Source organism: Pantoea sp. SJZ147 (assembly GCF_007828605.1).
Taxonomy (GTDB): Bacteria; Pseudomonadota; Gammaproteobacteria; order Enterobacterales; family Enterobacteriaceae; genus Pantoea; species Pantoea allii.
Window position 1 is genome coordinate 276,653 of record NZ_VIVB01000002.1, and the last position, 115,343, is coordinate 391,995.

95 protein-coding genes, 3 tRNA genes, 1 pseudogene and 1 other annotated feature (1 of these 100 cut by a window edge) are annotated in these 115,343 nt (G+C 54.3%); of the genes and pseudogenes, 62 read left to right on the plus strand and 37 right to left on the minus strand.

All coding sequences use genetic code 11. From position 1 onward, the window contains the following. Positions 1-1,344, plus strand: a pseudogene (locus FBY13_RS23645) (Ice nucleation protein); the annotation flags it as partial. A 238-nt stretch (positions 1,345-1,582) separates the two neighbouring features. On the opposite strand, the gene FBY13_RS04025 reads toward FBY13_RS23645, so the two are convergent. Then, positions 1,583-2,836, minus strand: a complete 1,254-nt coding sequence (locus tag FBY13_RS04025) for an enolase C-terminal domain-like protein (RefSeq protein WP_063878287.1) — start codon at positions 2,834-2,836, stop codon at positions 1,583-1,585. Positions 2,837-3,161: 325 nt separating this feature from the next. Between FBY13_RS04025 and FBY13_RS04030 the strand changes: the two genes are divergently transcribed. From FBY13_RS04030 to FBY13_RS04045, 4 genes are all read left to right on the plus strand, one after another. Beyond that, on the plus strand, positions 3,162-3,929 hold the full coding sequence (locus FBY13_RS04030) for an SDR family oxidoreductase (RefSeq protein WP_063878288.1): 768 nt from the start codon (positions 3,162-3,164) through the stop codon (positions 3,927-3,929). 30 nt (positions 3,930-3,959) lie between these two features. Further along, positions 3,960-5,003, plus strand: coding sequence for an L-idonate 5-dehydrogenase (gene idnD / locus FBY13_RS04035; RefSeq protein ID WP_145393558.1), 1,044 nt, complete (start codon positions 3,960-3,962; stop codon positions 5,001-5,003). Between the two features lie 142 nt (positions 5,004-5,145). Continuing rightward, the gene (locus FBY13_RS04040; protein ID WP_145393559.1) at positions 5,146-6,543 is read left to right on the plus strand and encodes an MFS transporter; all 1,398 of its coding nucleotides are present in this window, start codon (positions 5,146-5,148) and stop codon (positions 6,541-6,543) included. A gap of 86 nt (positions 6,544-6,629) precedes the next feature. Continuing rightward, entirely contained in the window at positions 6,630-7,340 is a 711-nt protein-coding gene (locus tag FBY13_RS04045; protein WP_063878291.1) for a FadR/GntR family transcriptional regulator, read from the plus strand. Positions 7,341-7,577: 237 nt separating this feature from the next. Here the strand turns inward: FBY13_RS04045 and FBY13_RS04050 are convergent, their stop codons facing one another. Beyond that, positions 7,578-8,246 carry a YecA family protein gene (locus FBY13_RS04050; RefSeq protein WP_145393560.1) on the minus strand — a complete coding sequence of 223 codons (669 nt, stop codon included), beginning with the start codon at positions 8,244-8,246 and terminating at the stop codon, positions 7,578-7,580. 468 nt (positions 8,247-8,714) lie between these two features. On the opposite strand from FBY13_RS04050, the gene FBY13_RS04055 reads away from it, so the two are divergent. The 3 genes from FBY13_RS04055 (at position 8,715) to FBY13_RS04065 (ending at position 11,369) form a co-directional block, all read left to right on the plus strand. Next, positions 8,715-9,857 carry a serine hydrolase domain-containing protein gene (locus FBY13_RS04055; protein ID WP_145393667.1) on the plus strand — a complete coding sequence of 381 codons (1,143 nt, stop codon included), beginning with the start codon at positions 8,715-8,717 and terminating at the stop codon, positions 9,855-9,857. A 131-nt stretch (positions 9,858-9,988) separates the two neighbouring features. Continuing rightward, complete coding sequence (locus tag FBY13_RS04060; protein WP_063878293.1) at positions 9,989-10,513, plus strand: RcnB family protein; 525 nt, start codon at positions 9,989-9,991, stop codon at positions 10,511-10,513. A 148-nt stretch (positions 10,514-10,661) separates the two neighbouring features. Then, positions 10,662-11,369, plus strand: coding sequence for a GNAT family N-acetyltransferase (locus FBY13_RS04065; protein ID WP_145393561.1), 708 nt, complete (start codon positions 10,662-10,664; stop codon positions 11,367-11,369). A 21-nt stretch (positions 11,370-11,390) separates the two neighbouring features. Here FBY13_RS04065 and FBY13_RS23650 read toward each other — a convergent pair whose 3' ends face one another. From FBY13_RS23650 to FBY13_RS04080, 3 genes are all read right to left on the minus strand, one after another. Next, the gene (locus FBY13_RS23650; RefSeq protein ID WP_145393562.1) at positions 11,391-12,257 is read right to left on the minus strand and encodes a DUF1640 domain-containing protein; all 867 of its coding nucleotides are present in this window, start codon (positions 12,255-12,257) and stop codon (positions 11,391-11,393) included. Between the two features lie 251 nt (positions 12,258-12,508). Beyond that, a complete protein-coding gene (gene opgB, locus FBY13_RS04075; RefSeq protein ID WP_145393563.1) occupies positions 12,509-14,800 on the minus strand; it encodes a phosphatidylglycerol--membrane-oligosaccharide glycerophosphotransferase in 2,292 nt (763 codons plus the stop codon). A 204-nt stretch (positions 14,801-15,004) separates the two neighbouring features. After that, positions 15,005-16,018 (minus strand): glycosyltransferase family 32 protein, encoded by a 1,014-nt coding sequence (locus tag FBY13_RS04080; RefSeq protein ID WP_109716601.1) that lies wholly within the window; start codon positions 16,016-16,018, stop codon positions 15,005-15,007. 503 nt (positions 16,019-16,521) lie between these two features. Between FBY13_RS04080 and FBY13_RS04085 the strand changes: the two genes are divergently transcribed. Further along, positions 16,522-17,472: a hypothetical protein gene (locus FBY13_RS04085; RefSeq protein ID WP_096011368.1), complete on the plus strand. Its 951-nt coding sequence runs from the start codon at positions 16,522-16,524 to the stop codon at positions 17,470-17,472. On the opposite strand, the gene FBY13_RS04090 is transcribed toward FBY13_RS04085, so the two are convergent. Next, positions 17,469-18,023 carry a histidine phosphatase family protein gene (locus FBY13_RS04090; protein ID WP_096011369.1) on the minus strand — a complete coding sequence of 185 codons (555 nt, stop codon included), beginning with the start codon at positions 18,021-18,023 and terminating at the stop codon, positions 17,469-17,471. The two genes, FBY13_RS04085 and FBY13_RS04090, sit on opposite strands and share 4 nt — an antisense overlap. 585 nt (positions 18,024-18,608) lie before the next feature. On the opposite strand from FBY13_RS04090, the gene FBY13_RS04095 reads away from it, so the two are divergent. The 4 genes from FBY13_RS04095 to FBY13_RS04110 all read left to right on the plus strand — a co-directional run bounded on the left by FBY13_RS04095 (position 18,609) and on the right by FBY13_RS04110 (position 23,516). Continuing rightward, positions 18,609-20,003 carry an MFS transporter gene (locus tag FBY13_RS04095; protein WP_145393564.1) on the plus strand — a complete coding sequence of 465 codons (1,395 nt, stop codon included), beginning with the start codon at positions 18,609-18,611 and terminating at the stop codon, positions 20,001-20,003. A 46-nt stretch (positions 20,004-20,049) separates the two neighbouring features. Beyond that, positions 20,050-21,075, plus strand: a complete 1,026-nt coding sequence (locus tag FBY13_RS04100; protein WP_063878300.1) for a LacI family DNA-binding transcriptional regulator — start codon at positions 20,050-20,052, stop codon at positions 21,073-21,075. Positions 21,076-21,083: 8 nt separating this feature from the next. After that, positions 21,084-22,070 carry a nucleoside hydrolase gene (locus FBY13_RS04105; RefSeq protein WP_145393565.1) on the plus strand — a complete coding sequence of 329 codons (987 nt, stop codon included), beginning with the start codon at positions 21,084-21,086 and terminating at the stop codon, positions 22,068-22,070. A 225-nt stretch (positions 22,071-22,295) separates the two neighbouring features. After that, a complete protein-coding gene (locus tag FBY13_RS04110; RefSeq protein WP_063878302.1) occupies positions 22,296-23,516 on the plus strand; it encodes an MFS transporter in 1,221 nt (406 codons plus the stop codon). Here FBY13_RS04110 and FBY13_RS04115 read toward each other — a convergent pair. After that, entirely contained in the window at positions 23,513-23,977 is a 465-nt protein-coding gene (locus FBY13_RS04115) for a YbaK/EbsC family protein (RefSeq protein ID WP_063878303.1), read from the minus strand. The genes FBY13_RS04110 and FBY13_RS04115 overlap by 4 nt on opposite strands. A gap of 213 nt (positions 23,978-24,190) precedes the next feature. Further along, a complete protein-coding gene (locus tag FBY13_RS04120) occupies positions 24,191-25,288 on the minus strand; it encodes a diguanylate cyclase (RefSeq protein WP_145393566.1) in 1,098 nt (365 codons plus the stop codon). A gap of 255 nt (positions 25,289-25,543) precedes the next feature. Between FBY13_RS04120 and FBY13_RS04125 the strand changes: the two genes are divergently transcribed. Further along, positions 25,544-25,780: a DUF1435 family protein gene (locus tag FBY13_RS04125; protein WP_063878305.1), complete on the plus strand. Its 237-nt coding sequence runs from the start codon at positions 25,544-25,546 to the stop codon at positions 25,778-25,780. 67 nt (positions 25,781-25,847) lie between these two features. On the opposite strand, the gene FBY13_RS04130 is transcribed toward FBY13_RS04125, so the two are convergent. The 4 genes from FBY13_RS04130 to rsmC all read right to left on the minus strand — a co-directional run bounded on the left by FBY13_RS04130 (position 25,848) and on the right by rsmC (position 27,359). After that, positions 25,848-25,934: transfer RNA gene (locus tag FBY13_RS04130), tRNA-Leu, on the minus strand. A 28-nt stretch (positions 25,935-25,962) separates the two neighbouring features. Continuing rightward, a tRNA-Leu gene (locus tag FBY13_RS04135) sits at positions 25,963-26,049 on the minus strand. Between the two features lie 30 nt (positions 26,050-26,079). Further along, positions 26,080-26,166 (minus strand) — tRNA-Leu (locus FBY13_RS04140). A 161-nt stretch (positions 26,167-26,327) separates the two neighbouring features. Next, the gene (gene rsmC, locus FBY13_RS04145) at positions 26,328-27,359 is read right to left on the minus strand and encodes a 16S rRNA (guanine(1207)-N(2))-methyltransferase RsmC (protein ID WP_145393567.1); all 1,032 of its coding nucleotides are present in this window, start codon (positions 27,357-27,359) and stop codon (positions 26,328-26,330) included. Between the two features lie 105 nt (positions 27,360-27,464). On the opposite strand from rsmC, the gene FBY13_RS04150 reads away from it, so the two are divergent. The 3 genes from FBY13_RS04150 to yjjG are packed head-to-tail and all read left to right on the plus strand — an operon-like array spanning position 27,465 to position 28,987. Further along, complete coding sequence (locus tag FBY13_RS04150) at positions 27,465-27,875, plus strand: DNA polymerase III subunit psi (protein WP_109716596.1); 411 nt, start codon at positions 27,465-27,467, stop codon at positions 27,873-27,875. Beyond that, positions 27,847-28,287 carry a ribosomal protein S18-alanine N-acetyltransferase gene (gene rimI, locus FBY13_RS04155; protein ID WP_063878308.1) on the plus strand — a complete coding sequence of 147 codons (441 nt, stop codon included), beginning with the start codon at positions 27,847-27,849 and terminating at the stop codon, positions 28,285-28,287. Before FBY13_RS04150 ends, rimI begins: the two co-directional genes overlap by 29 nt. Before the next feature lie 19 nt (positions 28,288-28,306). Then, entirely contained in the window at positions 28,307-28,987 is a 681-nt protein-coding gene (gene yjjG, locus FBY13_RS04160; protein WP_145393568.1) for a pyrimidine 5'-nucleotidase, read from the plus strand. A 77-nt stretch (positions 28,988-29,064) separates the two neighbouring features. On the opposite strand, the gene FBY13_RS04165 is transcribed toward yjjG, so the two are convergent. Then, positions 29,065-29,733, minus strand: coding sequence for a YtjB family periplasmic protein (locus FBY13_RS04165; protein ID WP_145393569.1), 669 nt, complete (start codon positions 29,731-29,733; stop codon positions 29,065-29,067). 107 nt (positions 29,734-29,840) lie between these two features. Between FBY13_RS04165 and serB the strand changes: the two genes are divergently transcribed. From serB to FBY13_RS04215, 10 genes are all read left to right on the plus strand, one after another. Then, the gene (serB, locus tag FBY13_RS04170) at positions 29,841-30,818 is read left to right on the plus strand and encodes a phosphoserine phosphatase (RefSeq protein WP_063878311.1); all 978 of its coding nucleotides are present in this window, start codon (positions 29,841-29,843) and stop codon (positions 30,816-30,818) included. A 13-nt stretch (positions 30,819-30,831) separates the two neighbouring features. After that, positions 30,832-32,214 (plus strand): DNA repair protein RadA, encoded by a 1,383-nt coding sequence (gene radA, locus FBY13_RS04175; RefSeq protein WP_145393570.1) that lies wholly within the window; start codon positions 30,832-30,834, stop codon positions 32,212-32,214. Positions 32,215-32,306: 92 nt separating this feature from the next. Further along, on the plus strand, positions 32,307-33,545 hold the full coding sequence (gene nadR, locus FBY13_RS04180) for a multifunctional transcriptional regulator/nicotinamide-nucleotide adenylyltransferase/ribosylnicotinamide kinase NadR (RefSeq protein ID WP_063878313.1): 1,239 nt from the start codon (positions 32,307-32,309) through the stop codon (positions 33,543-33,545). 332 nt (positions 33,546-33,877) lie between these two features. Further along, a complete protein-coding gene (locus FBY13_RS04185; RefSeq protein WP_145393571.1) occupies positions 33,878-34,819 on the plus strand; it encodes a winged helix-turn-helix domain-containing protein in 942 nt (313 codons plus the stop codon). Further along, the gene (locus FBY13_RS04190) at positions 34,816-35,265 is read left to right on the plus strand and encodes a hypothetical protein (RefSeq protein ID WP_186440783.1); all 450 of its coding nucleotides are present in this window, start codon (positions 34,816-34,818) and stop codon (positions 35,263-35,265) included. Before FBY13_RS04185 ends, FBY13_RS04190 begins: the two co-directional genes overlap by 4 nt. A gap of 243 nt (positions 35,266-35,508) precedes the next feature. After that, positions 35,509-36,063: a fimbrial protein gene (locus FBY13_RS04195; protein WP_145393573.1), complete on the plus strand. Its 555-nt coding sequence runs from the start codon at positions 35,509-35,511 to the stop codon at positions 36,061-36,063. Between the two features lie 39 nt (positions 36,064-36,102). After that, positions 36,103-36,792, plus strand: coding sequence for a molecular chaperone (locus FBY13_RS04200; protein WP_063878317.1), 690 nt, complete (start codon positions 36,103-36,105; stop codon positions 36,790-36,792). Between the two features lie 5 nt (positions 36,793-36,797). Continuing rightward, complete coding sequence (locus tag FBY13_RS04205) at positions 36,798-39,320, plus strand: fimbria/pilus outer membrane usher protein (RefSeq protein ID WP_145393574.1); 2,523 nt, start codon at positions 36,798-36,800, stop codon at positions 39,318-39,320. A gap of 17 nt (positions 39,321-39,337) precedes the next feature. After that, positions 39,338-40,618: a fimbrial protein gene (locus FBY13_RS04210; RefSeq protein WP_145393575.1), complete on the plus strand. Its 1,281-nt coding sequence runs from the start codon at positions 39,338-39,340 to the stop codon at positions 40,616-40,618. Between the two features lies 1 nt (position 40,619). Continuing rightward, a complete protein-coding gene (locus tag FBY13_RS04215) occupies positions 40,620-41,375 on the plus strand; it encodes a molecular chaperone (protein ID WP_254354065.1) in 756 nt (251 codons plus the stop codon). A gap of 47 nt (positions 41,376-41,422) precedes the next feature. Here FBY13_RS04215 and FBY13_RS04220 read toward each other — a convergent pair whose 3' ends face one another. Next, positions 41,423-42,424: a zinc-binding alcohol dehydrogenase family protein gene (locus FBY13_RS04220; RefSeq protein ID WP_145393577.1), complete on the minus strand. Its 1,002-nt coding sequence runs from the start codon at positions 42,422-42,424 to the stop codon at positions 41,423-41,425. Between the two features lie 95 nt (positions 42,425-42,519). Here FBY13_RS04220 and FBY13_RS04225 point away from each other — a divergent pair, with 95 nt between their 5' ends. Then, positions 42,520-43,416 carry a LysR family transcriptional regulator gene (locus FBY13_RS04225; RefSeq protein WP_063878321.1) on the plus strand — a complete coding sequence of 299 codons (897 nt, stop codon included), beginning with the start codon at positions 42,520-42,522 and terminating at the stop codon, positions 43,414-43,416. A 36-nt stretch (positions 43,417-43,452) separates the two neighbouring features. Here the strand turns inward: FBY13_RS04225 and ettA are convergent, their stop codons facing one another. Together ettA and deoR are read right to left on the minus strand one after the other, a co-directional pair. After that, a complete protein-coding gene (ettA, locus tag FBY13_RS04230) occupies positions 43,453-45,120 on the minus strand; it encodes an energy-dependent translational throttle protein EttA (RefSeq protein ID WP_063878322.1) in 1,668 nt (555 codons plus the stop codon). Between the two features lie 251 nt (positions 45,121-45,371). Further along, positions 45,372-46,136 (minus strand): DNA-binding transcriptional repressor DeoR, encoded by a 765-nt coding sequence (deoR, locus tag FBY13_RS04235; protein ID WP_109716586.1) that lies wholly within the window; start codon positions 46,134-46,136, stop codon positions 45,372-45,374. 384 nt (positions 46,137-46,520) lie between these two features. On the opposite strand from deoR, the gene rbsK reads away from it, so the two are divergent. From rbsK to FBY13_RS04275, 8 genes are all read left to right on the plus strand, one after another. Further along, positions 46,521-47,438 (plus strand): ribokinase, encoded by a 918-nt coding sequence (gene rbsK / locus FBY13_RS04240; RefSeq protein WP_145393578.1) that lies wholly within the window; start codon positions 46,521-46,523, stop codon positions 47,436-47,438. Between the two features lie 9 nt (positions 47,439-47,447). Beyond that, positions 47,448-48,773: an L-fucose:H+ symporter permease gene (fucP, locus tag FBY13_RS04245; RefSeq protein WP_145393579.1), complete on the plus strand. Its 1,326-nt coding sequence runs from the start codon at positions 47,448-47,450 to the stop codon at positions 48,771-48,773. Then, positions 48,770-49,783 carry an aldose 1-epimerase family protein gene (locus tag FBY13_RS04250; RefSeq protein ID WP_145393580.1) on the plus strand — a complete coding sequence of 338 codons (1,014 nt, stop codon included), beginning with the start codon at positions 48,770-48,772 and terminating at the stop codon, positions 49,781-49,783. Before fucP ends, FBY13_RS04250 begins: the two co-directional genes overlap by 4 nt. A 123-nt stretch (positions 49,784-49,906) precedes the next feature. Next, positions 49,907-50,137: a hypothetical protein gene (locus FBY13_RS04255; protein WP_145393581.1), complete on the plus strand. Its 231-nt coding sequence runs from the start codon at positions 49,907-49,909 to the stop codon at positions 50,135-50,137. Positions 50,138-50,486: 349 nt separating this feature from the next. Beyond that, positions 50,487-52,040 (plus strand): aspartate aminotransferase family protein, encoded by a 1,554-nt coding sequence (locus FBY13_RS04260; RefSeq protein WP_145393582.1) that lies wholly within the window; start codon positions 50,487-50,489, stop codon positions 52,038-52,040. A gap of 10 nt (positions 52,041-52,050) precedes the next feature. Then, complete coding sequence (locus FBY13_RS04265) at positions 52,051-53,343, plus strand: lysine N(6)-hydroxylase/L-ornithine N(5)-oxygenase family protein (RefSeq protein WP_063878329.1); 1,293 nt, start codon at positions 52,051-52,053, stop codon at positions 53,341-53,343. A gap of 1 nt (position 53,344) precedes the next feature. Continuing rightward, on the plus strand, positions 53,345-55,696 hold the full coding sequence (locus FBY13_RS04270) for a GNAT family N-acetyltransferase (RefSeq protein ID WP_145393583.1): 2,352 nt from the start codon (positions 53,345-53,347) through the stop codon (positions 55,694-55,696). 88 nt (positions 55,697-55,784) lie between these two features. Beyond that, a complete protein-coding gene (locus FBY13_RS04275; RefSeq protein ID WP_145393584.1) occupies positions 55,785-57,017 on the plus strand; it encodes an MFS transporter in 1,233 nt (410 codons plus the stop codon). Positions 57,018-57,058: 41 nt separating this feature from the next. Here the strand turns inward: FBY13_RS04275 and FBY13_RS04280 are convergent, their stop codons facing one another. The 9 genes from FBY13_RS04280 to atzF form a co-directional block, all read right to left on the minus strand. Further along, on the minus strand, positions 57,059-59,176 hold the full coding sequence (locus FBY13_RS04280) for a TonB-dependent siderophore receptor (protein WP_145393585.1): 2,118 nt from the start codon (positions 59,174-59,176) through the stop codon (positions 57,059-57,061). 302 nt (positions 59,177-59,478) lie between these two features. Further along, positions 59,479-60,177, minus strand: a complete 699-nt coding sequence (gene urtE / locus FBY13_RS04285) for an urea ABC transporter ATP-binding subunit UrtE (protein ID WP_063878333.1) — start codon at positions 60,175-60,177, stop codon at positions 59,479-59,481. Beyond that, on the minus strand, positions 60,178-60,969 hold the full coding sequence (gene urtD / locus FBY13_RS04290; protein WP_063878334.1) for an urea ABC transporter ATP-binding protein UrtD: 792 nt from the start codon (positions 60,967-60,969) through the stop codon (positions 60,178-60,180). Beyond that, the gene (urtC, locus tag FBY13_RS04295) at positions 60,962-62,038 is read right to left on the minus strand and encodes an urea ABC transporter permease subunit UrtC (RefSeq protein ID WP_145393586.1); all 1,077 of its coding nucleotides are present in this window, start codon (positions 62,036-62,038) and stop codon (positions 60,962-60,964) included. Before urtC ends, urtD begins: the two co-directional genes overlap by 8 nt. Next, positions 62,038-63,603, minus strand: coding sequence for an urea ABC transporter permease subunit UrtB (gene urtB, locus FBY13_RS04300; RefSeq protein WP_145393587.1), 1,566 nt, complete (start codon positions 63,601-63,603; stop codon positions 62,038-62,040). The genes urtC and urtB overlap by 1 nt, the downstream gene beginning before the upstream one ends. 77 nt (positions 63,604-63,680) lie before the next feature. Continuing rightward, positions 63,681-64,949: an urea ABC transporter substrate-binding protein gene (gene urtA, locus FBY13_RS04305; RefSeq protein WP_063878337.1), complete on the minus strand. Its 1,269-nt coding sequence runs from the start codon at positions 64,947-64,949 to the stop codon at positions 63,681-63,683. 30 nt (positions 64,950-64,979) lie between these two features. Then, positions 64,980-65,681, minus strand: coding sequence for a GntR family transcriptional regulator (locus FBY13_RS04310; RefSeq protein WP_063878338.1), 702 nt, complete (start codon positions 65,679-65,681; stop codon positions 64,980-64,982). 9 nt (positions 65,682-65,690) lie between these two features. Next, complete coding sequence (gene uca / locus FBY13_RS04315) at positions 65,691-69,308, minus strand: urea carboxylase (RefSeq protein WP_145393588.1); 3,618 nt, start codon at positions 69,306-69,308, stop codon at positions 65,691-65,693. 3 nt (positions 69,309-69,311) lie between these two features. Beyond that, a complete protein-coding gene (gene atzF / locus FBY13_RS04320) occupies positions 69,312-71,108 on the minus strand; it encodes an allophanate hydrolase (RefSeq protein ID WP_145393589.1) in 1,797 nt (598 codons plus the stop codon). A 270-nt stretch (positions 71,109-71,378) separates the two neighbouring features. On the opposite strand from atzF, the gene sltY reads away from it, so the two are divergent. Together sltY and trpR are read left to right on the plus strand one after the other, a co-directional pair. Further along, complete coding sequence (gene sltY / locus FBY13_RS04325; protein ID WP_145393590.1) at positions 71,379-73,298, plus strand: murein transglycosylase; 1,920 nt, start codon at positions 71,379-71,381, stop codon at positions 73,296-73,298. A 44-nt stretch (positions 73,299-73,342) separates the two neighbouring features. Then, positions 73,343-73,663 (plus strand): trp operon repressor, encoded by a 321-nt coding sequence (gene trpR, locus FBY13_RS04330; protein ID WP_063878342.1) that lies wholly within the window; start codon positions 73,343-73,345, stop codon positions 73,661-73,663. Here the strand turns inward: trpR and yjjX are convergent, their stop codons facing one another. Then, the gene (gene yjjX / locus FBY13_RS04335) at positions 73,664-74,182 is read right to left on the minus strand and encodes an inosine/xanthosine triphosphatase (RefSeq protein ID WP_145393591.1); all 519 of its coding nucleotides are present in this window, start codon (positions 74,180-74,182) and stop codon (positions 73,664-73,666) included. A gap of 60 nt (positions 74,183-74,242) precedes the next feature. Between yjjX and gpmB the strand changes: the two genes are divergently transcribed. Next, the gene (gene gpmB, locus FBY13_RS04340; protein ID WP_063878344.1) at positions 74,243-74,890 is read left to right on the plus strand and encodes a 2,3-diphosphoglycerate-dependent phosphoglycerate mutase GpmB; all 648 of its coding nucleotides are present in this window, start codon (positions 74,243-74,245) and stop codon (positions 74,888-74,890) included. 39 nt (positions 74,891-74,929) lie between these two features. Here the strand turns inward: gpmB and robA are convergent, their stop codons facing one another. Continuing rightward, positions 74,930-75,796 (minus strand): MDR efflux pump AcrAB transcriptional activator RobA, encoded by an 867-nt coding sequence (gene robA / locus FBY13_RS04345; protein ID WP_109716572.1) that lies wholly within the window; start codon positions 75,794-75,796, stop codon positions 74,930-74,932. Between the two features lie 195 nt (positions 75,797-75,991). Between robA and creA the strand changes: the two genes are divergently transcribed. Further along, on the plus strand, positions 75,992-76,465 hold the full coding sequence (gene creA / locus FBY13_RS04350; protein WP_063878346.1) for a protein CreA: 474 nt from the start codon (positions 75,992-75,994) through the stop codon (positions 76,463-76,465). A gap of 47 nt (positions 76,466-76,512) precedes the next feature. Here the strand turns inward: creA and arcA are convergent, their stop codons facing one another. Continuing rightward, positions 76,513-77,229 (minus strand): two-component system response regulator ArcA, encoded by a 717-nt coding sequence (gene arcA, locus FBY13_RS04355; protein WP_013024548.1) that lies wholly within the window; start codon positions 77,227-77,229, stop codon positions 76,513-76,515. 606 nt (positions 77,230-77,835) lie between these two features. On the opposite strand from arcA, the gene FBY13_RS04360 reads away from it, so the two are divergent. The 5 genes from FBY13_RS04360 (at position 77,836) to thrC (ending at position 83,568) form a co-directional block, all read left to right on the plus strand. Continuing rightward, positions 77,836-78,534 carry a tRNA/rRNA methyltransferase gene (locus tag FBY13_RS04360; protein ID WP_096010952.1) on the plus strand — a complete coding sequence of 233 codons (699 nt, stop codon included), beginning with the start codon at positions 77,836-77,838 and terminating at the stop codon, positions 78,532-78,534. Positions 78,535-78,729: 195 nt separating this feature from the next. Further along, a complete protein-coding gene (thrL, locus tag FBY13_RS23875; RefSeq protein WP_109707012.1) occupies positions 78,730-78,804 on the plus strand; it encodes a thr operon leader peptide in 75 nt (24 codons plus the stop codon). Further along, positions 78,737-78,861 (plus strand) — a sequence feature (Thr leader region). (Overlaps the previous gene by 68 nt.) A 25-nt stretch (positions 78,862-78,886) precedes the next feature. Further along, a complete protein-coding gene (gene thrA, locus FBY13_RS04370) occupies positions 78,887-81,349 on the plus strand; it encodes a bifunctional aspartate kinase/homoserine dehydrogenase I (protein ID WP_109716571.1) in 2,463 nt (820 codons plus the stop codon). A 2-nt stretch (positions 81,350-81,351) separates the two neighbouring features. Continuing rightward, positions 81,352-82,281 carry a homoserine kinase gene (thrB, locus tag FBY13_RS04375; protein WP_145393668.1) on the plus strand — a complete coding sequence of 310 codons (930 nt, stop codon included), beginning with the start codon at positions 81,352-81,354 and terminating at the stop codon, positions 82,279-82,281. Between the two features lie 3 nt (positions 82,282-82,284). Beyond that, positions 82,285-83,568: a threonine synthase gene (gene thrC, locus FBY13_RS04380; protein WP_063878350.1), complete on the plus strand. Its 1,284-nt coding sequence runs from the start codon at positions 82,285-82,287 to the stop codon at positions 83,566-83,568. Between the two features lie 68 nt (positions 83,569-83,636). Here the strand turns inward: thrC and yaaA are convergent, their stop codons facing one another. Beyond that, entirely contained in the window at positions 83,637-84,410 is a 774-nt protein-coding gene (yaaA, locus tag FBY13_RS04385; RefSeq protein WP_096010954.1) for a peroxide stress protein YaaA, read from the minus strand. A 206-nt stretch (positions 84,411-84,616) separates the two neighbouring features. On the opposite strand from yaaA, the gene tal reads away from it, so the two are divergent. The 6 genes from tal (at position 84,617) to nhaA (ending at position 92,742) form a co-directional block, all read left to right on the plus strand. After that, entirely contained in the window at positions 84,617-85,570 is a 954-nt protein-coding gene (gene tal / locus FBY13_RS04390) for a transaldolase (protein ID WP_145393592.1), read from the plus strand. A gap of 118 nt (positions 85,571-85,688) precedes the next feature. Beyond that, positions 85,689-86,276 carry a molybdopterin adenylyltransferase gene (mog, locus tag FBY13_RS04395; protein ID WP_063878353.1) on the plus strand — a complete coding sequence of 196 codons (588 nt, stop codon included), beginning with the start codon at positions 85,689-85,691 and terminating at the stop codon, positions 86,274-86,276. 104 nt (positions 86,277-86,380) lie between these two features. Beyond that, positions 86,381-87,688 carry an MFS transporter gene (locus FBY13_RS04400; RefSeq protein ID WP_145393593.1) on the plus strand — a complete coding sequence of 436 codons (1,308 nt, stop codon included), beginning with the start codon at positions 86,381-86,383 and terminating at the stop codon, positions 87,686-87,688. A gap of 457 nt (positions 87,689-88,145) precedes the next feature. After that, complete coding sequence (dnaK, locus tag FBY13_RS04405) at positions 88,146-90,056, plus strand: molecular chaperone DnaK (RefSeq protein WP_145393594.1); 1,911 nt, start codon at positions 88,146-88,148, stop codon at positions 90,054-90,056. Between the two features lie 102 nt (positions 90,057-90,158). Beyond that, on the plus strand, positions 90,159-91,304 hold the full coding sequence (gene dnaJ, locus FBY13_RS04410; protein ID WP_063878356.1) for a molecular chaperone DnaJ: 1,146 nt from the start codon (positions 90,159-90,161) through the stop codon (positions 91,302-91,304). A 259-nt stretch (positions 91,305-91,563) separates the two neighbouring features. Next, a complete protein-coding gene (nhaA, locus tag FBY13_RS04415; protein WP_145393595.1) occupies positions 91,564-92,742 on the plus strand; it encodes a Na+/H+ antiporter NhaA in 1,179 nt (392 codons plus the stop codon). A gap of 496 nt (positions 92,743-93,238) precedes the next feature. Here nhaA and rpsT read toward each other — a convergent pair whose 3' ends face one another. After that, the gene (rpsT, locus tag FBY13_RS04420) at positions 93,239-93,502 is read right to left on the minus strand and encodes a 30S ribosomal protein S20 (protein ID WP_006117633.1); all 264 of its coding nucleotides are present in this window, start codon (positions 93,500-93,502) and stop codon (positions 93,239-93,241) included. Positions 93,503-93,818: 316 nt separating this feature from the next. On the opposite strand from rpsT, the gene ribF reads away from it, so the two are divergent. The 8 genes from ribF (at position 93,819) to carB (ending at position 105,387) form a co-directional block, all read left to right on the plus strand. Beyond that, on the plus strand, positions 93,819-94,745 hold the full coding sequence (gene ribF / locus FBY13_RS04425) for a bifunctional riboflavin kinase/FAD synthetase (RefSeq protein WP_063878358.1): 927 nt from the start codon (positions 93,819-93,821) through the stop codon (positions 94,743-94,745). Positions 94,746-94,774: 29 nt separating this feature from the next. Then, positions 94,775-97,594 carry an isoleucine--tRNA ligase gene (ileS, locus tag FBY13_RS04430; RefSeq protein WP_063878359.1) on the plus strand — a complete coding sequence of 940 codons (2,820 nt, stop codon included), beginning with the start codon at positions 94,775-94,777 and terminating at the stop codon, positions 97,592-97,594. Continuing rightward, positions 97,594-98,097 carry a signal peptidase II gene (lspA, locus tag FBY13_RS04435; RefSeq protein WP_063878360.1) on the plus strand — a complete coding sequence of 168 codons (504 nt, stop codon included), beginning with the start codon at positions 97,594-97,596 and terminating at the stop codon, positions 98,095-98,097. The genes ileS and lspA overlap by 1 nt, the downstream gene beginning before the upstream one ends. A gap of 3 nt (positions 98,098-98,100) precedes the next feature. Continuing rightward, entirely contained in the window at positions 98,101-98,571 is a 471-nt protein-coding gene (gene fkpB / locus FBY13_RS04440; RefSeq protein WP_096010957.1) for an FKBP-type peptidyl-prolyl cis-trans isomerase, read from the plus strand. Beyond that, the gene (gene ispH / locus FBY13_RS04445; RefSeq protein ID WP_063878362.1) at positions 98,552-99,502 is read left to right on the plus strand and encodes a 4-hydroxy-3-methylbut-2-enyl diphosphate reductase; all 951 of its coding nucleotides are present in this window, start codon (positions 98,552-98,554) and stop codon (positions 99,500-99,502) included. The genes fkpB and ispH overlap by 20 nt, the downstream gene beginning before the upstream one ends. 210 nt (positions 99,503-99,712) lie before the next feature. Beyond that, positions 99,713-100,528: a 4-hydroxy-tetrahydrodipicolinate reductase gene (dapB, locus tag FBY13_RS04450; protein WP_145393596.1), complete on the plus strand. Its 816-nt coding sequence runs from the start codon at positions 99,713-99,715 to the stop codon at positions 100,526-100,528. 466 nt (positions 100,529-100,994) lie between these two features. Continuing rightward, positions 100,995-102,143 (plus strand): glutamine-hydrolyzing carbamoyl-phosphate synthase small subunit, encoded by a 1,149-nt coding sequence (carA, locus tag FBY13_RS04455; RefSeq protein ID WP_063878364.1) that lies wholly within the window; start codon positions 100,995-100,997, stop codon positions 102,141-102,143. Positions 102,144-102,156: 13 nt separating this feature from the next. Next, positions 102,157-105,387 (plus strand): carbamoyl-phosphate synthase large subunit, encoded by a 3,231-nt coding sequence (gene carB, locus FBY13_RS04460; RefSeq protein ID WP_096010959.1) that lies wholly within the window; start codon positions 102,157-102,159, stop codon positions 105,385-105,387. Between the two features lie 297 nt (positions 105,388-105,684). Here the strand turns inward: carB and FBY13_RS04465 are convergent, their stop codons facing one another. Continuing rightward, positions 105,685-106,743: an SDR family oxidoreductase gene (locus FBY13_RS04465; protein ID WP_145393597.1), complete on the minus strand. Its 1,059-nt coding sequence runs from the start codon at positions 106,741-106,743 to the stop codon at positions 105,685-105,687. A 95-nt stretch (positions 106,744-106,838) separates the two neighbouring features. On the opposite strand from FBY13_RS04465, the gene FBY13_RS04470 reads away from it, so the two are divergent. The 3 genes from FBY13_RS04470 to folA all read left to right on the plus strand — a co-directional run bounded on the left by FBY13_RS04470 (position 106,839) and on the right by folA (position 109,839). Further along, complete coding sequence (locus FBY13_RS04470; protein WP_145393598.1) at positions 106,839-107,726, plus strand: LysR family transcriptional regulator; 888 nt, start codon at positions 106,839-106,841, stop codon at positions 107,724-107,726. Between the two features lie 260 nt (positions 107,727-107,986). Further along, the gene (locus FBY13_RS04475) at positions 107,987-109,126 is read left to right on the plus strand and encodes a porin (RefSeq protein ID WP_063878370.1); all 1,140 of its coding nucleotides are present in this window, start codon (positions 107,987-107,989) and stop codon (positions 109,124-109,126) included. Between the two features lie 230 nt (positions 109,127-109,356). Beyond that, positions 109,357-109,839 (plus strand): type 3 dihydrofolate reductase, encoded by a 483-nt coding sequence (gene folA / locus FBY13_RS04480; protein ID WP_063881105.1) that lies wholly within the window; start codon positions 109,357-109,359, stop codon positions 109,837-109,839. A gap of 58 nt (positions 109,840-109,897) precedes the next feature. On the opposite strand, the gene apaH is transcribed toward folA, so the two are convergent. The 6 genes in view from apaH to lptD are tightly spaced (at most 54 nt apart) and all read right to left on the minus strand, a layout consistent with a single transcriptional unit that may run on beyond the window. Then, entirely contained in the window at positions 109,898-110,755 is an 858-nt protein-coding gene (gene apaH, locus FBY13_RS04485) for a bis(5'-nucleosyl)-tetraphosphatase (symmetrical) ApaH (protein ID WP_063878371.1), read from the minus strand. A gap of 54 nt (positions 110,756-110,809) precedes the next feature. After that, complete coding sequence (apaG, locus tag FBY13_RS04490) at positions 110,810-111,187, minus strand: Co2+/Mg2+ efflux protein ApaG (RefSeq protein WP_063878372.1); 378 nt, start codon at positions 111,185-111,187, stop codon at positions 110,810-110,812. 3 nt (positions 111,188-111,190) lie between these two features. Then, positions 111,191-112,012, minus strand: coding sequence for a 16S rRNA (adenine(1518)-N(6)/adenine(1519)-N(6))-dimethyltransferase RsmA (gene rsmA / locus FBY13_RS04495; protein WP_063878373.1), 822 nt, complete (start codon positions 112,010-112,012; stop codon positions 111,191-111,193). Next, a complete protein-coding gene (gene pdxA, locus FBY13_RS04500; RefSeq protein WP_145393599.1) occupies positions 112,005-112,997 on the minus strand; it encodes a 4-hydroxythreonine-4-phosphate dehydrogenase PdxA in 993 nt (330 codons plus the stop codon). The genes rsmA and pdxA overlap by 8 nt, the downstream gene beginning before the upstream one ends. Then, positions 112,987-114,282 carry a peptidylprolyl isomerase SurA gene (gene surA / locus FBY13_RS04505; RefSeq protein WP_063878375.1) on the minus strand — a complete coding sequence of 432 codons (1,296 nt, stop codon included), beginning with the start codon at positions 114,280-114,282 and terminating at the stop codon, positions 112,987-112,989. The genes pdxA and surA overlap by 11 nt, the downstream gene beginning before the upstream one ends. 54 nt (positions 114,283-114,336) lie before the next feature. After that, positions 114,337-115,343: the end of an LPS assembly protein LptD gene (gene lptD, locus FBY13_RS04510; RefSeq protein WP_063881106.1), read on the minus strand. Its footprint extends 1,366 nt past the window's final position; the window shows 1,007 of its 2,373 coding nt (coding positions 1,367-2,373); the start codon falls outside the window, past its right edge; its stop codon occupies positions 114,337-114,339.

The following is a 115,343-nucleotide window of genomic DNA, read 5'->3' on the forward strand; positions in this document are numbered from 1 at the left end:
GAGCGCAGCGATCTGACGGCAGGCTACGGCAGCACCTCGACGGCGGGTGCAGACAGTTCGCTGATTGCGGGCTACGGCAGCACCCAGACCGCGGGCTATCACAGCATTCTGACAGCCGGTTACGGCAGTACCCAGACGGCGCAGGAGCGCAGCGATCTGACGGCAGGCTACGGCAGCACCTCGACGGCGGGTGCAGACAGTTCGCTGATTGCGGGCTACGGCAGCACCCAGACCGCGGGCTACAACAGCATTCTGACGGCGGGCTACGGCAGTACCCAGACGGCGCAGGAGAATAGCGATCTCACGACCGGCTACGGCAGTACCTCGACGGCAGGCTATGAGAGTTCGCTGATTGCTGGTTATGGCAGCACCCAGACAGCCAGTTTTAAAAGTACGCTGATGGCCGGTTACGGGAGTTCGCAGACTGCCCGGGAAGAGAGTTCGTTGACTGCCGGATATGGTAGTACCTCGATGGCCGGTTATGACAGCTCATTGATTGCCGGTTACGGCAGCACCCAGACTGCCGGTTATCAAAGCACGCTGACAGCCGGTTATGGCAGCACGCAAACGGCAGAACACAGCAGCACGCTGACGGCAGGTTACGGCAGTACCTCAACGGCGGGCGCAGACAGCTCCCTGATTGCAGGCTACGGCAGTACGCTGACCAGCGGTATTCGTAGCTTCCTGACGGCGGGCTATGGCAGTACGTTAATCAGCGGGCTTCGCAGCGTACTTACCGCCGGTTACGGAAGCAGCCTGATTTCCGGCAGACGCAGTAGCTTAACGGCGGGATATGGCAGTAATCAGATCGCCAGCCATCGAAGCTCGTTGATTGCTGGCCCGGAAAGTACACAGATCACGGGCAACCGCAGCATGCTGATTGCGGGAAAAGGCAGCTCACAAACGGCGGGTTATCGCAGCACATTAATCTCCGGGGCAGACAGTGTGCAAATGGCTGGAGAGCGCGGCAAGCTGATCGCGGGTGCAGACAGCACCCAAACCGCCGGGGATCGCAGCAAGCTTCTGGCAGGCAACAACAGTTATCTCACCGCAGGCGATCGCAGCAAACTGACCGCAGGCAATGAATGCATACTCATGGCGGGAGATCGAAGCAAGTTGACGGCGGGCATCAACAGCATTCTTACTGCGGGATGCCGCAGCAAACTGATAGGGAGCAATGGCTCAACGCTGACGGCCGGGGAAAATTCAACCCTGATTTTTCGCTGCTGGGATGGAAAGCGTTACACCAGTGTGGTTGCCAAAACCGGAAAGGGGGGAATAGAAGCGGATATGCCTTACCAGATGGATGAAGACAATAATATCGTGAATAAACCCGAAGAATAATCGTCTTAGCCTGGAGGGATTATTGTGTTGCCTGGGGGAAAAGCATGTCAGCGTATTTTACCCAGCGCGCAGAATAACCTGAAAAAACAGAGCATCGTTATCCGGCCTGTTATTTATCTTTTTCTGAACACGATAAACCTTCATTGGCCGGCCTGTTTCGGTGGTGCCTGACCCGGCCATTAACAGGAGTGATAAGCAAAAGGCTCAATGCTGAGCCTCTGCAAAAACACATGATTATTCAGGGACGCCAGACGGTGCCGTCCGGGGTGCGGGCCATCGTCCAGCCAGGATTGCCGCCCTCACAGGGGAATTTCGCCGCCAGCGCCTCATTAATATCTATACCCAAACCTGGCTTATCATTAACGTAAGCATAGCCCTGCTCAACCTCAGGGCAGCCCGGAAATACCTCACGCAGCGCATCATTCATTGGCGTGTATTCCTGAATGCCGAAGTTGGGTGAGCTCAGATCCAGATGCATATTGGCGCAAACCCCAACCGGTGAAATATCGCCGGGGCTGTGCCAGGCGGTGCGAACCCCATTTAATTCACTGTAAATGGCGATTTTTTTCGCCGGTGTGATACCGCCAATCGAGCTAATGTGGCAGCGGATGTAATCAATCAGTTTATTGTCGATCAACGGCTTCCACTCATTCACATTGACGAACAGCTCGCCCATTGAAATCGGCGTGGAAGATTGCTGGCGCAACATTTTCAGCCACTCGGTATTCTCGGGTGCCACCGGATCTTCAAGGAAGAAAAGCTGATAAGGCTCCAGCGCTTTGGCCATATGAATCGCGTTAATTGGGGTAATACGTTCATGAGCATCATGGAGTAGCTCCACGCTGAAACCCAGCTTATTGCGCAGATGATCAAACAGGCGCGGAATGCTTTTCGCGTAGGCTTCTGGATCAAAATAGATCCCCGGCGCTTTGTTACGTGGCGAGCGCTTGGGTTGAATATTTTTCGCTTTCACCATGCGGGTGGCAATCAGCCTCAGGTCGTCGGTACCTGCACCGCCATACATGCCCATCTGGCAGCGAATATACTGATAACCTTCCTCCATTTTGGCGCGTGCGCTGTCCTCCACTTCGGCTTCATCTGCGCCATCAGTGTGCACATAGAGCGCGATACCGTCGCGACATTTCCCGCCCAGCAGCTCATAAACCGGCAGGCCGGCCTGCTTACCTTTGATATCCCATAGCGCCATATCAATGCCGGAAAGGGCGTTATTCATTACCGGGCCGTTACGCCAGTAGCCACTCACGGCGGCGGACTGCCAGATATCTTCGATCCTGGCAGGATCTTTGCCAATCAGAAACGGGGCAAGGTACTCGTCAATGGCACTTTGCACGGCATAGATGCGTTGCGTGAAGGTGGCGCAGCCCAAACCATATAACCCTGGCTCATTGGTTTCGATTTTAACCACCACCAGATCGATTCCGCCCGGCGCAGTCAAAATTGTTTTCACGTTGGTGATAAACAGATTACTCACAATAGCTCCTTAATTTTCAGAACATTAGCCGCCACCGTACTCATCGCTGCTGCTCACGGCTCAAAGGTATGTTGTCATACAACATGTTCTTTTTATCACAAAGCTTGCCGATTTCATTTTTGTCCTGACGTTTTTGTGACAGCGATCGACTGAATCACCTTTCTGTAAATAATTTATGTTTATATTAATATTATACAATCAGTTAGCTGAGTTTTTTGTTAATGCTTTGTGATGCGCGCCTCATAAACACGCATTGTGTATTGATTTAATCTGCTCGTAAATTCACCTTAATAAGATAGTTGTCATACATATTTAAAGGTGAAACATGACTGCAATGTTCGACCTGACCGGTAAAACGGCCTTAATAACCGGTTCCTCCCGGGGGCTGGGTTTTGCCTACGCGGAAGCGCTGGCCGCTGCCGGCGCGCAGGTTATTTTGAACGGTACGCGTGAAGCCGTTCTGACTGACGCCGTGGCACAGCTCGCCAATAAAGGCTTTGGCGTAACCGGAATGGTATTCGATGTCACGAGTGAAAGTGCCATAGAAGAGGCGTTCTCCAGTCTGGACGAGCAGGGGATCGCGGTCGATATCTTAATTAATAACGCCGGGATTCAGTACCGCAAACCCATGCTGGAGCTGGAACTAGAAAACTGGCAAAAGGTGATTGATACCAATCTGACCAGCGCCTTTCTGGTGTCTCGCGCGGCGGCAAAACGCATGATCGCCCGTAACCGTGGCGGAAAAATCATTAATGTCGGCTCGCTGACCAGCCAAGCGGCTCGACCAACCGTCGCACCTTATACCGCCGCCAAGGGCGGCATTAAGATGCTTACCTGCTCAATGGCAGCCGAATGGGCGCAGTTTAATATCCAGACCAATGCGATTGGGCCGGGCTACATCTTGACGGATATGAACAGTGCGCTGGTCAATGATGCCCAGTTCGACAGTTGGGTGAAAAGTAGCAACCCTTCGCAGCGTTGGGGACGACCCGAAGAAGTGGCCGGTACGGCCGTTTTTCTTTCATCGCCTGCCTCAGATTATATCAATGGTCAGATTATTTACGTGGATGGCGGCTGGCTGGCTGTGCTGTAAGCCTCATTGACCCGAGAAGAGGAAAAAGATGTGCATAGCGTAATAACTCATGCCTGTGTGGCAAAGGGCAAAAAAGAGATAGTGGTTGAACAGCGCGAGCTGAAATATTCGGATGATGATGTCGTTGTGAAAGTGGAATGCGGCGGTATCTGCGGCTCTGATATTCACTATTACCACGAAGGGCGCGCTGGATTATCGGTGATCACACAACCGCTGGTGATTGGTCATGAATTTGTGGGGCGCATTTTTCATGCCCCGGCCGCTTCGTCGCTACAGCCGGGGCAAAAAGTCGCGATTAATCCCTCTCAGCCTTGTGGGCGGTGTGAGTATTGTCGGGCAGGTAAGCAGAATGCCTGTGCCACCATGCGGTTTATGGGGAGCGCCCAGTTTACCCCGCACGTGAACGGTGGATTTGCACAGTATGTCGTGGTGCCTGCGCAACAGTGCGTGGCTTACGATGAGCAGGTTCCGTCCAGCGTCATGGCCGTTGCCGAGCCTACGGCGGTAGTGATCCATGCGCTCAATGTGGCAGGCAGCATCGTGGGTAAAAAGGTGCTGGTGATGGGCGCGGGCCCCATAGGCGCATTAGCGATTGCGGCGGCAAGAGCATCCGGCGCGGCAGAGATTGTGGCGTTTGATCTGAGCGAGCGTTGCCGCCGTATTGCGGTGGAAATGGGGGCGGACGCGGCGGTGGATGCAAGCGATCAGGCCGCCGTTGCCCGCTACGGTGAAAACCGGGGATATTTTGACGTCACGCTGGAAGCCAGCGGAGCAGAAGCGGCGATTGAATCCAGTATTCTGGTAACGCGACCAGGCGGCGTTGTGGTTCAAATAGGCATGGGAAAAAGTCCGCTTAATTTTCCTGTGGCACAGATGCTGGTAAAAGAAATAAGTTGGAAAGGCTCCTTCCGCTTTATTGATGAATTTGACGTTGCGGTTAAATGGCTAGAAAAAGGCATTATCGATCCGCGTCCAATTCTCTCCGGTCATTATGACTATCACGATATTGAGGCGGCATTAAATGCGGCCAGTGATAAAACGCAGCATTCAAAAGTATTAGTTCAGTTTTCATAAAAGACACTAAAACAAGTCGTCATGACTGTGGCTAAAAAACAGCAGTAATTATCGCGGGTGAAAATAAGCTCACGCTCGCGTGAGCGGCGCTCGCCTGTCATTTAATGGTCTGTTAACGCATCGTCGACCTCAGGGTGAAAGCATGAGTCATTCAAATACCAACACCACCAAACGTAATACGTCTGATCTTGTCAGGGCATCCGTGTCAGGATGGCTGGGTACAACGTTAGAGTTTATGGATTTCCAGCTCTATTCTCTTGGTGCGGCATTAGTTTTTCATGAAGTGTTTTTTCCCGAACAATCCGGTGCAATGGCGCTGATTCTGGCAATGGGAACCTACGGTGCCGGTTATATTGCACGAATCGTCGGGGCCGTTTTTTTTGGTAAAATGGGCGACCGCGTTGGCCGTAAAAAAGTCCTGTTTATTACTATCGCCTTAATGGGCGTGAGTACCACCTTAATTGGCGTATTACCGACCTATCAGCAGGTGGGCATTTTAGCGCCCTTACTGCTGGTCGCACTGCGTATTATTCAGGGTTTAGGCGCCGGTGCAGAAATATCAGGTGCCAGCACGATGCTGGCTGAATATGCACCTAAAGGTAAAAAGGGCATTATCGCCTCGCTGGTTGCGATGGGAACCAACTGCGGTACCTTGAGTGCAACGGCAATCTGGGCGGCCATGTTTTTCTTCTTCACCAATGACGACGTGATTGCCTGGGCATGGCGCATTCCTTTCCTGGCCAGTTTCGTGGTGATGGGCTTTGCTATCTGGCTGCGCTTTAACCTGAAAGAAAGCCCGGTGTTTGAAAATGTCGCCCAATCCGCCACCGTTAAGCCCCACGAACAGCCAAGCCAGTCCGTTTTCCCGTTAATGAAGGGCAAAGCCTTCTGGATTGCTACCGGGTTGCGATTTGGTCAGGCGGGTAACTCAGGCATCATTCAGACCTTTCTGGCGGGTTATATGGTCCAGACGCTGTTGTTCAACAAGGCGGTTCCCACTGATGCCATCATGGTGAGTTCGGTCATTGGTTTTCTGTCCATTCCCCTTATCGGCTGGCTGTCAGACCGGATAGGGCGTCGAATTCCCTACCGCATACTGACGCTGGGCTCGATTATTCTGGCTTACCCGATGATTTCGCTGATCGTCGATAAAGCGCAGTCCGTCAGTACCATCATGGTTTGCCTGATCGTGATCCACAACATTGCCGTATTAGGCCAGGCAGCGATTGAAGGGATCACCATGGCGGAGATGTTTGGTTCCAGAAACCGTTTTGCTCAGATGGCTGTCTCGAAGGAAATCGGAGGGCTGTTTGCCACCGGATTAGGGCCGCTGCTGGCTGGCATTTTCTGCCAGCTCACGGGCTCATGGTATCCGATTGCGGTCATGTTGATCTGCTATTCCTGTATTGGTCTGTTGGCATCACTGGTTATGCCTGAGGTGGCCGATCGGGATCTTACCGCGGAGGCTGATGCGTCAGGCGGCGTACCTGCGGGTCGTCAGCACATTGCCCCCACGCTCCGGGCACGAAGCGGCGAGTGATGTCTGGGGCTGGGTGTTAGCGCAGGACTTTGTTGTAACGCATGAGATAGAATGGCGTCATGTAGGACATCATATGAGACAGTGCTGTGAGCATAAAATCCATTCAGAAACAGAACGTCGTTAACGAAGTGTTCGAGCAAATTAAGGCCAGGCTACTGGACGGTAGCTGGTCTGCAGGCACGCGTTTGCCTTCTGAAGCGGAGCTGACGCACTCTTTTAATGTAAGCCGCGTCAGTATCAGGAGTGCGGTCCAACGCCTGCGCGATCTCGGCATTGTGATTACGCGTCAGGGCAGCGGCAGCTATGTGTGTGAAGACTTTTCGCCGCACATGCTCAACAATAACGCCAGACCGTTAATGCATCTGAGCCGGGAAGCGTTTAACGACATGATGGTCTTTCGCCAGACCGTTGAGTTTAAATGTGTTGAGCTGGCCGTGGAACACGCGACGGAAGAGGATATCGGCCTGTTGGAGCACGCGCTCAATAATATGCTCATCAACAAAGGCGATTATAAGAAGTACTCGGAAGCGGATTACGACTTTCATCTGGCGATTATCCGCGCCTCTCATAACAGTGTGTTTTACAACGTGATGAAGTCCATTAAAGATATTTATTACTATTATCTTGAGGAGCTAAATCGCTCACTGGGCATCACGCTTGAAAGCGTTGAGGCACATATCAAAGTGTTTATGGCGATTAAAAACCGTGACGCCTCCTCGGCGGTGCAGGTGCTTAACGAGGCGATGAAACATAACGTGGTCGCGATAGAGATGATTAAAAAAGAGGAAGGTCATTAGGACGCACGTTTCTGTGCGGCTAAGGCTATCTCGCTGTCCGTCGGGTGAGGACAGGAAAACAAGATTCACCGGCTGCTTTGTGCTTTTATCTTGCTCTGCTTGTCCGTTTATCGCCTGCCACGCCACGGTCATTCCGTGACGCGTTCAGGGATGAAGGCGTGCCGATCAGGATGGCAAGGTGTTATTCAGCACGGATCAGCAGAATAAAAAAGGGAGCCAACAGGGCTCCCTCGTCGATCAATGCAGACAGCATTGCTTGTATTTTTTACCGCTGCCACAGGGGCAGGGATCGTTCCTGCCCGGCTGTTTTTCCGCCGTTATCGGCTGCTGTATCTGTGGAATGGCTTCTGGCTGTGAGATCCAGTAATCATGAAGCGCCAGCGCGGCAGGGCAAATCGCATCAATGCTGCTTTCCATTTCTTCTGGCGTGAGTGCATCCACCTTTTCCAGGTTCTCTTCGAGACCATGTAAGGCGATAGCGTCCAGTGACGTCTGAAGCGCCGCGGGAAGCGCAGACCAGTCCGTTAATGCCACGCCACGCATGTAGCCGTAGCACCACTCTTCAACCACGGTAAATTCCAGCCCTTCCATTTCGCGTACGCCAAACAGCGGTTCAAACTGTTCCGGAAACTCAGATAAGCGGTCAGCAATGTCATTCATATGCTGAAAGCTGAGTTCCATAAAGCGCGTCATTTCACGCTCATTACTCCATTTAGGAATATGTTTTTCGCCGCCCCAGAGCGCAATTAACCACCGGCTGGGTTCTACCATTGTTGGGCCTGAAAGCACGGCGGTAAGCAGGCCGTCCAGTTCGGAGACGTCAAGAATCGACGCTTCACTGCCGTATTTTTCCAGCATATCTTCGAGCCATTGCAGCTCTTTTTCGCTTAACGGGCCTTCTTTCATGGGTATCTCCGGGCGTATCTGGTGCAGCAGAAAATTTACTGCGTGTAAAAACGCGCAGTGTACACGCTTATTGCGCTAATGGCAGCGTCGTCAGATTGCCCTGAGCGGCAACAGACTTGGCAGAGGCATTACTTCACCCGCTATGTTACTCTCCGCGACCTGCAACGCGCTTTGCTGCACGATCGGGGTTATCTGGCGCTAGCCTGCTTCGTTTCTCTGACGGAGGTTTGTATCAGGCGACAACCTGTTGTCTGAAAAGCATCATCAGAGGCATAAAGATTCGGCTACGTCGTGCCGATATAAGCACCGCGGTATACGCCGGCATGATGCTGATATGAACGTTCGTCAGTGCCTGATAACAACAATAAGATGGGCGCGAGTGGAGTGACCAGAAAAGAGTATAAAACCCGGAGGTTATCCGGCCTGTTGAGCGGATGCAGCCGTCTGTTTAAGCGCAGCGCTATGCTGATAATCTGTACGCTGTTGTTAGCCGCCTGCGGAACGCTGTCGCAAACCTCTGCGCCGACAGGCGACAGGCTTTATCTGACGCACAGCGACTTCCATGACAACCTGGACGATCTGGTGCGCCATTATATGCAGCGCAAACAGGTGTCCGGCATCAGCATCGCCATTATCCACCATCACAATCCCACCCTGTTTTACAGCGCTGGCGTCACCGATGACGTACATCGCTATCCGATTACGCCTGATACCTTATTTGCGCTCGGCTCACTAAGTAAAGGCGTGACCGCAGAAGTCATTATCGAACAGGTTAACGAAGGCCAACTGCACTGGAATGACACACTGGCCGATTTACTGCCCTCTGACGTCAGGTTAAGTCAGGATGCACGCCATATCACGTTGTTACAGTTGGTGACCCATACGTCCGGTCTGCCGCGTCAGGATATGGATTTGCCGATGTTTATGCAGTTTATTGGCTATCTGCGTAGCGGTCAGAATTTTTATGGCAACCTGGATAGTGATGCGGTGCTGGAATACCTGGCCGATTTTTCTGCCCCGCGTCAGCGGGTGCCGCAATACTCTAACCTTGGCTATGCGCTGCTGGGCTATATTTTGCGAGAACGGTGCCACAATGATATTGAAACGCTGGCCCGCCAACGAATTTTCCGACCATTGGGAATGAATAACACCGGCTTTGTGCCTGAACGGTTAAGCGGTTTTGCCACGCGCGCGTTAGGTCATGCTGGCGATCAGCCAAAGTTTATCCCGCGCGGTGACCTTACCCCGGACTGGCGTTTCCATCGTAATATGGTCGCGGCTGGCAGCCTTTACAGTAACGCACGGGATCTGAGCGTCTATCTGCGCGCACATCTCAACGCCGTCGCCGATCCTGCGCTCAACCGGGCTTTTGCAGAGGTCAATAAAGGCGTGTATCAGCAGGGCTCGCAAACGCAGAACATCGCCTGGGTAACAGACAGCCTGGCAGGAAGAAATGTGACTTATCAGGTCGGTTATATTGGTGGTTATTCTGCCTTTATTGGCTTTGACAGGCAGGCTGGCAATGCCATCGTGGTCCTGCAAAACGCGTTTAACTGGAGTAACTATCTTGGTATCACATTGCTGCTTAACCTGGCAGAGAAAGACAGGTAAGGTATAGGTTGGGTCCGGAATGAGTCGTGATTCCTTACACTTACCTTTATGAGTGACGGAACCGCAACCCTGTTTAGATTGTCTTCAGAGTAGTCTACTGTTATTAAAATCAATTCAATGTGGAAATTATTATGCGCAGGACTCAAATTGCTTTTATTTCAGCTGGTTTACTGTTCGGCTCGCTGAGCCTGATTCCCGCGGCCCAGGCTGCGGGTGAAACCACCGATAACGTGCCACCGCCACCGCAGGTTCAGCCAGCCGATCCCGCTGCTCAGCCTGGCGATAACAACGCGCAACCTGGTGCGGGCACCGCCCAGCCTGGCACCGCACCTGCCCAGCCGCAGGCACCGATGAGTTCTGACTCCAATGACGGTATTACCCCAACAACGCCTTCGCAGTCAGCTGGCAATCCGGGTAAGCCGAATTACGATCTCAGCACCATTATCATCGATTATAAAGAGCACAAAATCGGTGATACCGTGCCAGACAAGTATCGGAGCAAGACTTACACCATCACTGAGTGGCAGAAACGCAACTTGCCTGCGCCTCAGCCAGATACGCACTGGGCTTATATCAATGCCAATTACATTCTGATCACCAACGACACCGGTAAGATCGTTATGGGTAAATCTGGCGATATCTTCTTCCGCGGATAATCCTGCGGCGTTATGTCAGCAGGAATCGCTTCAACGGCCTCATTAAGAGGCCGTTTTCTTTTTTCTGTCTGTTTTTTATCTGTGGTGACTTCTCAACTTCTTTGCAACATGGCAACGTATTTTTACTAACCGCACAGAAGGAGGCCAAATGTCGCAGCACGTCAATCAGTATGGTCAACCGGTAGGGCAATCGCTGCCTGACTGGCAGCCACGTCCTTTACCTCAGCATGAGGTGTTTCAGGGGCAGGTTTGCCGTCTGGAACCTTTTAGTGTCGCTGCGCATGCGAATGCGCTCTGGCAGGCCTGGTCGTTAGCCGAAGATGGCCGTGACTGGACCTACCTTTCTGAGGGACCGTTTAATGATGAAGCCGCCTGGTTAGCCCATGCCAGTACAATGGAGGAGAGCCGGGACCCGTTGCATTTCAGCGTCATTGATGTTGAAACCGGTCAGGCCGTCGGTACGTTGTCGCTGATGCGTATCGATGCGGCAAATGGGGCGATGGAAGTGGGATATGTCACCTTTTCCCGCTTGCTAAAGCAGACAAGAATGGCGACCGAAGCGCATTTTCTGTTGATGCGTTACGCCTTTGAGCAACTTGGCTACCGGCGCTATGAGTGGAAATGTGACAGTTGCAATCTGCCCTCACGCCGGGCCGCGCTTCGTTTAGGGTTTTGCTATGAAGGTGAATTTCGTCAGGCGCGGGTTTATAAAGGTCGCACGCGCAATACCTGTTGGTTTTCTGTCATCGACAGTGAATGGCCACACGTCAAAAACGGCCTGACGCGCTGGCTGGCAGAAGCTAACTTTACTCCCGATGGACAGCAGCGTGAAAAGCTGGAAACCTTACGCGGCTAAGGCCTGAGTCGCCGGAAACGTTCAGACAAGCATATATTTCATGGTCGCCATGAGCAGCGTGGTGGTCATGACCATCATCAGGCGCTTGACCCAGCACATATCGTTTTTTAGATTGCCTACGTCCGTTTTGAGTTCAGCGACGTCCGTCTTAAGTTCAGCCACGTCTGTCTTAAGTTCAGCGACGTCCGTCTTGAGCTCAGCGACGTCCGTCTTGAGCTCAGCGACGTCTGTCTTAAGTTCAGCCACGTCTGTCTTAAGTTCAGCCACGTCTGTCTTAAGTTCAGCGACGTCTGTCTTGAGTTCAGCCACGTCCTTCTTGAGCTCAGCCACGTCTGTCTTGAGTATAGCAACGTCTGTCTTGAGCTCAGCAACATCCGTCTTGAGTTCAGCCACGTCCTTCTTAAGTTCAGCGACGTCTGTCTTTAGCTCAGCAACGTCTGTCTTGAGTTCATCCACATCTGTCTTGAGTTTAGCAACGTCTGTCTTGAGCTCAGCCACGTCCGTCTTAAGTTCAGCCACGTCTGTCTTAAGTTCAGCCACGTCTGTCTTAAGTTCAGCAACATCCGTCTTGAGTTCAGCGACGTCGGTTTTGAGCTCAACAATATCCGTCCTGAATACATCGTTATCCGTCTGAAGGACTTCTACACCTTTCGCAACATCGCCTGTTTCGGTTCTGAGGTCGGACTCCGCTTTCTTCAACTGCGTGCTTAACATCATAATATGCTGATTTTGAAACTGAAAAGCCCGCATGACATCGGCTCGCGACAGGGCATTGTCCTGCTGTAGTTCAGAAAAAATAGCCACCATCGCTTCTGCCTGGCGATCGTTGATGCCTGCTCGTTGTAAACGTTTAAATGCTTTGTGTGTATTCATCATTGCGAGTGTCATTCATGCGTTTTCCCGTTTCATCACACCATGAGCACATCATGTCAGGAGAAGCGGTGTAGTCACAGAAGGGAAAGACTATATTGCGTATTAAATCTTAATATATCAATTAGTTAAACGAGTAGTTTGCATCATTTTGCGGGGCGGTACGCAAAAAATGCGTCATCAGTCTGCCTCTCTTACACAGCCTGTTTAATTGGCTGTGTAAGAGGCTGGCGCTCACTGCTGTGGTTAACGGCTGTGGTGGAGAAGCATCAGGGAACGGGCACAACCTTTAACTCGACCAGACCGATGCCAAGTTTACGCGGGTCCTGACCGGGGATATTGTTAAGATTGCTGAGCTGCGGTTCCGGCGGAACAAGGGTTAACCGAGAGCTGCCGTGGGCATTATCAAAACGCAGCGTCTGGGTTGACGTCTGCTCACCCAGCGTTAACCGTTGCTGCGTATCACCCACGCGAACGGTTGTTGGCCTGTGCGCATTCGGACCATAGGCGCGAGCGGTTATCACCAGATCGAATTTAGCGGGCAAGGGGTTAACGAACTCAATCGTCACCGCCGGGGCGAGGTTGGCATTTGACCAGCGTCCCCAGGACTCTGGACGGGAAATGCCGCTGAACTGCTTCACGCTTTCCGGTGCGCCGGGAAGCGCGAACAGAAAGCTGTCGGCGTGATAACGAATCGCATTGTCTTCGAGGCGAAGCTGCGCCACAGCATGCTGATAACTGGCATCGTTCAGGCTATCTGCCGGGAACTGCACCTTGCCTTTCCACTGGGGTTTATCGATGCGCGTGACGGAAGGATGCCCCGCGAGCTGGCCCATCGCCAGGCACCAGTCGTCGGACAGGGCAAGCGCCGGTTGCCAGATACGCGCAATTTTAAAACAGCGATCGACCCAGACAAACTTTTCTGCCGCCGCAAAGTCGGCCAACTGGTAGCGTAAAGGCGCTGAATATTCGCCTTCCGGCAGTGGCTCCACATGCTTATCCGTGACGCGCAACAGGATGGGTAACGTAAAGCTGGTGCCGGAAAAGCTGAACATATTGTTGGTCTGGTCAAGGGTAACGCTGTCGATCTTTTTGGGGAAATTCCACAGCTGAATGATATTGGCTTTCCAGCTCAGCACTTTGGTTTTCATATCCTCAAACTGGCTTGATAGCGACACCGCTGACAGGCTGCTGCGTCCCAAACCTATCGCATTATCGCCGCCCAGGATATCCAGCAGCGTCGCGCCGTTATCCAGCGTACTGCGCTTCATATCAATCACCTCTGCCTGTGGCTGGTCACCGCGAATCACCATGAACAGATCGTGACGGGGATGCGTGATCAGGAACGGATGCGCCGTGTTATTCATGGCCAGATGATCCGACGCCACCACAATCACGGTGTTTTTAAACCAAGGCGACGCTTTAATGCGGGCGATTAATCGGGCGATATGTTCCTGCGAGCAGGACACCGCACTGAACGACTGGTTTGGCTTGCCCGCATAGCTGTAACTTTTGCGCTGGCAACTCCGGGAAATAAATCCATCGGGATGATGGGTATCCACCGTGAGCGTAAACAGGGCAAAACGTGTCTGCTGACGTGAAAGTGCCTCATAAGTTTCAAACACCTCATCCAGCACGGTATCGTCGTAATAACCCCAGTTATTTCGATAAGCCGGATCGCTGACCTTGTCTTTGAGCTCCTGCGATCCATACATATGTGCGGGGTCAAAACCGTGAGAGCGCAAAAAGACATCTTTACCCGCAAAGCGCAGGTCCGCGCCCTGGATAAACCAGTTTTCATAACCGGAGTTTTTTAAAATATCCCCCAGGCAAACGTTTTGTGGATAAAAGCTGGAAAGGGAGGCGGAAGCGTTGCCGTCGAAAGGGGCAAAAAGAGGAATACCGCACATTGATGCCACCATGCCCGCAATCGTGTAATCGGTTCCGGGAAGTTGCTCAGTCTGGCTGAAATCGATGCTTTGCTCTTTCTCCCGGCTCAGCTCGGGGGCCAGCCCGGGAAAGGCAATCTGGTCGAAGTAGGTCCGCTCCAGGCTTTCAGCGTAAATATAAACGACGTTCAGCGCAGGCTGTTCAATGCGTTTTTTGGGCACCTTATAAAGGGTGCCAAAGTCAGAGTTTTCGCGCAGTGAGTGCGAGGTAATGAGTGAGCTGACCTGCTGAAAAGCCGGGGTTGTTTGTATCGCGCCGGCGGCACAGGCGAAAGCCAGTAGGCTCCAGCCAAAATGAAAGGGCCGCTCGCGGCGGCGCAGCAGCCATGATAAGGCGCAAAACAGCAAAAACAGGACGGTGATAAGACTAATAGCAGGCACGACGTATTTACTCAGGCCGGCACCGGTCAGGCTGTTAGTTAAGGTATAAACCACCGCGTCGGTAATGCCATCGCCGGTAAAATAATTGCTGGCAAACAGCGTGGCATTGAGCACCACAAACAGCATCAGTAAGAATAATGTGAGGTAAAACCAGATTCTGTTTCGGCCTGCTTTACAGGAATAAACAGCAATCGCGGTCAGAAAAAGTATAACTGACACGAATTCGGACAACGTCAAATCCTCTTATGAAATGAACATGTCTCTTCTCAAAGGGGACATTTTCATGGATTTTTGGCTCAATCTATAGTGGCTGTCATCTGGCTGCAACCTCTCTGCGCGGATTTGGTAGCGGATTCACATTGCAGGCAAGCAGGCTGTGCCGAAGAGCTGGCGAGCCTGGCGATTTCGGATGAAACTGGCCAGGCTCTGGACGGATCAGGCGCGTTGTTCCAGTGGGGCAGAGAGCCTGGCCGGTGAGGACAGGCTGCTGTGCAGGGCTTCCCCGACCAGGCTGGCCCGATTGTAAAACCGAAGCCGCAGGTTGAAATCGAGGTGCGCGCGATCGCTGTCGCTCAGCCTGATGACCGGTGGCGGCGTAAGCGGGCGCTGCTGGAATAAGACGCAACGCACACATGCCGTGCTGTTGCCGGCGTGCACGCTTTGGTAATACCCGGCGCTGGCTTCCGCTTTACGTAGCAGCGTATTCACACGGCGATGCTCATCCATTGCTAACTGATGGGCCAGCGCCAGCAGTTCTTCACCCGGCTGACGTAAATTTTGTCGTAAAGCAGGGAAGTCACTGCGCTTCATCAGCTCCAGCAGGTAGTTTTGTCTTCCGACATATTTTACCGGCGCCAGCTGTTTCAACCATTCCCGGATAAAAGGATTTTGGGCGGGAGCCGCAATAAAACCGGTTTCAATCACCGGCCTGAGCGGATTATCGGTGCACTGCTGGCGATAATAACCGACCACATCCATCGGGCGGTCACTTTGCGCCTGATGGACCCAGGTGAGATCGTCAAACAGCAGAGTATTACAATCGATGCTGATGCCGCCATAGCGTAACAACAGCTCCAGCCGGATGATGTCGCTTTTCAGGTCCTGCGTAAGATCGGAAGAAACGAACTGCAGATCCGGCAGCCATTGTCCCAGACTCTGAGGCGTGAGCAGATGGATTTCATGATCCGGATTATCGCGGCGAATGTTACTGACGTTAAGCGCCACGGAGGCAGGCACGCGGTCGCCGGGCCAGTACATCCACACTTGTTTGGCAATGGCAGGCAGCGCCTTTGGCACGGACATCAGCACCACGTCCTGTTCCAGTGCCGGATCGTATTCGGGCGCACTCACGGCCCGATGTTGTCTCATCGTCCATAGCATGCGGCTGGTGAAAGCAAGTTTTTCCCATTGACGCCAGAGGTGATGCAAGGAACGGCGGTGTGAATTCATGTTTCACCTGTTATTTTGATTATTGTGTTTTCGCCAGTCGGCAAATAAAGGGTTAGCTGCTAACCCGTATATAAACTGAGATCAACACAGACATCACACTGTGCTGCACCGTTTTTATTGTCTTTTCCTGGTGGTACTACGGTGGCGGGCCGCGAGGGGTGACACGCACGGACGTGAGCGGCCGCGACCTCTTTATTTAATAGAACATAATTCAACAATCCGCTATTCCTGATAAGAACTTTAGGATAAAACGGAAATAAGCGTCAGCCTGACATAAAAATAAATATTTATTCACGCTAATGTTTTATTCCGCTATGGCAAAATCGACGGAGAACATCGTCCTTAATTTTTTTGTCATAAAACGGATAAACAGTGGACGGATAAGAAACAGAATGCTGAATCGAGATGAAAACAACCATTCAGCACAGTTAACCAATTTGCCGATGCGCGCAGCCTGACAGTCATTGTCTACGCTTTAGCTATACAGATAAAAAGGAGATGACATGCCGTTTGAATCTCGAGGATTACTGGCGATTGACAGACAAACCAGACGTGCGCTGTTTCTTGATCCCGATACCTTTGCGGTGAGTCAGGCCGTGGAGGTTATTCCCACGCGCCTGCACGAGCTGCTGATGCTGGCTCCCTGGGAGAAAGCTTTTCTTCCCCTGTACGGCGACGATATGGGCGGAGAATTGCCGCATCCGGGCCATAAAGTGGCGGTGATTGATTTACGGCAGCGGGCGATCAACGCGTATATCGACCTGTCGCCGTCAAAAGCGCCGCACAGTGGTCAGTTGGGGCGCGACGGCAAAGTGTACCTTTGCTGTGAAAATCCTACGGCGGTGGTGGTCATCGATCCGCAAACGCATCGTGTTGAAAAGACCATTCCTGTTCCGCTTGATAATACTCACCGCCTGACGCTTTCTCCCAGCGGGCGCAAACTGTTTACCGACAATGAGCAGGACGCCACCATAACCGTGGTGGACTTATGTGAGGCGGAAGGGCGGGTAATTGATACCATCCTGATGCCCGGCCCGGTTTCGGGTCTTACTGCATCCCCCAAACATCCTTATCTCATCGCCAGCGCAGCCGATGTGCCGCTGCTTTACGTGGTCGATCGTCAAAGCCATCGCATCCGCCAACGGCTGGCGCTTCCCGGCCATCAGCAGCCCTGCCAGAAGGTTCGCTTTAGCCCGGATGGTGACTATTTGATGGCAATCGGGCATCAGGAGCCGATCGTGACGCTTTTTGATGAGTTGCTGAATCCTGTGGGGCAGGTAGCCCTGACTCGTCAGCCGCTGGATGGCTGTTTCAGCCCGGATAAGAAACGGTTACTGATTACCCATGCTGATAACCAGACACTGAGTGTCATTGACCTGGCGCAGAAGACGGTCATAGCGACCACTGATGTGGGCGCGGGCTATGAAACGCTGAGTTACTTTCAAATCGGCTAGATAAAAGGGCGATGGTAAATGGCCGAGCTCCAGTGTCGGCTGCTGGCGTGTTTCTCTGCCTGCCAGCCGCGTTTGCGCAGTTCGCGGGCAATCATTTTATTCATAATGCCGTGGCCCAGCAGCAGAACGGTGCCCTGCTGCGACAGGACGATCAACCTGTCTGCGGCACGTGAGGCGCGGGCGCGCGCATGCTGTAGCGACTCGGTTTCACCCGCATAGCCACAAAACCACATGGCGCGCAGGATGGCCTGCCAGACAAAGGTCGGCAACTGGAGGCGGTCCGCCCGCAGTAAAGGAATGCCGACTTCACTGAACAGCGCATCAACGTGATGAGGGCGCAGCCCCAGGCGCTCCAGCGAAGAGTGGGCGCGAGGTAAAGGACTGCAGACGACAACCGCCGCTTTGCTGGCGATGTTGATGCTGCGATCCGGCGGCCCGTCGCTAACCAGCGAAAGATCATAGGCTTCGCACCAGTCCGCCAGCCCCTGTGCGCTTAAGCGTCGGGCAAAAGGGTGGTCAGGTTTACCGTGCCGCATCAGGATAATGGTCATAATGGTTTAACGGCTTTCTCCAGTTTACGCGCCAGTCAGGTATAGCTGAGGTTGGATTCTGTGGCAATCGTTGTGTCTGTTGTCATCTGCCAGTCATACCGATGTGCGACAACAGCAGGCGATGAAAGATTCTGACAGCCAGTTTGGCTTAATGTTAAAAGAAAAGTGAACCTGGTACCTTTTTATGCTGTTTTTCTGTGCGTCAGGTCGTGATTAACCACCTGATTTTGCGTTGAAAACGGTATATTAGCGAAACTTGATACTAAAGAAAATCTAACAAATTTTCCGAATGGCTATTGATTTATCTACGCGCGTAGATACACTAGCTTCCAGTGATTGCTCTCGGTGCTCGATGCACGGTAGGCCGATCGAGGAACAAGTTACATTCGCCAGATTTATACGACCGCTGAAATATACAGCGGCGAAGCTCGCGATACTGCGGATTCCAACACCAGGGAATCTTTAACTTTCCTTTCATCATGGTTAGCCAACTGAATGTCGCCACCGGGGCGTTCTGCTTGTAGTCAGGGAACCGTCTCTCGGAATGGCATTTATCGAACTGCATATTTTCAAGGGACAGCGTTTATGACGGCACAGCATTCCGTTACGCAGCAGGCATCACAGCCTTCTACCTCCGCCGCAGATGAGCGGTTTAACACCTCAGCCGGCCGCAAAGACTTCTGGCGCGCGACGGTTTCTTGCTGGTTAGGAACGGCAATGGAGTATGCGGATTTCGCACTCTATGGCCTGGCCGCTGGCATTATCTTTGGTGACGTTTTCTTTCCTGAACAAACGCCGACTATGGCGCTGCTGGCCAGTTTTGCGACCTGGTCAGTTGGCTTTATTGCCCGCCCCATTGGTGCCTTATTTTTTGGCTGGCTCGGCGATCGTAAAGGCCGCAAAGTCGTCATGGTGACCACCATTATTCTGATGGGGGCGTCCACAACCTTAATCGGCTTGATTCCCAGCTATGCTTCCATTGGTATCTGGGCGCCTGCCTGTCTGGTTTTGCTACGCTTCAGTCAGGGGTTTGGCGCAGGCGCAGAACTCTCCGGCGGTACTGTTATGCTGGGGGAATATGCCCCGGTTAAGCGTCGTGGTCTGGTGTCTTCGGTGATTGCACTCGGCTCTAACAGCGGTACGCTGCTGGCTTCGCTGGTGTGGTTGCTGGTGGTGCAGATGGACAAACAAAGCCTGCTGGAATGGGGATGGCGTATTCCGTTCCTGAGCAGCGCCGTGATCGCCCTGGTGGCGCTGTGGATTCGCCGTAACCTGCGTGAAACTCCCGTGTTCGAGCGCAAGAAAGCGGAATGGGCTGTTGAGCGCGCTGAGGTTATCGCCGCACAGCAGCCTGGCGTGGATACACGGCCCTTCTTTCAGCGAACCCGCGCGTTCTGGACTATGGTCGGCTTGCGTATTGGCGAAAACGGCCCCTCTTATCTGGCGCAGGGTTTTATCGTCGGGTATGTCGCTAAGGTCTTGATGGTCGATAAATCCGTGCCCACGACGGCGGTGTTTATTGCCTCACTGCTCGGCTTCCTGATTATTCCGCTGGCCGGCTGGCTGTCAGATCGCTTTGGCCGCCGGATCGTTTATCGGGTATTTTGCCTGCTACTGATGATCTATGCCTGGCCTGCCTTTACGCTGCTGGACACCCGAGAGCCGGCGATTGTCATCCCGGTTATCGTGGTGGGCATGGCGCTGGCTTCACTGGGCATCTTTGGCGTACAGGCGGCATGGGGCGTAGAGCTGTTCGGGGTGAATCACCGTTATACCAAGATGGCGGTCGCGAAAGAGCTGGGCTCAATTATTTCTGGCGGCACCGCACCCTTAGTGGCGGCAGCGATGCTTTCGTACACCGGGCACTGGTGGTCCATCGCGATCTATTTCTCGGTGATGGCTTCCATTGGTTTCCTGACCACCTTTGTGGCACCGGAAACGCGCGGGCGCGATCTGAATCTGCCAGAGGACGCCATCTGAAAAAAATGATGTTACACAGCAGGCGGCAATAGATGAGGAGGGCGAAGTGGCGAAACAGATAAAAACCACTGTGACGCGCAGCGACGTTGCAAAAGCCGCCGGGACATCGGTCGCGGTAGTGAGCTACGTCATTAATAACGGGCCGCGCCCTGTGGCGGACGCAACCCGACAGCGCGTGCTGGCCGCGATTGAACAGACCGGCTATCGCCCCAATGCCGCCGCCCGTGCCCTGGCGTCAGGCAACACCAAAACCTTTGGTCTGGTGGTGCCGAACATCAGTAACCCCTTTGTCGCGTCCATGGCGCATATGTTGCTGCAGGAGTCGCTGAATCACGGTCACGTGATGTTGCTTGGCGATGCAGGCGACGATCGCAAGCGGGAACTGGAGCTGATTCAGGGGCTGCTGAACCGCCAGGTTGACGGCCTGTTTTATAACAGCGTCGATCGCCATCCTTTCATCGATATCATCAAAGCCAGCGGGACACCGCTGGTAATGCTCGATCGGGTTGAAGCCCAGCCGGGCGTCAGCATGCTGCGGGTTGATGAGCGACAAGCGGCTTTTCAGGTGTGCTCACATTTACTGAGCCATGGTTATCAGCAGGTCGGCATGATTAGCGGACCGCTGGATATGCTTAATGCTCAGGATCGTATTCAGGGCTGGCGTGACGCGATGCAGGCACACGATCTGCCGGTTGATGAGTCACGGATTTTCCCTGCGACTTATACCCGTGAGGGCGGTTATCAGGCCGCGCTACGCATGATCCATCACCAACAGGTTCCCCGCGCGCTGTTTGCCAGCAATGAAGGCCAGGCTATTGGCTGTATCCGTGCTTTTAGTCAGCATGGCATTCGCGTGCCGGAGGACGTGGCGCTGGTCTGTTTTAACGGCACAGGACAGTCTGCCTACCATGTCCCGGCCTTAACGACGGTGCGCCAGCCGGTAAAAGATATGGCCCGCTGCGCTATCCATATGTTGAAAGAGTGGAATGGCGAGGCGCGCATCGAAGCGTTTCCGCACCATCTTGAAATTGGTGAATCTTGTGGCTGTCGGCCATCAGGCCAGAGTTTATAAACCAAATAATGAAAAGACTGATTATTGATTGTGATCCGGGGAATGGGATTGCCGGGGCGAATACGGATGACGGCCTGGCACTTTCTCTGGCATTAGCCTCACCAGGGCTGTCGTTAGAGTTAATCACCACCGTTGCAGGGAATACACCGAGCGAAGTGGGTGCTCGCGTCGCCAAAGATTTGGTCGCGCGGTTGGGATCGGCGATTCCTGTGGTGCAGGGTGCCCGTCAGGCATTGCATGAAGATCCTGCTCCCTGGCGTGAGGTGCTGGACAAACGGGTTGAACAGCTTGGCCTGATGTCATTATGGCAGGACGTACCTCAGCCTGCGGCGCTACAGGCGGATGCAATGGATGCCGCGCAGGCGATGGGGCAACTCATCTGTGATAACCCCGGCGAGTTTACCCTGATTGCGATTGGTCCCCTGACCAATGTGGCGTTGGCGATGCAGCGTTTTCCCGCCATGGCGGAATCCGTGGCAGAGATCGTGATTATGGGCGGTGTTTTTGCCCTGGAAGATTACATTAAAGACACTAATTTTGGCATCGATCCCGACGCTGCACATCAGGTATTGCACAGTGGTGCAGCCATTACCCTGGTGCCGATGGATGTCACCACGCAAACCCTGCTGACGCAGGACGATCTGACACGCATCACCCGTCGGGATCATCCGCTGCCGCGCTTTGTGCATGACACGTTGCAGCCCTGGATCGCGTATTCGATGCAGACTCGCCACCTGGCCGGATGCTGGATTCATGATGCGCTGGTTGTTGCCTGGCTGCTTAACCAGCGCGTGGCATGGGGAACGGATTACCGCGTCGATATTGAGCTTCGTCCGGGCGCCACGCGCGGTAAAACCTGGCGCTACCGTCAGCCCCTGCGGCTGGACGTCGGGATTCCACCTGACAGCGGCGCGCGGGTGCACGTTCTGCACAGCGTTGACAATGCGCTCCTGCTGTCAATCATTGAGCACGCCTTTAACCAACTCCCCGGCTAACCCACAGGCGATACGTCGCCTGTCCTCTTTCTGTTCCTGTTCCTGTTCCTGTTCTCTCCCTCGTCAGACATGCTTTCTTACAGCCTGATCCACTGCCTGACAATTGCGCGGTACGCTCTCCCCATAAACATGATGTATACATTTGATTAACAATTACATCACTCTCCGACAGCGACCAGGAACGTTATGGACGATGCGCCAGAGTGTCTCAGAGAGGAGACTTCTATGCTTGACTGGACATCGACCCAGCGCAATGTGGCTTTCGCCTGTTTTGCCAGTTGGACGCTGGACGCTTTCGATTTTTTTATTCTGGTGTTTGTACTGAGTAATCTGGCTCAGTACTTCCATAATTCCGTCACCGATGTGTCTGTCGCCATTATGCTGACGCTGGCGGTACGCCCGATTGGCGCGCTGCTGTTTGGGCGGATGGCGGAGAAATATGGTCGCAAGCCCATTTTGATGCTGAATATTGTCTTTTTCTCCCTGTTCGAACTGCTGTCCGCCTGGTCACCCACCTTCGGCGCGTTTCTGGCGTTTCGCATTTTCTATGGTATTGCCATGGGGGGGATTTGGGGCGTGGCGTCATCGCTGGCGATGGAAACCATTCCCGACCGTTCTCGCGGCCTGATGTCGGGCCTTTTCCAGGCGGGTTATCCCTGTGGTTATCTGCTGGCGTCTGTCGTCTTTGGCTTATTCTTTAATGCGGTGGGCTGGCGCGGCATGTTTCTCATCGGTGCCATTCCCATTCTGCTGTTACCTTTTATCTATTTCAAAGTGCCTGAATCGCCCGTCTGGCTGGCGGCGCGTGAGCGCAAAGAGAGCAGTGCGTTGATGCCGATACTGCGTCAGCACTGGAAAATATGCATCTACATGGTGCTGTTGATGGCCTGTTTTAACTTCTTCAGCCACGGCACGCAGGACCTTTATCCGACCTTCCTGAAAGTACAGCACCAGTTTGATGCCCACACCGTGAGTATCATCGCGATCAGCTATAACATCGCAGCCATGCTGGGCGGCATCTTCTTTGGCACGCTGTCAGAACGCATTGGTCGCAAAAAAGCCATTATTATTGCGGCGTTGCTGACGCTGCCGGTGCTGCCGCTATGGGCGTTTTCCACTGGCTCCTGGACCATCGGGCTTGGCGCGTTTTTGATGCAGTTTATGGTACAGGGCGCATGGGGCGTGATACCGACTTACCTGAACGAACTGGTGCCGGGGAATGCAAGAGCGGTATTGCCCGGCTTTGTATATCAGTTGGGCAATCTTATTGCATCAGTCAACGCCACGCTGCAGTCGCGTATTGCTGAAGCCCACGGCGGCAATTATGGGCTTGGCATGGCGATTGTGGCGGGAACCGTGGCGGTGCTGATTTGCGTGTTTGTCGCCTTTGGTCGCGAAACGCGCGGAATAAAAATTTCCGGCGTTACGGCAAAGCAGCCGCATTAATGCGTTTCACAGACGTCCACCCATTTTGCCGCAGTGAGTTCAGCCATCAGCTGCGGCGAAATGCGTACGGCACTGTGAACCGCACCGGCTGCGGGCAAGACTTCATCAAAGCTTTTTAACGAGATATCACAATAAACGGTCACCGGGTTTTCCAGGCCAAAGGGACAAACCCCGCCGACGGGATGCCCGGTCCAGTTAATCACTTCGTCCACGCTTAACATCCGCGCTTTGGCACCCAGAACCGCTTTTAGTTTGCGGTTATCTAACCGCGCATCGCCACGGGTTACCACCAGGATCACCTCATTCTTCACCTTAAGTGACAGGGTTTTGGCAATTTGTCCCGGTGTCACACCGTGAACGCGAGCCGCCATTTCTACCGTTGCCGTACTGTAGGGCATCTCAATGATGTCGATTTCCGGCGCACGCTCGGCAAAAAACTGGCGTACAGACTCCAGGCTCATTTTTATCTCCATGCTAATTGAAGGCGTAAAAATTGCCACAAGCCTGCAAGGGTGTAAACGAGATAGCGAAATAATAGGTAACAGAATGCATAGCGGCGATGAAAGTCAGGAGACCGCGGGGGAAAAACAGGGTGAGGGGAAAAGGCGGGTGCGTTTTTTTTCAGCGTATTATCGGGAGTGGACGCCGGATAACATCGCTATCCGGCGCGCCTTTTATATGACTTCAGTTGCCGTGGTGCTGGCGATGCCGGGAAGATCTTCCCAGGCCAGAATGGTATTTCGTCCCTGATTTTTCGCCACGTATAATGCACGGTCCGCATTCGCTACCGCCTGGTCAAATTCATTATCGTAAATGGGCGCAATACCGGCACTAATGGTGACGTGGGTAGAAACACGTTCATTAAACAAATGCGGTATTTCCAGGTTCACCACATATTGGCGGATGCGTTCAGCCAGCTTCATGGCGATGGAGGCGTTAACATTGGTCATTAATACTAAAAACTCCTCACCGCCGTAGCGTGTTACCACATCGCGTGAGCGTACGGCATCACGAATGGCAACGGAAACCCGAGCCAGCGCCTGGTCACCCATGGCATGACCATAATTATCGTTGTAAGCCTTAAAATGGTCGATATCCAGCAGCAAGACATAATGACTGCCGGCATGATTATCCAGAATGTTATCAAGGCGATTCTTTAGCCCACGCCGGTTATATAAGCCAGTTAAAGGATCGAGCATACTGAGATCGCTAAACGACTCTTTTTCTTCATACAGTTGATACATTAAGCGCAGCGTAAAATCTTCAGAGCGGCGGCGCATCAGATGCTGCAGTGAAAAGCCAATCAACGGCAGGGCAATAGTCAATAAAATCAATGGCAAATGCTGTCCGTGGTCCAGCAACAGCACGGTTAGCATTGACGGCGTAATGTGCAGGCAGAACGCCACCAAATAATCACTGAGTGCAATGGCGCTGATAAAGAAAACGCACAGCAAACTGACAATCAAAAAAAATCCATCATTAAATAAAACAGAATGATAGCGATCCTGAATATGCCATGCCCACAACCCCCCTAAGATGAGCGCAACGGGATTTAGCAGGGGTAATTTTAGTTTAGTTTTTATTAAACAGGTGCTCAGCATCGTTATGCTAAAGAACGCCACTATCATCACCGGTAACGTGGCCTGTGATTCACTGTTTTCCGCCAAAGGGAGCAGACAAAATAGCGAAACGGATGCGTTTAAAAACAAAAAGAGCATCAGCGACAGGCGGTATTTGCTGTGTTTCAATTCATCATAAGATTCTATTTTCATTATTCATACTCGTGACAGCCCTGAAATAACAAAGCAAAAACCGGCGCATGATTTCGGCCGGTCGACAGACGTTATATTGATGTTATAAAGAATGTAGTCGGTCGCAATTTAGCATTTTCTTGTTTAACTGTCATCTTCCTGCCTGCCTGTAAAAAAACAAGCTGAAAGTTGAGAATGATTATCATATGCTAATGGGAATGGTTATCATATCAACCACTGGCAGAGACGGTTCACTGACGGGCAAGGGGGAAGGCGATGGGCGGTTTAAAACTGGATAGTGCATGGGGAAGCATGCTGGCATGTGCAGCAATACCGGCAATAACATTCTGGCAGCCCAGCTTTGAGCAGTGGCGGGGCGTGATGCTGCTCGCATTGCTGCTGACATTGTTCATGCTGTTTAATCAGCGCATGCGGCACTATGTCTTGCTGCCTTCCTGTCTGGCGCTGGCAGGTGGACTCGCGGCGATAGGTGTAAAATTTACTGGTCTGTAGTTGGGATTTTAAAACGATGATGCAGGGGGGAGAAACAAGGTGGAAACAGCGGTGGAGAGGACAACGTTGGTGCGAAGAGAGGGACTTGAACCCTCACGTCCGTTAAGACACTAACACCTGAAGCTAGCGCGTCTACCAATTCCGCCACCTTCGCATCGCGTTGTCTTTTCATATCACCGCAATGGTGCGAAGAGAGGGACTTGAACCCTCACGTCCGTTAAGACACTAACACCTGAAGCTAGCGCGTCTACCAATTCCGCCACCTTCGCGCAGTGCTCGCGATATGAAATTTGTGATTTTGGTGCGAAGAGAGGGACTTGAACCCTCACGTCCGTTAGGACACTAACACCTGAAGCTAGCGCGTCTACCAATTCCGCCACCTTCGCATACCCGCAACACGTTACCGTATTACAACCACGGAGGCGCATTTTAGAGATTTTACTCAATGCGTCAACACATATTTCGCCAGACGGAAACGATCGCTGCAAAAAGCAACGTTTTCAGCCTGGCGAGAGGCAAAAAGGGCGAAAAAGGCAGAAAAAAGGGATTAACGGGTTTTGGCACCGCGTCCGTAAACCGCACGATAAACTTTGAAGCGGCCGGTTTGCGCCAGCACTTCATGATTGCCAAAGGCTTCATCCAGCACCTGGGGATAAGGCAGGAAGGCGTTAGCGACAATGCGCAATTCACCTCCGCTGTTCAGGTGCTTAACGGCGCCACGGATCAGGGTTTGTGCGGCATCCAGGCTGGTCTGTGTGCCTTCATGGAACGGCGGGTTGGAGATAATCATGTCAAAACGCCCGGTGACGTCGGAAAAAACGTTACTGGCAAACACGTCACCTTCCAGACCATTGGTAGCCAGCGTGGCTTTACTCGCTTCGATGGCGGCGGCATGAACATCACACAACCACAAGCGCACTTTGGGTGAGCGGGCCGGTAATGAGGCGGCCAGCACGCCAGCACCGCAGCCGATATCCAACACTTTGCCTTTGGTATGCGGCGTGAATGTTGAAAGCAGTAAGGCGCTGCCGGCATCCAGGCCATCGCGGCTGAAAACGCCGGGTAAGGTATGCACCGTCAGGCCATCCAACTGATAGCTGTTACCAAAGGCCGTGGCATCAAAGGTAGGTTGCTTATCCATACGGCCATGGTAAAGACCACAGCGGCGTGCGCTGTCGATTTTCTCCAGGGTAGCCCACGTCTCCAGCATGCCTTCCGCACTGCGTACGCCGCTGCGGTTTTCACCGACAATAAAGATATCGCAGCCAACCGGCAGCAACGACAACAGGTTTTGTAACTGAAACTGCACTTCCGGTTTATTCTTGGTCCAGAAGTACACCAGCGTATCGCAGCCCTGAACATCTTCTGCCTGAGCGACCAGTCCATAACGCGCCTGTTCCCCCATGCGGCGGCTCAGGTTTTGCCAGTGATGATATTGCTGAGTGTGCACGCGTGAAGAGGCGGTCTCCAGCTGTGCGGGCAGGTCATCCTGCAGATCGCCAGCAAATAAAACGTGGCGGGCGGTAAATTCATCACTGTGGCGCAGAATGACTTCGCTGGCCGGGGTAAAAGCAGACATGTAGGGCTCCTGTAAGATCTGAGCGGAGATTATAGTGGTTTGTTGGCGCATGTTCGATGGGTTTGCTAGCATAGCGTCGCATTCAGCGAGCAGAGCAGGTATATCATGACGTCCAGGCGCGACTGGCTTTTACAGCAAATGGGGATTACGCAGTATCAACTGCGCCGCCCGCGCGTGCTCCAGGGCGAGATCGCCGTAAGGCTTTTACCCGATACGCAGCTGATTATTGTGGCGGAGAACCCACCAGGTTTGCAGGAACCTTTCCTGCGCGATGTCCTGCACACGCTCAGTCTGAAACCGACTCAGGTGATGACCGTCACGCCCGACCAGCTGCAAATGCTACCAGAAACCCTGGGCTGTGCGGGCTGGTTACTGGGCGTGGAAAGCGAACAACCCTTTAATGGCGTGGCGTTATCCAGCGCTTCTTTTAATGAACTTCTCAGCAGCGGTGCCGCCCGGCGCGCGCTCTGGCAACAAATGTGTGATCATGACAGCCATTTCTTTCCTCACGCCTGACGCTATTCCCGACGCTTTTGCTATCGAATGCCGTAGCCACGCCTTTCCCTGGCGCGAAGAGACCTTTGCCAGTAACCAGGGCGAACGTTTCCTGAACCTACGGTTAGATGTCGATAACCAGATGGCCGCCTTCGCCATCACCCAGGTGGTGCTGGACGAAGCCTCGCTGTTTAATATCGCTGTCGACCCGGCGTATCAACGGCGTGGCTTTGGGCGGGCGCTGCTGGAGCATGTAATCGAGCAACTGATTGCACGCGATGTGATGACGCTGTGGCTGGAGGTGCGTGCGTCCAATGCTCCGGCCATCGCGCTGTACGAACAGCTGGATTTCAATCAGGTCAGCCGCCGTCCCAACTATTATCCCACCGCCGGTGGCCGTGAAGATGCACTGATCATGGCGCTGACGCTGTAGTCGTTTCTGAGGAGTTTTGATGTTAGATCACTGGGATTGCATTCTGTTTGATGCGGATGACACACTGTTCCACTTTGACGCTTATGCTGGCTTACAACGGCTGTTTGCCGGGTACGATGTGCCGTTTACCGACCAGGATTACCTCGATTACCAGGCAGTAAACAAGCCGTTATGGGTTGATTATCAGAATGGTCAGTTATCGGCGCAGGAGCTGCAAACCCGCCGCTTTGTGAGCTGGGGACAAAAGCTCAGCGTGGCGCCTGACATCCTGAATAACGGTTTTCTGTCGGCGATGGCTGAAATCTGTATGCCGCTGGAAGGCGCAGTCAGCCTGATGAAGCTGCTACACGGCCGCGTCAAAATGGGCATCATCACCAATGGCTTTACCGCCCTGCAGCAGCGTCGCCTGGAACGCACCGGTTTTCTCGACTACTTTTCCGCTTTGGTGGTTTCAGAAGAGGTGGGCGTGCCTAAGCCCGATGCCAGAATCTTTGATTATGCGCTCACGCAGATGGGAAATCCCCAGCGCAATAGGGTATTGATGGTCGGCGATACGCCAGAATCCGATATCCTGGGCGGTATGAATGCGGGACTGAAAACCTGTTGGATCGATCACGGTACGCGCCCACTGCCGGAACCGATTAAACCTGACTGGCGGGTAACCTCATTAACAGAGCTGGAAGCCCTGTTAAAAGCCTGAATGTCACCTGTCACACCCAGCGAATGTCGTCTGCGAAAGGCCCGTGATACGGGCCTTTCGTTCATATTCACGCGCTATCAGGCAGATGGCTTCGCCGCGTCGTCCTTTTTCTCGTCCTCTTCATCATCCTCTTTCACGGGCGTACTGGCCGTGAGCAGGAACGGGGACTGCTGCCAGCGCGTGCGGCGATCGCGCAGCAAGGTACGGCTCAGGATAATGCCAATCGCCAGCGCCAGTAGCATCATCAGGCGCAGAATATTGGTGGTGTTATCCACCTGACGCGATTCAGTGACCAACACGTGGGTATCCAGGGTGATACGCAGAAAACCCGTCGGGCCGCTGCTGCCGCTCAGGGGTTGAACGATTTGATGATTGAAGTAGCTTCCCGCCCGTTTGCCATCCAGCGCCAGCCGATCGCGCACATTGATGTTTTCACCGCTGTGCGCCACCAGGCTGCCGTCACCGGCATAGACTGAGGCATCAAGAATGCGGCTATTCGCGGTCATCTGATTAAGAATGGCCTCGATCTGACCACGATTATCTTCGCTGTTATCCATGAGGGGTTTCAGGCTGAATGCCACCTGGCGGGTAAGGGTTTGTGCCAGCTCCTCGGCCTGTTCAGAACGGGCCATTTGATGCCCAAGGCTAAACCAGGATGCGCCTTGCATAAGCACCACCAACAGCGCCAGCGAAATCAAAACGATCACCGTGCGATGTAGGCGAAATTTCAGTGCGGTTTTAGCCATTAATTATCCGAGTCACGTCACAACAGAAAGCCTGGATATTATGTTGCCAGAAGCAGCGCAGACAAGGTAGCCTCTTGCGTGGTTTTGTTGTTCCTACAGGAGCCCTGATGTCAAATCATCTTACCTGGTGCGATCTGCCTGCTGATGTCTCTCTCTGGCCGGGGTTGCCCCTTTCATTAAGCGGTGACGAAGTCATGCCGCTGGACTACCGCGCGGGTCGTACCGGCTGGTTACTCTATGGTCGTGGTCTGGATAAACAGCGCCTGACCGACTACCAGCACCGGCTGGGAGCGGCGATGGTTATCGTCAGCGCCTGGAACGTGGACGACTACCAGGTGATTCGCCTGGCGGGTTCCCTGACGCCGTTTGCCAGCAAACTGGCACACGAACTGACGCTGGATGTCGCCCCGCTGGGGAAAATCCCGCATCTGAAAACGCCTGGCCTGCTGGTCATGGACATGGATTCCACCGCGATTCAAATCGAATGTATCGACGAGATTGCCAGGCTGGCCGGCTGCGGCGAGCAAGTGGCTGAAGTCACCGAACGGGCGATGCGCGGCGAGCTGGATTTTACCGCCAGCCTGCGTCAGCGCGTGGCGGCGCTTAAAGATGCCGATGCCAATATTCTGAAGCAGGTGCGCGATGCACTGCCGTTAATGCCAGGCTTAACCACGCTGACTAAAAAATTGCAGGCGCTGGGCTGGCAGGTGGCGATTGCCTCCGGCGGGTTTACCTATTTTGCGGAGTTCCTGCGCGATAAGCTGCACCTGTCGGCTGTTGCGGCTAACGAACTGGAAATCCGTGACGGCAAACTCACCGGTGAAGTGCTGGGCCAGATCGTGGACGCGCAGTACAAAGCCGAGACGTTAAAAAAGCTGGCAAAGCGGTTCGACATTGCGCCAGAACAAACCGTCGCCGTGGGTGACGGGGCGAATGATTTGCCGATGATTAAAGCCTCTGCGCTGGGCATTGCTTACCATGCCAAACCAAAGGTCAATGAGCAAACGGCCGTCACGATTCGCCATGCCGATTTGATGGGGGTGTTTTGCATCCTGACCGGCAGCCTGATTCACGAAGAGCGTTAACTGAGGAGTTGATTTGGCCAAAGCGGCAAAACGCGCATTTGTTTGTAACGAGTGCGGCGCAGATTATCCGCGTTGGCAGGGGCAATGTAGCGCCTGTCACGCCTGGAACACCATCACCGAGGTGCGCATTGCCGCCTCGCCAGCGGCTGCGCGTAATGAGCGGCTCAGCGGCTATGCGGGCCATGCCGGAACCAGCCGGGTGCAAAAGCTGTCGGAAATCAGTCTGGAAGCCTTGCCCCGTTTCTCAACCAGCTTCAAAGAATTTGACCGCGTACTGGGCGGCGGCTTGGTGCCGGGCAGCGCTATTCTGATTGGCGGTAACCCCGGCGCCGGTAAATCCACCCTGTTGCTGCAGGTCATGTGCCGCTTAGCGCAGAGTATGAAAACCCTGTACGTCACCGGTGAAGAGTCATTACAGCAGGTGGCGATGCGCGCCCATCGTCTGGGGTTGCCCACTGACAATCTGAATATGCTGTCGGAAACCAGCATTGAGCAGATCTGCCTGATCGCTGAGCAGGAAGAGCCGCAAATCATGGTCATCGACTCCATCCAGGTGATGCACATGGCGGATATCCAGTCTTCACCCGGCAGTGTGGCACAGGTACGCGAAACCGCTGCTTATCTGACGCGTTTTGCGAAAACCCGCGGCGTGGCAATTATCATGGTGGGCCATGTGACCAAAGATGGTTCGCTGGCCGGGCCGAAGGTGCTTGAGCACTGTATCGACTGTTCGGTACTGCTGGATGGCGATGCCGATTCCCGTTTTCGTACGCTGCGCAGCCACAAGAACCGCTTTGGCGCGGTGAATGAACTGGGTGTTTTTGCCATGACAGAGCAGGGCATGCGTGAGGTGAGTAATCCCTCCGCTATTTTCCTGTCGCGCGGCGAAGAAGTCACCTCTGGCAGTTCGGTCATGGTGTTGTGGGAAGGCACGCGTCCTTTGCTGGTCGAGATTCAGGCGCTGGTGGATCATTCGATGATGGGCAATCCACGCCGGGTTGCCGTCGGGCTTGAGCAGAACCGCCTGGCGATTCTGCTGGCGGTATTGCACCGCCATGGTGGATTGCAAATGGCGGATCAGGATGTGTTCGTTAACGTGGTCGGCGGCGTGAAAGTCACGGAAACCAGTGCCGACCTGGCGCTGATGCTGTCGATGGTCTCCAGCCTGCGCGATCGACCATTGCCCCAGGATTTGGTCATCTTTGGCGAAGTCGGACTGGCGGGGGAGATTCGCCCGGTGCCCAGCGGTCAGGAACGTATTTCAGAAGCGGCCAAACATGGCTTCAAGCGGGCAATTGTCCCTGCGGGTAACGCACCGAAAAAGCCGATTGAGGGAATGCGCGTCTATAGCGCGAAAAAGCTGGCGGATGCCTTGGCTATTCTTGATGATCTCTAAGCTTTTCCGTATGCCCTTTTGTCGTTATACAAAAGGGCAGGTGAGGGACAAACGTCCTCACGTCTTTGATCATTTCTTGCAGGAGGCACCACATGTCGGCGTTTGATTATTTAAAAACGGCCATTCGCCAGCAGGGCCACACGCTCCAACAGGTGGCCGATGCCAGTGGCATGACCAAAGGGTATTTAAGCCAACTGCTTAACGCGAAAATTAAAAGCCCCAGCGCCCAAAAGCTGGAAGCCTTGCACCGCTTTCTCGGCCTGGAATTTCCCCGCCGGGATAAAAAAATCGGCGTGATATTTGGTAAGTTTTATCCGCTGCACACTGGCCATATTTATCTGATTCAGCGCGCCTGTAGCCAGGTGGATGAGCTGCATATCATCATGGGCTATGACGAACCGCGCGATCGTGACCTGTTTGAAAACAGCGCCATGTCGCAACAGCCCACGGTCAGCGATCGCCTGCGTTGGTTACTGCAAACCTTCAAATATCAGAAAAACATTCGTATCCATGCTTTCGATGAAGAGGGGATTGAACCCTATCCGCATGGCTGGGATGTGTGGAGCGCAGGGGTGAAAACCTTCCTGGATGAGCAGGGGATTGCGGCTGACTGTATCTATACCAGTGAAGCGCCGGACGCCGAGATGTATCAGCAACATCTGGGCATTCAGACGGTGCTGATCGATCCGAACCGATCCTTTATGAATATCAGCGGCACGCAGATTCGTCAGGACCCCTTCCGTTTTTGGGATTACATCCCCACTGAAGTGAAACCGTTTTTTGTGCGTACCGTGGCCATTCTGGGCGGCGAGTCGAGCGGCAAATCCATGCTGGTGAACAAGCTCGCAAACATCTTCAACACCTCCAGCGCATGGGAATATGGGCGGGATTACGTCTTTTCTCACCTGGGCGGCGATGAGATGGCGCTGCAATATTCTGACTACGATAAAATCGCGCTCGGTCATGCGCAGTACATTGATTTTGCGGTGAAATATGCCAATAAAGTGGCGTTTATCGATACCGATTTCGTCACCACGCAGGCCTTTTGTAAAAAGTATGAAGGGCGCGAGCATCCGTTTGTTCAGGCGATGATTGATGAATACCGTTTCGACCTGGTGATTCTGCTGGAGAATAACGTGCCCTGGGTGGCCGATGGCTTGCGCAGCCTGGGCAGCTCTGTGGATCGCCGTGAGTTCCAGACCATGTTGATATCCATGCTGCGTGAAAACAACATCGACTTCGTCCATGTGCAGGAAGAAGATTATGACACGCGCTTCCTGCGTTGTATTGAGCTGGTGAAAGGTATGCTGGGCGAGCAAAGCGCGCTCTGAGACAATCTGTTTACCGACATAAAGGGCCGGAGGATAGCCGTATCTCTGACCCTTTCTCCTTGTGTTATCTTTATAATAATGGCGATTTTTCCGGCCTGTTGCTGGGAAATAAGGCCTTTCACATCGTCGTGCGCAACCGAATATCGTCCGTAACAAAGTCAAACAAAAAAAATTTTTTTGAATTCTGCGGCAACATTATTACGTATTTAAATACTGATGTTATTTCATTTCTTCTGTGTGTTTATGTTAAATGTAAGTTCAATATTTTTAACTGGTTTATATTAAGGGAATATTCATAAGATATAAATAATGATATACCCGGATGTAACGACATGAAAAAGATCAGTATTGGTAGTGATGCGGTATTTTATCCTGGGAAAAGGGAAATAATCAGTCATAATCAGACGTTGAAGTTGCATTCTTCTGCCTCTTATTGTTTTGAATTACTGATCGCACGTCAGGGTGAAATTGTCGATCATGAGTCTTTTTACCAGTATGCCTGGCGTAGATTTGGGATGGAGGTCAGTGCGAATGCCTTATATCAAAGTATTTCTTTGGTCAGAAAAGCGCTACTGGCATCTGGTATTCGGCAGGATGTGATCAGAACCATTCCGCGCCGCGGCTTTATGCTGTCAAATGCCATTCTGATTGAAGAATCGACAAGCGTGCCTGTAGCGGCTATTCCGGATAATACGCCATTATCAGCAGAGGGACTGGAAACCGTATCTACAGAAGACGCTGGCACGCCAGATTTAAGCCAGGCCAGTGGGCAGGACGTTCCCCAACATATTCCTGAGCCTGCTCTTCAGGTCGATGAGAATATGTCAGAAAAGCCGGTTACCGATGCGCTGCATAATGCATCCGGGGCAGCTTATAATACCGGCTATCCAGAGTCTGCCGCGTTAGCCGTCGGAGAGTTGCCTGCTCAACAGGCCATCTACACACGCAACCTGCTTATGGTTGTGCTGACGGTTATGACGATTGTGATGTGTGGTATGGCCATTGTGACCTTTTCCCTTTACCGGAAGGAGATGGATTTCGTAAAGCGGTTTGATATGAATGGATGCGAAATATACGGTAATGAAAAAGCAGATAACAGTTTAGTGGCCCGCATCGCTATTGATATTCATTCGGGATGCACGGAAAGAAGGAAGATTTATATCACCGCCTTTACCAACGGTGAACGAATCTCCGTATTGCAATGTAAAAACGCAATTTCACTATTCGGTTCGCCTGACTGTGTGTCGTATTATTATATAAGGAGAAAGTGGTGAAGTTGACGTTTTGGATGGCTGTGCTGACGATGGCCGTAGCCGGTGTTGTGATGCTTTTTTTTCGCCAGGATTATATTCATTGCATTGCAAACATCAATTACATAAGAAGCGGTGAAAGATTTTCACTGATCGTTTCTCACGATATGCGCAACGGGCACGGCGTTTTATCCTTAGCGGGGCGATTGACCGGCGATAATCAAAAAGCCATCAGCCTGAGTAAAATTATCCGGTTTAATTATCATCGTGATGGCGATCTTTATCTCGCGCAGTCGACATTGATTGAGCCATCCCCGGATAATCAAATGAGTATTGAGCAACAAGAAAAATGGCTTCCGGCGTTTTTTATCACCGTGGGGGCGACATTCCCTTTCGTCATTAAACGGACGGGCATCGATACATGGGTATTTTATTCTGGTCCTGTTCCGCTCTTCATTTGTGAAAAATAAAACGACCAAAAAATAGCCGATAAGCCGTGCAGAGCATAAACGTTGGACCTGTAGTTATCTTATGAAATTTATCTTTTCTGCAACACAGGGATAACTTTATGCCTTTGATTTTAATAAAATTAAATCTTCTTAAGGTCTTGTTCACATAAGGTCAGAACACTTCACATACAGCTTCGCAATTTCGCCCCTTATGATTCCCCTGCCAATGAGCATGTTATCAACCTAAATAATAAGAGGGAATCAATGAAAGCCTGGTCTTTATCACGCTGTATGCATTTTGCTTTGTGCGGTGTAAGTTTACTTTCTTATAACACCTTTGCCGCATCGCAAAATACGATTCGCTTTCAGGGTGAAGTCAACGCGCAAACCTGTAACGTTAATATAAACGATGCAACCGGTAGTCCGATTATTCTGCTGCCCACGGTATCGACAGCCTCGTTGAACGCGGCGAAATCCACCGCCGGTAAAACACCCTTTACGATCAATTTAACGGGCTGTGTTGCGCCGGCGGCGGGTACAACCCAGGCAATTAATATCAATCTGGCGGGAAATAATATTTCCTCCACGGGGGATTTATTAAATACCGGCACAGCGACGAACGTCGCACTGCGTTTGCTGGATAGTAGTGACAAAACAATCAATCTGTCAGGTGGCACGGCGACCGTAAACGGCATGTCGCTGGCCAGTGGTAGCACCAGTGCATCACAAAATTTTTCAGTCGAATATTACAGCGACTCTGGAAGCGCTGGAGCGGGTACGGTTTTGAGTAGCGTTCAATATTCTGTTAGCTATCCATAACTATCAGGCCCCCTTTAGCCGAGGGGGCAGGAGAAACCTGTGTTCAAGTCTCTTGTTATTCTGTTTCTGGCTTTATCCGCTCCCCTTTGTCAGGCAAGCGTCGTGCTGAATGGCACCCGGATAATTATTGATGGTGCGAAAAATGAAAAAACCATTCAGTTTACCAATGCGGGCGATCAGCCTGCGCTTATTCAAATTCAGGCGATTAATCCTGACGCGGCGTCCACACTGCCCTTTGTGGCGCTGCCGCAAATTTTTCGCATAGCGCCAGCCGCCGGTCAAACGGTGAAAGTCAAAGTCACCGAGAATAATTTACCGCAGGACAGAGAGTCGCTGTTCTACATGGACTATACAGAAATCCCCTCTGTGAAAAAGGGCGATGAAGATAAAAATAAACTCTATCTGATTATTAAGAACAGGGTAAAAGTCATCGTTCGTCCCAGGCAACTCGATTTCTCTGTGGATAACGTCAGGCAGGCGCTTTCTTATCGTATTCAGGGGCGAGATATTCTCTTCAAAAATGCCTCTCCTTTTTACGCCAATATTCGCGCGTTTTCACTGATTAAGGGAAATAAGACGATTGCCTGGGACGATGCCGTAACGCTCGCGCCGTTTAGTGAAAGCAAGGTCACGCTGCACAGTTCGTCATCCCTGGTGGGATACGCCCTTACCGCCCTCCTGATCAACGATTTTGGTGCTGACGAAAAAATAAACCTGAACGAAAAATAGCCGAAATGAATAAAGCTTCCTTATTCTTATTGTTCGCGTTCAGTCTGATCCCTGCCAGGGAAAGTCAGGCGGCTGATGCGCAGGATGACTATACGTTTGATCCTTCATTAGTGCGCGAAATGATGCCGGGACAGGTTGCGATGCCGGATGATGCGCAGGATGCCTGGTTTCAGCCGGGTCGTTATGATGTGGAACTTTACCTCAATGGTAAGTTTCAACAATCCACAACCTTACAGATCGTGCGGGCAGGCGGACCGCTCTCCGTGTGTCTTCCGTCGCCGTTTTATCACGCGTTTGGTGTCAAAGCGCATTATTTGTCTGCCCTGAAGGCGACAGGCTGCGTCCGGCCAGACGCGCTTTTACCCGGCGCCGCCGTTAACGTCAATACCGCCAGCTTACGCGTCGACGTATCCATCCCCCAGGCGATGCTGGTTCAGCGGCCTGTGGGCTATATCGCGCCGGAAAACCTGACGGCTGGCTCGACCATGGCGTTCGTGAATTACAACCTTAACCAGTTCTATTCAGATTACAAAAATGCGCAGCGTTTTGAATCCACCTATCTGGGCATCAACAGTGGTATGAACGTGGGAATGTGGCGTTTTCGTCAGCAGGGAAACCTGACCCATGACGAATGGGGTAATCGCTGGCAAAGTGCCAGAGCCTGGGTGCAGCGGGCATTGCCCTCGTTGCAAAGTGAGGTCGGGCTGGGGGAGCTTTTTAGTCAGGGCGACTTGTTTAATGCCGTCAGTTTCAACGGCGTGAGTCTGGACTCGGACGACCGTATGCTGCCCGATTCTGTTCGGGGCTACGCCCCGGTCGTGCGTGGCGTAGCAAACAGCAACGCACGCGTGACCGTCTGGCAGGGCAAACAGCGGATCTACCAAACCACCGTGCCGCCGGGGCCGTTTGTCATCAACGATCTCAGCCCGGTCAGCTATGGCGGCGATCTCAAGGTTGAGGTTCAGGAGTCTGACGGCAGCCTCCATCAGTTTAGCGTGCCCTATGCGGTGTTACCGCAGTCGCTGCGTCCAGGCCGAACCGACTACAACTTTGCGGCCGGTAAAGTCAGGGATTACAGTCAATACAATACGTTTACAGAGTTAACCGTTAAGCATGGCCTGACAAACGCCATTACTCTTAACGGTGGCGCGCGTCTAGGTGAGCACTATCATGCGGTGCTGGCCGGTGGCGTTTGGGCGTCCGATTTCGGTGCCGTTGGCTTCAACAGCGCCTACTCTGAAGCCGACCTGAACGGCGGCGAGACGACCGAGGGATGGCGCTACGAACTCAGCTACAGTCGTACCTTCCAGCCTACCCAGACCACGCTGACGTTTGCCGGCTATCAGTATTCCACCCAGGGCTATCGGGATCTCAATGATGTTATTGCATTAAATAATGCAGAAACGCCGGGCCGTAACAATATCAGTAGCGAATATATGCAGCGTAATCGCCTGCAGATGACGGTTAACCAGACGCTGGGTGAGTTGGGAAATATCTATATTTCCGGCTCGAAGCAAAATTACTACGACGGCCGTTCACGCAATACGCAGTTTCAGATTGGCTATGGCACCGTGCTGCCAAAAAATATCGCGCTGAATATTTCCCTGTCCCGCCAGTATTCGCGCAGAGCTTACTCAAGCGATCCGCGTATGGCCGTGATGTCGCAACATTCAGACGACACCTTTTATAAAGATACCCAGTTTCAGGTCAGCATCTCGGTTCCGTTAGGCTCAGAAGCCACGTCGCCTTATTTAGCGCTGGGGGGAACCCGTGGAAGCCAAAATGGCAGTAACTATAACGCCTCACTCAGCGGAATAAGCGGCGAGAGCGGCACCAGCTACAGCCTGAATATCAATCGTGATCAGCAACAGCGCGACACAACGTTAAGTGGCAGCCTGGGCAAAAAACTCTCAGAAGCCAGTCTGACCGGTACGGCATCCACATCCTCACGGTTTAAACAGATGTCCGTCAATGCGATGGGCGCGGCGGTGATCCACAGCGGTGGTGTAACGCTGGGCAATTATCTGGGTGACACCTTTGCCCTTGTCGAAGCGAAAGGGGCCAGGAATGCTCGCATTTTGAATAGCCAGGGCACCGAAATCGATCGCTTTGGTTATGCCCTGGTGCCGTCGCTCAACCCTTATCACTACAACAGTATTTCGTTGGGGGCCAGCGGCAGCGATAGCCATGTCGAGATTCAGGACAGTGAAAAAATCGTCGCGCCTTATGCCGGTGCGATGGTGAAGGTGACGTTCAGGACCTTACGCGGTTATCCGGTCATGTTAAAGACCCGCACCAATCGCGAGACGACGGTGCCGGTGGGGGCGGATCTGCTCGACGATGCAGGCAACCGGGTGGGGACGTTTGGTCAGGGCGGCAATGCCTGGTTACGCGTCGCGAAAACCCAGGGACAGTTGAAAGCCGTATGGGGAGAGGACGCGAAAGCATCCTGTTTGATTGACTACCACATCCCAAAACCTAAACCCGATGCGGTGATTACCTACGCGGATGCTGTATGTCGTTTTTAAAATGTAAGGTGTTAACGATGAAGTACGTTTTAGCTGTGATGGCATGCTTTCTTTTGGCGGCATGGCTACCCGCTCATGCCACCTGCACGCGGGTGAATCCGGTCGATCAGGGATGTGATGCCTGCGGAGCGTCCCTGAATTTCGGCAATATCGGCTTGATGAATCTACGTTATCAGCCCGCAGGCACCGTGCTGGCCCGCTCGGTATTTCGTGTGGTACCGGCCATCAACAATGCCAATCCGGATCGCGTGTTATATCAATGCGATCTGGCAGATAAAGACCAGCTGTTTGAAGTCTTCGCCACCAATGGCGACAGTAACGTTGGCGGAGCCTGGGACATGGGCGGCGGTTATTTTCAGACTTATTTTCCCTTCACCGCGTTAAAGCTGATTCATGTGCGAAGCGGTAAGGCTTTTACCCGTATCTGGCAAAAAGTGCCGCTGACGCAGTATGACATTCAGGGGAATAAAATCCTGATCCGCGGGCGGGATTTCAGCCCCATCAGCGCCGAATTGATCCGTACCTCTGAAAACAATCGCACGCCGGGTTATTCGTCGTGGGGATGCCCGGCGGCGGCGGCGGACAATTATACCGGCTCGTATAACTGCAATCAGCCGAACGGCTATGTGGTGTTTATGGGGCCGGGGATGGATGTGCCCGAAGCGGGCCAGGACAGCTGGAATCATTTTGAAACCTGGGGGTCCGGACGCTATATGGCTTTCGGTATGAATACCGCGCCGGTGGCCACCCTGACGCAAAACCTCACCCAGGGCTGCCGGGTTGAAAATTACACCGCGAACGTGATTTTCCCCAGTATCAGTATTAATGCCCTCAATGAAGGGCAAACCGCGACGGCTCCGCTCAGCATTACGCTGGCCTGCGCGGCGGGGACAGATAAGATTTCCGGGATAAATTCAGGCCAACTGTCACTGGGATTTCAACCCAGCTACGCCGCGTGGTTGCAGGTACAGCAGTTAGGTCTGACGTCTGGAAGTGGGATTTCCAGCTACCTGGTGTCCGATCACTATGACAGTTTGCCTTCACTGGCGAAAGGCGTGGGGATTCAGCTGAAAACCTCCGGGGGAAGTGCGGTATCGTTTCTGAGCTGGAGCAGTTTTAGCAGCAATGCAGGATGGCGGCCGGTGCTGGAGGACGCGCAGGTTATTAGCAGCGGTCAGCCGAGTGACGAAACGCTGTATCAGCGTAATTTCACTGCCAGTCTTGCAAAGCTTCCTGGACAAACGGTCACGGCGGGCAATGTTGATGCGACGGCCTCGATCCTCATTCGGCTGCAATAATATGAAAAAGATCCTGCTGCTCGTCATGTGCATCATTACTCACTCCCAGGCCGCGGTTATTCCGCAGCAAAGCCGAATCATCTTTCATCCCGGCGAGGTGCAAGTCCCGCTGTTGTTGGTCAACAGCGGTGAATCTCCTGTCCTGATCCAGACCTGGGTCGACGGCGGCTCACCGGAAACATCGCCCGGCAGTAAAGCCTTTCCTTTTGTCGCGCTCCCCGGGGTTTTTACGCTGAACAAGGATGAAAAAAAACAGATCGCGGTTTTGCGCACCGAGCTGGCCGCACAGCTTCCCACCGATCGGGAATCCCTTTACTGGCTCAATCTTTACGAAATCAGTTCAGTGAAAAAAAGCAGTCTGCGGGCGGGCAACGATAAGATCAGTGTGGCGCTGAACACCCAGCTTAAAGTGATTAATCGCCCGTTTACGGATTCGGTGCCTTTTGCGGCACGCGTTAAGGCGGTTACGTTTCAGATCAGGAAAACACAAGGGCAGTTTTTTATTCAGGCCAGCAATCAGAGCCGTTACTTTTTTACCCCAGGGAAGATGACGGCGACGGCGGGCGGAAAACATTATCCTGTTTACCTGGACGGGGATAAAACGCTGGCACCTTTCGCCAGTAAACGTTATCCCCTACTTGGTGACTCGCCGCTTTTAGCGACAGGCAACGCTGTGCTTAACTTCACCGCGCTGGACGACCAAGGGAATCCCCAGGCGTTCACGGCCAACCTGAACCTGGCTTCTGGCTCACCGTGAACCCGCCGCGCGCGGGTGGTCGCATTGGCTGCCACCCGTCTGCGTCATCAGTAAACCATGACGACCTTGCCGCGCATATGGCCTTCCAGCACGCGCTGGTGGGCAGCCTCAAGCGTTTCCACACTCAGGCCGTGAAGCGTTTCGTTCAGCGTGCTTTGCAGCTTGCCGTCGTCCAGCAGGTCGGCGACGGCATTCAGGATTTCCCCCTGCTGCGCCATGTCCGGCGTGTTGTACATGCTGCGTGTGTACATAAACTCAAAGTGCAGCGCGGCGCTTTTTAGCTTCAGTTGATCCATCGACAGTGGATGTTCGTTCTCAACAATGGTGCAGATGTGGCCCTGAGGAGCAATAAGCTGGCTCATGGTGTCCCAGTGGCCATCGGTGTCGTTGAGACAAAAAATATAATCAACCTGCTTAATGCCGTGCTTTTCCAGCTCAGCAGCCATGTCTTTGTAGTTGATCACCAGATCGGCTCCGCGATCGCGGCACCACTGGACGGAATCGTCCCGTGACGCGGTGGCGATCACTTTGGCTTTACTGCGCATTTTCGCCAGAGGAATTGCCAGTGAACCTACGCCGCCTGCACCGCCCACGATCAACAGCGTTTGATCCTCACGCGCCGCAGCCATATCCAGCCGTTCAAACAGGCCTTCCCATGCGGTCAGCGCCGTCAACGGGATAGCCGCAGAAGCAGCCCAGTCGAGTTTTTTCGGTTTGTGACCGGTGATACGTGAATCGACCAACTGCTCCGTGCTGTTACTGCCCGGACGAGTAATATCGCCCGCATAGTACACTTCATCGCCCGGCTTAAAGCCGCTGACTTTACTGCCGGTTTCCAGCACGACGCCGCTGGCATCCCAGCCGAGAATACGTGGTACCTGCAAACCATTTTTGATCGCCCCTTTGTGAACTTTGGTATCGACCGGATTGACCGAGGCGGCTTTCACCTGAACGCGCAGGTCATACTCGCCTGGCGTGAGGGTTTCCGGGAAAATTTCAACGAAGTTTTTTGGGTTTTCTGGATCAACAGCAATTGCGCGAACAGACATAATTTCTCTCCTGTAGTGTTCTCTAAAGTGTAGAACCCCGAGGCGATGCTGATAAGATGGACAATAGTTATTACAGTGTTCGTCTGAGGTGAACAATGGCGTTTCGTCAGTGGCAGGATATGGCGCTGTTTGCGTTAGTAGCGGAGTGCGGCAGTTTTACCGCCGCGGCAGAACGGGCAGGCTTACCGAAATCCAGCGTCAGCCAGCGGATTAGCCAGCTTGAACAGCGGCTGGGCATCCGGTTGTTAAACCGCACCACGCGCCAGCTCAACCTGACCTTTGCAGGGGAACGCTATCTGCTGCACTGCCAGGAGATGATGCAGGCCAGCGAGCGCGCCGAACAGGCCATTGCCAGTCTACGGGAAAATCCCAGCGGTCGCCTGCGCATCACCAGCCCGGCGGGCATTGGCGCAACCTTGCTGGCCCGCTGCAACGCTGCGTTTTTACGCCATTATCCTGACGTCACGCTGGATATCTCTGTCTCGGATGATATTCGCGATCTGGTGCAGGACGGCTTTGATCTGGCCTTGCGCACCGGTCAGCCGCAGGAGTCGTCCCTGATTGGTCGCCGCGTCGGCTACTGCCAGCGCTCGCTGGTGGCCGCGCAAGCTTATCTGGACCAGCATCCGCCGATTACCCATCCCCAACAGTTGGCCGCGCATCGCTGTATTGCGCACCGGGCCTGGAACGAGTGGGTGCTGAAACGCGACGATCAATATCATCGTTGGCTGCTTCCGCCTGCGCACCTTACCGATAATTTACTCTATGCCCGCGAGTCGGCGTTGGGATGTGCCGGCATCACACTGCTACCCCGCTTTTTAACGGACGGCGACAGGGGCGATGCGCGTCTGGTAACGGTGCTGCCGGAATGGGAAATGGAGGGGAATGAACTGTGGCTGGTGTATCCCAGTCGTAAACTGAACTCGCCTGCGCTGATGAAATATATTGAATTTGCTTTGCAGTCGCCTGTGTTCCGCGAATTTTACCGCTGAAGAAAAGAGAAGGGCGGCATCGCTGCCGCCCCGCAATTACTTAGTAATACGCTTGTACTTGATACGTTTCGGCTCCAGCGCATCTGCGCCCAGCGTGCGTTTCTTGTACTCTTCGTATTCGGTAAAGTTACCTTCAAAGAATTCGATCTTGCCCTCATCCTGATAATCCAGAATGTGGGTCGCGATACGGTCAAGGAACCAACGGTCATGCGAGATCACCATGGCGCAGCCAGGGAACTCAAGCAGGGCGTTTTCCAGCGCGCGCAGGGTTTCAATGTCCAGGTCGTTGGTTGGCTCATCGAGCAGCAGCATGTTGCCGCCCACCTGCAGCAGTTTTGCCAGATGCAGACGACCACGCTCACCACCGGACAACTCGCCCACGCGTTTGCCCTGATCCACGCCTTTAAAGTTAAAGCGTCCTACATAGGCGCGGCTTGGCATTTCGGTGTTGCCGATACGCATAATGTCCTGACCGCCAGAGACTTCTTCCCATACGGTTTTGGCATTATCCATGCTGTCGCGGAACTGATCGACAGAGGCCAGCTTCACGGTTTCACCCAGCACAATCTCGCCGGAATCCGGTTGTTCCTGACCGGACATCATGCGGAACAGAGTCGACTTACCGGCGCCGTTCGGGCCGATGATGCCGACGATGGCCCCTTTCGGTACAGAGAACGACAGGCCGTCGATCAGTACGCGGTCGCCGTAAGATTTACGCAGGTTGCTGACTTCCAGCACCTTGTCACCCAGACGGGCACCCGGCGGAATAAACAGTTCGTTGGTTTCGTTACGTTTCTGGTAGTCGGTGTTGTTCAGTTCTTCAAAGCGAGCCAGACGGGCTTTACCTTTGGACTGCTGGCCTTTTGGCCCTTTGCGCACCCACTCCAGCTCTTTCTCGATAGATTTGCGACGTGCGGCTTCGGAAGAGGCTTCCTGTGCCAGACGGGCATCTTTCTGCTCCAGCCATGAGGAGTAGTTCCCTTCCCACGGAATGCCTTCGCCGCGGTCCAGCTCCAGAATCCAGCCTGCAACGTTATCAAGGAAGTAACGGTCGTGGGTAATCGCCACCACGGTGCCTTCGAAGTCGTGCAGGAAACGCTCCAGCCAGGCGACAGATTCTGCATCCAGGTGGTTCGTCGGTTCGTCCAGCAGCAGCATGTCGGGTTTTTCCAGCAGCAGGCGGCACAGGGCGACACGGCGGCGTTCACCTCCGGACAGGTTCGCAATTTTTGCGTCCCAGTCGGGCAGGCGCAGGGCGTCGGCGGCGCGTTCCAACTGGGTGTTCAGATTATGGCCGTCATGCGCCTGAATGATCTCTTCCAGCCGTCCCTGCTCGGCAGCCAGCTTATCGAAATCTGCATCTTCTTCGGCGTATAAAGCATACACCTCGTCAAGACGTTTCAGCGCCCCGACTACTTCGGCCAGCGCTTCTTCCACGGACTCGCGCACGGTGTGCTCAAGGTTAAGCTGCGGTTCCTGCGGCAGATAGCCGATTTTAAGGCCGGGCTGCGGGCGGGCTTCCCCTTCGATATCTTTATCGATACCGGCCATGATGCGCAGCAGCGTAGATTTACCCGCACCGTTCAGGCCGAGCACGCCAATTTTTGCGCCAGGGAAAAAGCTAAGGGAGATGTTCTTCAGAATATGTCGCTTTGGCGGAACTACTTTGCCGACGCGATGCATGCTATAGACGAATTGAGCCACGTTGTATTGAGCCTCTGGGTCTGTTTGTCGTGTGGATGATGTCGAAGTTTAGCCTTTTTCGCTGCCTATTCACAGCCGATGCGCCGGGATAATTCCGTGCCGGGGCGCAGTTTGGCATAACTGTTTGATTTGTGTCCGCTGTCCGACCGGGCGGCAAAAGGCCGCTTCCGGTGACGTGCGTATATAGCGCAGGTGACATGAATCCACCTGAGCGTAGCAGCAGGTCATTGCCAGTGCGTGACAAAACGACGTCAGGGAAGGCGGACGGGAATATGCTGTTGCGTTAACCACTGACCCAGTGCCGGTTCAGGCGCGCTGTCGCTGACCAGTAAATCAAAGCGGGACAGCTCGGCAATGCGCGCAGGCAGGACTTTGCCATATTTGCTGCTGTCGGCGACCAGAATACGCTGGCGGGCGCGCAGCATGGCATGGTGCTTCATCGGCAGTTCGTTGAGGTTATAGCAGGTCGCCCCCTGATCTTTATCCACGCCCGCCGCAGAGATAAACGCCAGGGTGGGACAGAGGTCATCCAGAATGGAATGCCCGCCCACGGGCGTGAACAGGGCATTGTCGGCATGAAATTCACCGCCGCTCAGGATCACATTGCAGGCCGGTTTCTCTTTCAGCGCCAGAAAGGTATTCATGGCACAGCAGATGGCGGTAAAGGGCAGGGCATCCGGAATTGCATCCACGACATAGGGCAGGGTGGTACCGCAGTCAAAAAACACCGTGTCGTTTTCACTAATCAGGCTGGCGGCAGCCTGAGCGAGTCGCTGCTTTCTGGCTGCATTTTGTCCGTGTTGATCGGAGATGAAATAGTGCCCGGGATGGTTGCGCGGATCGCTGACGATATAACCGCCCAGCAATACCACGCTTGAGGTCGGTTCACTTAAGTCCCGACGTACGGTCATTTCCGATACGTCCAGCAGCTGTGCCGCATCTTTCAGATGTAATTTATCGGTGCGCTTAAGTGCCAGAGCCAGTTTACGAATGCGTTCGTCGCGGCGGGTTTCCATTGTCATCTCTAAACCTGTATTCCTTGAAGAAGACGTCATGCGTCCTGGCTGTCACATCGCTGGCGCGCCGTTAACCTTACCTAAAACCGCCGCGTTTTTACTCAGCCCATAACAAATTTCAAAAAATTTAAGGCGTTGCAGGCTTTTCAGGCAAGATTTTTATCTTACCCGCAATGCCTTCACCCCGCAAACCCGGGCTGTGGCCACTGAATGCCCGCCTTCGCGTCACGGGTTTTTGTTATAATATTAACATTAAACCCAGGCGCATTCCGGCTTTATCGATCAATTATGTCACAATATATGTGAAATTTATCACATAATTAACCTCTATGAATTGTTAGTGTTATTTTTATAACATTTTAGCAGTCTTTTACCGGGGGAAGAATGGACATTGCGGTTATCGGTTCAAACATGGTGGATTTAATCACCTATACCAACAGTTTTCCCAAGGCGGGGGAAACGCTGGAAGCGCCCGATTTTGCAATGGGTTGTGGCGGTAAAGGGGCCAATCAGGCCGTGGCGGCAGCAAAGCTGGGTGGCAAGGTAATGATGGTCAGCAAAGTGGGCGACGACCTGTTTGCGCCCACTACGTTAGCCAATCTGCAACAGCAGGGCGTGGATACGCGTTTCGTCACCACCGAGGCCGGTGTCTCCAGCGGTGTGGCCCCCATCTTTGTTGATGACCAATCGCAAAACCGCATCTTGATTATTAAAGGCGCGAATCAACATCTCAAGCCCGCGGACATCGATGCTGCGGCTGAGGCGCTGAAGGGCTGCCGGTTAATCATTCTGCAGCTGGAAATTCCGCTGGAAACCGTTTACTACGCGATCGATTTTGCCCGCCAAAATGCTATCCGCGTCATCCTCAATCCTGCCCCCGCCCTGGCTGAACTGGATATCGCGTATGCCTGCCAGTGTGACTTTTTTATGCCCAATGAAACGGAGCTGGAAATCCTGACTGGAATGCCGGTGGGGACGGCGGATGAAGTGAGGCGGGCAGGCGCGTCCTTACTAAAACGTGGCCTAAAGAATCTGATCGTGACCCTGGGCAGCCGCGGATCGCTGTGGATGACCGGCGATGACTGTCATCAGGTTGACCCTGTGCCGGTTAAAGCGCTGGATACCAGCGGTGCCGGTGATGCGTTTATTGGCTGTTTTGCCTACGAACTGGTGAAAACCGGTGATATTCCTGCCGCCATGGCGAAAGCCTCTGCCTACGCGGCCTGTAGCGTCACGGCACGCGGTACGCAGCGTTCTTATCCTGACTCAACCGCTTTTGAGCGCTTTCTCGACCTTCAATGAGGTACGGCCATGCACCAGAACATTGTTCAGCAAGATGACGGTTATCTAAATAAGACCCCGCTGTTCCAGTTTATTCTGCTTTCCTGTCTGTTCCCGTTGTGGGGCTGTGCGGCAAGCCTGAATGACATTCTGATTACGCAATTTAAAAGTGTGTTCGCCCTGAGCGATTTTGCCAGTGCCCTGGTGCAGAGCGCCTTCTACGGCGGCTATTTTTTGATTGCGATTCCGGCCTCGCTGGTGATCCGCAAAACCAGTTACAAGCTGGCGATTTTAACCGGACTGGCGCTGTATATCGTCGGCTGTATGCTGTTTTACCCCGCCTCGCACATGGCAACCTATACCATGTTTCTGGCAGCGATTTTTGCTATTGCCATTGGGTTAAGCTTCCTGGAAACGGCGGCGAATACCTACAGCTCAATGATTGGTCATCGCCAACATGCCACGCTGCGTCTTAATATCAGCCAGACCTTCTATCCGCTAGGTGCCCTGATGGGCATTGTGTTGGGAAAATATCTGGTATTTCAGGATGGGGAAAGCCTGCAAACACAGATGGCAAACATGACGGCGGAGCAGGCCCACGCGTTCCGCTTATCGATGCTGGAACACACTCTGGAACCGTATAAATATCTGGTGATGGTGCTGGTGGTCGTCATGCTGCTGTTTATGTTCACCCGTTATCCGCGCTGCAAGCCGCAAAGCAACGAAAAAACGTTGCCGACGCTGGGCGAAACCTTCCGCTATCTGGCAAAAAATCGCCATTTTAAACGCGGTATTCTGGCGCAGTTTCTGTACGTCGGCATGCAGGTTGCAGTGTGGTCCTTTACCATTCGTCTGGCCCTGACGCTGGGGGCGACCAATGAGCGTGAAGCGTCCAGCTTTATGATTTACAGCTTTATGTGTTTCTTTATTGGCAAGTTTGTCGCCAACATTTTGATGACACGTTTCCGGCCAGAGAAAGTCCTTATCGTCTTTTCTGTTTTAGGCATGATAACGCTGGCCTACGTCATGCTGGTGCCCAATTTTACCGCTGTTTATGCCGCCGTGTTTGTTAGCGTGCTGTTTGGTCCCTGCTGGGCCACGATCTATGCCGGTACGCTCGCAACGGTAGACAGTAAATACACTGAAGTCGCCGGCGCGTTTATTGTGATGTCGATCGTCGGGGCGGCATTTGTGCCCGCCTTGCAGGGCTTTGTTTCCGACCATCTGGGATCGATGCAGCTGGCATTTGGCGTGTCGCTGCTGTGTTTTGCCTGGGTTGGCTTCTATTTTTGGGGCGAACTGCGCCATAAAAAGCAGCCGCGTCATCGCGCAAACCTGGCGGAGGAGGGGCTATGAAAACCCGTTTACCGCTGCGCCGTGAACAGTTTTCCGCCACGCCCACGCTGCTGCTGGAGAGCGAGGATTTCAGGATCGAGCTGTTTCGCTATCCTGCGGGCATTGAGGCCATTCGCATTCACAACCGGCGGGGCACGGTGATTGTGTTGCCCTTTCTGGGCCAGATGGTATGGGATGTGAATTTTGACGGCCGTTCGCTGACCATGGGGCACCGGTTTAAACAGCCGCTGCCGGGCGACTCCATCATCGACACGTACGGCTGTTTTGCCTTTCATTCTGGTCTGCTGGCGAATGGCTGCCCTGGCGCGGAAGACTCGCATCCGCTTCACGGCGAAATGGCCTGCGCCCGCATGGATTCCGCATGGATAGTGCTGGAGGATGAGCGTCTTTCTGTCGAAGGCGAAACCGAATACATCAAGGGGTTTGGTCACCATTATCTGGCGGCACCGGCGGTACGGCTAAGGGCCGATCAGGCGCGGCTGATGCTGGAGATGACCGTGACAAATCTGGCTGGCGCACCGATGCCGTTGCAATACATGTGTCACATCAACAGCGCGTGGGTTGAGCAAGGGCAGTTTAAACAGACGATTCCTGACGAGGCGTTTCAGTTGCGCCGTTCTGTTCCGGCACATGTGCGGCCCACTCCTCAGTGGACCGCATTTACCGACTCCCTGGCCCGCGATCCCACCGCGTTCAGGCAGTTGGATCAACCTGCAATGTACGATCCGGAGATTGTCTTCTTCGCCGATCATCTGGCGCAATACGGTGAGAACGTTCAGTTTGAACTCCATTCCCCGGCCGGTTATGCCCTGATGACCCGCTTTTCCACCGCGCAGTTTCCGCATGCGACGCGCTGGATACTGCATAATGCGGATCAGCAGGTTGCTGCCTACGTACTGCCCGCCACCTGCCGTCCAGAAGGCTTTGCAGCGGCACAACGCGCCGGTACGTTGATGGCGTTGATGCCCGGTGAGCACCGTCATTTCCAGGTTGAAACCGGCGTGCTGTAAATCGCCCAGGCCGACGCGTTATGTGACGAAACGTCAGGTGCTTTTGACGCTTCTGCTGCCACGACAGCGTCGCCGTGAGTCTCTTCTGCATCAGAACGCGTGGGGCAGGCAGGATGATCATCCATGTGGCGAAAGCCCGTGGATAGCGCGTCTTATACCCATCTGCCTGTTCACGTCTTCTACCTGCTCGCCTGTAAGCCATTTAAGCCACCGCAGCCTGTTCTGGCTGGACACACAGCAGATCGCTATCGCCGTTTTATCGTTGAGCATCCCGCTGTTAACCCTGCGTCGGCCTGGTGGAAAACGCGATCCACCTGGCGTTCTAAGGCGGCAGGAAAGTGCGATTCTGCCTAATGCAACCAACATCCCTTATCTTCCTCAGGTCAATTTATGTGACAAAGATCACATAAATTGACATTAGTCATCCTTATGAGAAAACTCGCCCTTCCAAATATTGAATGATAATGATTATTATTTATATTGTTATTGTCATTAACAACTGCTTATTTAATACAAATAAACCACATAAAATGTAGTTTTTTAGCTTTTTTGTGAACATAAATTCTCAAAAATTTTGACCTCATGGGTGAGCCGTCTCGGCTAAAGGTTACTGAATCTGAATTGACTCGCGTGGTCTGGCGCAGGCTGCTGCCCTTTTTAAACGGTGGCTGGGCGGCTTACGCCTTTAATAAAGGAACGGGATATGGTGGTACGTAAGCAAAACCCGTCGGTGCCTCACCGACAGCTGTCTGATGCGGTCCTTACTGCTCAGGACTTTATTTTCAATGATGCGCAAATTTCGGCCTGGCATCAGCAAACGCAGGAGGCGCTGACGCTGATCACCCACACCGTTCAGCGCGTTGAGAAACCCTTCAGCGGTATCCTGCCTCACGAGCTGGCCCCGGCTTTTAGCGCCGTCGATCTTGACCAGCCGCTGGGAAATAATGAGGCTGCGCTGGAAGAGTTAGGGTCACTGTATCTGCGTGATGCCGTCTGGTTCCATCACCCCAAATACGTGGCGCACCTTAACTGCCCGGTGGTACTGCCATCGCTGCTGGCGGAGCAAATCATGGCCGCGGTCAACAGCTCCGTGGACACCTGGGATCAGAGCGCGGGCGGAACGCTGATTGAACAGAAGGTTATTGACTGGACGCTGAGCCGCATCGGTCTGCCGGCGAGCGCCGACGGCATCTTTACCAGCGGTGGGACGCAGTCAAACCTGATGGCGATGCTGCTGGCACGCGACAGCTGGTGCGCCGCACATCATCCGGGCCATCTGATCAAACATCAGGGCCTGCCGGCCGATGCCGCCAAATGGCGCGTCCTGACCTCCAGACTGAGCCACTTCAGCATTCAGAAATCGATGGCCATTCTCGGGCTGGGCTACGATGCGGTCATTCCGGTGGATTACGACGACGATTACCGCATGGACAGCGTGCAGCTTGCGCACGAGATTGCGCGTTGCCACGAGCAGGGCCTGATCCCGATTGCCGTCGTTGCCACCAGCGGCACCACCGATTTCGGCAGCATCGATCCGCTGGAAACCATCGCGACACTGTGTCAGCAGCACGGCATCTGGATGCACGTCGACGCGGCGTACGGTTGCGGTCTGTTGGTTTCGGAAGCGCATCGCCAGCGCCTCAACGGTATTGAAAAAGCCGACTCGGTGACGGTGGATTATCACAAGTCGTTCTTCCAGACCGTGAGTTGCGGCGCGTTCTTCGTGCGCGACAAACAGCACCTCAGCCACGTGACGCACCATGCTGATTACCTTAATCCGCTCAGCGCTCAGCAGGAAGGGACGCCAAACCTGGTGAATAAAAGTATTCAGACCACGCGCCGGTTTGACGCGCTGAAAATGTGGCTGACCTTGCGCATCATGGGGCCGACGAAGCTGGGGGAGGCGTTTGACAGCCTTATTACGCTAACCCAGGCAACCCATCAGTTGCTGAAAGCCCATCCGGTGATTGAGGTCCTGCACGCGCCTGAACTGACCACCCAAATCTTCCGCTTCGTGCCGCGCCCCGGCATGAATCCGGTACAGCTGGACGCCATCAATGCCGGTATCCGCAAGGCCCTGTTCCGTTCCGGTAATGCGGTGATTGCCGGTACCAAAGTGGATGGCCGCCAGTACCTGAAATTTACGCTGCTTAATCCCACCACCTCGCTAGCTGACATGGAAGATGTGATTGCCTTGATCGCCCATTACGGTCGCGAACAGGCACGTGACATGACATTACAGGTGGCTAACCAGTGAGAACGGCGCGATGAACAACAGAATTTATGACTTTATCGGTATTGGTATTGGGCCTTTTAATCTCAGCCTGGCCTGTCTGAGCGAGCCGGTTGAGGGGCTGAACGGCCTCTTTCTGGATCAAAACCCGGGGTTCGACTGGCATACCGGCATGATGCTGGAAAGTGCGCATCTGCAAACGCCGTTTATGGCCGATCTGGTGACGCTGGCCGATCCCACCAATCCTTACAGCCTGCTGAATTACATGAAACAGAAGGGGAAAATTTATTCGTTCTATATCCGCGAAGACTTTTTCCTGATGCGTAAAGAGTACAACCAGTACTGTCAGTGGGCGTGCTCACAGCTGAGTAATTTGCGCTGGAATACGCGGGTAGATTACGTGAGCTACGACGATGCCCAGCAGTGCTACCGTATTCGTGCGGTGGATACGGTCAGCGGGCAACAGCAGGAATGGCTGACGCGTAAACTGGTGCTGGGCACCGGGCCTGCCGCGTGGCTGCCGGAATGCAGCCGATCGCATCAGTCGCGCTTTACCCATTCCAGTCAGTATCTGGCGGACAAGGCGGAGCTGCAGAAAAAGAGCACCATCACCGTGCTGGGAAGCGGTCAGAGTGCCGCAGAGATCTATTACGACCTGCTGACGGACATCGATCGGTTTGGCTACCAGCTTAACTGGATAACCCGCGCACCGCGCTTCTATCCCCTGGAATACACCAAGCTGACGCTGGAGATGACCTCGCCAGAATGGGTCGACTACTTCCACGCGCTGCCGGGGGAAAAACGTGATGCGCTGAACGCGCGCCACAAAAACCTCTACAAAGGCATCAACAGCACCTTAATCAATGACATCTACGACCTGATGTACGTCAAGCAACTGGATGGCGCGCTGAACGTTAACCTGTTCACCCATTCGGAACTCACCGGCATGCGCTGGTTGCCGAGCGGGGAGTTTGAACTCGCGCTGCATCAGCAGGAGCAGGATTGTGCGTATACGCGCCGCACCCAGGGCCTGGTGATGGCTACGGGTTATCAGTATCGCCCGCCGATGTTTATCGAAGGCATCAGCCAGCGTCTGCGCTGGGACGAGAAGGGCCGTTACGACGTCCAGCGCAATTACAGTATTGACCAGCATAACCAGATCTTCGTGCAGAACGCAGAGCTGCATACGCACGGCTTTGTCACGCCGGATCTCGGCATGGCCTGCTATCGCAACTCGGTGCTCCTGCGTGAACTCACCGGGCGGGAAATTTATCCCGTCGAGCGGCAGATCGCCTTCCAGACCTTCCCGGCCCAATCGGAACATTGATATGTCACAGTCAACGCTTTTCACTGCGGCCCGACCTGCGGGCCAGTTTACCCTCCGTGCCATGCAGCCCGACGACGTGATGCTTATTCACCGCTGGGTCACGCGCGACTACGCCCGTTTCTGGGGCATGCAGGATCACTCGCCTGAACAGGTCGCCGAATTCTATCAACAGCTGACGGCAAAAGATCCCCATGCGGCCTTAATCGGCTGTTGCGATGGCGAACCGGCGTTTCTGATCGAATGCTATCGCGCCAGCGAGGATGAGGTCGGCAGGCATTATCCCGCACAGCCAGACGACTACGGCATGCATATTCTGATCGCGCCCGCGGTGAACCCGGTCAGCCAGTTTAGCTGGCAGGTGTTCAGTACGGTCATGGACTACCTGTTCAGCCGCCCCGAGGTCAACCGCGTGGTGGTCGAGCCGGACGTGCGCAATGACAAAATCCATCGCCTGAATAAACGTGCCGGTTTTCGCTATCAGCACCAGATTGATATGGAACATAAAACCGCCTGGCTGGCCTTCTGCCAGCGCGAAGATTATCAACAGGCTCTACTGCAGGATTCACTGATGAATAACACCACACCGCTGTTGAACGGTTCACACCTTACCGGCAATGACTGGCTGCAAGCCAACCGTTTACTGATTCGCAAAGCGATTGCCGAATTCGCGCACGAAAAATTGATCACGCCTGTCGACATGGGCGCTGGCCGTTATCAACTGGCCGTACCGGGGGGCGAATCGGCATACGTTTTTTCTGCACAACGCCGGGCGCTTGACCACTGGGAAATCGATCTGGCGTCGCTGGAAAAACAGGAAAACGGCCGCCGTTTACCCTTGGATGCGCTGCAGTTTATTGAGGAGTTTAATGCGCAAATCGGCATTTCTCAGGCGCTGCTGGCGACCTACATGGAGGAGATCAGCAGCACCTTGTGCAGCAGCGTGTTTAAACTGCAGAAGAATAATCCAGACAGCCAGGCGCTGGTAAAGGCGGACTTTCAGACCGTCGAATCCGCGATGACGGAAGGCCATCCCTGCTTTGTCGCCAATAACGGCCGTATCGGTTTTGATGCGCGCGATTATCTGGCTTATGCCCCCGAAGCCGCCACGCCGGTAAATCTGATCTGGGTGGCCGTGCATCGCCGTAATGCCCACTTCTCCAGCATCAGCGAGCTGAGCTATGAGCGCCTGCTGCAGGAAGAGTTAGGACAGCCTGTGCTTGACCAGTTCGCCGCTCAGCTGGCGAGCCAGGGTGTCGTCACCGACGACTATATCCTGATGCCGGTCCATCCCTGGCAGTGGCAGAATAAACTGTTGACGGTGTTTGCCGCGGATATTGCCAGCCAGGACATTATTTATCTGGGGATCGGGGACGATGGCTATCAGGCGCAGCAGTCGATTCGCACCTTTTTCAACCGCAGTCAGCCGGGTAAACGCTATGTGAAAACGGCGCTGTCGGTGCTGAACATGGGCTTTATGCGCGGCCTTTCTCCTTACTATATGGCGACCACGCCCGCGATTAATGAATGGCTGGAAAGGCTGGTGGCAAAGGATGACTGGCTCCAGCGCTGTGATTTCCGCATCCTGCGCGAAGTGGCCGCTGTGGGCTATCACAACCGACACTATGAACGCGCCATTCAAGGCGACTCCGCTTACAAGAAAATGTTTGCGGCCCTGTGGCGCGATAATCCGGTCACTGATCTGCAGCCCAACCAGCGTTTAATGACCATGGCCGCGTTGCTGCATGTCGATCACCATCAGCAGCCGTTACTGCCCGCGCTGATCGCTGATTCCGGCCTGCCTGCGGAACAGTGGATTGGTCGTTACCTGAACTGTTACCTCAGCCCGCTGCTGCACTGCTTCTATCAACACGATCTAGTGTTTATGCCTCATGGCGAAAACCTGATCCTGCTGCTGGAAAACAATGTGCCGGTCAGCGCCTATATGAAGGACATTGGGGAGGAGATCGCGGTGATGAATCCGGATGCCGTTCTGCCTGAAAAGGTGCAGCGACTGGCGGTGGACGTGCCTGAGCACCTTAAACTGCTGTCGATCTTTACCGACGTCTTCGACTGCATCTTCCGCTTTATCAGCGCGATTTTGCACCAGTCGAATACGCTGTCGGAAAGCCAGTTCTGGCAGTTAGTGGCGCAGTGCGTGAAGGACTATCAGCAGGCGCACCCGCAGCTTGCCAGCAAGTTCGCCCGCTACGACATGTTTGCGCCCGAATTTACCCGCTCCTGCCTGAACCGCCTGCAGCTGGCGAATAACCAGCAGATGATTAACCTGTCCGATCCCGCAGAAAACCTCAAGTTTGCCGGCACGCTGGTTAACCCTATTGCCACATGGCGCTGACCCCTTAGCGGTGTCAGCACGTCGGACAGTATCAGCGCGGTCGCTCAGGCGGCCGCGTTTTTTTATCTTGTTTTGGAAAGTATTCACGATGGCTCTTTTTCAACCTGTCTCGCGCCTCACGCGCCGACATTTACTGTTCCCCTTATCGCTGGTGTTATTTGAATTTGCCACCTATCTGGCGCACGACATGATTCAGCCGGGCATGTTGCGGGTGACGCAGGCGTTTCATGTCGGCCCGGAGTGGGTGTCCACGTCACTGACCGCTTACCTGATGGGCGGCATGGTGTTGCAGTGGCTGTTGGGGCCGCTGTCGGACAAGCTGGGACGCCGCCCGGTCTTGCTGGCGGGCGTCGCGTTTTTCATGCTGACCTGTCTGGCAACCCACTGGGTACAGAGCATGGGGCAGTTTATCTTGCTGCGCTTTCTTCAGGGCATCAGCCTGTGTTTCATCGGCGCGGTCGGTTATGCCGCTATTCAGGAAGCGTTTGACGACGCACTCAGCGTAAAGATGATGGCGCTGATGGCTAACGTGGCCCTGCTGGCACCGCTGGCCGGGCCGCTGGCGGGCACAGCGTTTCTAGCCGTCGCAGACTGGCGCACGCTGTTTCTGTTTTTTGCTGCGCTGTCTGCCCTGGCGCTGACGGGGTTGTGGTTTTCGATGCCGGAAACGGCGGGCGACAGACACACCTCTGTGTCGCTGACGTCGCTGGCAGCGGGCTATTACGCGTTGTTAAAAGAGCGGCAGGTGATAAGCGGTTCGCTGGCCATTGGCCTGGTCACCATTCCCTGTCTGGGCTGGGTCGCCCTTTCTCCGGTGATCCTGATTCACGATCTGGGGCTGAGCCGAATGGAATATGCGCTGCTCCAGTTGCCGGTCTTTGTGGCGATGATCGCCGGAAATCTGACGCTGGGTCGGCTTGCCAGCCGTCTGCCGGTTGAGCAGCCGCTGCGGCTGGGTGCCTGGCCGATTATTACCGGTCTGGCGATAGCCGCTGTCGGCACGCTTATTGATGCAGGCAGCTATGTATGGCTGACGGCGGGCCTGAGCCTTTACGGCTTCGGCACCGGAATGGTGAATGCCGGGCTGTACCGACTGACGCTCTTTTCCAGCCGGGCAGGGAAGGGCAGCGTGGCGGCGATGCTGGGCATGATCAGTATGGTGGTGTTTGCGCTGGGCATTGAGGCGGTCAAAGTGGCGTATTTCAGTGGCGGGATGGCCTGGTTCAGCCTGCTGAATCTGTTGTGCGGCTTGCTGTGGTTGGGACTGGTGCGGTCGTTCCTGCGCGAAAATCAGCGACGACATCGCGTCGTCGCAGTATAGGGTGAGACAGGCGGCAGGGTTTGCCGCCGGTTCGGTAGCGATCAGAAATCGTAGCCGACAGTGGCAACGACGGTCCGTTCGGCGCCCCAGTAGCAGAAACCGGTGCCATAGCAGGCGGACACATAGTCACGGTCGGTCAGGTTATTGGCGTTAACCTGCACAAAAGCCCCTTTCAGGCTGCTGTTCCAGGCGCCTAAATCGGCACGTACCGAGGCATCAAACAGCGTGGCAGACGGCAGACGGGTGGTATTTTCATTGTCTGCCCACTGCCGACCAATGTAACGCACGCCTGCACCGATGCTGATCCCGGCGTCAAACTGGTATTTCGCCCACGCAGAAGCCATCGAATCAGGCGTGACGTAAGGCGTATGACCGTTATTACCGTCGATGGAATCTTTAAAGCGCACGTGGTTGAGCGTAAAGCTCGCCAGCGTGCTCAGTCGCGGGGTTAACTGATTATGTGCTTCCAGCTCAAGCCCCTGCGAGTGCACTTTCCCGGCCGGTTCATAATAGGACCCCACCACCACACGATTGCCGACGTCATTTTGGGTCAGATCGTAGATCGCCGCCGAGTAGAGATCGGACGTGCCCACCGGCTGGTATTTAATGCCGGTTTCGTACTGTTCCGAGGTCGTGGGTTTCAGCAGATTGCCATCCTGTCCGGAAAGGGACTGCGGCGTAATGGCCTGGCTGTAGCTGACGTACGGAGAGATACCGTTATCGAATGCATACAGCAGCGCCGCACGACCGCTCACGTGATCGTCCTGACGACGATACTGCGTATCGCTGCTGTACTGTCTGTTTTCAGAGACGATCCGATCGTAGCGGCCGGAAAGATCCAGATGCCACTTGTCCCATTTCATCTCATCCTGCAGGTACATACCGGTTTGATAGTAACGGCGCTGCGAGTTCTGGAACACGTAAGCCGGATTCGCTCCCACGGCCTGGCCTGTCAGCGCATTGAGCTGGCTGGCTAAACCACTGGCATCGCGCAAATCGTTGGTGTACTGATGATATTCCGCGCCCAGCACCACCTTATGATCCACCGGGCCCGTATCAAAATCGGCTTCCAGTTGATTATCGATCGCGTACGCCTGCAGTGAGGAACGTGAACCGGAGTAGTAGCGGTTGAGCAGTTCAGACTGAGGGGAATCCCAGCCAGCCTGATAAACCTGATCCAAATCCACATTGGAATGGGAGTAGCTGGCGTTGGAACGGAAGGCCCAGGTTTCGTTAAAGCGGTGAGCGAACTCCGCGCTGTAAATTTGCTCACGACGTTTGAATTGATCCAGCGTGCTGTCGCCGTCATAAAAACCGGTGCTGAGCTTACGTCCGTTATGCTCGGTGATGCTGCCGTCACCCGGCACGGCGCTGTGGTAGCCACCGGAAGGATCTTTTTGCAGATAGGCGCGTAACAGCAGTGAGGTATCCTCATCCGGCTGCCACAGCAGCGAGGGTGAAATCGCATATTTTTCTTCGCGGGTATGATCGTACTGCGTATCACTGTTGCGCGTGATGCCGGTCAGACGAAAAGCCCACTGTTCGTTAATCGCATTGGTGTAATCAAATGCGGCGCTGTTGGTGTTGTGAGTGCCGGTGGACAGGCGGAAGTGGCCGGCGGGGGCATACTGCGGACGCTTAGACGTCTCCATGACTAAGCCACCCGGAACGGTCTGCCCGTACAGGGCGGAAGAAGGCCCTTTGATCACATCAATGCGTTCGAGGAACCAGGGATCAACCTGCAGCACGTTGTAGCTGCCGGGATCGCTCATCAGGCGCAGGCCGTCGAGGAAAATATTATCCACATCGCCGCCGTGGAAACCGCGCAGCGACACCGTATCGTAGCGGGTTGCCGCGCCGGCGAAGTTCGTAAAGGCACCCGCGGTATAGTTCAGCGCCTGATTCACATCCATTGCGCCCTGATCGTCCATCTGCTGGCGCGTCACCACCGACACCGACTGACCGGTGGTGATCAGCGGGCGATCGGTCTTGGTCGCGCCTTTGCTGACGGTCGCCGTATAGCCTTCTGTTGGGGTTGTCGACGTTTCTTCAGGCTTTGCCGTCACCACCAGCGTGTTGGCGGCAAACGTGACTGCCGGTGTGGCAATGGCGATGGAACACAGCAACGCTAACCGTTTCGGGCCGAAAGGCATTCTCATTGTTTATCCCTTACAAAAGGTAAATACCCTGCTCCTGTCAGAGGAAAGGAGCGTAAATTTTGATTACGATCAGATAATGCGCATTGAATGCAAATGAGAATTATTACCTTTACTCTCAATCATTACAAGACGTGTTCACCGTTATGGCTGAAGAAATTGCAGGCAGAAGGAAAACGGCGTGAATGGCGGGTGGGCTCAGGTCGATCTCAGCGGGGGAAAAATGGCGGCCCGTGCGGCACTCCGCCAGGCAAACAAGATGGGCAGGTCAGCAAGCGTTTCTGACCTGCTACGTGGCTGTTATCTCAGATCGCGACCAGGCTCCGCACGTTATCCGTTTCCATATCGTCACCCCGACCGCGCTGAATAATTTCGCCGCGTGACATGACCAGATAGCTGTCGGCTAACTCAGCGGCAAAATCATAGAATTGTTCGACCAGCAGAATCGCCATATCGCCGCGTTGCGCCAACTGACGGATCACCATGCCAATCTCTTTGATCACCGACGGCTGAATCCCTTCGGTGGGCTCGTCAAGGATCAGCAACTGCGGACGGCTTGCCAGCGCGCGACCAATCGCCAGCTGTTGCTGTTGTCCCCCCGACAGGTCGCCGCCACGACGTGACTTCATGTCGAACAGCACGGGGAAAAGCTGATAAATCTCATCAGGAACCTGTTTCGCCCTGGCAGCGGGAAAGCGTGACAGCCCCATCAGCAGATTCTCCTCGACCGTCAGACGCGGAAAAATTTCGCGTCCCTGTGGGACGTAAGCGATGCCGGACTGCACGCGCTGATAAGGCTTTCGCGCGCCAATCGACTTGTCCTGCCAGCGTACCTCACCCGATTTGGCCGGAATCAACCCCATCAGGCATTTCAACAGGGTGGTTTTTCCCACGCCGTTGCGGCCCAGCAGGCAGGTGATCTCACCGGTCTTAACCTCAAAGGACAGGCCACGTAGAATATGGCTGCCGCCGTAATATTGATGCAGTTCCGATACCTGTAACATTTAGCGCCCCAAATAAACGTCGATGACCTGCTCATTGGCCTGAACGTCGCGCAGCGACCCTTCCGCCAGCACCTTGCCTTGATGCAAAACCGTCACGTGGTCGGCAATGGTTTCCACAAAGCCCATATCGTGCTCAACCACCATCAGTGAGTGTTTTCCTGCCAGACCGCGGAACAGCTCGGCGGTATAGTCGGTTTCCGCATCGGTCATGCCCGCGGCGGGCTCATCCAGCAGAAGCAGGTGCGGTTCCTGTACCAGCAGCATGCCGATCTCCAGAAACTGTTTTTGCCCGTGTGACAACAAGCCCGCCTGACGCTGGCGCGAACCGGTAAGCCGCAGCAGGAGCAGGACCTCGTCAATGCGATCCCGCTGCTCGCTGTTAAGCCGTGCACGCAGGCTGGCCCAGACAGTTTTGCTGGTTTTCAGGGCAAGCTCCAGATTTTCAAACACCGTCAGGGCTTCAAACACCGTGGGTTTCTGAAACTTGCGTCCGATACCACGGCGGGCAATTTCCACAGGTGACTGTGCCGTGAGATCGTGATCCTGATCGTAAATGACCCGGCCCTTATCTGGCCGTGTTTTGCCGGTAATCACGTCCATCAGCGTGGTTTTCCCTGCCCCGTTGGGACCAATCACGCAGCGCAGTTCACCAACGCCGATCGCTAAGGAAAGATCGGTCAGCGCGCGAAAGCCATCAAAGGAGACGGTGACCTGTTCCAGTTGCAACACCGGATCGCGCTGAACACGATGGCGATCCGAAGGAAACGATTGGGTAAACGGGTGCTCAGTCATGTTTTCTCCGACGCAGCAGGCCAATCACACCACGCGGCAGAAACAGCGTGACCAGGATAAACATCATTCCCAGGAAGAACAGCCAGTATTCTGGAAAGGCGACGGTGAAAACGCTTTTCGCGCCGTTAACAATCGCGGCGCCAAGCAGTGGGCCAATTAACGTGCCACGCCCGCCCAGTGCGACCCAGATGGCGGCTTCGATGGAGTTGGTCGGGGACATTTCACCGGGGTTGATAATGCCGACCTGCGGCACATAGAGCGCGCCCGCCACACCGCACAACACGGCGGACAGCGTCCAGACAAACAGCTTAAAGCCACGGGGATCGTAACCGCAGAACATCAGACGGTTTTCCGCGTCGCGAACCGCAGTCAGCACCCGACCAAATTTACTGCGAGCCAGGGCAAAACCCAGGCCCAAACTGGCTAACAGCAGCATAACGGTGGCGATAAACAGCCCGATGCGCGTGCCGGTGGCGGTGACGTTAAAGCCGAGCAGGGTGGTGAAACCGGTAAAGCCGTTGTTGCCACCAAAGCCGGTCTCGTTGCGGAAAAACAGCAGCATACCGGCATAGGTCAGCGCCTGGGTCATGATCGAGAAATAAACCCCTTTGATTTTCGAGCGGAAGGCGAAAAAACCAAACACCAGCGCCAGCAGGCCGGGCACCAGCACAATCAGGCACAGCGCCCAGGCAAAATGCTGGGTGCCCGCCCAAAACCACGGCAGGCGATCCCAGGAGAGAAAAGCCATAAAGGCCGGTACGCCGTCGCCCGCCGCCTGACGCATCAGGTACATACCCATCGCATAACCGCCCAGCGCAAAAAACAGACCGTGCCCCAGAGAGAGTAAACCGGCATAGCCCCAGACCAGATCCAGCGCCACCGCGACGACGGCATAGCACAGGATTTTCCCCACCAGCGTTAAGGTATAGGTCGATATCGCCAACGGATGGGCGGCAGGCAGCAGCGCCAGAAACGGCATCATCAGTAGCATCAGCGTAACCAGTGCGCCAATACACAGCGTCAGGCGCGGGGCCTGGCGAGTCAGACGTAAGGTGATCGGTTGCGTCATTAGTCAGTCACCCTTCCTTTCACCGCAAACAGCCCTTGCGGACGTTTTTGAATAAACAGCACGATCATGACCAGAATCAGGATCTTCCCCAGCACCGCGCCGATTTGCGGCTCCAGCACTTTATTGAGAATGCCCAGCCCCAGCGCCGCCACGACGGTTCCGGCCAGTTGACCGACCCCGCCGAGCACCACCACCAGGAAGGAGTCAATAATGTAGCCCTGGCCGAGTTCCGGGCCGACATTACCCAACTGGGACAGGGCCACGCCGCCCAGCCCGGCAATGCCGGAGCCCAGGCCAAAAGCCAGCATGTCCACGCGTCCCGTCGGTACGCCGCAGCAGTCGGCCATGGCCCGATTTTGTGTTACCGCGCGCACGTTCATTCCCAGGCGCGTGCGGTTCAGCAGCAGCCAGGTCAGCATCAGCACAAACACCACGAACAGAATGACCGCGATGCGGTTCCAGGGCAGAACCAGATTAGGCAGCACTTGCAAACCGCCAGACAGCCAGGCGGGGTTAGCGACCTCGAGGTTCTGCGCGCCAAACAGCATTCGCACCAGCTGAATCAGCATCAGGCTGATGCCCCAGGTGGCGAGCAGCGTTTCCAGCGGGCGGCCATAAAGATGACGGATAATGGTGCGTTCCAGCGCCATACCGATAGCGGCGGTCATCAAAAAAGCCACCGGCAGCGCCAGCAGCGGATACCAGTCGATGTAGTGTGGCGCGAACTGCTGAAACAGGTTTTGCACCATCCAGGTGGCGTAGGCACCCAGCATCAACATTTCCCCGTGCGCCATATTGATCACCCCCAGCAGACCGTAGGTGATTGCCAGACCCAGCGCGGCAAGCAGCAGTATCGAACCCAGCGATAAGCCGCTAAACGCCTGACCCAGCAGATCGCCCCACATCAGGCGACTTTTGATCTGTTTCAGGCTGTCTGCCGCCGCTTCCCGGACGGTTTCATCGGGTTCCGCTGTGGGCTGCGTCAGCCGTTGCAGGCTGGCCTGGGTATTGGGATCGCTGGACTCGCCCAACAGTTTTACCGCCCGCAGCCGAACCATGGGCTGAGAGCTGGTCAGTTGCAGGTTGGCTGCTGTCATTGCCAGCGCGGCGTGCACTTGCGCATCCTTTTCGACGCTCAGGCGCTGCGTAATCAGCGGAAGCAGATCGGTGGCCGCATCATTTTGTAACTGCTGAGCCGCGCTCAGGCGCACGCTGGCATCATTGCTCACCAGTTGATGTGCGGCGAGGGCACTGGCAACCAGCACGCGCAGCCGGTTGTTCATAAACAGTTTTTTCACTTCACCCGTCGGCTGCAGGGCGGCATCCAGCGGCAGCAACCTGCTATCGGTTTTACTGAAGGGATGGCGATCCTGATCCGTGACCACGGTTTCGGCTTTCAGCGCCTGAAGCAGCGGTAGGCGACTGGCATCCGGCGCAGCCGCCCACTGTTGCAGCAATGCCGCCTGCTGGGTTCGGCTGGCCGCAGCGAAGTCGGCTGCCGGTCCGGCGCTGGCAAACAGCGGCAGGAGCAGCAAAAAACTAAAGAAACACAGGCGAAGCGTCATGAGTGAGCCTCATTGAATAAGCGAGCATGGAAAGTCCTTTTTGCCGCCCTTATTCCGGGACAAGGGCGGCACCTGTTTTACTGGGATGTTTTCACAGGGTGGTCGGGTTTTTTGTCATTACCGGGGATATACGGGCTCCAGGGTTGGGCGCGTACCGGTTTGTCGGTCTGCCAGACCACGTTGAACTGACCGTTCTCTTCCACTTCGCCGATCATCACGGGTTTATGCAGATGGTGGTTGGTCTGGTCCATCGTCAGGGTAAAGCCATCCGGCGCTTTAAAGGTCTGACCGGCCATGGCGGCACGCACCTTATCCACATCGGTGGTGCCCGCTTTTTCTACCGCCTGCGCCCACATGTGAATGCCAACGTAGGTGGCTTCCATCGGATCGTTGGTGACAACGCTGCTGGCGTTGGGCAGGTTATGCGCTTTGGCATAAGCACGATAATCGGCAACGAATTTGGCGTTGGTGGGGTTATCCAGCGATTCAAAGTAGTTCCATGCGGCGAGCTGACCGACTAAAGGTTTAGTATCAATTCCCCGGAGTTCTTCTTCGCCCACAGAGAACGCCACTACCGGAATATCGGTGGCTTTGATGCCCTGATTAGCCAGCTCTTTGTAGAACGGCACGTTGGAGTCGCCATTGATGGTGGAGACCACCGCCGTTTTCCCGCCAGCGGCAAACTTTTTGATATTCGACACGATGGTCTGGTAATCGCTGTAGCCAAACGGCGTGTAGACCTCTTCGATGTCTTTATCCTGTACGCCCTTGGCATGCAGGAAGGCGCGCAAAATCTTATTGGTGGTGCGGGGATAAACATAATCTGTTCCCAGCAGGAAGAAGCGTTTGGCACTGCCGCCATCTTCGCTCATCAGGTATTCCACTGCGGGAATGGCCTGCTGGTTAGGCGCTGCCCCGGTATAGAAAACGTTGGGGGACATCTCTTCGCCTTCATATTGCACCGGGTAGAAGAGCAGGCCGTTGAGTTCTTCAAAGACGGGCAGCACGGATTTTCGCGATACCGATGTCCAGCAGCCGAAAACGACGGCCGCTTTATCCTGGGTCAGCAGCTGACGCGCTTTCTCTGCAAACAGCGGCCAGTTTGATGCCGGGTCCACCACCACCGGTTCGAGCTTTTTACCCAGCACGCCGCCTTTTGCATTGATTTCATCAATGGTCATCAGGGCGACATCTTTCAGCGGCGTTTCGGAAATCGCCATGGTGCCGGAAAGCGAGTGCATAATGCCCACTTTAATCGTGTCAGCCGCCTGAGCACTCCATGAGAATCCCATACCTGCGACGGTAGCGGAGAGCGCAAAAGCCTTAAGCAATGAACGTCTTTTCATCAATGTTAAACCCCTGGTTAGATGGATGCGTTATTCGATGGGTTGGAGCCTGGCCTGCTGTAACATATGGATTGTGATTTTTCTGACCTCTGCCTTACTGGCGGCAATGTGCCCACTCAGCATCTGCTGGGCTTCACCGGTTTGCTGCAATAAAATGGCCTGTAAAATTTGCGCGTGCTCGCGATACGTCGCCGCGATCCGGTCTTCGCGGGTAAAATCGAGACGTCGGATAATGCGGATCTTCTCGGTCAGTTCGGCGTGGATACGCGCGATTTCACTGTTGCCAGCGGCGGCAACCAGCGTCATATGAAAGGCTTCATCGTGCTGGGACACCTTCTTGCCCTCATCCAGACGGGCGGCCTCACACCAGAACTGATAAAGCTCGCGCAGCCGGGCGGCGCACTGCGCCGAGGGCAGCTCACACAGGCGCTTCACGGCTTCGCACTCCAGCACCGTTCGCAGGTCGTACAGCTCCTCGAAATAGGCGAAATCAAAGGTTTTTACCTGCCATCCGCTGCGAAACCAGACGTCGACATAGCCTTCACGCTCCAGCCAGAACAGCGCCTGGCGCACCGGCGTACGGCTGACCGCCATACGTTCAGCAATTTCACTTTCGCTGAAGCGGTCACCGGGCATCAGGCGAAATTCAAAAATGTCGTTTTTCAGTGTCTGATAAACGCGTTCCGCCAGCGCTTCCGGGCGACCTTTATGACGAGGGGATCGGGTGGTCATCGGCTCTCCTTATTCCAGCCACAGCAGCGAATCGCCGGGATTGACGGCGCGGCCTGCCTGGCAGTCGACGCGTTTCACCCGACCCGCCGTCGGGGCGACAATCGCCAGCTCCATTTTCATCGCTTCAACAATCACCAGCGTTTGACCGGCGCTGACGTCGTCACCGGGCTGTACCAGGACTTTCCAGATGTTGCCGTTCATATCCGCCTGTACGGACAGGGCACTGTCGTCCTCCACGGCGGCATCCGGTGCAGTATCAGAAGGGGACGCGACCTCCTGTTCCTCCTGCGACCACAGCGTGACCTCCTGGTCGAAAGCCGCAGCCTGGCGTTGGCGGAAATCCGCGATATCTTCAGCGTTATCTGTCAGAAACTGCTGGTGGGCGGCAAAATCAAATTCGGTTTCTTCGATACGAAGCGTGGCGCGACCTTCGCGGAAATCGTCACGCATCTGCGTTAACGCCTCTTCCGTCACCGGATAGAAGCGCACCTGATCGAAGAAGCGCAGCAGCCACGGCTCACCGGCGCTGAACTGCGGGCTTTTCAGGAAGGTGTTCCAGATGGGTAAGGTGCGACCGACCAGTTGGTAGCCGCCGGGCGAGTCCATGCCATAAATGCACATATACATACCGCCGATGCCGACGGTGCCTTCTGCCGTAAACGTTCGGGCTGGGCTGTATTTGGAACTCAGCAGACGATGGCGCGGATCGACAGGCACGGCGCAGGGCGCGCCGAGATACACATCGCCCAGACCCAGAATCAGGTAACTGGCGTCAAAAAGCGTTTCACGCACCTGTTCGCGGTGGGGTAATCCATTGATACGTTGAATAAAGTCGACATTGTTTGGCAGCCAGGGCGCACTGGCCCGCACGGTTTCTTTATAGCGCTCAACGGCCGCGAGCGTGGCGCTGTCTTCAAATGCCATCGGCAGCCAGACGATGCGTGACGGGACTTTCAGTTGGCTCACATCCCCAAGGAGGGCTTCACGTTCCAGTAACTCGGCCATCAACTGCGACTGGCTCAAGACCAGGCTGTCATAGCGAATTTGTAGCGAGCGCACGCCGGGAGAGAGCTCTTCAATACCGGCAACGGGCCGGTCACGCAGCGCTTCCATTAACAAATGCACGCGCAGGCGCAACGCCAGATCGAGGACGTTATCGCCATATTCGATCAGGATGTACTTATCGCCAGCCTGGCGATAGACCGCCTGTGGAGAGGTCTCCGTGGCCGCAACGGCGGCAAGCAGCGTGCCGGAACCAAAGCGGTTTTCGGCCAGTGAGGGCACGGGAAAGGCTGGCGCAGGCTGGGGGCGCAGTGTGGCAATTGCCTGCCTCTGGGCGTTTTCCAGCGCGGTGGCTTCTTCAACGCTGATGGGATGAAAACGAATGCTGTCGCCGGGTTTGACCTGACCCACTTTCCACAGCTCGGCTTTCGCTATCGTCACCGGGCAGACAAAGCCGCCAAGGCTTGGGCCGTCATGGGTCAGAATCACCGGAAAGTCGCCGGTAAAGTTGATCGCGCCAATGGCGTACTCACAGTCATGCACGTTAGACGGATGCAGGCCCGCCTCACCACCGTTGGCGCGTGCCCAACTGGGTTTTGGCCCGACCAGGCGTACGCCAAGACGGTTGGAGTTGTAGTGAACCTGCCAGTCGCTGGCAAAGAAGTCATCGATGGCCGCCTGAGTAAAGAAGTCAGGTGCGCCGTGCGGTCCGTACAGCACGCCAATGCGCCATTCGTTGGTATAATCCGGTATCAGCGCCGGGCTGAGTGCCTGAGGTGCGCTGACTGGCGCTGGCGTGGTACAGGCCGCCAGCAATGGCTGGGAAACCGGTAGCATATCGGCGACCCGCAGCGTCCGCCCCGCGTGCCCGCCAAACTGCCCGAGCGAGAAGGTGGCGCGGCTGCCAAGGTATTCCGGCACATCAAAACCGTTACGAATGGCCAGATAACAGCGACAGCCGCGCTGAGCGCGTCCCAGCGTGAGCGTTTGTCCTGCCCTGACCGTAACAGGCTGCCAGTTAGCGACGGGTTCACCGTCCAGCGTGGCGGCACAGTCAGCGCCGGTCAGGGCAATCGTCGCCGCGCAATGGAAACGCAGCGTCGGGCCTTGTAAGGTAAATTCCAGCCCGGCAGCGGCCTCGTGATTGCCGACGATGCGGTTGGCCAGGCGAAAAGCATAGTCATCCATCGGGCCTGACGGCGGCACACCGATATCCCAGTAGCCAAGGCGACCTGGTACATCCTGCACGGAGCTGAAGGTGCCGGGCTGCAGGACTTCCACCACGGCTGCCGACGGCGTGAAATTATCCAGAAAACGTGTCCAGACCTTGCCAGTGCGAAACGCGTCGGTGGCGACAATCTGTCGCAGGTAGTCAAGATTGGTGGCGATGCCGTGCAACTGGGTGGCATCCAGTGCGGCTTGCAGTTTGGTCAGCGCGGCGTCACGGGTTTCGGCGTGTACGATCAGTTTGGCAATCATCGGATCGTAGTAGCTTGAAACCTCGCTACCGGTGCCGATCCCGCTATCGACGCGCACATCGTCGGGAAAGCTGACATGGGTTAACACGCCAGGGCTGGGCTGAAAGTTTTTGAGCGGATCTTCGGCGTATAACCGAACTTCAATCGAGGCACCCTGAGGTGCCTGCTGCAGGCGTGGCCAGTCGATCGCGTCATCGGCCGCGACGCGCAACATGCACTCCACCAGGTCAAGACCGGTGACGCATTCGGTGACCGGATGCTCAACCTGCAGGCGAGTGTTCACTTCCAGGAAATAGAAGGCGTCCTGTTGTGCATCGTAAATGTACTCGACGGTTCCCGCGCTGCGGTAATTGACCACCTCGCCCAGCCGCACCGCTGAGGCCAGCAGCGCATCACGGGTTGCGGCGGGTAAACAGGGCGCGGGCGTTTCTTCTACCACTTTTTGGTTGCGGCGTTGCAGTGAGCAGTCGCGCTCACCCAGGGCGACCACGGTACCCTTGCCATCGCCGAAGATCTGCACTTCAACGTGACGGGCATGATCGATGCAGCGTTCAAGAAATACGCCGGCATCGCTGAAGAACTGTTCGCCAAGCCGACGGACGCTTTCCCAGGCCTGACGCAGCGCATCGGCGTCGGCACAGCGTGTCAGCCCAATCCCACCGCCACCGGCAGTGCTTTTTAACATCACCGGATAACCGATGTTATCTGCGGCGGCAAGGGCGTCATCCAGTGAGTCGAGCAGCGCCGTACCGGGCGTCATGGGCACTCCGGCGCGCGCTGCCAGCTCACGCGCGCGATGTTTTAGCCCAAACTCACCAATTTGCTGCGCGGTCGGTCCAACAAACACGATACCGGCCTGCTCACAGGCGGCCGCAAACGGCAGACTTTCAGAGAGAAAGCCGTAACCCGGCCAGACAGCCTGCGCCCCGCTTTCCTGTGCGGCGGCCAGAATCTTATCAATGCGCAGATAGCTGTCGCTGGCTTTGTCACCGCCCAGACCGATGGCGATATCGGCATCTTTAACATGTTGCGCGTTGCGGTCGGCATCGGAAAAGACCGCGACGCTTGTGATGCCCAGACGTTTCAGGGTACGGATAGCGCGGCAGGCAATTTCGCCACGGTTGGCAATCAGGACGGTGCTGAACATAATTTATTGACTCTCCAGAGAGGCGAGCCAGTGACGCCAGCCGCCGAATTCGGTGATCTCCAGCGCGTGTGTGAGCGCGGAACCTTCACAAATAAAGCCTTTCACTACGCGACCATCGGCGAGCGTCAGGCTGCCAATGCCTAATGGCGCTGGGATCTCGGCCACGAACTCGCCAAAGCGCGCCAGTGGGATATCCCACAACTCGACGGTGATGGCTGCGCCTTGTTCCGCTCGCATCAGACCGGGTTTTTTGATGGGGCCATCCAACAGGGCAAACAGGCGATACTGCGTGGCGGTCTGCGTCTCTTCTACCCAGACGGCCTGGCGTTGCGTGAGCTGAAAGTTAAGTGGCATGCCGGTCAGGTGCGCGCCCACCACCGCAATGCGAACGTGGTCGCTGGAAAGGGGAAGTGGTGCAGGCGCAGCAGGTTGGGCTCTGCCGGTCGCCCCCAGCGGCAGGGCGATAGCCTGCTGCCAGCGCAGGCCAAACTGCGCCAGGGCGCGGTCATGCCAGGCGGGCGCAATCAGGGTAATACCTGCCGGCAGGTCATCGTTTCTGAAAGGGGCGGGCAGTGACAGCGCCGCGAGATCGGCCAGATTAGTGAAGTTGGTGTACGTCCCAAAATGCGAGTTATAAAGCACCGGCTCTTGCTGCATCTCATCCAGGGTGTAAATCGTGGGGGAGGTGGGCACAACCAGCGCATCAAACGGCGCCAGAACCTGCTGGATATGGCGGGTCAAATCGGCGCGCAGGTATTCGGCCTGATAGGCGTCGACCGCGCTGTATTTCAGGCCATTGGAGACAATGCCGTGCACCACCGGGTCCATCTTCTCGGGCCGGGCAAGCATCTCACCCACGGCGGCGGTACGCTCGGCCACCCAGGGGCCATGGTAAAGCTGTTCAGCAAGTCGGCTGAAAGGCGTGAAATCAATGGGATGCAGCGTTGCGCCGCTCTCCTGTAGTGCGGCCAGCGCCGCATCCCATGCCGCTTCGGCAGCCGCATCATCAAAAAACGGCGGTGAAGCAGGAATGGCGAAATCAGGATGGGTTTTCATGCCGGCGGGGGCCGTGCGTGGGCTAACGCGGGAGTAAGCGTCCTGCGCATCGTATCCACCTGCCAGGCTGGCCACGGTAAAGGCTTCTTCTACCCTCAGTGCAAACACCGAGATCGTGTCATTCAGGCGGCAGGCAGGGACGACGCCGCGAGCGGACAGCCAGCCTTTGGTCGGTTTCAGGCCGACAATGTTGTTGAATCCTGCCGGTACCCGGCCTGAACCTGCGGTATCGGTACCCAGTGAGAACGCCACCAGGCCCCGTGCCAGTACCGAGGCAGAGCCGGAACTCGAACCGCCACTGACAAAATCCGGGTCAAAGGTATTACATACCGCGCCGTAGGGTGAACGTGTGCCGACCAGGCCGGTAGCAAACTGGTCGAGGTTGGTTTTTCCCATCACCACCGCGCCCGCCGCTTTGAGTCGCGCCACCACAAATGCATCATCAACAGCGGTATAGCTGAAAGCAGGGCAGGCGGCGGTTGTCGGCCAGCCTGCCACGTCAATGTTGTCTTTCACTGCAAAGGGCACACCAAACAGTGGGAGCGAGTCCGGGTCCTGCTGGTAGCGCGCCAGGAGCGGCTCAGTTTGCGCCATTAACTGGGACGGCGTGGCAAGGTAGATCCAGGCATTATCTTCCGGGTCCAGCTCAGAAAGGTGGGCCGCCAGCAGCGTGTGGATCTGCTCAGGGTGCTGCTGAGCGCGTTGCTGCCACTCTTTTAGGGTTAAGCCAAATGTCGAAGCCATGCAGTGAATTCCAACAGGTATACAAGATGGGATTCAACAAAGCAAAGCCTGTGCCAGAATTTTAATTATATGAATCAATAAGATAATTCAGCCATCCATAAGTATATGTGATGATAAAATGCACAGTTGTCGCGCAGGCATTGTGACATCGCGGTGCGTTGAACGTCTGCTAAGGTAAATTTTGTGAAGAACATGGCAAGAGTGGCTTCCCCTGGTTAGCATGAATAACGTCTGGCACGTAGCCAGCGCCCAGCAACAGAGGAGATTTACGTGGAGAAGTGGCGTAACTGGATGATAGGGATCTGCCTGGTCAGCACGGCAGGCAGCGCATGGGCTGATTCGCTTGATCAACAACGGCAACGATATCAACAGATTAAGCAGGCGTGGGACAGTAATCAAATGGCGACAGTCGAACAGCTGTTACCGACGCTGCAGGATTATCCGCTTTACCCGTATTTAGAATATCGTCTGCTGGCACAGGATCTCGATCAGGAAACCAGCCTGGCGGTACAGAATTTCATTCAAAAGTATCCCACGTTACCGCCCGCCCGCTCGCTGAAAACGCGTTTTGTTAACGTGCTGGCACATCGTCAGGACTGGCAAGGCGTGCTCAACTTCAGCCCCGATGAACCCACGCCGGTTCAGGCGCGCTGTAACTGGTACTATGCCAAATGGTCAACCGGTCAGCAGCAGGTCGCCTTTGACGGTGCAAAAGCGATTTGGCTGCGTGGTACGGCCCTGCCGAATGACTGTGACAAGTTATTTTCTGTCTGGCAGGCCAGCGGTCAGCTTTCTCCCATCACCATTCTTGAACGTATCCGTCTGGCGATGAAAGCGGGCAATGACAGCCTGGTCAGCTACCTGGCGAAAACGCTGCCCGCCGATTATAAGACGATGTCGGATGCGCTGCTGGCGCTGCAGAAAGATCCCCAATCCGTTACAACCTTTGCCAACAGCGTCGGTGCGACCGATTTCACACGGCAGGCCACGATTTTTGCGTTCACCCGCGTCGCGCGTGCCGATATGGAAAATGCCCGTAGCATGATCCCGCAACTGGTGCGGGCGCAAAAAATGGGCCCCGAAGATGAGCAGGCGCTGAAAGAAATTGTGGTCTGGCGCATGATGGGGAGCGATCTGACGTCAGAGCAGGCGCGCTGGCGCGATGCGGTGGTGATGGACAGTGAGTCTACCGCGTTAATAGAGCGGCGGGTGCGCCTGGCGCTCACTGAAAACGATCGCCGTGGTCTGAACACCTGGATTGCTCGTCTGCCGGTTGAGGCAAAAGAGAAAGATGAGTGGCAATACTGGCAGGCCGATCTGCTTTATTCAAAAGATCGAAAAGAAGAAGCGGATGAAATACTGCATAAGCTGATGAAGTCACGCGGTTTTTATCCCATGGTCGCCGCGCAACGTTTGGGCGTGGAATATCCACTCCAGGTGGATGCTGCTCCAAAACCGAACAGTGCAACAATCCAGGGGCCGGAGTTGGCACGCGTGCGTGAGCTGATGTACTGGGGGATGGACAACCTGGCACGCAGCGAATGGGCTAACCTGATTGGCAGCAAAACCCATGTGCAGCAGCAGATGCTGGCGCGTTATGCCAGCGAGCAGGACTGGTGGGATCTGAGTGTACAGGCGACGATTACCGCGAAAATGTGGGACAGCCTGAAAGAACGTTTCCCGCTGGCATGGCAGGATCTGTATAAGCAGAACACCCAGGGGAAAACCATTCCGCAAAGTTATGCGATGGCCATTTCCCGTCAGGAAAGTGCGTGGAACCCCAAAGCGCGTTCACCGGTGGGGGCCAGTGGGCTGATGCAGATTATGCCCGCGACAGCGACGCACACCGTGAAGATGTTCAACATACCCGGCTATGTCAATCCGTCTCAGCTGTTTGATCCGCAAACCAATATCCAGATCGGGACGCAGTATCTGGAGTATGTTTACCAGCAGTTTGATAAGAACCGGATTTTCTCGTCCGCGGCATACAACGCCGGGCCGGGTCGGGTACGGACGTGGCAGGGCAGTACCGCAGGGAATCTGAGCGCGGTCGCCTTTATCGAAACCATTCCGTTTTCCGAAACCCGGGGTTACGTGAAGAACGTCCTGGCTTATGATGCCTACTACCGGTATTTCATGGGCCAGCCTGACAAGATCCTGTCAGATGCTGAGTGGAATCGCCGCTACTAGCTGTGTTAAGCTTCCGTACTCTTTAGCGAGTACGGAAGCCTTTCATGAATCAACCCTCTGTGCCATCCAACACTGAACCGGCTGCGGACGCTGACTGGCTGCGTTTTGTTGACCTGATGCAACAGGCTTTTGCGGACCATCACGCGCTGCCGCTGTTGCAACTGATGATGACGCCTGATGAGCGAGAGGCTTTTGGTACACGCTTGCGTATCATTGAATCCTTGCTGAATGGCGATATCAGCCAGCGTGAGTTGAAAAATGAACTGGGCGTGGGAATTGCCACGATAACCCGTGGTTCAAACAGCCTTAAAGAAGCCCCTCCAGAGCTGAAGCGCTGGCTGGAAGCGCAACTTCATCGCCGCTGATTATTGCTGATAGAACGGATGTGTGAGCGGGCAGAGCGCCAGAATCAAGGCCTGGTGGTAGACGCTGGTGCGGCTAAGCAGGCCATTGGTCAAGGTACCGATCGCGCCACCTTTGTGTTTAATGTTTTCGACCCCGGTCAGACGTGCCATCTCTTCGCCCAGTTCGCGACCTTCACGTAATCCGGCCATCACAACCGGCGGCAGGGTAAAACTGCCCGAACGCGACTCGCCACGCTGTTTCTGGTTTTCCACTACCATCCAGGCAAAGGCAGACTCTTCTTCAATACCGGCTTCAATCGCCACCCAGAAGTCGGCTTCCGGGCGAACCTGACGGGCATTCATTACACGCTGACGTGCGCCAGTTCGCGTTTCGTGATTGGTTAATGGCTGTGCGGCAACGCCGCTCTCGACCTCGACCCCTTCAATATGGCAGGATCCCTCGCCGAAAACGTCGTTGAATGCCTGAGCAATTGCACGAATCTTTGCTGGATTAATGGTAGCTGCGACAACATGGTACATAATCAATTGAACCCTCAGGTAATAAAGGCGATTTTGGTCGCAGTATAACGGAAACTAAGCATGCTACAGGTCTATCTTGTTCGTCACGGTGAAACGGTATGGAATGCAGAGCGTCGCATTCAAGGGCATTCCGACAGTCCGCTGACGGAAAAAGGTGAGCAACAAGCCCGTCAGGTCGGTGAACGTATCAAAAACGCAGGTATCACACATATCATTTCCAGCGATTTAGGGCGCACCCGGCGCACCGCTGAAATCATTGCTGATGCCTGTGGATGTGACATTACCTTCGACCCGCGTTTGCGGGAGCTGAATATGGGCGTACTAGAAAAGCGTCTGCTTGACGAACTGAGCGCGGAAGAAGAGCGCTGGCGCGCTTCGCTGGTTAACGGAACCGAGGGTGGCCGTATTCCTCAGGGCGAGTCAATGACGGAGCTGGCGCAACGTATGCAGGCTGCTCTGGATGCCTGTCTTGCGCTGCCAGCAGGTAGCCGTCCATTACTGGTCAGCCACGGTATGGCGCTGGGTGTTCTGGTCAGCACGATTCTGGGGCTGCCGGCTTATGCCGAGCGTCGTCTTCGCCTGCGCAACTGTTCGATCTCACGCGTCGATCATCAGCAGAGCGCGTGGCTGGCGCAGGGTTGGGTCGTGGAGACTGCGGGTGATATCACCCATCTCGACGCGCCTGCGATGGACGAGCTTCAGCGTTAATCGATTATGCCGTCATGATGACGGCATAACCGCAAGCGTTTAACGGCGAATCGGAATCAGATATTCACAGTGAATCTCTGTTGGCGGCTCGCTGCGCTTTTTGCCGCCATGGGTAATAAAGCGTTCAATATCCTGCCCCATACGGCGCGTCAGGCCCAGCGTTGGCATACAGGTTCCGTACAGCAACAGAATAAATTCCTGCAGTTCCACGCGCGGGCCATTGTAGTTGAACTGAACGTAATCCCCCGCTTCAAGAATCACCTTCTGCCCTGAATACATCGTGGTTGCGCTGTCGGCAGGAACGGCCGTGGTGTACAGAATCTCCTGCTCATCATCCTTTTCATGACTGGCACGGACCTGGTGCAACCCATAAAGCACGGGCGGAACCGTATCCGTTTCCAGCAGAAACTGTTTCCAGAAATGAACACGCATCTCATCACGGTAGCTGGAGATTTGTTCCAGGGTACAGGTATAACTCTGTGTCTGTCCCACCAGCACGGTTTCCGGAAGCGTCACGAACTGCGATTCTGGCTGCTGTTCATTCCCTAACCGAATCGGCGGGCGGATACCAAAGGAGTTCCATTCTGACGAACGGCGATACCATGCAGGTGTTTGATTAAACTGTTTTTTAAAGGCTCGCGTAAAGGTCTGTTGTGAATCAAAACGATACTGCAGAGCAATATCGAGAATCGGGCGGCTGGTCAGGCGAAGTGCTACCGCTGCTTTGGAAAGACGTCGTGCCCGGATGTAAGCGCCAATGGCGTGTCCGGTAACGTCTTTAAACATCCGTTGTAGATGCCATTTAGAATAACCCGCTTTAATGGAAACATTATCCAGTGAAAGTGGTTGATCCAAATGGCTCTCCAGCCAGGCAAGCAAATCGCGAATGATACCGGCTTGGTCCATAAAACATCCTCATACTCTGGTGGCGCAGCTAAATGAAGTCGACGAATAATAGCACTTATTGCTTAAAAGACATGTTCGGTTTTGACAGGGATTGTTGTGCTATCTACGCGGGAATTTCTACCCTTTTTACGTTGGTGATTGCATCAATTAACAGTACATTACATGCTCATCTATTACATTTGCAATGGTAACTCAATGACAACACTTCGTCTTGTAATCCTCACCTTCGCAGGTTTACTGTTTTCCGGTCCGCTGCTGGCTGAAGAGATTGGCTCCGTCAACACCGTGTTTAAGATATTTGGACCTGATCATAAAATTGTGGTGGAGGCGTTTGACGATCCTGACGTAAAAAATGTCACTTGCTACATTAGCCGGGCTAAAACAGGCGGCATTAAGGGCGGGCTGGGATTAGCGGAGGATACATCTGACGCGGCCATTTCGTGCCAGCAAATTGGGCCGATTGAACTGAGTGAAAAAATTGCCAAAGGCAAAGCAGAAGGGGACGTGGTGTTCCGCCAGCGGACGTCGCTGATCTTTAAGAAACTGCAGGTTGTGCGTTTCTTTGACAGCAAGCGTAACGCATTAGTTTATCTGGCGTACTCAGACAAAGTGGTGGATGGCTCACCCAAAAATGCGTTGAGCGCCGTACCGATTATGCCGTGGCATTAAGGCCAGGACATAAAAAACGCCCGTGAGGGCGTTTAAAAAACGACAGATTAATCCTGCAGGTCGCCGCAGAAACGATAGCCTTCACCATGAATGGTGGCGATGATTTCCGGGGTATCTGGCGTGGATTCAAAATGTTTGCGGATACGACGGATCGTCACGTCAACGGTACGATCGTGTGGCTTGAGGTCGCGTCCGGTCATCTTCTTCAGCAAATCAGCACGTGTCTGAATCTTGCCCGGATTTTCGCAGAAGTGCAGCATGGCACGGAACTCACTGCGCGGCAGTTTGTACTGCTCACCGTTGGGATTGATCAGCGATCGGCTGTTGATGTCCAGCTCCCAGCCGTTGAACTTGTAGCTTTCAACCTGGCGGCGCTCTTCATTAGGCAAAGGCAAATTCATGGTGCGCAACAGCAGGTTACGGGCACGAATAGTTAATTCACGTGGGTTGAACGGTTTGGTGATGTAGTCATCTGCACCAATTTCCAGCCCAAGGATCTTATCGACTTCATTATCGCGTCCGGTCAGGAACATCAATGCCACATTAGCTTGCTCACGCAGTTCACGCGCCAGTAACAGGCCATTTTTGCCTGGCAGGTTGATGTCCATGATAACCAGATTGACATCATTGTCGGTCAACACCTGATGCATTTCTGCACCGTCGGTGGCTTCATATACGACATAACCTTCCGCCTCAAAAATACTTTTGAGGGTATTACGCGTGACCAGTTCGTCTTCAACGATGAGAATGTGCGGGGTCTGCATGTTTAGCTACCTAATTTTGCCAACTAAATTGAAAACAGGGCGTACAGCGGTTAGGTGCTCTCCAGTGCGGAGAACGGCAAGCTTTGCTGAACCGTTGTACGAAAGTAAATTTTGATAAGCTTTTATCAAGGTCAACAACAGTGTTAGCTCAGCCAGCCGGGATAAAGATTCCATGCCCTGCGGAATAAATAATTTGAAACATATACTAACTGTATTAACAGCAACCTAACAGCAATAACAACAACTGGTAAGCATAAAAACAACGCTTCGTTGACTTATATCAAATGCAATTGTAGCACGTTAACATTTCTGTGAAAAACATCTCAAAAAATAGCGTGCTGGCTGACATAAAGCATCATCTTTGTGCCGGTGAGACGGGGTTGTCACAAAATATGATGTTAGGAACTTACTATTACAGTGGACTGAAATGAAAGGCTTTTATTTGGACTATTCTGATAATGTGCACTTTATGATAAAAACACACTCTCCGGCCTTTTTTAACGTGTTTTAACATGTATTTCAGGGTTTTAACCTGACTGCCTATATCCCTTAATAATAAGGGGCCATGTTACACTACTGGCGTACACATTAACTGATGGAACAATCATGCTTTTTCCTCTTATCCTCGTTTCACCTGCCCGGGCCGAAAATATCGGTGCGGCTGCCCGCGCCATGAAAACCATGGGATTCAGCGAATTGCGGATTGTTGCCAGCGATGCATGGCAGGACCCGGCAGCACGGCGCGTGGCACATGGTGCGGGAGACATTCTGGATAGGGTAAAAACCTTTGAGACACTGACCGACGCGCTGGCGGATATCGATTTTTCCGTCGCCACCACTGCGCGAAGCCGGGCCCGGTTCCGCTATTATGCGACGCCACAACAGGTTGAGGCCCAGTTGCTTGAGAAACGGCAGTGGGTGAACAGCATGGCGTTGGTGTTTGGCCGTGAAGACAGTGGCCTGACCAACGAAGAGCTTGAGCAGGTCGACCTGCTTACCGGTATCCCGATGGCAAATGATTATCCCTCACTGAACCTGGGGCAGGCGGTCATGGTTTACTGCTACCAGTTGTCGGCGCTCAACCAGGTGGCCGCGCCGGTGGCACCGTCTGCCGATGCACAACAGCTCCATGCGCTGCGCCAGCGGTTTGAACAGCTACTGTTGCAGTTAGAGGTCAGTGACGACAGCAAAATGTCAGACTGGATTAACCAGCGCATTGGCCTGCTGGAGCAGCGCGACAGTGCCATGCTGCATCGTTTACTGCATGACGTGGAAAAAAAGCTGGCAGATAAATCCTCGGGTTAAACCTGACTATCTAGTGACAGATGTTAATGAAGCGCGGTATGCCAAACGATTCGCCAGGTTTTTTTTGTTTAACAGGATGCTAAACATTGTGGTTTATATTTGCGCAAAGGATAAAACCGTTGACTTGATGTGCGCTTTGCTTTACTTCTTGACGCAGACGGACAATCAATGACAGACAGAAAAAAATAAATCTGAATGCGTAATCACAGCCTGAACACCACAATTATTACCACCACCATTACCATTACCATCGGTAAAGGGGCGGGCTGACGCATCCAGGAAAAACAGAAAAGAAGCCCGCACCTCACGAGTGCGGGTTTTTTTTTGACTCAAAATCAGGAGAGTTGACATCATGCGAGTGCTAAAATTCGGTGGGACCTCGGTTGCGAATGCAGAACGTTTTCTGCGCGTGGCCGATATTCTGGAAAGTAATGCGCAACAAGGACAGGTTGCCACCGTGCTTTCTGCGCCTGCTAAGATCACCAACCATCTGGTCGCGATGATTGAAAAAACCATCAGCGGCCAGGATGCGCTGCCGAATATCAGTGATGCTACGCGCATCTTTGCTGAACTGTTGCAGGGCCTGGCCGAGGCCCAACCCGGTTTTGACTATGACGGCCTCAAAAGCCGCGTGGACAGCGAGTTTGCCCAACTCAAACAGGTGCTGCACGGTATCAGCCTGTTGGGACAGTGCCCGGACAGCGTCAATGCCGCCATTATTTGTCGTGGTGAGAAGCTCTCTATCGCCATTATGGAAAAGCTGCTTGAGGCGCGAGGCTATGGCGTCAGCGTTATCGATCCGGTCGAGAAACTCTTAGCCATTGGCCACTATCTTGAGTCGACTGTCGATATCGCCGAATCAACCCGCCGCATTGAAGCCAGTAAAATTCCCGCAGAAAATATGATCCTGATGGCCGGTTTTACCGCCGGTAATGAGCGGGGTGAGCTGGTCGTGCTGGGACGTAACGGTTCTGACTACTCGGCGGCGGTGCTGGCTGCCTGCCTGCGCGCCGATTGCTGTGAGATCTGGACCGATGTGGACGGGGTTTATACTTGCGATCCGCGCCAGGTGCCGGATGCTCGCCTGCTTAAATCCATGTCTTATCAGGAAGCCATGGAGCTGTCCTATTTCGGGGCTAAAGTCCTGCATCCACGCACTATCGCGCCTATTGCACAGTTTCAAATCCCTTGCCTGATCAAAAACACGGCTAACCCGCAAGCCCCCGGCACGCTGATTAGCGGTCATGGCGAACAGGACGACTTCCCGGTTAAGGGCATCACTAACCTGAATAATATGGCGATGTTTAACGTCTCCGGCCCGGGAATGAAAGGTATGGTCGGCATGGCGGCCCGCGTGTTCGCCACCATGTCGCGCACCGGCATTTCGGTGGTGTTAATCACGCAGTCGTCCTCTGAATACAGCATCAGCTTCTGTGTACCGCAGAGCGAGCAGGCGCGTGCGCGCCGCGTGCTGGAAGAGGAATTCTACCTTGAGTTGAAAGATGGCTTACTGGATGCGCTGGACGTTATCGAAAATCTGGCGGTTATCTCGGTCGTGGGTGACGGGATGCGCACCCTGCGCGGAATTTCAGCGAAGTTCTTCTCTGCGCTGGCGCGCGCCAACATTAATATTATTGCCATTGCTCAGGGCTCGTCTGAACGCTCCATTTCGGTCGTGGTCAATAATGATGACGTCACCACGGGCGTGCGCGTCGTGCACCAGATGCTGTTTGCCACCGACCAGGTGATTGAAGTCTTTGTGGTAGGCGTCGGCGGTGTCGGCGGTGCATTGCTGGATCAGTTGCATCGTCAACAGGCGTGGCTCAAGCAAAAGCATATTGATCTGCGTGTTTGCGGCATCGCCAATTCTCGTGCGCTGTTAACCAACGTCCACGGTATCGATCTCAGCAACTGGAAAGGCGAAATGGCGCAGGCCAAAGAGCCGTTTAATCTGGGACGCTTAATCCGCCTGGTCAAAGAGTACCATCTACTGAATCCGGTGATTGTGGATTGTACATCGAGTCAGGCGGTTGCCGACCAGTACGCGGACTTTCTGGCCGAAGGTTTTCACGTGGTCACGCCAAATAAAAAGGCCAATACTTCGTCGTGGGAATACTATCAGAAGATGCGTGTTGCCGCGGCCGGCTCGCGTCGTAAGTTCCTGTATGACACGAACGTCGGCGCGGGATTACCGGTGATCGAGAACCTGCAGAACCTGCTGAATGCAGGCGATGAGTTGATTAAGTTCTCCGGTATTCTGTCGGGTTCACTGTCTTATATTTTTGGTAAGCTGGACGAAGGTGTATCGTTGTCAGAAGCGACGCGTATGGCACGCGAGATGGGCTTTACTGAGCCCGATCCACGTGACGATCTTTCTGGTACGGACGTTGCGCGTAAGCTACTGATTCTGGCACGTGAAGCAGGCCATTCGCTGGAGATGAGCGATGTTGATATCGAACCGCTGCTGCCCGCGCACCTGAACGCGATTGCCGATGTTGAACAGTTTATGCAGCAGTTACCCGACGCCGATGCGGCGATTGCCGCCAGAGTGGAACAGGCGCGTGCTGAAGGGAAAGTGTTACGTCTGGTTGGCGTGATCGAAGAGGGCGGAGCCTGCAAAGTGAAGATCGATGCGGTTGACGGTAACGATCCGCTTTTCAAAGTCAAAAATGGCGAAAACGCGCTGGCTTTTTACAGCCGCTATTATCAGCCGATTCCGTTAGTATTACGCGGATACGGTGCAGGAAATGATGTGACAGCCGCAGGCGTTTTCGCCGATCTGCTGCGCACACTGTCATGGAAGTTGGGAGTGTAATGATGGTAAAAATTTATGCGCCAGCCTCAATCGGTAACGTCAGCGTGGGGTTTGACGTGTTGGGCGCGACGGTATCGCCAGCCGATGGTTCGTTGCTGGGGGATTGCGTGTCCGTTGAGGCCGCTGACAGCTTTAACCTGATCAATTCGGGCCGGTTTGTCAGTAAACTGCCCAGCGACCCCAAAGAGAATATCGTTTATCAGTGCTGGCAGCGCTTCTGTGAAGCGATTGGCAAAACGGTGCCGGTGACGATGACGCTGGAAAAAAATATGCCGATTGGCTCGGGCCTTGGCTCCAGCGCCTGCTCTGTAGTGGCAGGACTGATGGCAATGAACGAGTTTTGCGGTAAACCCCTGGATGATACCCAGCTTCTGGACCTGATGGGCGAACTGGAAGGGCGCGTCTCCGGTGGCGTCCATTACGATAATGTTGCGCCCTGTTTCCTTGGCGGCATTCAGCTGATTCTGCAAGAAAACGGTATTATCAGTCAGTCAGTACCGGGATTTGACGACTGGCTGTGGGTGATGGCCTATCCGGGCATTAAAGTCTCGACCGCTGAAGCGCGGGCGATTTTACCGGCGCAGTATGCTAAACAGGACTGCATCAAACACGGTCGTCTGCTGGCAGGCTTCGTTCACGCCTGTCATACGCGCCAACCTGCGCTGGCCGCTAAACTGATGCAGGATGTCATTGCTGAGCCTTATCGTACTCAGCTGTTACCGGGCTTTGCCCAGGCTCGTCAGGCCGCTCTGGATATTGGGGCGCTGGCCTGTGGGATTTCGGGCTCAGGCCCCACGCTATTCGCCATTTGCAACCAAATGGAAACGGCACAGCAGGTGGCCGACTGGCTGAGCCAGCACTATCTGCAGAACGATGAAGGCTTCGTCCATATCTGCCGTCTTGATACGGCTGGCGCACGTAAACTGGGATAACGCATGAAACTCTACAATCTTAAGGATCATAACGAGCAGGTCAGCTTCGCCCAGGCGGTGAAACAGGGTCTGGGTTCACAGCAAGGGCTGTTTTTTCCGCTCGAACTGCCGGAATTTGAACTGACCGACATCGATGCCATGCTGGAAATGGATTTTGTTACGCGCAGTAGTAAAATCCTGTCGGCCTATATTGGTGATGAAATCCCGGCGCAGCATCTGACCGAACGTCTTAAAACCGCCTTTACCTTCCCGGCCCCGCTGAAAGAAGTGAGCGACGATATCGCCTGTCTTGAGCTGTTTCACGGTCCGACGCTGGCGTTCAAAGACTTTGGCGGTCGTTTTATGGCGCAAATGCTGGCCTACGTCAGCGGTTCAGATGAGCAGATCACCATTCTGACAGCGACCTCCGGGGATACCGGTGCCGCCGTGGCCCACGCGTTTTACGGCATGGAAAACGTGCGTGTCGTTATTCTTTATCCGCAGGGAAAAATTAGCCCGTTACAGGAAAAATTGTTCTGTACCCTTGGCGGCAACATCGAAACCATCGCCATTGAGGGGGATTTTGATGCCTGTCAGTCGCTGGTTAAGCAGGCGTTTGACGATCAGGAACTAAAGAAGGCCATCGGCCTGAACTCCGCCAACTCAATTAATATCAGCCGCCTGCTGGCGCAGATTTGTTACTACTTCGAAGCGGTTGCCCAATTGCCGCAGGAGAAACGTAATCAACTGGTCGTGTCAGTGCCAAGCGGAAACTTTGGTGATTTAACTGCCGGTCTGCTGGCGAAGTCACTGGGCCTGCCGATTAAGCGTTTTATCGCCGCGACCAACGCCAACGACACCGTGCCACGTTTCCTTGGCAACGGCGAATGGCAGCCTAACGCTACCGTCGCGACGCTGTCGAATGCGATGGACGTCAGCCAGCCAAACAACTGGCCGCGTGTGGAAGAGTTGTTCCGCCGCAAAACCTGGCGTTTGGGCGATCTGGCTTACGGCGCGGTAACGGACGATGTGACGCGGGAAGCCATGCGCGAACTGGCTAAACTGGGTTACGTATCTGAGCCACATGCGGCAATTGCCTGGCGTTTGTTACGTGATCAACTGCAGGACGGGGAGTTTGGTTTATTCCTTGGCACGGCGCATCCGGCTAAGTTCCTGGAGAGCGTGGAAAGCATCCTGGATCAGAAACTGGCCTTGCCTGCAGAACTGGCTGAGCGTGCGGATTTGCCCTTGCTGTCGCACAAGATGAACGCGGACTTTGCTCAACTGCGGGCATTTTTGCTTAAGTAGTGTTCAGGTCATCACGCAGAGGGGCACTCACCCCCTCTGCGTCTTGAAGACCGATGCGTCGGGCAGTCTTACTGTTCGGCGCGTTTGAACACCAGTTCGTTCTCACGGCTTTCATCAGCGGCAAACGCATAGCCATCAACGTCAAACCGCGTTAACTGCTCTGGCTTCGTCAGGCGGTGCTGAATGATATAGCGACTCATCAATCCCCGGGCCTTTTTCGCGTAGAAACTGATCACTTTGAACTTACCGTTTTTCTCGTCCAGAAAGACCGGTTTAATCAGGCGCGCCTGTAGCTTCTTCGGCTTAATCGCTTTGAAGTATTCATCGGAAGCCAGATTAATCAACACGTCATCCCCCTGGCTTGCCAGCGCGTCGTTAAGTTTTTCCGTTAACAGATCGCCCCAGAAACTGTAGAGATCCTGACCTGCCGGGTTAGCCAGTTTGATGCCCATCTCCAGCCGATAAGGCTGCATTAAATCCAGCGGACGCAGCAGGCCGTACAGGCCAGACAGCATGCGCAGATGATCCTGAGCAAAGTCGAAGTCTTTTTCACTAAAGGTTTCGGCCTGCAAACCGGTATAGACGTCGCCTTTAAACGCCAGAATGGCCTGACGGGCATTCTCCAGGCTGAAATCGGGCTGCCAGCTGTTAAAACGCTCAGCATTTAAATGCGCCAGCTTGTCGCTAATACTCATCAATGACGCGACCTGCGCAGGCGACAGCTTGCGCGCAATTTTAATCAGCTGTTGTGACTTTTCTAACAGCGCAGGCTGGGTAAAGCGCTGTGTCGCCAGGGGGCTTTCATAATCCAGCGTCTTGGCGGGAGAGATCACCATCAACATCGTCGCGTCCTCAATGAGTCCCTTTTTTTAAGGGGTTAGCCTGTAATTGTCGCCCGCAGTGTAGCAAAAAAGCCGCAAGGATCGGCAAATCACTCCTATTTGTTCGCGCTATCGTAAACGGCATTCCCTGACCTTGCACCACCGTTACCGCGTGATATTATCCCAACAGCCTTTTATCACCCTGACAGTTAACTAAGAGAAAAAACATGACGGACAAACTGACCTCCCTGCGTCAACTGACCACCGTAGTGGCCGACACCGGTGATATCGCAGCGATGAAGCTGTATCAGCCCCAGGACGCGACCACCAACCCTTCTCTGATTCTCAACGCTGCTCAAATCCCTGAATACCGCAAACTGATTGATGAAGCGATCGCCTGGGCGCGCCAGCAGAGCAGCGACAGAGAACAGCAGCTGCAGCTGGTATCCGACAAGCTGGCCGTTAACATTGGTCTGGAAATCCTTAAGCTGGTGCCGGGCCGTGTTTCCACCGAAGTGGATGCTCGCCTTTCTTATGACACCGACGCCAGCATCGCGAAAGCACGCAGCCTGATCAAATTGTATAACGACGCCGGTATCAGCAACGATCGTATCCTGATCAAGCTGGCGTCAACCTGGCAGGGCATTCGCGCGGCAGAACAGCTGGAAAAAGAAGGCATCAACTGTAACCTGACTCTGCTGTTCTCTTTCGCTCAGGCGCGTGCCTGTGCTGAAGCGGGCGTGTATCTGATTTCACCCTTTGTGGGCCGTATCCTCGACTGGTACAAAGCGAACACGGACAAGAAAGAGTACGCGCCACACGAAGATCCAGGCGTGGTTTCCGTGTCTGAAATCTATGACTACTACAAGCAGCATGGTTATGAAACCGTGGTGATGGGCGCAAGCTTCCGTAACGTCGGCGAAATCATTGAACTGGCTGGCTGTGACCGTTTGACCATTTCACCTGCGCTGCTGAAAGAGCTGGCGGAAAGTGAAGGGACCCTGGAGCGTAAGCTGAGCTATAGCGGCGAAGTCAAAGCGCGTCCGGCCCGGATGACCGAATCTGAGTTCCTGTGGCAGCACAACCAGGACCCAATGGCCGTCAGCAAGCTGGCCGAAGGCATTCGTAATTTTGCCATCGACCAGGGCAAACTCGAGAAGATGCTGGCAGAAATGCTGTAATCTTTTCTACCGTGGCGGCACTGTCGCCACGGTTTTCCCTTTCCGCCACCGTTTGTTATTCTTCTTAGTACGTCCTTTCTCATCCACCGCCCTGCGGTAAATCACAGCGAATATCATCATGAACACATTACGTATCGGATTGATCTCGGTTTCCGATCGCGCCGCGAACGGGATTTATCAGGATCAGGGGATTCCTGCCCTGGAAGCCTGGCTCAACAGCGCGATCGGCACCCCTTTTGAAGTGGAAACGCGCCTGGTCCCTGATGAACAGCCCATGATCGAACAGGCGATTTGTGAACTGGTCGATGAACGCTTTTGCCATCTGGTCTTGACCACCGGCGGGACCGGCCCGGCGCGACGAGATGTCACGCCCGATGCCACGCTCGCCGTGGCCGATCGTGAGATGCCGGGTTTTGGTGAGCAGATGCGGCAAATCAGCCTGCAGTTTGTGCCTACCGCCATTCTGTCGCGTCAGGTGGGGGTGATCCGTAAGCAGTCACTTATTCTTAATCTGCCAGGCCAGCCGAAATCGATCAAGGAAACCCTGGAAGGGCTTAAAGACGCGCAGGGCAAGGTGAAGGTGCCGGGTATCTTTGCCGCCGTACCTTATTGTTTACAGTTGCTCGAAGGTCCCTATGTTGAAACGAACGCCGATGTGGTAGCAGCTTTTCGCCCCAAAAGCGCGATACGTGAGATAAATAACTAAATATTCTGCTTTTCAGGAATAAGCTACAGGCTCGCTGGTGTGGTGATCAATTGACGGTATAGTAAGCGCAGCTTTACAACTGCTTTCACTTTCTCTGGACGCTTATGACCACACTTGAGACACCGCGCCTGAAACCCCAGGATTATAAAACGCTGGCCCTCGCGGCGCTGGGTGGCGCGCTGGAATTTTACGACTTCATCATCTTCGTTTTTTTTGCCGCCGTGATTGGCGAGATCTTCTTCCCCAGCGACATTCCTGAATGGCTCCGCCAGCTACAGACGTTTGCCATTTTCGCTGCGGGTTATCTGGCACGTCCGCTGGGCGGGATTATCATGGCCCACTTTGGCGACAAAGTCGGGCGCAAAAAAATGTTTAGCCTGAGCATTTTGTTAATGGCGCTGCCAACGCTTGCCATGGGCGCGCTGCCGGGTTGGGACACGATTGGCCTGGCTGCACCTTTGTTGATGTTGCTGATGCGCATGTTGCAGGGTGCGGCCATTGGCGGCGAAGTCCCTGGAGCATGGGTTTTTGTGGCGGAGCATGTGCCTTACAAACGGATTGGCATCGCCTGCGGTACGCTGACCGCCGGACTCACTATCGGCATCCTGTTGGGCTCGGTGGTGGCGACCTTAATTAATACCTCTATGACCCAGCAGGCCATTCATGATGGTGGCTGGCGCATTCCGTTCTTCCTGGGCGGATTGTTTGGCCTCGGCGCAATGTATTTACGCCGCTGGCTGCATGAAACCCCGGTTTTTGTCGAAATGCAGCAGCGTAAAACCCTGGCACAGGAGCTACCGCTGAAAACCGTGGTGATGAAGCATCAAAAATCGGTGGTGATTTCGATTCTGCTGACCTGGATGCTGTCGGCCTGCATCGTGGTGGTGATTTTAATGGCGCCGGTCTGGCTGCAGAAACAGCATGGTATGGCCCCCGCGCTCACCTTAAAAGCGAACAGCATGGCGATTATCATGTTGTGTGTGGGCTGCATCGTTGCCGGGCTGCTGGTGGACCGTTTCGGGGCCAGCCGGACGCTAAGCATCGGAAGCCTGCTGCTGGCGCTGTGTAGCTGGATGTTCTATTCCCTGGCTCCCCAGTATCCCGACTATCTGTTTCCGCTGTATGGGCTGGTGGGTTTTAGCGTTGGCGTGGTCGGGATTGTGCCCTTTATCATGGTTCGCGCGTTCCCCGCTGAGGTCCGTTTCACCGGATTATCCTTCTCTTACAACCTTTCTTATGCGGTATTTGGCGGCCTGACGCCGATTTGCGTGACGCTGCTGACAACTGTCTCCCCTATGGCGCCTGGCTGGTATGTCATGGCGCTTGCGCTGGTGGGATTGCTGACCGGTCTCTGGCTCAGACAAGATATCAGTCATGAGCCGGACCTGTACGACGGGATAAAACAGGCATAAATCACACGCGGAGCCTGGCTTCGCGTGTTGCTTTAACATGGCGGCGTGCGCGCCAGTCGGCAGAAGGGCGCGCTTGCGCCCTGTGCCCTGTAGCGTGGCAAACAACAGCCCATGCCACATCCTGTTAACTCTCAGGGGCAGGGTAGCCATTGTTGTTGTCAGCGTTACTCAGCGCAATTCTCCTCGTTAATCGGGTGGTCGGCTTAACGCAGAATGAGCGCGGCGAGCCGCATAATCTTCAGCGTAATCATCACCGTCTTTGATCCTGGTCTGACAGGTACTGAAAATTTTTTTTCATTTAACCCTTGATGCGCTTCTAAGCGACCCCATTTACTTGTCATCGAGCGTTGTGAACGTTGTAAAAAAAGCATGTGAGGATGGGTTGAATGTAAGCAACCCGCCCACATAAAAGGTTCACAACCCAAACTGGCAACGAATTTAAGTGGGAGATGTTTAGATGGGTAAGATTATTGGTATTGACCTGGGTACAACCAACTCTTGTGTTGCGGTCATGGACGGCACGAAAGCGCGTGTGCTTGAAAACGCGGAAGGCGATCGCACCACGCCTTCGATCATCGCTTACACCCAGGACGGGGAAACTCTGGTCGGACAACCGGCTAAACGTCAGGCTGTCACCAACCCGCAGAATACCCTGTTTGCGATCAAGCGCCTGATTGGCCGTCGCTTCCAGGACGAAGAAGTACAGCGTGATATCAAAATCATGCCATACAAAATTGTGGGTGCCGATAACGGCGACGCATGGCTGGAAGTCAAAGGCCAGAAAATGGCACCGCCGCAGATTTCTGCGGAAGTCCTGAAAAAGATGAAGAAAACGGCTGAAGATTTTCTGGGTGAGCCCGTTACTGAAGCGGTTATCACTGTTCCAGCCTACTTTAACGATGCGCAGCGTCAGGCGACCAAAGACGCCGGCCGTATCGCAGGTCTGGAAGTAAAACGTATCATCAACGAACCTACCGCCGCGGCGCTGGCCTACGGTCTGGATAAAGGCCAGGGCAACCGCACTATCGCGGTGTATGACCTGGGTGGTGGTACGTTTGATATCTCAATCATCGAAATCGATGAAGTTGATGGCGAAAAAACCTTTGAAGTACTGGCGACCAACGGTGATACCCACCTGGGTGGTGAAGACTTCGACAGCCGTCTGATTAACTACCTGGTTGCGGAATTCAAGAAAGATCAGGGCATTGACCTGCACAACGATCCGCTGGCGATGCAGCGTCTGAAAGAAGCCGCAGAGAAGGCCAAGATCGAGCTGTCTTCTGCGCAGCAGACTGACGTTAACCTGCCGTACATCACGGCGGATGCAACCGGTCCTAAGCACCTGAACATTAAAGTAACGCGTTCGAAACTGGAATCACTGGTTGAAGATCTGGTTGCCCGCTCTATCGAGCCGCTGAAAGTCGCTCTGCAGGATGCCGGTCTGTCCGTTTCTGACATCAACGACGTCATCCTGGTGGGTGGTCAGACGCGTATGCCACTGGTTCAGGCAAAAGTAACGGAATTCTTTGGTAAAGAACCACGTAAAGACGTTAACCCGGACGAAGCGGTTGCCGTGGGTGCTGCAGTACAGGGCGGTGTGTTAGGTGGTGATGTTAAAGACGTTCTGCTGCTGGACGTAACCCCGCTGTCGCTGGGTATCGAAACCATGGGCGGCGTGATGACCTCGCTGATCAGCAAGAACACCACCATCCCGACCAAGCACAGCCAGGTGTTCTCAACGGCAGAAGACAACCAGTCTGCGGTAACGATTCACGTGCTGCAGGGTGAGCGTAAGCGTGCCAATGACAACAAGTCACTGGGCCAGTTTAACCTGGACGGCATCCAGCCTGCGCCACGCGGCATGCCGCAGGTTGAAGTGACCTTTGACATCGATGCGGACGGTATCCTGCACGTATCGGCGAAGGACAAAAACAGCGGTAAAGAGCAGAAGATCACCATTAAAGCCTCTTCAGGTCTGAATGAAGATGAAATTGCGAAAATGGTACGTGATGCGGAAGCTAACGCTGAATCTGACCGTAAGTTCGAAGAGCTGGTGCAGACCCGTAACCAGGGCGACCAGATTGCTCACAGCACACGTAAGCAACTGGACGAAGTGGGCGATAAACTGTCAGCCGACGACAAAGCGCCTATCGAAGCTGCACTGAGTGCGCTGGAAACTGCGCTGAAAGGCGAAGATAAAGCAGAAATCGACGCGAAAATGCAGGCGCTGATGGAAGTCTCCAGCAAACTGATGGAAGCAGCACAGCAGTCTCAGGCGGGTGCAGCGGAAGCCGGCGAATCGTCAGCGAAAAAAGATGACGACGTTGTCGATGCTGAATTCGAAGAAGTGAAAGACAATAAGAAATAATTGCCCCTGACCGGGCGCGACGGTTGCCCTGACAGCCGTTGAAACCAGCACGGGCGTAGGAGTTTTCTCCACGCCCGTGCGATCATGTTAAGGGCTAAATAAATGGCGAAGAGTGATTACTACGAGATTTTAGGCGTCGCCAAATCTGCAGACGAGCGTGAAATCAAAAAGGCTTACAAACGCCTGGCGATGAAACATCACCCGGACCGCAATCCCGGTGATAAAGAATCGGAAACCAAATTTAAAGAAGCGAAAGAAGCCTACGAAATTCTGACCGACCCGCAGAAGCGTGCGGCCTACGATCAGTACGGTCATGCTGCCTTTGAACAAGGTGGTATGGGCGGTGGCGGATACGGCGGTGGCGGCTTTGGCGGCGGCGGTGCAGATTTCAGCGATATCTTTGGCGACGTTTTCGGTGACATCTTTGGTGGTGGCCGCCGTCAGCGTGCATCCCGTGGTGCAGATTTGCGCTACAACATGGAGCTGACGCTGGAAGAAGCGGTTCGCGGCGTGACCAAAGAGATCCGTATTCCGACGCTGGAAGAGTGCGACGTGTGCCATGGCAGCGGCGCAAAAGCGGGCACCAAACCGCAAACCTGTTCAACCTGTCATGGTGCAGGTCAGGTACAGATGCGTCAGGGCTTCTTCACCGTCCAGCAGGCTTGTCCGACCTGTCACGGTCGCGGCTCGGTGATTAAAGATCCCTGCAATGCCTGTCACGGCCACGGTCGCGTAGAGAAATCGAAAACCCTGTCGGTGAAAATTCCTGCTGGTGTGGATACGGGTGACCGTATTCGTCTGAGCGGTGAAGGCGAAGCCGGTGAGCAGGGCGCGCCAGCGGGCGATCTCTACGTTCAGGTGTCGGTGAAAAAACACCCGATCTTTGAGCGTGAAGAGAATAACCTGTACTGCGAAGTACCGATTAACTTTGCGATGGCTGCCCTGGGCGGTGAGATTGAAGTGCCCACGCTGGATGGTCGGGTGAAGCTGAAAGTGCCAGCAGAAACCCAAACCGGCAAGCTGTTCCGCATGCGTGGACGCGGTGTGAAATCGGTGCGCGGCGGTGCGGTAGGCGATCTGCTGTGTCGTGTGGTGGTGGAAACCCCTGTCAGCCTCAACGACAAGCAAAAAGCGTTACTGCGTGAGCTGGAAGAGAGCTTTGGTGGACCCAGCGGCGAACATAACAGCCCGCGCTCCAAAAGCTTCTTCGACGGCGTGAAGAAATTCTTCGACGACTTAACCCGTTAATTCACAGCGGTCTGGCGTGATTAAAAACGGAGAGGAGACTCTCCGTTTTTTTATGCGCTCTGCAAAGCTGACACGGTTTCTCGCGCACTTTATGCTGCCACTTTCACCGATATCGTCCTCTTTTCGGCCTGCTCTGGCTCACCCTTTGATGTAACAAAACGTCGGACTTAATGTAAAAGCGGATAAATAAGCTTTTTCTCGGGTTCAGTGAATCGTTACACTGCTCGGCATTGTGTTTTCCGCTCAGGAGGAGTGTGTTTTGTCAAAACCTCGTCGTATCAAGCATTTACTGAAAAGTTTTATTGAGAGTGATGCCAGTAACGGCATGGTGCTCATTCTGGCTGCGGTCGTCGCTATGATCCTCGCCAATGGCGCTTCCACCGCTCAGGGCTACCAGGCTTTGTTGGACACACCGGTACAGATTCGCTTCGGCGAACTGGATATCAGTAAAAATCTGCTTCTGTGGATAAACGATGCGCTCATGGCGCTCTTTTTCCTGCTGATTGGTCTGGAAGTGAAGCGCGAATTGATCTCTGGTGAACTCGCCAGCCGCGATCGGGCCATCTTTCCGGTTATCGCCGCAGTCGGTGGCATGGCAGCACCTGCCATTGTGTTTTTGCTGTTTAACCATGGTGATGAGATTGCCCGAAATGGCTGGGCGATTCCTACTGCTACTGATATCGCGTTTGCGCTCGGCGTGCTTGCCCTGCTTGGCAGTCGTGTTCCCCCCGCCCTGAAGGTGTTCCTGATGGCGCTGGCGATTATCGACGACCTGGGTGCCATCGTCATCATCGCGCTGTTTTACACCAGCGACCTGTCTGTGATGTCCCTGAGCGTGGCGGCAGGCGCTATCGTGGTGCTGGCCGTGCTGAACCGCTGTAACGTACGGAACATTGCGGTATACATGCTGGTTGGGATGGTGTTGTGGACCGCAGTTCTGAAGTCTGGCGTGCATGCCACGCTGGCGGGCGTCATTGTGGGCTTCTTCGTGCCGTTGGAAGAGAAAAACGGTCATTCGCCAGCGGAACACCTTGCGCACGGTTTAATGCCGTGGGTGAACTGGTTGATTCTGCCGTTGTTTGCCTTTGCTAACGCTGGCATTTCGCTGACGGGCATCACCTTTGGCGACGTGCTGTCGCCGGAGCCGCTGGGTATCATCCTGGGCCTGTTAATCGGTAAGCCACTGGGGATTACGCTGTTTTGCTGGCTGGCGGTGAAGCTGAGGCTGGCAGCCTTGCCTGGCGGCACGACTATTCGCGATATCATGGCGATTGGCGTGCTGTGCGGCATTGGCTTTACCATGTCGATATTTATCAGTTCGCTAGCCTTTGACGCTGCCCACGAGCAGTTAGTGACGTTCTCTAAGCTGGGTATCCTTAGCGGTTCACTGCTCTCCGCCGTGCTGGGCTACACCTTATTGCGCATCAAGCTGCGATAAAAAATCCATTGCTGCAACACATTCATCCGGTGTTGCAGCAATGCTGGTTCCTGTCTCAACATCTCAACATCTCAACATCTCAACATCTCAACATCTCAACATCTCAACATCTCAACATCTCAACATCTCAACATCTCAACATCTCAGCATCTCAATATGGCCTGTGACCCACGATGACATCGCGCGTTGACTGGCTGTGATCGCGTTGCTCTGCGGCCGGTCTGAACTCGCAAGCACGCCGTGATTGACCTTCTCTGTTAACCCTGGGCCTGATAACCCGACAGAGGGCTCGTGAGAGAGGCTGTCCGGGGCGCTACGGGCCTGAACCTGGGGCAGCATGGTTCGGCAGGTTGAGAGCAGTGCAGAGGCGGTGGGTTGTCTGGCAGGGCAGGAAGATAAAGTCAGGAAGAGACAGTTGCCTGGCGGCGCTAAACAGCAGGCATAAAAAAACCGGCGTAGCGCCGGTTCTTTCAACAAAGCGATGAACAAATAGCGATTAAGCCAGTTTGTTGATCTGTGCAGTCAGGTTTGCTTTATAACGTGCAGCTTTGTTTTTGTGGATCAGACCTTTAGCAGCCTGACGGTCCACGATTGGTTGCATTTCATTAAATGCGTTCTGCGCAGCAGCTTTGTCGCCTGAAGCGATCGCCGCGTATACTTTCTTAACGAAGGTACGCATCATAGAGCGACGGCTTGCATTATGCTTGCGACGTTTCTCAGATGTTACGGCACGTTTCTTAGCTGATTTGATATTAGCCAAGGTCCAACTCCCAAATATGTTCGATAGAGACAAATCAAAGGCCGAGGACTATGCCTTTTGGACCTTCTGTTGTCAATGGATTTGTGCAAATAAGCGTCGTTACTCGTGATAACCTGTACGACACTCGGTTACGTATTTGATGGCGCAAGATTCTACCAGCTTCCGCTCCCTGAATACAGTATTTCGCAACAAAATTCTCTCAACGGCTCTGCATGTCAGTAAATACGGCCTGTTACGCATGAAAGGCGTGTTCACGGGTTAACCTTGACAGCTTTCGAGGGTATAATCCGCCGATTTCCACAGGTTTGAGTCAGCCATGAAGTTTATCCGCGGTATTCATAATCTTAATGCGCAGCATCACGGCTGCGTTTTGACCATCGGTAATTTCGATGGTGTGCACCGCGGTCATCAGGCGCTGATGGGGCGGTTGCTGGAAGAAGGACGCAAACGTAATTTGCCGGTGATGGTGATGGTGTTTGAACCGCAGCCGCTAGAACTCTTTGCGGGCGAAAGCGCGCCCGCCAGGCTCACCCGCTTGCGGGAAAAGCTAAAATACCTGGCAGAAATTGGCGTGGATTACGTGCTCTGTGTGCGTTTTGACCATCGCTTTGCCGCGTTATCGGCGCAGAGTTTTATCAGCGAACTGCTGGTGAACAAACTGGGCGTCAACTATCTGGCTGTCGGGGATGATTTCCGCTTTGGCGCTGGTCGCCAGGGGGATTTCCTGCTATTACAGAAAGCCGGTGCCCAGTATGGTTTTGATGTGGTCAGCACAGAAACGTTTTGTGATGGCGGTAAGCGCATCAGCAGCACAGCGGTGCGTCAGGCACTGGCTGAGGACAACTTAGCGCTGGCGCAGTCGCTATTGGGCCATCCTTTCAGTATCTCAGGGCGCGTCGTGCACGGTGATGCACTGGGACGGACACTGGGGTTCCCTACGGCCAATATCCCGTTACGGCGCTGCGTATCGCCGGTCAAAGGCGTTTATGCGGTTGAAGTCGAAGGCCTGGGGCCAACGCCGCTGCCCGGCGTGGCCAATATTGGTACGCGCCCAACGGTAAAAGGTTTACGCCAACAGCTTGAAGTTCACCTGTTGGACATCAATATGGATCTCTATGGTCGCCACATTGATGTGGTATTGAAGCAGAAAATACGAAACGAGCAGCGCTTTGCTTCACTGGATGCGTTGAAAGAGCAAATTGCGAAAGATACGGTAACGGCCCGACAATTTTTTGGTCTGTAACCTGAGCGAAAAACGGAATCGAGAATCTGATGAGTGACTATAAATCAACCCTGAATTTGCCGGAAACGGGGTTCCCCATGCGTGGCGATCTGGCCAAGCGCGAACCGGGAATGCTGCAACGTTGGTATGATGACAATCTGTACGGCATCATCCGCGAAGCCAAGAAAGGGAAAAAAACCTTTATCCTGCATGATGGCCCTCCTTATGCGAACGGCAGCATTCATATTGGTCACTCCGTTAACAAGATTCTGAAAGACATTATTGTAAAGTCTAAAGGCATGGCAGGTTACGACTCGCCTTATGTGCCGGGCTGGGACTGTCACGGTTTGCCTATCGAGCATAAAGTTGAGCAGATGATCGGCAAGCCGGGCGAAAAAGTCAGCGCCGCCGAATTCCGCGCCGCCTGCCGTCAGTATGCCGCCGAACAGGTTGAGGGGCAAAAAGCCGACTTTATTCGCCTGGGCGTGCTGGGTGACTGGGATCGTCCTTACCTCACCATGGACTTCACCACCGAAGCCAATATCATTCGTGCGCTGGGTAAAATTATCGGCAATGGCCATCTGCACAAAGGCGCGAAGCCGGTGCACTGGTGCATGGATTGCCGTTCTGCGCTGGCCGAAGCCGAAGTGGAATACTACGACAAAACCTCGCCGTCCATCGACGTGATGTTCAATGCCCTTGATGCCGATGCGGTGCGTGCAGCCTTTGGCGTCACCGCCTCAGAAGGCCCGGTTTCGCTGGTGATCTGGACCACAACGCCATGGACCATTCCGGCTAACCGCGGCATTTCACTGCACCCTGAGTTCGAATACCAGCTACTGCAGATTGATGGCCGCAGCCTGATCCTGGCAAAAGATCTGGTTGAGAGCGTGATGAAACGCGCAGGCATCAGCGACTGGACCGTGCTGGGTGAGTGCCAGGGCGCGGCACTGGAATTGCAGCTGTTCCAGCATCCGTTGCTTGAGCAGATTCAGTCCAAAGTCGTCTTAGGCGAACACGTCACGCTGGATGCCGGTACGGGTGCCGTTCACACTGCCCCCGGTCATGGTCCGGATGACTACGTGATTGGTCAGAAATATGGTCTGGAGACGGCGAATCCGGTCGGCCCTGATGGCGCCTACCTGCCAGGGACTTATCCCGGTCTTGACGGCATCAACGTCTTTAAAGCCAACGACATGATCGTTGAACTGCTGAAAGAAAAAGGTGCCCTGCTGCATGTTGAAAAACTGCTGCACAGCTACCCGCACTGCTGGCGTCACAAAACCCCGATTATTTTCCGTGCCACGCCGCAGTGGTTTATCAGCATGGATCAGAAAGGCCTGCGTGCTCAATCACTGCAGGAGATCAAAGGCGTTCAGTGGATTCCGGACTGGGGCCAGGCGCGTATTGAATCCATGGTTGCCAACCGCCCTGACTGGTGTATTTCCCGTCAGCGTACCTGGGGCGTGCCCATGGCGCTGTTCGTGCATAAAGAGACCGAAGCACTGCATCCTGAAACCCTGGCGCTAATGGAAAAAGTTGCCCAGCGTGTTGAGCAAGAGGGCATTCAGGCTTGGTGGGATCTCGATCCGCGCGATCTGATGGGCGACGATGCCGATCACTACGTTAAAGTGCCGGACACCCTGGACGTCTGGTTTGATTCCGGTTCAACCAGCTATTCGGTTGTCGATGCCCGTCCGGAGTTTGGCGGAAATACACCGGATATGTATCTGGAAGGTTCGGATCAGCATCGTGGCTGGTTTATGTCTTCGCTGATGATTTCCACGGCGATGAAGGGCAAAGCGCCTTATCGTCAGGTGCTGACGCACGGTTTCACCGTCGATGGTCAGGGCCGCAAGATGTCGAAATCCATTGGCAATACCGTTGCACCGCAAGATGTGATGGACAAACTGGGTGCAGACATTTTACGCCTGTGGGTCGCCTCTACCGATTACTCGGGTGAGATGGCGGTATCGGACGAAATCCTGAAACGTTCTGCGGATGCCTACCGTCGCATCCGTAACACGGCGCGCTTCCTGTTAGCCAACCTGAGCGGCTTTAATCCGCTAACCGATCTGGTTAAGCCAGAAGAGATGGTGGTGGTCGATCGCTGGGCAGTCGGACGTGCGCAGGCTGCACAGGCTGATATCGTTGCCTCCTACGAGAACTACGATTTCCACGAGGTGATTCAGCGCCTGATGCAGTTCTGCTCCGTGGAAATGGGGTCGTTCTACCTCGATATCATCAAAGATCGTCAGTACACCGCGAAAGGCGACAGCCTGGCGCGTCGCAGCTGCCAGTCGGCACTGTGGCATATTGTTGAAGCGCTGGTGCGCTGGATGGCACCGATCATGTCTTTCACGGCCGACGAAATCTGGGGCTATCTGCCAGGCGATCGGGCGAAGTACGTGTTCACAGAAGAGTGGTATACCGGCCTGTTTGGTCTGCCAGAAAACGAAGCGCTGAACGATGCGTACTGGGCAGAACTGCTTAAAGTACGTGGTGAAGTGAACAAGGTGATCGAGCAGGCGCGTAGCGACAAACGTATCGGCGGCGCGCTGGAAGCGTCCGTGACGCTGTATGCCGATGCGGACCTGGCGACGAAACTGCAGGCGTTAGGTAACGAACTGCGTTTTGTGCTGCTGACCTCTGGCGCACAGGTTGCTGATTACGCCCAGGCAGGCGGTGACGCGCAGCAGAGCGAACTGTTAAAAGGTCTGAAAATCGGCCTGAATAAAGCAGAAGGCGAGAAATGCCCTCGCTGCTGGCACTACACTACTGACGTCGGTCAGAATCCCGAGCACGCTGCGGTGTGCGGTCGCTGTTACACCAACGTAGCCGGAAACGGCGAAGAGCGTAAGTTTGCCTGATGAGTAAACCTGTTTTCTCCACCGGATTGCGCTGGCTGTGGCTGGTGCTGTTAGTTATCGTTGTTGATTTCGTCAGCAAGCAGTGGGTAATGAACAACATGATGCTGCATGAAACGCAGCCGCTAATGCCGTTCCTTAACCTGTTCTATGCGCACAACTACGGCGCAGCGTTCAGTTTCCTTGCTGATAAAGGCGGCTGGCAGCGCTGGTTCTTTGCCGGTATTGCGCTGGCAATTGTGATCTCGTTGCTGGTGATGATGTACCGCAACAGCGCCAGTCAGAAGATAGCCAATATCGCCTATGCATTAATCATTGGCGGCGCAGTGGGCAATCTGTTTGACCGTTCGTATCATGGCTTCGTGGTGGATTTTATCGATTTCTATGTCGGTAACTGGCACTTTGCTACATTTAATATCGCTGACTGCGGCATCTGTATCGGTGCCGCGTTGGTGGTGCTGGAGGGCTTTTTCAACCCTTCCAGCAAGCAGGTTAAAAAAGGGTAAAGCATGACTGAGTCTGTACAGGGCGACAGCGCGGTGTTGTTGCATTTCGTCATGAAGCTGGAAGACGGCTCTGTGGCAGAATCCACCCGCGCCAACGGTAAACCTGCGCTGTTTCGGCTCGGCGACGGTAGCCTGTCTGGCCCGCTGGAGCAGGCACTGTTGGGATTAAAAGCGGGTGAAAAACATCATTTCACGTTGGCGCCAGAAGATGCCTTTGGCAGCGTCAGTCCCGATCTTATCCAGTACTTTTCCCGTCGTGACTTTATCGATACGGGCGAGCCGGAGATCGGTGCCATCATGCTGTTTACCGGAATGGGCGGTAGTGAAATGCCAGGTGTGATTCGGGAGATTTCCGGTGATTCAATCACTGTGGATTTCAATCATCCGCTGGCAGGCCACCGCGTTCAGTTTGATATTGAGGTGCTGGATATCGATCCGGCACTGGAGGCGAACAATGCAAATTCTGCTGGCTAATCCACGTGGTTTTTGTGCGGGTGTCGATCGTGCCATCAGCATTGTTGAAAACGCACTCACCCTGTTTGGTGCGCCGGTTTATGTGCGTCATGAAGTGGTACATAACCGCTACGTGGTGGACAGCCTGCGTCAGCGCGGGGCCATTTTTATTGAGCAGATCGCGGAAGTGCCCGATGGCGCTATCCTGATCTTCTCTGCCCACGGCGTGTCTCAGGCGGTGCGCAATGAGGCGAAGGGGCGTGAGCTCACCGTCTTCGATGCCACCTGTCCCTTAGTCACTAAAGTTCATATGGAAGTCGCCCGTGCCAGCCGTCGGGGTGAAGAGTCGGTGCTGATTGGTCACGCAGGCCATCCGGAAGTGGAAGGCACCATGGGGCAGTACAATAACCCCAAGGGCGGGATGTATCTGGTGGAGTCGCCGGACGACGTCTGGAAACTGGACGTTAAAGATGACAACCGCCTGTCCTTTATGACCCAAACCACGCTGTCGGTGGATGATACGTCAGATGTGATTGATGCGCTGCGCGCCCGTTTCCCGAAAATCGTGGGGCCACGCAAAGACGATATTTGCTATGCCACCACCAACCGTCAGGAAGCCGTAAGGGCAATGTCGCAACAGGCCGATGTGGTGCTGGTGGTCGGATCGAAAAACTCGTCCAACTCCAATCGACTGGCCGAGCTGGCACAGCGCATGGGTAAAGCTGCCTATCTGATTGATGATGCGGCGGACATTCAGCCTGAGTGGGTAGTCTCTGTAGGTTGTGTTGGCGTTACGGCCGGTGCGTCAGCGCCCGATATTCTGGTTCAGAACGTGATTGCTCGCCTGCAGGAACTGGGCGGTGGCGAAGCGAGAGTGCTGGAAGGGCGGGAAGAAAACATTGTGTTTGAAGTCCCCAAAGAGTTGCGGGTTGACGTCCGCAATGTGCAGTAACCGCTTACTTGCAGTTATTAAAAGGCCGACTCTGTTCGGCCTTTTTGCTTTTCAGACCAGGCCTGCGGCAGCTGAAATTGCTTTTACTGATAATCCGCCTTGCCTGGCATAAAAATTCTTATTATCCCTGATAAAGAGTGGCGCAGTTGTTATCTCATCGTTAACCTGATTGCGCTTGCATGCATAGTTTTGTTTTAGGAATGAATAAATATGAAGAATATCCGCATTGCCATCGTGGGCGCACCGGGGCGCATGGGGCGCAATCTCATCCAGGCGGTTGCGCAGATGGAAGGCGTTGAACTGGGCGCTGCGTTAGCCCGTCCCGGATCGTCGTTGATCGGCAGCGACGCAGGCGAACTGGCCGGTACCGGCAACGCGGGCGTTATCCTGGGCGATGACTTACGCGCCGTGATCGATGATTTTGACGTCTTGATCGATTTTACCCGCCCCGAAGGAACGCTGGAGTACATGGCCATTTGTCGTGAGCACCGTAAGGCCATGATCATTGGTACCACAGGATTTGACGAAGCAGGCAAGGCAGCGATTCGTGATGCTGCGACAGAGATTGGCATTGTGTTTGCCGCCAACTTCAGTATTGGCGTTAACCTGGTACTCAAGCTGCTGGAGAAAGCCGCCAAAGTCATGGGCGATTATGCGGATATTGAGATTATCGAAGCCCACCATCGCCACAAAGTCGATGCGCCTTCAGGGACTGCCCTGGCGATGGGCGAGGCGATTGCAGAGGCAATGGACTGGAAACTGGATGAACATGCCGTTTACAGCCGAGAAGGCCATACCGGCGAGCGTCATGCGAACACGATTGGTTTTGCCACCGTGCGAGCAGGCGACATTGTCGGGGAACATACGGCAATGTTTGCCGATGACGGTGAGCGCGTTGAGATAACCCACAAGGCTTCCAGCCGCATGACCTTTGCAAAGGGCGCGATAAAAGCAGCGTTATGGGTGAGTGAGAAGAAAACAGGGCTTTATGACATGCGCGATGTGCTGGATTTATCGAGTTTGTAATGGGTTTACCTGTGTGATGTGGTGATTTCAATCGCTAATAAATTGATTGAAAAGGGCAATTTTTTAATTGCCCTTAATTTTATTTAAAACAAGGGCTTTGGCTAATTTTTTCAGTGAGTGACTCAAAAGTAGGGTTATCTCGTCCCTGTTTTTGTCATAAACCTGTTAATTTTGACCATTTGGTCAAAATTAATCATGTGCACTATCAGAATAAACGTTGATTGCGATTGGCAAACGATTATTCGGCTGTGTTTACCCCTGTTTTTGCCGCTTATCCTCTGCATTTTCGTTCTGAGCCCGAAAAGATGTTTAAAATGTTGCTTCAGGGTGGACAAGTATCAGGACGATCATTAGAATGCGCGCAATTTGCCAAAAATTGACCACTCAGGCAGTTTTTGCATTGATTCAGATCACTATTATGAATTAATATGCAGATATTGTGACTGTTTATTCCCTGGAGGATGTTTTGATTAAGTCAGCGCTCTTGGTTCTGGAAGACGGAACCCAATTCCACGGTCGGGCCATCGGGGCTACAGGGTCGGCAGTGGGGGAAGTCGTTTTCAATACGTCAATGACCGGTTATCAAGAAATCCTCACTGATCCCTCCTATTCTCGCCAAATCGTTACTCTTACTTATCCCCATATCGGCAATGTTGGTGCAAACGCCGCCGACGAAGAATCCAGTCAAATTCATGCGCAGGGCCTGGTGATTCGTGACCTGCCGCTGATTGCCAGTAACTATCGCAGCGAAGAGAGCTTATCGGCTTATCTGCAGCGCAATAACATCGTCGCGATTGCCGATATTGATACCCGCAAGCTGACGCGTCTGCTGCGGGAAAAAGGGGCGCAGAACGGCTGTATCATCGCGGGCGACAACCTGGATGCCGCACTGGCCTTACAAAAAGCGCAGGCTTTCCCCGGCCTGAAAGGTATGGATCTGGCGAAAGAAGTGACAACGGCGGAAACCTACGCCTGGCAGCAGGGGAGCTGGACACTGGAAGGGGATTTGCCGGAACAGACACCGGCGGAAGCCCTGCCTTACCATGTCGTGGCTTACGATTACGGTGCGAAGCGCAATATCCTGCGTATGCTGGTGGACCGTGGCTGCCGCCTGACGGTTGTGCCGGCCAAAACACCAGCCGAAACGGTACTGGCGATGAATCCGGATGGCATCTTCCTGTCTAACGGCCCTGGCGATCCTGAGCCCTGTGATTATGCGATTGAAGCCATTCAGGCCTTTCTGAAAACGGATATTCCGGTATTCGGTATTTGCCTTGGTCATCAGTTGCTGGCTCTGGCCAGCGGTGCGAAAACCGTCAAGATGAAGCTGGGCCACCATGGTGGTAACCACCCGGTGAAAGATCTGGATAACAACCGCGTAATGATTACCGCGCAGAACCACGGTTTTGCCGTTGATGAAACCGATCTGCCCGCGACCCTGCGTGTTACCCATATCTCCCTGTTTGATAAGACCGTGCAGGGCATTCACCGCACCGATAAGCCAGCGTTTAGCTTCCAGGGTCACCCGGAAGCCAGCCCGGGACCGGGTGATGCCGCACCGCTGTTTGACCACTTTATTGAGTTGATTGACGCATTCCGTTCGAAAGCAAAGTAATCAGGAGCTAATCATGCCAAAACGTACAGACATAAAATCCATCCTGATTCTTGGTGCCGGTCCGATTGTGATCGGTCAGGCCTGCGAATTCGACTATTCCGGTGCCCAGGCTTGTAAAGCCCTGCGTGAAGAGGGTTACCGGGTTATTCTGGTCAACTCAAACCCGGCAACCATTATGACCGACCCGGAAATGGCCGATGCGACCTACATCGAGCCGATTCACTGGGAAGTGGTGCGTAAAATCATTGAAAAAGAGCGCCCGGATGCGGTGCTGCCCACCATGGGCGGCCAGACAGCGCTGAACTGTGCGCTGGAACTCGAACGTCAGGGCGTACTGGAAGAATTCGGCGTCACCATGATAGGTGCGACCGCCGATGCCATTGATAAAGCAGAAGACCGTCGTCGCTTCGATGTGGCGATGAAAAGCATTGGCCTGGATACGGCGCGCTCCGGTATTGCGCACACCATGGATGAAGCGCTGGCGGTGGCTGCAGACGTCGGCTTTCCCTGCATTATCCGTCCGTCTTTCACCATGGGTGGCACCGGCGGCGGTATCGCCTATAACCGCGAAGAGTTTGAAGAGATCTGCGAACGCGGCCTCGACCTTTCTCCTACCAACGAGTTGTTAATTGACGAATCGCTGATTGGCTGGAAAGAGTACGAGATGGAAGTGGTTCGTGACAAAAACGACAACTGCATTATCGTCTGCTCCATCGAAAACTTTGACGCCATGGGCATTCACACCGGTGATTCCATTACGGTTGCGCCAGCACAGACGCTGACCGATAAGGAATACCAGATTATGCGTAACGCCTCGCTGGCGGTACTGCGTGAGATTGGTGTCGAAACCGGCGGTTCCAACGTACAGTTTGCGGTGAACCCAAAAAATGGTCGCCTGATCGTTATCGAGATGAATCCCCGTGTGTCGCGCTCCTCGGCACTGGCCTCTAAAGCGACCGGCTTCCCGATTGCGAAAGTGGCAGCGAAACTGGCGGTTGGCTATACGCTGGATGAACTGATGAACGACATTACCGGTGGACGCACGCCGGCCTCGTTTGAGCCTTCAATCGATTACGTCGTCACAAAGATCCCTCGCTTCAACTTTGAAAAATTTGCGGGTGCGAATGACCGCCTGACCACGCAGATGAAATCTGTGGGTGAAGTCATGGCGATCGGTCGTACCTTCCAGGAGTCGATGCAGAAAGCGCTGCGCGGCCTGGAAGTCGGGGCGAATGGCTTCGACCCGAAAGTTCACCTGGACGACGCAGAGGCGTTAACCCGTATCCGCCGTGAGCTGAAAGATGCCGGTTCGGATCGTATCTGGTACATCGCCGATGCCTTCCGCGCGGGGATGTCGGTAGACGGCGTATTTAACCTCACCAACATTGACCGCTGGTTCCTGGTGCAGATTGAAGAGCTGGTGCGCCTGGAAGAGCAGGTTGCGCGTGAAGGCATGAACGGCCTCAACGTCGATTTCCTGCGTGCGCTGAAGCGTAAAGGTTTTGCGGATGCGCGTCTGGCTTCACTGGCGGGCGTAGCGGAAGGTGAAATTCGTAAATTGCGTCAGCAACATAATCTGCACCCGGTTTATAAGCGTGTCGATACCTGTGCGGCAGAATTCTCTACCGATACGGCTTACATGTACTCCACCTATGAAGAAGAGTGCGAAGCGAATCCTAATCAGGATCGTGACAAAATCATGGTGCTGGGTGGCGGACCAAACCGTATTGGCCAGGGCATTGAGTTTGACTACTGCTGCGTTCATGCGGCGCTGGCGCTGCGTGAAGATGGTTTTGAAACCATCATGGTGAACTGTAACCCGGAAACCGTCTCGACGGATTATGACACCTCCGACCGCCTCTACTTCGAGCCGGTTACGCTTGAAGACGTGCTGGAAATCGTACGCATCGAAAAACCGAAAGGGGTGATCGTGCAGTACGGCGGTCAGACGCCGCTGAAACTGGCTCGCGCCCTGGAAGCGGCAGGCGTACCGGTGATCGGTACCAGCCCGGACGCTATCGACCGGGCAGAAGATCGCGAACGCTTCCAGCAGGCCGTTGACCGTCTGAACCTGAAGCAGCCGGCTAACGCCACCGTTGCCACGCTGGAGCAGGCCGTAGAGAAAGCCGCCGGCATTGGTTATCCGCTGGTGGTGCGTCCTTCCTACGTGCTGGGCGGACGTGCAATGGAAATCGTCTATGACGAAATCGATCTGAAACGTTACTTCCAGACGGCGGTGTCGGTTTCCAACGATGCACCCGTCTTGCTGGATCGTTTCCTTGATGACGCCGTAGAAGTTGATGTCGATGCCATTTGCGACGGCGAACGCGTACTGATTGGCGGCATCATGGAGCATATCGAGCAGGCAGGCGTCCACTCGGGTGACTCCGCGTGTTCTCTGCCGGCCTATACGCTGAGCGAAGAGATTCAAAACGTGATGCGCCAGCAGGTTGAAAAACTGGCGTTTGAGCTGAGCGTGCGCGGTTTAATGAACGTGCAGTTCGCGGTAAAAGACAACGAAGTCTACCTGATCGAAGTGAACCCACGTGCCGCGCGTACCGTGCCTTTCGTGTCAAAAGCGACAGGCGTCCCGCTGGCGAAGGTTGCCGCGCGCGTGATGGCAGGCAAAACGCTGGCAGAGCAGGGCGTAACCAAAGAGGTGATCCCACCTTATTACTCTGTTAAAGAAGTCGTGCTGCCCTTTAACAAGTTCCAGGGTGTTGACCCGATTCTCGGTCCGGAAATGCGTTCAACCGGTGAAGTCATGGGCGTGGGCCGGACCTTCGCTGAAGCCTTTGCCAAAGCGATGCTGGGCGCGCAGAGCAACATGAAGAAAACCGGACGTGCCCTGTTGTCCGTGCGTGAGGGCGATAAGAAACGTATCGTCGATTTGGCCGCGAAGCTGCAGAAGTTTGGCTTTGAGCTGGATGCCACTCACGGTACGGCTGTGGTGCTGGGCGAGGCGGGCATTAATCCTCGTCTGGTTAACAAGGTTCATGAAGGTCGCCCACATATTCAGGACCGCCTGAAGAACGGCGAATATGCCTACATCGTGAATACCACAGCAGGTCGCCAGGCGATTGAAGACTCCAAGCTGATTCGCCGCAGTGCGCTGCAATACAAAGTGCATTACGACACCACGTTGAACGGGGGTTTTGCAACGGCGATGGCGCTCAATGCGGACCCAACGGAAAAAGTGATTTCAGTCCAGGAGATGCACGCACAAATCCTTGCGCAGAAATAGCGCAGGCTGATCGCGCGTCATCGCCCCTGTGGGGGGATCGTCTGTCAGTAGGCTGACAGACCGTCCTGCCTGCAGGGGCTTTTTTGTGTTTAATCCCAGGAAGCCTGTCGGGACAACATCGGCCAGCAGGCCGTTGCATTGCGCGCAAAGAGCGGCGTCAGCTTCTGCGCGAGGCGAAACGCCCTTTATTCACGCCTGCGCCATCGGGCGTTGACCGCCAAACAGGCCTTTTTCGCATTCTTCTGCACACTTTCCCCTGCCAGCGCGGTGGCAGGGGAAACGTGCCTGCCACATCTGTCAGGGAATAATCTTCGCCGTTCTGAACTGAGTAAAGAGACGGATAAACATCTCATCGGTCGCACGAAAACCCGTAAAGCCCGCCCGCCGCAGTTTGCTGCCATCGCCAAACATGTCGTAATCCCAGCTAAACACAAAGTCTGCGAACTGACCGTTACTCAACTTCATGATATCAGGCTCGACCAACAGCATTTTTTCAGCCAGAGCCTGCCAGGTCTTGCGGTAATCGTTAAAGAGTTGCTGAAACGACAGTTGGACCGGCGGAGCCATCTCCAGTTCAAACCAGCCCGCAATGACCGGCCAGAGTTCACTCCACCGCCAGATGTCACCGTTGTTAACATTGAATGCCTGATTTCTGGCGGCAGGGGCGGTCGAGGCCCATAGCGTGGCGGCAGAAAGTAAGCCGTCATCCGTATGATCGACAATGCTATGCCAGGCTGTTTGTGACCCAGGAAAGCGCAGGGGCAGGCTCTGCGCTTTGCACAGTGAGGCATATATCGCGATACTCAGCGCAAGATTCATGGTATTGCCAGGTAATGCGCTGCCAACCACGCCGGGGCGAAGCGCATGCCAGTTCCAGGTTTTATTGCGCTGAAAGTCGCTTAGCCAGGCCTGTTGTGCCGTATTGAATTCCGCACCGGGAATGGCAGCATCATTTTCTCTGGCGGGCGTTTTAAAGGGGCCAAGGTGAGCGCCGTAAATTTTGTAGCCCTGCATCAGGCTCACCGTTTCCAGCGGGGCAACTTTCTCGACCTGGGTGACCAGATTACGCAGCAGGGTCACGTTGGGTTCAACCATCTCCTGCCAGTTGGCGGCATTAAGCCAGGCGCTATAGAAAATATGTGTCACGTTACTCAGTGGCGTAAGGGCACGCGCGCTGTCTTTCTCATCCAGCAGATCGACTTTTACAAACGGGACCGCGCCGTGCCGATCGGTGCCTGAACGTGACAGTCCGATAACCTGCCACGCATTCTGCAACAGCGTTTTGACCAACTGGCTGCCGACAATACCGCTTGCGCCAGCCACCAGTGCAACTTTAGATTGAGGCTTCTGTGACATTTTCTTTCCTCCGGTTAGGTTGCAGACAGCGTGATATAAATTTCTTTTCGCCGATATCCCCGCAAGCTGATGTCACTTATAAGAGAAATGCGTAAATGAATAACAAGCTCAATGCCATTCGCACCTTTTTACGTGTAGCCGAGGCCGGTTCCTTCTCTGCCGCCGCGCGCCAGTTGGGTATCAAGCAGTCAGCGGTCAGTCAGCAGATCGTCGCACTTGAGGCCGAGCTGGGCGTCGTCTTGCTGCACCGAACGACGCGCGTGATGGTACTGACGGCGCAAGGGGAATATTACCGTGGCCAGATGCGGCCGATACTTGAGGCGATGCTGGCAGTCGAGAGCCAGTTGTCTTCTGCCACGCAGCAATGGCAAGGCAAGGTAAACATCCAGTTGCCCGGCGGGTTAGGGCGGCTTTTTCTTCCCCACCTGCTCGCGCTGCAAAAGGCGAATCCGGGGTTGAATCTGACGCTGTCGCTCGACGATCGGATATCTGACCTGGCCAGAGAAGGCGTGGATATTGCCTTCCGACTGACCCATGACGCACCGGATGTGTTTCCGGCACGGAAGATCGCCCGAATTGAAACGCCGCTTTTCGCGTCACCGCGTTTTCCGCCAATCGCTTCGCTGGATGCGCTGGCGCTTCACCCGCATGTTCGCTTCAGCAACATCGACGAGTCTGCGCCATTACTGCTTGTCAGAGATGATGAAACCGTGGAGCTGGCGGTGAATACGGTCTTCAGGGCCAACAGCAGTGAGGGATTATTGCAGGCATTGCAGGCGGACATCGGTGTCGGTGGTATGCAGCTACCGCTTGCAATGGAGGCACTGAAATCCGGCGCGCTTGTCAGGATTTTACCCGCTTATCGCCATCCTGACCGCTTTCTGTATGCCGTTTTTCCGGATGCACGCTTTATTCCTGTCAGGGTAAGAGGCATCGCCACGTTAATCGAAAAGGTGCTGGCCGACCTGCCCGGGGTAAACTGAACGCCTCTGTACGGACGGCATGAAGCGGTGAGAGATAAGAGCGGCCTGAGGGGGTGAATCGCACAGGACAAACCCGGTATGCGTGGCGTCCTGCCAGCTTGACGTTAATATGCTTAAGTTAATTTGATTTAATTTTTAGCCAATCATGCCTAATCCGCTGATTCGCACAAATCTATAATATAAAAAACTACCAGGCTGACATTCACCGTTGTAATATCCGGCTCGCTCATTAATAGAGCCTAAACAGGATATTAATAACAATGAAAGCGCGTTTTTTTTCACTGAGTGCAGTGGCTGCACTGTTGGCCCTGGTGTCTTTTTCCAGCCAGGCTGAAATCACTCTTCTTAAACAAGACCCACAAGCAGGCGATCCCCTTAGCCGTCTCGATTTTAAATTCGGTGGCAGCATTCGTCCCCAGTTCAACCATCAAACCGGCGGGAAGGATCAGTCCTACAAGCGTAACGGCTTTGACGGTGGTTCCCGTTTCCGCTTTAGCGCGGATTACTACCTGTTCGACGATATCAGCTGGACCAGCTACTACGAGCTGGGCGTTAACATTCCGGCCGTATTCAACTGGGATAATCACTACGCTGAAGGGGCGCATGAAACCACGCGTCGCCAGCTCTATACCGGCCTGAAAAGTAAAACCTGGGGCCAGTTGACCTTCGGTCAGCAGAACAGCGTGTATTACGACGTTGTGGGTGCCAAGACGGATATCTGGGATTACGACATGCTGGCCCAGGCACCGGGTAACGGCATTAACGGTGATTACGACGGTTCATACCGTTCTCGCAAGCAGCTGAAATACAAAAACAGTTATGGTGCATTTGATGTTTATGCCTCTTACCTGTTTAGCGATAACGAATATTTGCCGGGCAACGGACTGCGCTATAAGCGTCAGGGCGGCGGCTCGCTGGGTGTGAATTACAACATCACGAACAATCTGGCCTGGGGCACCGCGTGGAACTACACCCGCGCCACCATGCGCAATCCTGTCACCGGCGACAATAAAGATTACGACCAGAACATCTTTGGTACCGCATTAAGCTGGACGCCAGGCAACTGGACCCTGTCAGCAGGGGGCGGCTGGTACCAGAATTTCCTGACGACCAGACAGCGCGATGTGAATAACTATTTTGCTGATGATGCCTGGGGCATTGAATATTATGCCGGTTATAAAATTCCGGTTGCGCAGTATGGCGTCAAAGCCGTTCAGCCTTATGTCATGGGTGACCGCTTAGAATATGTGAATGGCCGCAATTACCAGCGCATTGATAACGGTCTGGGCGTAACCCTGTTCCTGGACTACGGTTTCCGTGTTGATTACGAACATGTCTTCACGTCGAGCACGGACAATCAGGGCGATATGAATCTGGTTCGTTTCCGCTACGATTTCTGATGACCTGCCACGGCTCCCACGGGAGCCGTTTTATTCTCTCTGTTTATCGCGACATGGCACCATTATCTGGCGACTTTTGGGGCGCGTGGCCCGTCTTACGGAGTAAAACCCTGCACAAAGTCTGAAATACGGTGGCAATGCCGCTTTATGCAATAACCCCCTTTCGCCTATCGACGAAGGTTTAACCTTTACGTATCATGGCGCCTGTTTTTTTCAGCGAGCCTTTTAACATGATTAGTCTTATCGCGGCATTAGCAGCAGATCGCATTATTGGAATGGAAAACGCCATGCCGTGGGACCTGCCTGCAGATCTGGCGTGGTTTAAGCGTAACACCCTGAAAAAACCAGTGATTATGGGCCGACTGACCTTTGAATCGATTGGTCGTCCATTGCCTGGCAGGCTGAATATTGTGGTCAGCAGCAAGCCGGGTAAAGCGGAAGGCGTCACCTGGGTGACATCGCTGGATGATGCGATCAACGCGGCGGGTGACGCTGAAGAGATCATGGTAATTGGCGGTGGTCGTATCTATGCGCAAATGCTGGCGCGCGCCGACCGTCTTTATCTGACGCACATTGATGCGGAAGTCGAAGGTGATACGCAATTCCCGGATTACGAACCGGATGAGTGGCACTCGACGTTCAGTGAGTTTCATGATGCGGATGCGCAGAACTCCCACAGTTACTGCTTCGAGATTCTTGAACGCCGCCGTTAATGAATACGCAGTAAAAAAAACGCCTTGTCATAACAAGGCGTTTTTTTATGGCTGCGGATTAGCGGGCTGACTGCTGCGGAGCAAGGTCGTCCGGTAAGGATAACTGGCGGTTCGATGGCTGAACGTAATAGCGTTGCGTTTCCCAGTGCAGGAGCGTCAGGTTACCGCCCCAGCAGCAACCGGTATCCAGACCGATAATACCTGCCGGCGTGCCTTTACCCTCAAGTGACGCCCAGTGACCAAAGACAATCGTGTGATCGCGTGCGACCGGGCCTTCAATCATAAACCAGGGCTTTAAAGGCGGCGGCGCGGATTCCGGCGCATCCTTACAGATCATATCCAACTGACCATTGGGAAAGCAGAAGCGCATCCGGGTCAGGGCGTTGGTGGAGAAACGCAGGCGTGCCAGACCGGTCAGGGAGTCGTTCCAGTTGTTAGGCATGTCACCATACATCGCATCAAGAAACAGCGGATAGCTGTCGCTGGACAGCACGGCTTCCACTTCGCGTGCACAGCGTTGCGCTGTATCCAAATCCCACTGCGGGGTAATCCCGGCATGGCCCATCACCAGTTTTTTCTCTTCATCCACCTGAAGCAGCGGCTGACGGCGCAGCCAGTTGATCAGCTCATCAGCATCTTCCGCTTCCAGCAGCGGTGTCAGGCGATCTTTTGGCTTATTACGGCTGATACCGGCATAGACAGCCAGCAGATGCAGATCGTGATTACCCAGCACCAGACGAACACTGTCACCCAGTGACTTGACGTAGCGCAGAACGTCCAGCGAGCCAGGGCCCCGCGCGACCAGATCACCCGTCAGCCATAATGTATCCTGACTGGGATCATAGTTAACCTGGTTTAGCAGAGCACGTAATTCATCGTAACAACCGTGAACGTCGCCAATCAGGTAAGTATTCATAGAGGATTATCCAACTAAAACAGTCGCCCGAGACACGGGCGAGAGACATCAAAATCAATGAATATGGGTTTGAATCGCGAGGCGGAATACCGGGATTTCAACGTGGAATTCGTCGCCTTGCTCATCGACCATCACATAGTGACCTTGCATGGTGCCCATTGGGGTTTCAAGAACAGCACCACTGGTGTACTGATATTCATTTCCCGGCGCAATATGCGGCTGTTCGCCGATCACGCCTTCACCCTGAACTTCTGTTTCACGGCCGTTACCGTTCGTAATTAGCCAGTAACGCCTGAGCAGCTGCACAGAAGACCGGCCTACGTTGCGAATCGTGACGGTATAAGCAAAGACATAGCGCTCTTCGTCCGGTGAGGATTGGGAGGCGACATACAGACTTTGTACGTGTAGCGATACGCGGGCCGGTTCACTCATGGGTTACTCCTGGGTTTTATCCAGATGGTCTGCCAGCCAGTTTGCTAACTGGCAATACTGTGCAACCGAAACATTCTCGGCACGTAAGCCGGTATCGATCGCCAGCGCGTCCAGCGCGCCTGCCTCCACCATATGGCTCAGGCTGTTGCGCAGTGTTTTACGGCGTTTACCGAATGCTTCAGTGGTTATACGGCTCAGAATACGCACGTCTTTAACCGGATGAGGCGGTGCCATATAAGGCACTAACCGCACGACCGCCGAATCCACTTTCGGTGGCGGGGTAAAGGAGTGCGGCGGAACTTCCAGCACCGGAATGATCTGACAATAGTACTGAGCCATGACGCTCAGACGACCATAGGCTTTACTGCCAGGACCGGCAACCAGACGATTAACCACCTCTTTCTGCAGCATAAAGTGCATATCTTTAATCGAACCAGTATAGCTGAACAGATGGAACATCAGCGGGGTCGAGATATTGTACGGCAGGTTACCAAAGACACGCAGCGGCTGGCCTTTCTCTTTGGCCAGCGCGGCGAAATCAAACGTCATGGCATCCTGCTGAAAAATCGTCAGCTTGGGGCCCAAAAATGGGTGGGTTTGCAGGCGTGCAGCAAGATCGCGATCTAACTCCACCACCGTTAAACTGTCGAGGCGTTCGCCTACCGGTTCAGTCAGTGCCCCAAGGCCGGGGCCGATTTCCACTATCGCCTGATCGCGTTGTGGGTGAATGGCGGAGACGATACTGTCGATAATATATTGATCGTTCAGGAAGTTCTGCCCGAAACGTTTACGGGCATAGTGCCCCTGATGGACGCGATTATTCATTACTGCTCTTGATCATAGTGATGGCGAGGTTAAGCGCCGTGATAAAGCTGCCCGCGTCAGCCTGACCCAGGCCGGCTAATTCAAGCGCGGTGCCGTGGTCAACTGAGGTGCGGATAAACGGCAGGCCGAGGGTAATATTGACCGCCCGACCAAATCCCTGAAACTTGAGTACCGGTAAACCCTGATCGTGGTACATCGCCAGCACTGCATCGGCATGTTGCAGATATTTCGGCTGGAACAGGGTATCCGCAGGCAGCGGACCGGTCAGTTGTATGCCTTGCTGACGAAGTTCATTCAATGCCGGGATGATCGTATCTAGCTCTTCCCGCCCCATGTGGCCGCCTTCTCCCGCATGAGGATTCAGTCCGCAGACAAAAATATGCGGCTGGGCAATGGCAAACTTATTTCTGAGATCCTGATGCAGGATCGTGATCACTTCATGCAGACAATCACGGGTAACGGCGGCGGCAACATCTTTTAACGGCAGATGGGTGGTGGCCAGAGCCACACGGAGCTGCTCAGTCGCCAACATCATCACCACGCGCTGAGCACCTGCACGATCGGCAAAAAATTCGGTATGGCCGGTAAACGGAATGCCCGCGTCGTTAATCACGCCTTTGTGCACGGGGCCGGTAATTAAGGCCGAAAACTCCCCGGATAAGCACCCGTCACAGGCGCGGGCCAGGGTTTCCAGCACGTAGTTGCTGTTGGCGACGCATAGCGTGCCTGGCGTGACCGGCTGCGGTAGCTCAACGGGAAGGACGGTAAGCGTGCCGGCCTGTTGCGGTTCGGCTGTGCGGGCGGGATCGTAAACGCGCAACGTCAACGGCAACCCCAGCTGTGCGGCACGTTGCAGCAACAGCTGAGGGGACGCACAGACAACCAGTTCAACGGGCCAGGCCTGCTGGGCCAGTTGAACGGCAAGATCGGGACCAATCCCGGCGGGTTCGCCGGGCGTGATCACCACACGAAAATCACTGCGCATTGTTATCCAGGATTTTCACGTAAGCCCCGGCGCGCTGTTCCTGCATCCAGGTCTGCGCTTCTTCCGCAAACTTACGGTTAAACAGCATGCGATAGGCGCGCTCTTTCTGGGCCGCATCGGTTTTATCCACCTGGCGAGTATCCAGCAGTTGAATCAGGTGCCAACCAAAAGAGGAGTGAACCGGCTGGCTGGTTTCGCCTTTTTTCAGACGCAGCAACGCATCGCGGAAAGCCGGATCGTACGCTTCTGGTGAGGTCCAGCCCAGATCGCCACCCTGATTCGCGGAACCTGGATCGTCAGAGAATTGCTTGGCTGCCGCGGCAAAGGTGGTTTTACCACTGCGAATATCGGCAGCAATCTGCTCCAGCCTGGCGCGAGCCTGATCGTCGGTCATGATCGGAGAAGGCTTCAACAGAATGTGACGCGCATGTACTTCGGTCACAGAGACGTTTTTGCTCTCGCCGCGCAGGTCGTTCACTTTCAAAATATGGAAACCTACACCTGAGCGGATAGGGCCAACAATATCGCCTTTCTTCGCCGTGGTCAGCGCCTGAGCAAACAGGGTAGGCAGCTCTTCGATTTTCGCCCAGCCCATATTACCGCCTTTCAGCGCCTGAGAGTCGGCGGAGTAGGTTACGGCCAGCTTGCCAAAGTCCGCACCACCTTTCAGTTCAGTCATCAGCTGTTTTGCCAGCTTTTCCTGATCGTCAACCTGCTGCTGCGTCGGGTTTTCCGGCAGTGGCAGCAGAATGTGACTGATGTTCATTTCCGTGCCCTGGGTGTTCTGCGCGCCAACCTGCTGCGCCAGAGTATCCACTTCCTGCGGCAGGATCGTGACCCGACGGCGTACTTCATTATTGCGCACTTCCGAGATCAGCATCTCTTTACGAATCTGAGCCCGATAGGTGTTGTAGTTCATTCCATCATAAGCCAGGCGGCTACGCAGTTGATCAACGCTCATGCGGTTTTGCGCGGCAATATTCTGGATAGCCTGATCCAGTTGCTGATCGCTGATTTGCAAACCGGCTTTATCGCCCAGCTGCATAATAATCGCGTCCATGATCTCACGTTCGAGGATCTGATGGCGCAACGTTTTGTCATCGGGCAACTGCTGACCTGCTTGCTTCGCCTGAGATTTAACGGTGCTCATCATGCTGTCCACATCACTCTCCAGGACCACACCGTTATTCACTACAGCTGCAACTTTATCAACCACTTGTGGTGCTGCGAACACGGTGTTGGCACTTATCGCCACACCAAGAATCAGCATTCTCCAGTTCTTCATACTTTATCCATTATTGGTTCCGCACTGCGGGATTGCCTGTCAAACATCACAACATCAGAATGCATGCTGATAAGGGATGATTCCCTGAGCCAGCATCTGGCCGGTGCCCAGCCCATAATTTGAACTCAGGCCACGTAACTCAATGTTGAATGAGATTTGGTTGTCATACTTACTGTCGTTGTTTTGCCAACCGTTGATTTTGCGTTCATAGCCCAGACGAACCGCGTAACAACAAGAGCTGTACTGCAGGCCAACCAACTGTGATGCAGGACGATTATTACGCGTATCATAGTAATACGCGCCAACCACCGACCAGGCGTCATGGATCGGCCAGCTCGCCGTCGTACCAACTTGTGAAATCCCGTTTTTATAAATCGGGTTATTCACCAGTGAGCTGTCATTAAGCGCAGAAGCAACATACTCCGGGCTACTGTAACGGTAGCTCAACTGCACCATACGGTCAGCGTCACGACGGTATTCCAGCACGGTATTACCCTGCGCGACGTTATTCAGGCGGGTATCGTATTGCAGCCCGCCACGCACGCCCCAACGATCGCTTATCTTCCAGTAGCTGTCACCTGCCCACAGGAGACTGCCGGTATCATCTTCTTTGTTGACCTGGTTAACGCCCGTACGAGAAGGCGTAAACGAATAGATTTGACCCACAGAAACGTTAAAACGTTCAACCAGATCGGTATCATAAATTCGCGTCGTCACACCGGTTGCAACCTGGTTGGCCGATGCGATGCGATCCAGACCGCTGTATGAGCGATCGCGGAACAGGCCGGTATAGTCGGTTTGCAACAGGGTGGAGTCGTAAGGATAGATATCACTCTGGTCACGATACGGGATATAGAGGTACTGAACCCGGGGTTCCAGCGTTTGGGTATAACCCTGCGCCCAGTCCATATCACGGTCAAACACCATGCGACCGTCGACCTTAAACTGGGGCAAGGTGCGGTTGACGGAGTCTTTCAGCACACCACTCGTGGTGCTGCTCGGTGCAAAGTTAGTGTTGTAGTAATCAACATCTTTTTGCTGGTAGTGCGTCGCCAGAAACT

Coding starts and splice junctions, on each gene's coding strand:
- arcA (WP_013024548.1), bottom strand. CDS start 77,229: ATGCAGACCCCGCACATTCTCATCGTTGAAGACGAACTGGTCACGCGT.
- FBY13_RS04470 (WP_145393598.1), top strand. CDS start 106,839: ATGAATAACAAGCTCAATGCCATTCGCACCTTTTTACGTGTAGCCGAG.
- dnaK (WP_145393594.1), top strand. CDS start 88,146: ATGGGTAAGATTATTGGTATTGACCTGGGTACAACCAACTCTTGTGTT.
- FBY13_RS04205 (WP_145393574.1), top strand. CDS start 36,798: ATGAATAAAGCTTCCTTATTCTTATTGTTCGCGTTCAGTCTGATCCCT.
- creA (WP_063878346.1), top strand. CDS start 75,992: ATGACAACACTTCGTCTTGTAATCCTCACCTTCGCAGGTTTACTGTTT.
- FBY13_RS04255 (WP_145393581.1), top strand. CDS start 49,907: ATGTGGCGAAAGCCCGTGGATAGCGCGTCTTATACCCATCTGCCTGTT.
- FBY13_RS04050 (WP_145393560.1), bottom strand. CDS start 8,246: ATGAAAGAAGGCCCGTTAAGCGAAAAAGAGCTGCAATGGCTCGAAGAT.
- FBY13_RS04110 (WP_063878302.1), top strand. CDS start 22,296: ATGCTTGACTGGACATCGACCCAGCGCAATGTGGCTTTCGCCTGTTTT.
- FBY13_RS23650 (WP_145393562.1), bottom strand. CDS start 12,257: ATGACACTCGCAATGATGAATACACACAAAGCATTTAAACGTTTACAA.
- rsmA (WP_063878373.1), bottom strand. CDS start 112,012: ATGAATAATCGCGTCCATCAGGGGCACTATGCCCGTAAACGTTTCGGG.
- rimI (WP_063878308.1), top strand. CDS start 27,847: ATGACAGCCATTTCTTTCCTCACGCCTGACGCTATTCCCGACGCTTTT.
- urtB (WP_145393587.1), bottom strand. CDS start 63,603: ATGACGCTTCGCCTGTGTTTCTTTAGTTTTTTGCTGCTCCTGCCGCTG.
- FBY13_RS04085 (WP_096011368.1), top strand. CDS start 16,522: ATGCCGTTTGAATCTCGAGGATTACTGGCGATTGACAGACAAACCAGA.
- thrC (WP_063878350.1), top strand. CDS start 82,285: ATGAAACTCTACAATCTTAAGGATCATAACGAGCAGGTCAGCTTCGCC.
- yjjX (WP_145393591.1), bottom strand. CDS start 74,182: ATGTACCATGTTGTCGCAGCTACCATTAATCCAGCAAAGATTCGTGCA.
- surA (WP_063878375.1), bottom strand. CDS start 114,282: ATGAAGAACTGGAGAATGCTGATTCTTGGTGTGGCGATAAGTGCCAAC.
- robA (WP_109716572.1), bottom strand. CDS start 75,796: ATGGACCAAGCCGGTATCATTCGCGATTTGCTTGCCTGGCTGGAGAGC.
- FBY13_RS04115 (WP_063878303.1), bottom strand. CDS start 23,977: ATGAGCCTGGAGTCTGTACGCCAGTTTTTTGCCGAGCGTGCGCCGGAA.
- FBY13_RS04165 (WP_145393569.1), bottom strand. CDS start 29,733: ATGGCTAAAACCGCACTGAAATTTCGCCTACATCGCACGGTGATCGTT.
- FBY13_RS04275 (WP_145393584.1), top strand. CDS start 55,785: ATGGCTCTTTTTCAACCTGTCTCGCGCCTCACGCGCCGACATTTACTG.
- FBY13_RS04475 (WP_063878370.1), top strand. CDS start 107,987: ATGAAAGCGCGTTTTTTTTCACTGAGTGCAGTGGCTGCACTGTTGGCC.
- FBY13_RS04095 (WP_145393564.1), top strand. CDS start 18,609: ATGACGGCACAGCATTCCGTTACGCAGCAGGCATCACAGCCTTCTACC.
- yaaA (WP_096010954.1), bottom strand. CDS start 84,410: ATGTTGATGGTGATCTCTCCCGCCAAGACGCTGGATTATGAAAGCCCC.
- dapB (WP_145393596.1), top strand. CDS start 99,713: ATGAAGAATATCCGCATTGCCATCGTGGGCGCACCGGGGCGCATGGGG.
- serB (WP_063878311.1), top strand. CDS start 29,841: ATGTCAAATCATCTTACCTGGTGCGATCTGCCTGCTGATGTCTCTCTC.
- FBY13_RS04080 (WP_109716601.1), bottom strand. CDS start 16,018: ATGAATTCACACCGCCGTTCCTTGCATCACCTCTGGCGTCAATGGGAA.
- FBY13_RS04125 (WP_063878305.1), top strand. CDS start 25,544: ATGGGCGGTTTAAAACTGGATAGTGCATGGGGAAGCATGCTGGCATGT.
- FBY13_RS04210 (WP_145393575.1), top strand. CDS start 39,338: ATGAAGTACGTTTTAGCTGTGATGGCATGCTTTCTTTTGGCGGCATGG.
- FBY13_RS04040 (WP_145393559.1), top strand. CDS start 5,146: ATGAGTCATTCAAATACCAACACCACCAAACGTAATACGTCTGATCTT.
- nadR (WP_063878313.1), top strand. CDS start 32,307: ATGTCGGCGTTTGATTATTTAAAAACGGCCATTCGCCAGCAGGGCCAC.
- trpR (WP_063878342.1), top strand. CDS start 73,343: ATGAATCAACCCTCTGTGCCATCCAACACTGAACCGGCTGCGGACGCT.
- tal (WP_145393592.1), top strand. CDS start 84,617: ATGACGGACAAACTGACCTCCCTGCGTCAACTGACCACCGTAGTGGCC.
- urtD (WP_063878334.1), bottom strand. CDS start 60,969: ATGACTGAGCACCCGTTTACCCAATCGTTTCCTTCGGATCGCCATCGT.
- deoR (WP_109716586.1), bottom strand. CDS start 46,136: ATGGAAACCCGCCGCGACGAACGCATTCGTAAACTGGCTCTGGCACTT.
- FBY13_RS04195 (WP_145393573.1), top strand. CDS start 35,509: ATGAAAGCCTGGTCTTTATCACGCTGTATGCATTTTGCTTTGTGCGGT.
- FBY13_RS04260 (WP_145393582.1), top strand. CDS start 50,487: ATGGTGGTACGTAAGCAAAACCCGTCGGTGCCTCACCGACAGCTGTCT.
- rsmC (WP_145393567.1), bottom strand. CDS start 27,359: ATGTCTGCTTTTACCCCGGCCAGCGAAGTCATTCTGCGCCACAGTGAT.
- urtA (WP_063878337.1), bottom strand. CDS start 64,949: ATGAAAAGACGTTCATTGCTTAAGGCTTTTGCGCTCTCCGCTACCGTC.
- uca (WP_145393588.1), bottom strand. CDS start 69,308: ATGTTCAGCACCGTCCTGATTGCCAACCGTGGCGAAATTGCCTGCCGC.
- ileS (WP_063878359.1), top strand. CDS start 94,775: ATGAGTGACTATAAATCAACCCTGAATTTGCCGGAAACGGGGTTCCCC.
- pdxA (WP_145393599.1), bottom strand. CDS start 112,997: ATGCGCAGTGATTTTCGTGTGGTGATCACGCCCGGCGAACCCGCCGGG.
- yjjG (WP_145393568.1), top strand. CDS start 28,307: ATGTTAGATCACTGGGATTGCATTCTGTTTGATGCGGATGACACACTG.
- mog (WP_063878353.1), top strand. CDS start 85,689: ATGAACACATTACGTATCGGATTGATCTCGGTTTCCGATCGCGCCGCG.
- FBY13_RS04250 (WP_145393580.1), top strand. CDS start 48,770: ATGAAAACCCGTTTACCGCTGCGCCGTGAACAGTTTTCCGCCACGCCC.
- thrA (WP_109716571.1), top strand. CDS start 78,887: ATGCGAGTGCTAAAATTCGGTGGGACCTCGGTTGCGAATGCAGAACGT.
- FBY13_RS04400 (WP_145393593.1), top strand. CDS start 86,381: ATGACCACACTTGAGACACCGCGCCTGAAACCCCAGGATTATAAAACG.
- thrB (WP_145393668.1), top strand. CDS start 81,352: ATGGTAAAAATTTATGCGCCAGCCTCAATCGGTAACGTCAGCGTGGGG.
- FBY13_RS04060 (WP_063878293.1), top strand. CDS start 9,989: ATGCGCAGGACTCAAATTGCTTTTATTTCAGCTGGTTTACTGTTCGGC.
- FBY13_RS04105 (WP_145393565.1), top strand. CDS start 21,084: ATGAAAAGACTGATTATTGATTGTGATCCGGGGAATGGGATTGCCGGG.
- apaG (WP_063878372.1), bottom strand. CDS start 111,187: ATGAGTGAACCGGCCCGCGTATCGCTACACGTACAAAGTCTGTATGTC.
- rbsK (WP_145393578.1), top strand. CDS start 46,521: ATGGACATTGCGGTTATCGGTTCAAACATGGTGGATTTAATCACCTAT.
- FBY13_RS04030 (WP_063878288.1), top strand. CDS start 3,162: ATGACTGCAATGTTCGACCTGACCGGTAAAACGGCCTTAATAACCGGT.
- urtC (WP_145393586.1), bottom strand. CDS start 62,038: ATGACGCAACCGATCACCTTACGTCTGACTCGCCAGGCCCCGCGCCTG.
- FBY13_RS04215 (WP_254354065.1), top strand. CDS start 40,620: ATGAAAAAGATCCTGCTGCTCGTCATGTGCATCATTACTCACTCCCAG.
- fucP (WP_145393579.1), top strand. CDS start 47,448: ATGCACCAGAACATTGTTCAGCAAGATGACGGTTATCTAAATAAGACC.
- FBY13_RS04185 (WP_145393571.1), top strand. CDS start 33,878: ATGAAAAAGATCAGTATTGGTAGTGATGCGGTATTTTATCCTGGGAAA.
- dnaJ (WP_063878356.1), top strand. CDS start 90,159: ATGGCGAAGAGTGATTACTACGAGATTTTAGGCGTCGCCAAATCTGCA.
- lspA (WP_063878360.1), top strand. CDS start 97,594: ATGAGTAAACCTGTTTTCTCCACCGGATTGCGCTGGCTGTGGCTGGTG.
- FBY13_RS04265 (WP_063878329.1), top strand. CDS start 52,051: ATGAACAACAGAATTTATGACTTTATCGGTATTGGTATTGGGCCTTTT.
- FBY13_RS04360 (WP_096010952.1), top strand. CDS start 77,836: ATGCTTTTTCCTCTTATCCTCGTTTCACCTGCCCGGGCCGAAAATATC.
- ribF (WP_063878358.1), top strand. CDS start 93,819: ATGAAGTTTATCCGCGGTATTCATAATCTTAATGCGCAGCATCACGGC.
- FBY13_RS04150 (WP_109716596.1), top strand. CDS start 27,465: ATGACGTCCAGGCGCGACTGGCTTTTACAGCAAATGGGGATTACGCAG.
- FBY13_RS04090 (WP_096011369.1), bottom strand. CDS start 18,023: ATGACCATTATCCTGATGCGGCACGGTAAACCTGACCACCCTTTTGCC.
- FBY13_RS04225 (WP_063878321.1), top strand. CDS start 42,520: ATGGCGTTTCGTCAGTGGCAGGATATGGCGCTGTTTGCGTTAGTAGCG.
- urtE (WP_063878333.1), bottom strand. CDS start 60,177: ATGTTACAGGTATCGGAACTGCATCAATATTACGGCGGCAGCCATATT.
- fkpB (WP_096010957.1), top strand. CDS start 98,101: ATGACTGAGTCTGTACAGGGCGACAGCGCGGTGTTGTTGCATTTCGTC.
- carB (WP_096010959.1), top strand. CDS start 102,157: ATGCCAAAACGTACAGACATAAAATCCATCCTGATTCTTGGTGCCGGT.
- FBY13_RS04310 (WP_063878338.1), bottom strand. CDS start 65,681: ATGACCACCCGATCCCCTCGTCATAAAGGTCGCCCGGAAGCGCTGGCG.
- FBY13_RS04065 (WP_145393561.1), top strand. CDS start 10,662: ATGTCGCAGCACGTCAATCAGTATGGTCAACCGGTAGGGCAATCGCTG.
- FBY13_RS04120 (WP_145393566.1), bottom strand. CDS start 25,288: ATGAAAATAGAATCTTATGATGAATTGAAACACAGCAAATACCGCCTG.
- apaH (WP_063878371.1), bottom strand. CDS start 110,755: ATGAATACTTACCTGATTGGCGACGTTCACGGTTGTTACGATGAATTA.
- FBY13_RS04280 (WP_145393585.1), bottom strand. CDS start 59,176: ATGAGAATGCCTTTCGGCCCGAAACGGTTAGCGTTGCTGTGTTCCATC.
- folA (WP_063881105.1), top strand. CDS start 109,357: ATGATTAGTCTTATCGCGGCATTAGCAGCAGATCGCATTATTGGAATG.
- FBY13_RS04465 (WP_145393597.1), bottom strand. CDS start 106,743: ATGTCACAGAAGCCTCAATCTAAAGTTGCACTGGTGGCTGGCGCAAGC.
- ispH (WP_063878362.1), top strand. CDS start 98,552: ATGCAAATTCTGCTGGCTAATCCACGTGGTTTTTGTGCGGGTGTCGAT.
- atzF (WP_145393589.1), bottom strand. CDS start 71,108: ATGGCTTCGACATTTGGCTTAACCCTAAAAGAGTGGCAGCAACGCGCT.
- gpmB (WP_063878344.1), top strand. CDS start 74,243: ATGCTACAGGTCTATCTTGTTCGTCACGGTGAAACGGTATGGAATGCA.
- FBY13_RS04220 (WP_145393577.1), bottom strand. CDS start 42,424: ATGTCTGTTCGCGCAATTGCTGTTGATCCAGAAAACCCAAAAAACTTC.
- FBY13_RS04270 (WP_145393583.1), top strand. CDS start 53,345: ATGTCACAGTCAACGCTTTTCACTGCGGCCCGACCTGCGGGCCAGTTT.